The sequence below is a fragment of the Pseudoalteromonas sp. XMcav1-K genome (genome assembly GCF_044005875.1).
In the GTDB taxonomy this organism is placed as follows: domain Bacteria; phylum Pseudomonadota; class Gammaproteobacteria; order Enterobacterales; family Alteromonadaceae; genus Pseudoalteromonas; species Pseudoalteromonas spongiae.
On sequence record NZ_JBIPJE010000041.1, the window covers coordinates 57672 to 173014 of the forward strand.

Here is a 115343-nt window from a genome sequence, read left to right on the forward strand (position 1 = left end):
GATAGTATGGGGCTAGGTTATTCTCCGGCTCCTCAAGCGCCAAAATAGTCAACGAAGGCAAGGGCAAATCTGCACCGAGAAAATCTTCACTCTCTGGTTGGGCTAAGATTTCAATTTCAACATCGAGAGTGGCTGAAGTCATTGCAATGTGAAACAGCGAACTTTGGCCGTCACTTAGTTCATCAATGCTCCGATCTCGCCCACTTTCATCTGGGTGTAGCAGTACCTCTACCTTGCGAACAAATTCTTCAAAGCGCAGGTCGACCGGACGAAACTTAGGTGTGCTATCAGTTCCAGCAGAATGCAGCTCCTGCCAACGCTCAGTGAGCTTTTCGGTAACGGTACTAATCGCATTTTCACCTTCAAAGGATTCATTTAACTCTGTGGCCTTTTGAGTAAAAGATGCTCGAACTTGTTCTGACCAGTTAATAGCCTTCCAAAGTCGGCCTTTCAGAAAGGCTGATACCTGAGAAACTGCACATCGTGTAGCTGGGACGTAAATCAATTGGATTCGAGAACGATCCGCTGGACGCACGTTGCAAAAATCACCCTCTTCAGGCTCACCCCATGTCGTAACCGCGCGAAACTGGCTCGTAATGTAACCATCTATTGAGCCATCATCTTCCCATTCCGCGTCCAAGCGCAAACGGCACTTCAATTTGCCGCCCTCATCTGTAACGCTCATATGGTGAAAGAAGTCTGGTATTACGGAGTGATCTCCGTCTTCATCATTCAGTTCAGGGAAAGCGACAATGGCTTCAAGCGTGAGAGTTCGCTTACTTGGTATTTCTGCTTCCAAAGAGGGAATATGAAAATCCTGACGACGGATCGTCCGCTGCTCGTTGGATATGCCGAACATTCGTTGCAAAGCCTGCATCAAGACCGTTTTCCCAGCACCATTTGCTCCAACCAGGGTGGTTAAATCCGGATCGACAGCTATGCTCTGACCTTCTGGTCCAAAGCTTCTAAAGTTCTGTAGGATTATTCTCTCAATATGCACAGCAGGTTCCCTCTTCTAAATATCCACAAATTTGGATGGAGCTTCTATTGTAAACTTTCAACTGACAAAGCACGGCCATGTTATCGCGGATCGGTTACTGGATCAAAAACGACCACCTTGGGGGGCCGTAATAAGAGTAACGTTGAAGTCGCTTCTAAGTAGTGTTATCAGGTTGGTTATACCCCTGACAGCTGTTTCCAAACTCTACGATAGTCATCTCCAGACATTGAAACACTGACGTCGTATGCCAAGGTGAGAGCAGGTAAAGTCATCACAAAAGCTCTACCTTAATGGCTTTATCGAAAATTGACGGCATCAGCGCTTCTAGCTCAAATGAAGCGGACAGAGGCTGAAAGTAGTTACGCTTCAAGGTCCAAAAATGAATTAGATCGCCTGTCCGTTGTTCTCACAGCTCATAGCTGACTTAAAAAATAAAAAATCCACTTTAATCATATATAAATTGCATTTGGAAATTAGACTTTAAGTTAAACTTAACTATAAGATTCACTTCTTCAACAACTGCACCAGTGGCACTCTCTCACAAAACTGGGTAGCTATAAATGGGTCTTCATCTTGAGGCCCATCAGGTTTAAACGTGGAATATTGTTCCACCTCACAACCCTCAATTTCATTAACACTCATCTCAAATACATTGTCGAGCTCAGGCCGCCAAGCCTTAAATGCAGAACTTAAACATTGCTTGTTGAGGGTTACTGCATCACAGATGAGTGCTTCAGTAAGCGCCGAGTCTAAGAAGTTTTTCAGCTTTCGAAGGCAACCATTTGAAATGGCAAAAAGCGATAATACAATATCCAAATCCTCAAAGCGGGGTTTGTCCGAAAATGGCAATCGATTTGCAAACCCCTTAAGAACACGAATAAATAGTTGAAGCTCTTTTTTCTCTGATATTTTAAAATAAGGAATAAAGCGGCGAATAAAAATACGTGATGACCACTGAGGCTCATCGGCTATTTGATCTATCCAAGGCATACCGACTAATACAATGGAGATCCCCGCTTTTTCATTAATGTATTTAAACTGATTTGCAATGTCTCGGCGCTTTTTACCGAGGTTGTTTTCAACAAGCTCTTGAAACTCATCAATAATAATTAGCTCCGTACCTGAGCGTTTTAGTTGCTCAACTAAACTTTCAGCCAACGCTATCTCATTGCCATGTTTAAGTCGTTTGCTAGATTTAGCACCAAACTGTCCAAGGTCGTGCAGCAACTGCTTTAAGGTGGATTCAATTGATGGGTTACTCGGTATTCGGCTCAGCAGTACGGGGACTTTGCGCCGGCCAGCAGCAAAGTGCGGTGGGTTGTTATCGTAATAATGTTTAATCAATGCAGATTTACCACAGCCAGTATCACCACTTAACATCATGCATGGCTTTTCACCTGCAAGGTCGTGATGCAAACGCAGTTTATCAAAATCTTTTATGATGGTCTTTGGTATAGTGTATTCAATAAACACCGCTTTGAATTTATTGAGTTTTGCCTTTTTAGCCTCGGTCAGCATAACTAAAACGCCTCAAGATCTGAGACAAAATCATCCCAACTATCATCGTCTTGTTTAGGCCTAGTTTCAGCGGGGATTGGTTCAGCTTGCTTTGTTTCAGGCGTTTTAGCAATGGATTTGACTTGTGTATTATCTACGCCCTGCGCCCGAGCAATTGCTTTGGTACCAGTGACTTTGCTTTTTGACCCTACGTTTTTAAGCTGTCGCGCTTCTTCTTTCACTCGCTCATCAATAAATTGTCGCGCCTTGGCAAGCCCCAATAGTTCTACTTTGCCTTGAATGTAGTCCCTGTGAAACTTAAGATGGATTTTATGCCTGATCAGAGACAAGCCAATTGTGTAGCCCTCTGAGTCAATGCTTGGCACTTTTATATAGTGCTCTAACGCATCTAGGTAGACGTACAAATACGACAGATCATCTGGGTTTATTTTAACCTTAACCTTAATACTCTTTTTGGGGCTGTATCGCTTGCGGTATGAAGCTAGTTCGTCACTGTCATAGTTAATATGTAGATTTTTAATACCTCCTTTGCGCAATGTTTTCTCTTTCGCCATGCACATAACAACATCAAGCTTGTCTGTATCTTGTTCCGTTAACTGTGCAGGAGGCAGTGCAGCAAACCCTTTTTTCCAGTCTTCATTGGGGATATATCTAAATCTCGCGTCAGCGGATTGATGATAAACATCTACAATCCATTTATGAAACAACATGGTAAAGGTACCAAAACGCAATATGGCATCTTTTTTCGGGTTATAATCATGCCTCGCGAGCATGTTTGAGAATGTTTTACCGGGAAATGGCGAAAGCATCATTTCATTAATGGTTTTAAAAAATTGCTCAACAAAGGGCTTCAGCCAAGGTTTGCCAACAGGATTATAGCTAATATTTATCCCAACCTCTTCACACGCAAGCTCTAATGACTGACACCAAAATTCGGCACCATTATCAACCACTAAAGTTTCTATCTTCCCACAACACGACCATTCATTTACGACTTCTGGATAGGTACTTTTAAGATAGCTTTTTGGCTTCATCGCATGACTTATCGCTCTGCGCACAGCATCATAACCAGGACTCTGAAAACCAAGGTAGAAGCCAACAACGCAGTGGCTATAAACATCAATGAGCAAGGTTAAGGTTGGTCTTCCTAGCGGCACATCAAGTTCATCGTCCAATAGAATGAGATCCAGTGGTGTATGGTCTATTTCAACACGCTCAAGCACTCTAGTGGGCCTTTTATGGCTCATTACTTTGTTGTATTCAATGTCGGCTAAACGTTTACCATAGCGTTCAAGCATCACCTCATATTGAGGTAGGTTATCAATGCGGTTTTTAAACGCTTTATAGGTAAGTGGTTGTAGTGGTTCACCTAACACTTTTTCATTTTCTAAAACGATTTGGTCACAATAAAAACGGTGTGCTGATGCTACATTCGGGATTTCTTTCGTCAGATAACGTGTGAGGGCAAGCTCAAAGAATTTGTCTGTATCGGTGCGGGCTTGGCGGTTGCCCTTGCGATGATGCTTTGGGATCAAAGCATGAATGTCTTCTTCGGCTTTGATATAGTCCGCGTGCCAACCAGCAACTGTACGCCACTTTGGCTTTTCTTGTCCTGGAAAATCAGGCATTTCAGCCAGTAGTGGTGCTAGGTTTTTCTGCGTCCAACCACCAACTAAACGCTGTTTAAGCCACTTGATATACTTAAGCCGAGCAAGTGTGGCATCTTGCACTTCCTTGGGTAATGACTCTAAATCACGAGGTTGAGGGTTAGGCTCTTCCGGCCTAGCGGTTTCAGCTAACTTTTTCGGTGCTTCTTCAGAGCTAAACTCGTCTTCAAACTCCATCAGCCCAAATCACCGACTCTAAAGTAAGTTCTGTGTTTAAGTCTGAATTAACACTGCCTAATGACAATAAACGATAAACTGAGGCAAGCACCTCACCGATGGAGGCTTTTAGGGTCATCACCAAATCTTGAATAGTGAGTTGTCGCCACTGATTAAGTAACTGAATAATGGAAAGTTGAAGGCCTGTTACAGACTGAAACCCCGAGTAACGATGAAGCAACTTTAAATTGTCTAAAGCTGGATAAACACGAATTTGCTTGTCGGTGACTAATATCAGCTCAATGCCTATTTGCTCTTTAGCAACCAACTGTTTTTGCGCAAAGCGAGCTCTAAACTCAGGGTTCGCGATTTTACTATAAGGTTTAACTTCAATATATTTTTGCGGCTTCTCATGATGATTAATCAAAAAGTCTGGCGTATAACGGCAAATTCTGCCCTCAAACTGATATTCAAACCCTAGTGGTTGTGCTTCAAAGGTTTTTATTTCACGAGAGTATTCAAAGTGAAAGCACGCGTCGAATTCTAAGGATGATTCAACTAAGCAAGTGGCTTTGTTCTTTTGACTTGCAAACTTATAGAGATTTTTGACTCTGGAGTGCTTTAGTTTACGCCTGATCATAACCATCACCAAATATGTGGGACAACTTAAAAATAGGCTATGCAGGGTTATATTTCAATTTTTATGCGGGGTTTTAATACAAATTTGCAGACTTACACTTCAAACAACAGTAAAAGGGAGAAGTTGGGTGGCAATCTTACCAGCCACATCCCGGCACATAAGTCACACGCTGTGGCTGCTCCCTTCCGGGCCTGACCAGATTCACGCGCTATTATTGCGGGAGGACCAATAAGATCACCATAATAACTCAGTTAAACAAAGGGTTTTGCTCAACTGCGCGCAGGGATTATCACTATTTTGCTGATGAAGTTCAAGCAAAACTTTGTGCATGCTAATCAACTGCGCAACAATTAACCTTAAAGCTGTTTTAACAAACGCGATAACTTGGTTTTCACCTGCGCCATATTATCAGGACCTAAACGCAGTAGCTGTTTTTGTGCATCAGATAAGGCTTCATACTCAGGTACCGCATATTTATATGTTACAGACTGACTTGTAAGCGGCGTATCTAGTGGAACAGCTGGAGTATCAAGTAAATGCTGAATCGCCAGTGCAAGGCGCTGTTCAAATTCATAATCCGATAAACCAATCTCATCATAAGCATCTTGGATCAGCGGCTTATACTCATCAATTAATGCGATAATTTGTTTTTCCGAAAGCTTAGTAAACAAGCTGACATACGGATCGTAGCGCTCAAAACTCTCTGGATTTACGGTAATAATGGCACCGTCGTTTACGCTAAACGCTTGTTTTGGCGCAACAAACATTTGGTGCTTTTTAGCAAGCTTACCGTCCGCTAAGTTTTCGATGTAAACCACCGCACGGCGAATTAAATCGTCACTAACAACAAGTTTTAACATGCTCACTGATACAACATCTGCTAGCGACTCTCGTACAACTGAATCGCTATCATCGAGCGAAGGCAACACACGTGTCACTTCTGGCGTTACTGGCTCTTCAACTTCAGGCTCTTTAGTTACAACCACTTGCTCAACAACTGGTTCAATTACAGGATCATTGGTCACAACTTGTGTTTCTTGCTCTGTCTCTACAGGCTCAGTGGGTTGTGGCAATTCAATTACTTGCCGTTCACCCGGCTCTACTGGTTTGTCGCCTTTCATTAATTGCATGGCTGCTACCGCAATCACGATTGCTACCAGAGAGAGTCCGACAATGTAAGGTAATTTATTTTGAGAATTCGTTGTCATATTTTTCACTGTTCAAATATTTATTTTAGATCTAAAGTGCTCTAAATTAACAATAAAGGGAGAATACAAAGTATCTGATGAATAGTAGCGGGAATAGTTCAAAACATAAAACAAAAATTGCATTACTACTTACTGGTGGTGGCGCACGAGCGGCTTATCAAGTAGGCGTTTTAAAAGCGATTGCGAAAAACCTGCCGCGTAATCAAGTAACACCATTTGCCATCATAAATGGTACATCTGCGGGCGCAATTAATGCAACGGCGCTCGGTTGTTACGCTTCGTGCTATCAGCTAGCCGTTAAAAAGTTAGAACATGTGTGGAAAAATTTTCGCACCGAGCAGGTTTATCACACCAACTTTTCATCGGTATTTGGTCATATTTTTATTAATATGTTACGTAGTTTTCAGTCGGATTATGAAAACCACCCACCCGCAAGCTTGCTCAATAACCAACCACTACGAGAATTATTGCGCTCAGTACTCGATTTAAAACGCATCGACAATAATATTCGCAACGACTATTTAGAAGCACTATCGATTACCGCTTCGAGTTATTCGAGCGGTGATTCCGTCGCCTTTTTCCAAGCTAAGCATGCCAACTCTTGGCGCAGAGCTAAACGGCGTGGTGAAAAAACCACAATTAATATTGAACATTTAATGGCATCCAGTGCCATTCCTATGGTTTTCCCGAGCACCAAAATTCGTCAAGGCTACTTTGGCGATGGTTCGGTACACCAACATGCTCCGCTGAGCCCTGCAATTCATTTAGGCGCGGAAAAAGTCTTTGTAATTGGTGTTGAGCAACCTATCGATAATAAATATTTTGGTTTTCAGCCACACTACCCCGGTATTTCAACGATTGCCGGCCATTTGCTCGATACCATTTTCTCCGACACCTTACGTGCAGACATTGAACGGCTAGAACGTATTAACCGAACGTTGTCCCTTATTCCTGCGCGCGATAAACATAAAGAACTTAAGCGCATCGCGCACTTTGTGATAAACCCCTCGCAAAACTTTAATGCCATTGCAACGCAGTACTACGACACTATGCCAGTGTCAATAAAAATGCTACTGCGCAGTATTGGTGTGAAAAAGCATTCAGAATCGTCACTGGTGAGTTATTTACTCTTTGAAAAGGAATACACCCAGCATTTGATTGATATTGGCTACCAAGATGGTTTGGCACAATTAGATGAAATAATGGCGTTTTTAGAGTTCACCAATATGCAGTAAGTTTACTATAAACGGGCTAGCGCCCTTCTAGTATAAAACGCTCAGCACGTTCAACACGGCGCGGTTTGCCGCGCACAATTAAAATATCCTGCGCTTTTAATACAGTATCACTTGGCGGAAAACTTAATTCATTACCATCACGGCGAAGTCCGGTTACATCGACTCGTCGTTTAGTTAAGTTTAAATCACCTAAAGATAATCCTCGTGCATAGGCATCTTCGGTAATCGCGATTGCATGCAAAAATTCAAGATGATCAGATGAATCGGGTGTCAATGGCGTACTATCACCTGGGAAATAACCATGCAGTAAGCCATAGCGATTGCTACGCTCTGCTTGCACACGCCTTAAAATACGACGCATCGGCACCCCGGTTAAAAACAGTACATGTGATACCAACATAAGGCTGGCCTCTAGCTTTTCCGGCACCACTTCTGTAACGCCTTTATCTTTAAGCTCAGATAAATACCTATCATCGCGCATGCGCACTAAAATTTTAACCTTAGGCGCAAGCTGCTTAATACTGTTAATAATTGCAAATGCGCTATCTTTATCGGCGAAGGTTATAATCACTAGGCGGCTTTTTGCAATATTGGCACCTTTTAGCACCTCTTTTTGCTTTGCCTGACCAAAATAGATATTTTCTCCAGCGGCCTGCGCCTCTTTAACGCGCACTGTGTCACTATCTATCGCAACAAACGGAATTGCTTCCGTTTTTAAAAAACGCGCGATAATTTGCCCTACACGACCATATCCGCAAATCACAACATGTTGACTAAACTCGTCGAACTGGGCATCGCTGTTGTCATAACTTTGACTATTTTTTGTCAGCAAATTAGGGGCAACTTTATTGAGAATTTTATACGACAGCAAAGCGCCGTTATCCACCAAATAAGGCGTTATCGCCATGCTTAATACACCAACCGACAACAGCAAGGATGCATTCGCCGAATTTAACAAAGCGTATTTTAATGCGAGTGATATTAAGACAAAGCTAAATTCACCCATTTGGCATAACATAAGTGCACTTGCCAACGCATTTTCATGATTCTCACCCGCCACTTTCGTCACAAAATACGTAATCGCTACTTTCAGTGTCAGCAAGCTAAATAACCCAAGTGCAATCCACTGCAAGTTAGCCACAACAAACGCCATATCAAGCTGCATGCCAATGGTAATAAAGAATAACCCCATTAAAATATCTCTAAATGGGCGGATATCGGCTTCGAGTTGATGCTTATATTCACTTTCACCTAACATCATGCCTGCAAGAAAAGCACCTAGTGCCATTGATAAGCCAAAAGCAGAGGTTATCGCTGCCGCAATAAGTGCAACCAAGATGGTGGTCAACACAAATAACTCATCACTGCGTGTTTGCGCTATTTCACTGAAAATTCTCGGTAGAACCCATTTGCCAACGGCCATCAATAGCGCAATAACCACACCGCCTTTTGCCAACGCCGTTAAAATGGTGGTCCATAACGACTCTGAGCCATTTGCCAAAAGCGGTAGCGCGATTAATAAAGGCACTACCGCGATATCTTGAAATAGCAAAACGCCAATTGCCAGCTGCCCTGGTCTTGAGCGCAATAATGGCGAGCCACTGACTTGTTTAACCACAATAGCAGTTGACGACAAGGCAACTAAACTACCAATGCTAAACGCCGCTATCATTGAAATTCCAAATAACCACAATAGCACCATAACCACTAAGGTAGTTATTACGACTTGCATTACGCCAACGCCAAAAACAATGTGGCGCATAGCCAGTAAACGAGGAATTGAAAACTCTAACCCTAAACTAAACAGCAAAAAAACGATGCCAAGTTCGGCAATAAAGTGCATTTGTTCACTTTGTTCAAGCCACGCAAAGCCGTCTTTACCGGCAAGGATGCCCACCGCTAAATAAGCTAAAATGGGTGGCAGATTAAAGCGTTTAAACAGCCAGATCAGAACCACAGCGGCAATCAATATATAGAAGTAAACACCAAACGTATGCTGCAAACACCACCTCTGCCATCGTAATATGCGTTATGTCGAAAAAATGACGAATTCATTAGAAGCGAGTCTCTCTAATCAATTAAATATAGCAAGTGTCTGTTTTTCTGCCACTTAATAAAAATGGCTTAGATTTTGCTTAAATATCCATGTACTTAATATTTTGCGGTAGTATGAGGGTAGTTAAGTGGAAAACGTACATGTTTTAACGCGTCAAACAGACAGCAACGGCGATTATTTGCCGTATGGCCAGATCTATTCTGAACAGAACGACATAAGCCATACCCATGCGTTAGTAACGCAACTTCAAAAAACACTTGAGCTTACAAAATTATTAAACATCTTTTCGGTTGAAGCGTCACGCGTAGTGCAATTTTCAGGCCTACAATTTCATAGTACCGAAGGGGTAATTGAAATGACTGGCAGTAAAATAGAAGGTGAAAACCACGCCTTTGATCTGATGGCAGATGGCGAACGTCTTGGCCAGCTTATTTACTTTTGCCAAAATCTACCACAATACGCAAAGCAGAAATTAGCAAGATTACATACCGCACTTGTCTACCCTCTGCGCAATGCACTATTGTTTTCACGCGTGAAAAAACTGGCTACCAAAGATGCATTAACCGGGCTAAATAACCGCAGCATGTTTGACGATTGCCTATACCGCAAACTTGAGCGAAGCCGCCGTCATCACCGCAGCTTTGGCTTAATGTTGTTAGATTTAGATAACTTTAAGCAAGTAAACGACCAACATGGGCATCAAGTGGGCGATCAAGTATTGATTGATTTTGCCAATATTCTGACAGACTGCGTAAGAGGCACAGACACCGTATTTAGGTTTGGTGGTGATGAATTTGCCATTTTAATTGATGATGATAACTTTGACGTAAGTCATATCTTAGCTAATCGCATTAAAAAACGCGTGCACAGTCACCAACTACTGAAAACCCATTCTGTAACCACCAGTATTGGTTTTTCATTAAGTAAGGCAAAAGATATTCCTAACAGTATTTTTGAACGTGCCGATAGAGCGCTTTATGCAGCAAAACAAGACGGACGGGATTGTTGCAAAACAAACTAAGGCGTAGCCAGAAAGAAAAAAGGAAGCATTAGCTTCCTTTTTTTAGACGATAACCGGTAAGCAGCGAACACAAACCAACAAAAAAAGCCCCGAGCACATTAGCTATTTCCAAAAAGCTGGTGACTGGTGTCACGATAATACAAATAAGTGGACACATTACCGCTAACAAAAAAAAACTTCCGCCTTTTCCTAACCAATAGCACAGCAGCAATGCAGCAGTAATCGCGCCAAAAATAGCGCCATAGAGCACCACAGTAAGATTAAACGAAAAAATAAGGCTCACCGCTAACACCACTGCAAATACAATTAAGCCGATATAAGCTTGCCCGATAAGTGAAAAACCAACTGCTTGACTAGTTTTCATTTGTTTCCTTTTGTTGCCAACATAGCCCATTTTCGGCGTATGCATGTTTTGATATGCCCAAGCCAATTACTTGAACAAGTTGATTATTATAGTAAATTCCTGCAACCAATGGGCGTTGCCAAGGTGGTATACCAGCCTCTTTCAGCCATGTACTAACCGATTTAGTACAGTTTCGGTGTTGCAAGGTAAACTTTTCAGCGCCAATATCAAAACGCAGATTAACATGTTCATCCATAAATGGCGCGCGTGCACCTTGCGCTCTTTTTTCTACACTAAACTCTTGGCTCTCAATAGTCACTGAGCTTAGCCCAATGTTATCTTGATTTTCAGGCACCGCCTGAGGTAACACGATAAATAAAGCATCTTGGTAGCGCTTAATCGCAAAACCACAACATTCAATACTCACTTGCGCATCTAATTTTGCATTAAATGCTTGCTGGTAAACTTGGTCTAGCACCTTTTGAGATGGCAAAACTAGCTTATTTTGCTGTAGCCAATAACGTATTAAATTATCAATGCGCGCGCGAGAAAAACCAATCACCTCATTGAGCAGAAAACGCTGATGAAAAATACACTTTTTCGCGTCTTCGGCAATGTATTCATCCAGCAATTGTTGTTGCGATTGCAGCAAATTCACTACACGAGCGACGGTATTGCTAAAGCCCTTAAAGCGTTTATTAAGTTCAGGAAGGATTTTATTGCGTAAAAAATTTCGGTCAAAGCGATCGTCGTGATTTGATTCATCATTGATATGCGAAAGTTGCTGAGCCTTTGCATACTCAACAATGTCTTTACGCATAATACCTAATAATGGACGAAATACAGGTAACCCATTTTCAATGTGAGTGCGCTGCTTCATCGCACCTAAACCCAACAGCCCTGCTCCGCGTTTTAAACGAATAAAAAACGTTTCCACTTGGTCGTCAAGGTGCTGTCCAAGTAATAATTCTGAATCGCTATGCAAGTGCGCTTTTAGTGCGTTGTAACGTGCCGTGCGCGCCACCGCCTCTAAGCTTTCACGACTGGCTTTTTTCACGCTTACTCGGTACGCCTTAAACGGGATTTGCCATTTTTGACATAAATCGGCACAAAACGCCTGCCACATATCGGCATTATCACTTAAGCCATGGTTGATATGCACAGCGTCGATTTCAATGTGCGTGAATTCGCGAAAACGCTTCGCTAAATGTAATAATACAACCGAGTCAACACCGCCAGAAAGCGCAACAGTAAAGCGCGTTTTTTCGGTGTTGTTAAGCTCATATTTAAAAGTGGAATAAATATCTTTCATAAACAAAAAAAGCCGCAAAATGCGGCTTTTTCCAAAGTCTTTTAATTAGCAGTAACCAAAAGACATTAAACGCTCGTAGCGCTGCTCTAACATTTCTTCTAATGATAAAGCTTTCAAATCACCTAAGTCACGTTTAATTTGTGCTTTAAGCGATTTCGCCATTGCATCGTAGTTACGGTGCGCACCGCCTAGAGGCTCTTCAACAATCGAGTTGATCAGGTCTAAGCTCTTAACACGATCAGCGCTTACACCCATAGCTTCTGCTGCAAGCGGCGCTTTTTCTGCACTTTTCCAAAGAATTGATGCACACCCTTCCGGTGAAATTACTGAGTATGTGCTGTACTGAAGCATATTAACACGGTCACCCACGCCAATTGCTAATGCACCACCTGAACCACCTTCACCAATTACCGTACAGATCACGGGCACTTTTAGGCCTGCCATCACTTTAAGGTTTTTAGCGATTGCTTCACTTTGACCACGTTCTTCAGCACCAACACCCGGGTATGCTCCTGGTGTGTCGATAAACGTGATGATTGGCATATTAAAACGCTCTGCCATTTCCATTAAACGTAACGCTTTACGGTAGCCTTCTGGTTTTGGCATACCAAAGTTACGCTTAATTTTCTCTGCTGTATCGCGACCTTTTTGTTGACCGATAACCATTACTGGTTCGCCATCTAAACGCGCAACACCGCCTACAATAGCCGGGTCGTTAGCAAATGCGCGGTCGCCTGCTAATTCGTCGAACTCGGTAAAAATACGCTCGATATAGTCTTTGGTATACGGACGTAACGGGTGACGCGCAAGCTGTGAAACCTGCCATGGACCTAGATCAGAGAAAATTTTATTGGTCAGCTCTACGCTCTTATCTTTAAGGCGTGAAACTTCTTCTTCTAGACTCAGATCCAGTTCACCACCGCGACCTACGTTTTTAAGTTCTTCAATTTTTGCTTCCAACTCTGCAATTGGAAGTTCAAAATCAAGATAATTGAGACTCATGCTCTAAACTACCTAATTAAATTCTAGTTCAATATTCTGTGCTACTAAGCGTGAGAGGTTAGCAAGTAACTCGTCACTGGGTGTAACACACCACTGTGTTCCTAATGAAAGCTCAGTTGTTGCATCTGGGCGTTCATATTGAATTCTTATTGGGCAAGTACCAAATTTATACGGGGTGATGGTATGCTCTAATCGAGACAAGAAGTTATCACTCACTTCCTGCATTTTCACCGTCATTTTTATGTTTTTAACCCGCTTTTCACGAACAGATTCAATACTTGCAACTTCGCGAGCGGTCATTGTAATACCACCTGAGAAGTTATCAAAGCTGACCACACCAGATATCACCAAGATATTGTTCATTTGCAGCAGTTCTTGGTAAGTTTCGAACTGTTCAGGAAATAAACGAATATCAATTCGGGCACTTTTATCATCCAGTGTCAGTAGTCCCCAACGCTTTCCTTTTTTATTAATTAAGGTACGCGCATTAATCACTAAACCTGCCGCTGTAGACGTTACATCACGTTCCGTCGGTTGTAAATCGACAAGTCGACCCGACACATAGTTTTTAAGCTCACTACGGTATTGATTAATTGGGTGACCGGTCAAGTAAAGTCCCAGTGTTTCGCGTTCACCTTCCAACCATTCGTTATCGGTAAATTTAGGCGCTTGCACAAATGCTGCGGCAACTTCCTCTGGCTCCGTTGCCAATAAACCAAATAAATCGCTTTGGCCTAGTGCTTCAGCTTTATTGTGTTGATCGGCCGATTTAAGCGCATCAGGTAAGCTGGCAATTAAAATAGAGCGTGCACTTTGTGTTTGCTCTGGACCCAATTTATCCATCGCGCCGGACATAATCAGTTTTTCAATCACACGTTTATTTAAACGCTTAATATCGACGCGCGCACAGAAATCAAATAAATCTTTAAATGGACCGCCCGCTTCTCGCGCTTCTAAAATTGCGTCTACTGGCCCTTCGCCTACACCTTTAATTGCTCCAATACCGTAAACAATTTCGCCTTGATTATTTACCGTAAACTTATATAAACCAGAGTTCACATCAGGCGGTAATAATGTGAGTTTCATATTCTCACATTCATCAACAAGGGTAACAATCTTATCGGTGTTATCCATATCGGCTGACATAACTGCCGCCATAAACTCTGCTGGATAATGGGTTTTCATCCACAGCGTTTGATAAGATACTAGCGCGTATGCTGCCGAGTGCGATTTGTTAAAGCCGTAACCTGCGAATTTTTCTACAAGGTCGAAGATCTTCATCGCAAGTTCGCCGTCTACGCCATTTTGCTTTGCGCCATCCTCAAAGGTTGAACGCTGCTTGGCCATTTCTTCCGGCTTTTTCTTACCCATAGCACGACGCAGTAAGTCAGCGCCACCAAGGCTATACCCTGCTAGTACCTGAGCAATCTGCATTACCTGTTCTTGGTAAAGAATAATGCCATAGGTTGGCTCTAAGATAGGCTGCAAGCTTTCGTGCTGATATTGCGCATCTGGGTAAGATACTTCTTCTCGTCCGTGCTTACGGTCGATAAAGTTATCTACCATGCCCGATTGCAATGGACCTGGACGGAAAAGTGCAACCAGTGCGATCATGTCTTCAAAGCAGTCGGGCTTTAAGCGACGGATAAGGTCTTTCATGCCGCGTGATTCAAGCTGGAATACTGCGGTTGTTTCGGCGCGCAGTAATAATTCAAAACTCGGTGGATCATCAAGCGGAATAGCGGCGATATCGATATGTTCTTTTTGCTCACGCGTTAAGCGCTCATTGGCCATATCGATAGCCCATTGTAAGATGGTTAAGGTGCGTAACCCTAAGAAGTCGAACTTAACAAGACCTGCTGTTTCTACATCGTTTTTATCAAACTGCGTAACCGGGAATTTACCCTCGTCATCACAATAAAGTGCAGCAAAATCAGTAATGGTTGTCGGTGAAATAACAACACCACCGGCGTGTTTACCGGCATTACGTGTACAGCCTTCTAAAATTCGGCACATATCGATAAGTTCTTTTACTTCATCGTCTGTGTCGTAGGCCTCTGGCAAGCGCGGTTCAACGTCAAAGGCTTTTGCCAGTGTCATGCCCGGATCGCCCGGTACTAATTTTGAAATACGGTCAACAAAACCATAAGGGTGACCTAGTACACGGCCTACATCGCGTATTACAGCTTTTGCCGCCATCGTACCAAAAGTAATGATCTGCGATACCGCATCACGGCCATAGAGTTTAGCAACGTGGTCGATTACTTCATCGCGTCGGTCCATACAGAAATCGACGTCGAAATCGGGCATGGATACACGTTCTGGGTTTAAGAAACGCTCGAAAAGTAAGTCAAATTGCAGTGGATCAAGATCGGTGATCTTTAGCGCATAAGCAACTAATGAACCTGCACCTGAACCACGGCCTGGACCCACCGGAATAATGTTATCTTTACTCCACTGGATGAATTCCATTACGATTAAGAAGTAACCAGGGAAACCCATTTGGTTAATTACGTCAAGTTCAATTCTTAAGCGGTCATCATATTCGACGCGTTTGACTTTGCGATCTTCTTCATCGGGGAATAAGAACTGTAAACGTTCTTCCAGACCATCTTCTGATACTTTTACTAAGAAGTCTTCAATCGACAAAGAACCCGTTGGGTAATCTGGTAAGAAGTAAGTGCCAAGTTGAATGGTAACATTACAACGTTTGGCAATTTCTACCGAGTTTTCCAGTGCTTCTGGAATATCCGAGAACAACTCACACATTTGTTCTTCGGTTTTTAAATATTGCTGCTCTGAAAAACGTTTAGGACGGCGTTTATCATCAAGGGTAAAACCATCGTGAATAGCAACACGAATTTCATGGGCTTCAAAGTCTTCTTTATTGAGAAACACGACTTCGTTGGTGGCAACAACCGGCAAACCTGAGTATTGAGCATAAGCCACCGCACTATGCAAATAATCTTCTTCTTGCTCGCGTTCAGTGCGCGTTAGCTCAATATAGTAATGATCTTTAAAGTGTTCTAAATAAAAGTTACCAATGGATTTGGTTAAGTCATTATTGCCTTTTAATAAGGCTTTACCTAAATCACCGTCTTTGGCACCTGAAAGTAAAATAAGGCCTTCTTTATGCTCAATAAGCCACTCTTTATCAACCATAGGTCGTTGCATAAGGTGACCGCGTTGATAGGCTTTGGAAATAAGCAGTGTAAGGTTCTTATAGCCCGCATTATTTTTAGCAAGTACGACCAAACGACAAGGCTCATCGGGAAATTCAGGACTGTGTAACCACAGATCAGCGCCAACAATGGGTTTAATACCAGCACCATGCGCAGCACCGTAAAAGCGCACTAAACCGCACAAGTTCATTTGATCAGTAATGGCAAATGCAGGCATATTCAGCTCTGCAATTTTACCGACGATAGGCTTAGTTTTTGCTAAGCCGTCCACCATTGAATAATCACTGTGAACACGTAAGTGTATAAATTTAGGGTCTTGCATTATCTGCCTAACTTGATTGACCAAGCATTAATTAGCAATTGTTGGTCTGTTCTATTATTGTTTTTACGGGCTTAAAGCTTTGTCTATGATGCGGCGTAACACCGTGAAGTGCAAGTGCTTCTAAATGCGCCTTGGTTGGGTAACCTTTATGGCCGGCAAAGCCATAATTTGGGTACTCAGTATCGAGAGCTTTCATTTCGTTATCACGGGTCACTTTGGCAAGGATTGATGCCGCGCTAATTTCGGCAACTAAGCTATCACCTTTCACAACGGCTTGTGCAGGTACAGTGATATCGGGTAAACGATTGCCATCAATAAAGACAAACTCGGCAGGAATATTAAGCCCTTCCACCGCGCGCTTCATGGCAAGCATGGTAGCATGCAAAATATTAAGCTCGTCAATTTCTGCTACGCTGGCGCGGGCAATATTAAAGCACAGCGCCTTTTCAATAATTTCTTCGTAAAGTGCCAAGCGCTTTTTTTCGGTTAGCTTTTTTGAATCGGCAAGACCCACGATTGGCTTTGATGGATCTAAAATAACCGCAGCCGTGACCACATCGCCCACGAGCGGACCACGCCCTACTTCATCAACACCTGCAATAAGTTGCGTATTTGGACGAATAATCTCAGTCATGTTTGTTCTCTATTACGTTACTTACAGCCAGCGCCGCTTGTTTACTGGCATCGAGCCTTAATGACTTATGCATTTCATAAAACGTTTGTTTTAATGCTGTTTGATCTTCTTCTAGCAATGGTTTTAAAGTTGCTGCCAAGTTTTCAGGGGTTAAATCATTTTGTAATAATTCAGGCACTAGTTGCTTGCCCGCTAATAAATTAGGCAGTGAAAAGTGCTCAATGTTAAATTTAAATAAGCGTGTCACTAAGTGATATGTCAGGGCTTTTAGCTTGTAGCCAACCACCATTGGGCGTTTAAGTAACATGCATTCAAGTGCTGCCGTACCCGAAGCTAAGAGCACCGCATCAGCGGCGGTCATCACTTCACGCGACTTGCCATCAACAAGGGTAAATATATCTACCGCATTGTGCTTGGTTGCGCCAGTTAAAAACTCTTCTTTACGTTTTTCATTAACTAAAGGCACCAGTACTTTCAACTCGGGTATCTCTGCTTTAAGTAATAACACCGCTTGAATATAGGGTTCACTTAATAAAGTAACTTCAGAGCCTCGACTACCTGGCAAAACAGCTAACACTTTATCTGTAGCTGATAAATCAAACAGCGTTCTACTGGCAATTTGTTCATCTTCGAGCGGTAACTCATCCGCCAACGTATGGCCGACAAACGCACATGGAATATTGTGTTTATCGTAAAACGCTTTTTCAAATGGTAATAATGCAAGCACTAAATTAGTGGCTTCTGCCACTTTAAAAACACGTTTTTCACGCCATGCCCATACCGATGGGCTAACATAATGCACGGTTTTAATACCAGCAGCCTTTAACGGCTTTTCAACGCGTAAGTTAAAATCGGGTGCATCAATGCCAATAAAAATATCAGGCGGGTTGTCGATAAAACGCTGTACAATTTGCTTTTTAATGCTGAGTAGACGAAATAACTTAGGCAGGACTTCAAAAACGCCCATTACGGCGAGTTCTTCCATTTGAAAATGGGTTTTAAACCCTTCAGCCAGCATACGCGGACCGCCAATGCCCTCAAATGTGGCATTTGGGTAATGCTGTTTTAGTGCTTTAATTAAACCTGCACCTAAAATATCGCCGGAGTGTTCCCCGGCGATAAGTGCAATTCGAAGTGGCTCATCCGAGATCATTAACGAATTAACCCTCGACTTGAGTTTCTAGCAAAATCAATCATGTTTTGCACTGCTTTGAACTGCTCGGCTTCTTTTTCCATTTCAACAAGTGCCGCATCCAGTTTATTACCTTTACGATATAACTGCTTGTATGCGCGACGTAATGCCATGATTTCGTCTGACTCAAAGCCACGACGTTTTAGACCTTCAGTGTTGATTGCCACAGGACGTGCTGGTGTGCCGATAGTTGTTACAAACGGTGGTACATCTTGGTTAACACCAGAGTACATGCCAATAAACGCATGTGAACCGATATGACAAAACTGATGAATACCTGAGTTGCCCGCCAAAATTACCCAGTCGCCAATATGTACGTGACCAGCCGCACTTGCGTTATTAGCGAAAATACAGTTATTGCCTATCACGCAGTCATGGGCAACGTGTGTATACGCCATAAATAGGTTATTTGAGCCAATCTTGGTGATGCCTTCATCCTGAATGGTACCACGGTGGATTGTGGCACATTCGCGGATCACGTTGTTGTCACCAATAATCAGCTTGGTTGGTTCATCCTTGTACTTTTTGTCTTGGCACGCTTCACCCACTGAAGCGAACTGGAAAATATGATTGCCAGAACCAATTGTTGACGGCCCTTTTATCACTACGTGTGATTCGATGATACAATCATCACCAATCACCACGTCGTTACCGATGTAGCTGTAAGGACCAACTTTTACGTTGTTGCCAAGTTGAGCGCCAGGCTCAATAATTGCAGTAGGATGGATCACTTATTATAACTCTCTTCTTGCACACATTAACTCAGCTGAACACACTACTTTGCCGTCAACTCTCGCTTCACCATAGAACTTCCACATGTTGCGGCGTTCTTTTAAGAATTCAACGTGTAAGTGCATTGTGTCACCTGGTAACACAGGTTGTTTAAAGCGTGCGTTATCAATGGCTGCAAATAAATATAGCTCATTGTCGCCACGGTTTTCAGTTGTTTTAAAACCTAATAGACCTGTTGCTTGTGCTAATGCTTCTAAAATCATTACGCCAGGGAAAATTGGCTGCTCAGGGAAGTGGCCTGTGAAAATTGGCTCATTTGCTGTGACATTTTTAATCGCGTGAAGCGTTTTGCCCGGCTCAAAGTCAACGACCTTATCAACCAATAACATTGGGTAACGATGCGGTAATAGCTTTAGGATTTCTTGAATATCAAAGCTGTTTAGTTGTTCTGCCAAAATGTGTTTCCTTAACCTAACTAATCTCTTCGCGCCCGTATTTATACTGCGCGATAATTTAGTACGTGACGAAGACTACTCGTCACGCTCCGGCAATGATTTTTCCACTGCCTTTAATCGCTTATTAATTGCTGAAAGCTGTCGTAACTGTGCCATATTACGACGCCAGTCTTTATTCTCACTGTGCGGTACACCCGAAGAATAGACACCCGGTTTATCAATGCCACTAATTACCATTGACATACCCGTTAAAACAACACCATCGGCAATTTCAATATGTCCTGCGATACCTGACAAGCCACCAATTTGGCAGTACTTGCCAATGGTTGTACTGCCCGCAATTACCGTACATCCTGCAATCGCGGTACCTTCTTTAACCACGACATTATGCGCGATTTGTACTTGGTTATCGATAATCACGTTGCGCTCGATGATAGTATCATCAATGGCGCCACGGTCGATGGTTGTACTTGCGCCAACTTCAACATTATCGCCAATAACAACAGTACCAAGCTGCGGGATTTTCACCCACTGACCTTTTTCATTGGCGTAGCCAAATCCATCGGCACCGATTACGGTATTAGCATGAACTAAACACGAATTACCAATTTCAACTTGATGATAAATCGTTACATTAGCCCAAATTTTCGTATTGGTCCCTATTTTAGCACCCTTACCAATAAAGCTACCAGCACCAATTGAACTGCCAGCAGCAATTTCAACACCTTCTTCAATCACCACATTGGCACCAACTGATACTGATTGATCAAGCTTTGCCGTTGGGTCAATGATTGCCGAAGGGTGAACATTAGTTGCAGGTTCTGGCGTGGTGTCCATCGCTTGCGCTAACAGCGCGTAGGCTAAGTACGGATTCGCAACAATAATTTTATTACCAGTAAAGTAATCTGCATCTTGCGGTGACAAAATCACCGCACCTGCTTGGGTACTGGCAAGTTTGCTGCGGTACTTTTTGTTAGCGAGAAAACCAATCTCGTTGCCGGTCGCATTTTCTAGGGTTGCTATACGAGAAATGCTGAGCGAGTCGTCACCGACCAGCTCAGCATTTAAAATCTCAGCGATTTGCTGTAATTTCATAAGCTTTATTATTTAGCCTTTGCTACACGCTCTGCTACTTTAGAGGTGATGTTATCCACTGATTTTTCGTTGAAGTAAAGAAGTGAACCTACTGGTTTTACTTCGTCGTACTTACCTGCTTTACCTTCTGCAGCGATAGCATCAAAGATCACAGTCTCTAGCTTTTTAGTTTCCTGTGCTTGACGCATTTGCATTTCTTGCTGAAGTGGCTGACCTTGCTCTTGCAATGCTTTTTGTAGCTCTTGAATTTTCTTTTGGCTTGCTTCTTTTTGCGCTTTGCTCATTGTCGCGTTTTCACGCTGGTATTTTTCAACTTCAAAACGAATATCGCCTTGTAGTTTTTCAAGTGCTTGTCTGCGCTCGCGGAACTCTTCTTCTAGCGTTGCTTTAATCGCAGACGCCTGCGGAGAACCACTAAATACTTGTTGTACATTTACAACAGCAACTTTGTGAGCGAATGAACTTGCAGAAGCACCCATTAGAAAAGTAGCTAACAAAGTCATGGCGGTTGTTTTAATCATTTTATTCACGAATTTATTCCTTTTAGAATGTGTTACTAATGTTGAAGCTGATGCCTTTAGTCTTATCATCATCTTCTTTTTTCAGTGGGTAGGCAAAACTAATTACCATAGGGCCCATAGGCGAAATCCACTGGATAGATAAACCTGCTGACGAACGGAAGCGACTTGGATCTGAATAATCTTCAAGTATCGCTCGCTCATCCGGCGTTAAGTTAGAGTAGCGGTCTACATCGAACTCTGTATCCCAAACATTCGCCGCATCAATAAATAAGCTGGTACGCACCGAACTGCTGTTTTCGTCATCAAGAAACGGCGTAGGTACTATCATTTCAAGTCCAGCCACGGCTTTTACGTTACCACCGATACGACCCGCTGTTCGAATTGTATCAAATTGAGGATCGCTACCAATTGGCCCTTGAGTACCATCAGGGTTTGGTGTGCCCGGTAACCAATTAGGAGATACTACAATCGCTTGTGGCAAGATTGTATTACGCTCAAAGCCACGTAAATCCATTTCAGAAATACGGAAGAATTCCTGTACTGGTAAAATCTGATCGTAACCATTGGTAGTACCGTAACCATTACCGTAACCAAATCCAGCTTTCGCTGAAAATGCCCACTTGTGGTTAGTGCTTAGTGGCCAGTAGAAACGCGAATCATAGTTGATCTTAAAGTAGTTAAGATCTGAATTAGGTGTCGTTGCTTTAAACGTTAAGCTTTGTTTAGAACCTGCCGTTGGGAACATACCGCGGTTAAGCGTTACACGTGACCAACCAGCACTTAATTCAAGCTTTAAGAATTCGAAACCTGCATCCGGGTTTTCTGGATCTAAGAACGTCTCACGCATAATACGTGTTTGTTCATATTCTGAGAGTTCAGATAAGAATTCTTTAGAAACCGTCGCACCAAAGTTAAGTCGGTTGTTGGCGTTTACCGGAATACCGATATTTGAACCAATACCATAACGCTTGCTCTTATAGTTGATCAGGCTGTATTTACTTGCATCAAAGTTTGAGAAGAAAATTGAGTTACCTAAACTAATACCGTCTTTCGTAAAATACGGGTCGGTATGTGACAAGCTTACGTTTTGAGAACCTTTCGCCGTACTTACGTTAAAGGCTACTTGGTCACCCGTACCTAAAAAGTTCGATTCGCTTACACCAATATTAAATTGCAGCTTATTGTATGAACCGTATGCAAGACCTGCGTTAAAGCTACCAGCTGATTGCTCTTTAACGGTAAAATCAACATCTACTTGGTCATCTTTACCCGGTACCGGCGATACATCAAACTCAACGTTTTCCATATACATTAAGCGCTGAACTTGTAATTTAGAGCGCTCAAGCGTGTTATTTGATAGCCACGCACCTTCTAACTGGGTAATTTCACGACGAATTACTTCATCCGACGTAATTTCATTACCACCAATGTTAATACGACGCACATAAATACGCTTACCAGGGTCAACTGATAGCGTTAATTTTACTTCTTTATTTTCTTCGTCAATATCAGGAATGGTACGTACTTCAGCATTGGCATAACCAAAACGTGCAAGGTAGTTTTTGATAAACTCTTCCGATGCAGTAACCACTGAGCCGTTGTATAGTTTGCCCGTTTTAAGTGGAATAACCGCACGAATTAACTCTTCACGGCCGAGCAAGTCACCCATAAAGTCGAATTCTTTAACAGTAAATTGCTCACCTTCGGTAACGTTTACTGTAACGTATACTGATTCTTTATCAGGGCTTACTGACACTTGCGTTGAATCAATATTGAATTTCAAATAACCGCGGTCTAGGTAGTAGCTACGTACTTTCTCTAAGTCACCTTGTACCGTTTGCTTTTGGTATCTGTCATTTGACATAAACATATACCAAGGCAAATCTTGACGCGATTCAGCCAATGCGAGAAGTTCTTCGTCAGAAAATAACTCGTTACCAACGATGTTGATTTGACGAATTGACGCAGCATCGCCTTCTTTGAATTCAAGCTTTAGCTTTACACGGTTACGTGGCAAGCGTGATACTGATACTTCAATAGCCGCGTTGTATTTACCAATACCGTGGAAAAATTCAACAAGACCTTTTTCAAGGCCATCTACAACAACCATATCAAGTGGTTCACCTTTACGGATCCCCTGTTGCTCAAGACTGTCGTTAAGTTGCTCATCTTTAATATCTTTGTTGCCTTCGAACTCGATGATGCTGATAGTTGGTCTTTCGGTTACTTGAAAGATAACCGCATCACCATCACGTACCACCTTGATGTTGTCAAAGTGGCCTGAGCCGTAAAGCGCTTTGATTGTTTTTGAAATTGTGTAACTGTCGAGGTTATCACCAATGTTAATTGGAATATGCGTTAATGCTGCACCTAGTGCAACACGCTGCAATCCTTCAACTCTTAAATCTTCTACAATAAAGGAGTCTTGTTGGCCGAGAGCAGTATAACTCGCTCCCAATAAACTTATTACAGCCAATTGTTTTCTTATAGCCATGTTATTATTTGATTTCCTTTATAACCGCGTAAAATCGTTAAACAGCGCAAGGCAAGTTAACAATATAAGGATTAGCGCACCAATCCTAAAACCTAATTCTTGTGTCTTTTCAGAGACTGGCTTTTTTCGGATAAGTTCAATGATGTAATACATTAAATGACCGCCATCTAAAATTGGTAGCGGCAACAAATTGAAAAAACCAATACTTACACTAACAAATACTAAGAACTCCAATAACGGCATAATACCACTACTGGTGCTGGCTCCAGCGCCAATTGCCACTCCCACTGGACCACTTAGATTCGCAACAGAGACTTGTCCTGTTATCAAATTAACTACTGTTGCAAAACTGACATTGATTAGTTGAATTGTTTTATCAACACCCAAAACAATGGCATCAAATACGCCGTATTGTTGTGTTGAAATCATCCACGATGGCCAATTTTCAACAAAGGGTATCACACCTAAGTAGCCTTGATTAAGCCCTTGCTCACTTTTTTTGCTACCAGGAGTAACCTCAATATTTAGCTTGTCATTACCGCGGCTTATAGTAAGCAATAATGGCGTATTTGGCGAGCGCTGAATTCGCGTGACAAATGCTTGCCACGATGGCATTGCTTCACCATTAACTAAATGAATTTCATCATCTACCTGAAGCCCACCAAATTCAGCTGGGCTGCCTTTTTGCACATGACCAAGGCGCATGGTCTCTGCAGGTCTGAACGGTTTAATACCGATATCAACAATGGGGTTGCCGTCGTCTTTTAACTGCCAATTAGATAAATCGAGATACGTTTGTTGATAGCCTATATTATCGTCTTTAACACTAACGCGTACTTGCTGCTCGCCAATATTTTCCATCAAAACCAATAAGGTTTCACGCCAGCCATATACGTCTTTGTCGTTTATCGCGGTAATCTGTTGTCCTGCTTGCAACCTTGCTTGCTCTGCTAAGCTGCCAGGCACCACCTCGCCAATAACAGGCAGAAGTGAGCGCACACCAACCATAAACATAATGGCAGATACAATAATGGCGAAAATAAAATTCGCCATTGGTCCTGCAGCAACCACCGCAATGCGTTGGTAAACTGATTTGTTATTGAACGCTAAATGACGTTCATCGCTCGCAACCTCTTCAACACGTTCATCGAGCATTTTCACGTAACCACCCAGTGGGATCGCCGCGACAACGTATTCGGTGCCGAGTTTGTCGTGCCATTTAAACAAAGGTTTGCCAAAACCAATTGAAAAACGCAGCACTTTAACACCACAGCGCCTTGCTACCCAAAAGTGACCATATTCATGAACGACAACAATAATGCCAATGACTAATATAAACGACAGTAAGTTCCACAAAAATTCCATTAACAACTCCCTGCAATCATATTCGTTGCATAATGACGCGCTTCGCTATCAAGCTGCAAAATAATATCTAGGTCATTAATTTTTAGCTGTTTATGACTCTTTGCGATTTTATCGAGTACCTGAGCATTGATTTTATAAATGTCTAAAAAGCTGATTTTCTTTGCCAGAAATGCGGCCACAGACACTTCATTCGCAGCATTGATTGTGGTGGTTGCGTACTGCCCTTCTGAACAAGCATCTATTGCAAGCTTTAAATTTGGGTAACGCTCAAAGTCTGGTGCGTTAAAACTAAAATCAAGCATATTAGTGAAATCCAGTGGTTCAACACCCGCCTCAATGCGCTTTGGAAACGCTAAAGCGTGTGCGATTGGCGTACGCATATCAGGATTGCCCATTTGTGCCAATACCGAACCATCGGTGTATTGCACCATTGAGTGGATAATACTTTGTGGATGGATAATTACTTGAATATCACTTGGCTCAGCGTTAAATAGCCACTTTGCTTCAATAAACTCTAAGCCCTTATTCATCATGGTGGCTGAATCAACTGATATTTTCTGACCCATATCCCAATTTGGATGGGCGACAGCTTCATCAACTGAAACATTGGCAAAGGTGCTTAAGTCGCGCGTTCTAAATGGGCCGCCTGAGCCCGTTAACAAAATTTTGCTGACACCATGCTGCTTTAAATTTGCGCTGTAACAATGCTCTTGCACACCTGCTGGCATCGCCTGAAAAATCGCATTGTGTTCACTATCAATCGGCAATAACGTCGCGCCTGATTGCTTCACTGCATCAATAAAAAGCTCGCCTGACATGACAAGTGACTCTTTATTTGCCAGTAACACGCGCTTACCGGCTTTAATCGCTGCAAGTGTTGGCAATAAACCCGCGGCGCCAACAATAGCAGCCATTACCGCATCAACGTTATCGTCACTGGCCACATCAGCTGCCGCTTGTTGGCCACACAGCACCTTGGTTGAAATTCCCAAGCGCGTAATTTCAGCCTCAAGTTGTTTTGCAGCATCAGGGCATTGCATTACAGCGTATTGTGGTAAAAACTGCGTGCATTGCTTTGCCATTAAGCGCCAATTTCGACCAGCGACCAGCGCAAACACCTGATAAGCGTCTACGTTTCTTGCAATGACATCTAAGGTGCTAGTGCCAATCGAACCTGTAGAGCCTAGAACGGTAATACGTTGCATTACGCCACCAAGGTCCACGCATAAAATGCAGCGAAAAGCGGTGCCGCAGCAGTCAAACTATCTATCCGGTCTAAAATACCGCCGTGGCCAGGTAAACATGAGCCGCTGTCTTTCAAACCAACTTCCCGCTTAAACATGCTCTCTAATAAGTCACCTACTGCTGAGAACAAGGCGACAACAGCGGCCATTGCAGCGTAAATAAACCATTTATCGCTTGGTACCTTAGTAAAATAGCAAAATGCTAAAACAAAAATCGCAGAACAAATTAGACCGCCAACTAGCCCCTCGATGGTTTTATTTGGGCTAACTAATGGCATTAATTTATGTTTGCCAAGATTTTTACCTGAGAAGTAAGCACCAATATCAGCACTCCACACAATACCCAGTACAACCATAATCAGAATTGAACCTTGTGTCGCGTTTGTTGCATATTCGCTGCTGCGAAGCACATTAAGCGCTAGCCACATAGGTAACAAGGTGAGTAAACCTGCAATTGCGCGCATCATTAAGCCAGCGTGCCATGCTTTTGCGGTTCTAGGATAAGTCCATACCAGTGCGCAGGCAACAAGCCACCAGGCAACAGCAAGCGTAAATACGTAATTAGCCGAGCCAACAAGTTGGCCATTTTGCCATAAGCTTTCAATCGGCCAGTACATGTTCGCAATAAATAGAATAACTGCCATGCCAGCAACATAGCTGATGCGAGATGCGAATTTTTTAAGCCCCATAAATGCCGACCACTCCCACGCAGAGAGTAATACAATCAATCCGGCAATTAAGCTAAACAATTCAAGTGGTGTAAAAAAAACTAGTGCAAGTGCAGCTGGCGCTAGCACTAAAGAAGTCAGTATGCGTTTTATTAACAAATCAAATTACCCTATAAAAATCACGATTGAGCGAGTAGTTCTTTTATTTGTTCGCCAGTACAACCAAAGCGACGCTCTCGTGAAACATAACACGCAATTGCATCTGCAAATGCCTGTTCATTAAAATCTGGCCAAAGTGTATCAGTAAAATAAAGTTCAGCGTAAGCAGCTTGCCATAATAAAAAGTTGCTTATGCGTAAGTCGCCTCCTGTGCGAATTAACAAATCAAGTGGCGCTTGTTCTTGCATACTAATGTACTGTGACAGTTTAGTTTCATCAATATCATCAGCAGCTATTTCGCCATTCTCAACCTGTTTTGCCAGTTGTTTCGCAGCGTTTGCTATGTCCCATTGTCCGCCATAGTTAGCTGCGATATTAAGTGTTAAGCCGGTGTTATCCATGGTCATTTGCTCTGCTTTTGCTACACTTTTTTGTAGCTTCTCAGAGAAACGACTAATATCACCAATTACTTTCAACTTGACGTTATTTTTATCGAGTTTTTTTACTTCGTTGGTCAACACAAACATGAAAAGCTCCATTAAGGTGCTGACTTCTTGTTCCGGACGTCGCCAGTTTTCACTGCTAAATGCAAAAAGCGTTAATGATTCGATATTTAGTTGGCGACAAAATTTTACCGCATTACGCACCGATTCGACGCCCTTTTTATGACCAAACACACGAGGCTTACCCTTAGCTTGTGCCCAACGCCCATTGCCATCCATAATAATAGCAACATGACGCGGTAAGCTTTGTTGGGTAATAGCATCCTTAGTGATTGTCATTAAGTGTCGTTTCCTAAAGTAAAAAGCGCCGTCTAGTATACCCTAGACAGCGCTTTAAAACTAATAATTTAGTTGTTCAATGATTGAGCGCAAAAGCGTTCAAAAATTGATTTAGATTTCCATTAATTCCGCTTCTTTAGCAGCTAAAATAGCATCCATTTCTTTGATGTATTTATCTGTTAGCTTCTGAACTTCGTCATCACTTTGACGCGCTTCATCTTCTGAAATTTCTTTGTCTTTAAGTAGTGCTTTAACGTCTGAGTTAGCATCACGGCGAATGTTACGAACTGCAACACGACCACCTTCAACTTCACCACGCACGATCTTAATAAGATCTTTACGACGCTCTTCTGTAAGCGGTGGTAATGGTACGCGAATAACTGTACCTGCAGACATAGGGTTTAAACCTAAATCTGACGCCATAATTGCTTTTTCAACTGCTTGCGTAAGTGTTTTGTCAAACACAGTAATCGCAAGTGTACGGTTATCTTCAATTGTTACGTTACCCACTTGGTTAAGTGGTGTATCAGCACCGTAGTAAGATACTTGAATACCGTCTAAAAGGCTTGGATGTGCGCGGCCTGTGCGAATTTTTGATAATTGTGAGCCAAGCGCGTCAACACTTTTTTGCATACGTTCTGCAGCATGCTGTTGGATTTCTTTAATCACGTTAATCTTCCTAACTAATAGCTTATTCTGCTGATTTATGTGTAATCAGCGTACCTTCATCTTCACCAAGGATAACACGTTTTAACGCGCCTGGTTTATTCATGTTAAATACACTGATTGGCATATTGTGGTCACGAGCTAGGGTAAATGCCGCTAGGTCCATCACCTTTAATTCTTTTTCAATTACTTCGTTGTAAGTTAATGTTGGGTAAAGCGTTGCTTCAGGGTTTTTCACCGGATCATCGCTGTATACGCCGTCAACTTTAGTCGCTTTTAAAACGGTATCTGCTTCAATTTCAATACCGCGTAAACACGCAGCAGAGTCGGTAGTGAAGAATGGGTTACCGGTACCCGCAGAGAAAATAACAACACGACCGGTTTTTAGTAAGCTAATTGCTTCAGCCCAGTTATACGCGTCACATACACCGTTAAGTGGAATCGCTGACATTAAACGTGCATTTACATAGGCACGGTGCAGTGCATCACGCATTGCAAGGCCATTCATCACGGTTGCAAGCATGCCCATGTGGTCACCAACAACACGGTTCATACCGTTTTCAGCAAGTGTACCGCCACGTAGGAAGTTACCACCACCGATTACCACACCTACCTCAACGCCTAACTCTACAAGTTCTTTAATTTCTTGTGCCATACGGTCAAGAATTGATGGGTCGATACCAAAGCCTTCTTGGCCCATTAAAGCTTCACCGCTTAATTTAAGTAAAACTCGTCTAAAAACTGGCTTACGATTTGTGTTCATAGTAATCCTGGCTGAAAAAGTTGCAAAAAATAACCGCGCTAATGATAGCGCGGTTATTCTAAATAATTTTATCTCTTAGCGCAAAAGCAAAAGCCATTTTGCTAAGTGAAAAAAGTCGATTACTCGCCTTTAGCTGCTGCGATTTGTGCAGCTACTTCAGCAGCGAAGTCTTCTTCTTTCTTCTCGATACCTTCACCTACTTCTAGGCGAGTGAAACCAGAGATAGTCGCGCCTTTCTCTTTAAGGAATTCGCCAACTGTTTTCTTAGGTTCCATGATAAATGCTTGACCAGTAAGAGAGATCTCACCAGTGAACTTCTTCATACGACCAACAACCATCTTCTCAGCGATTTCTGCTGGCTTACCTTCGTTCATTGCGATTTCAACTTGAACCGCTTTCTCTTTCTCTACAACCTCAGCAGGTACATCTTCTGGGTTAAGGAAATCAGGCTTAGAAGCAGCAACGTGCATAGCAACGTGCTTAAGTGTTTCTTCGTCAGCTTCACCAGTAACAACAACACCGATACGGTCGCCGTGACGGTATGCAGACGCTTTGTCACCATCGATGTACTCAACGCGACGAACGTTGATGTTTTCACCGATTTTAGCAACTAGTGCAACACGTGTTTCTTCGAATTGAGCTTTTAGCGTTTCAATGTCAGTTTTTGATTCAGCAGCAGCGTCAAGAACAGTGTTAGCAAAACCTAAGAAGTTTTCGTCTTTAGCAACGAAGTCAGTTTGACAGTTAACTTCTAGAAGTGCAGTGAAACCAGCACCTTGCTTGATAAGGATTGTACCTTCTGCAGCGATGTTACCCGCTTTTTTAGCAGCTTTAGCAGCACCGCTCTTACGCATGTTCTCGATCGCTAGATCGATGTCACCGTTAGTTTCAGTTAGTGCTTTTTTACAATCCATCATGCCAGCGCCAGTGCGCTCGCGTAATTCTTTAACTAGGGCAGCAGTTACAGCCATTAGTATGTCCTCAAATCCAAAATCTATTTAAAATAAGCGGGAGCAAGCTCCCCCTAATCATCAGAATACCAAGCTTTCTATGATCGTTTCATGAAAGCTTGGTAAGCGCTATTACTCAGCTTCTACGAAGTCGTCTTTTTCAGCTTGAACAGCGATGTTGCTTTCACGGCCTTCAACAGCCACGTCAGCTACAGCGTTAGTGTAAAGCTGGATAGCACGGATAGCATCGTCGTTACCAGGGATGATGAAATCAACACCATCTGGGTTTGAGTTAGTATCAACAACAGATACTACTGGGATGCCTAGGTTGTTTGCTTCTTTAATAGCAATGTGCTCGTGATCAGCGTCGATAACGAAGATAGCGTCTGGAAGACCGCCCATGTTCTTGATACCGCCAAGGCTCTTTTCAAGCTTTTCCATTTCACGAGTAAGCATTAACGCTTCTTTCTTAGTTAATTTTTCGAAAGTACCGTCTTGGCTTTGAGTTTCAAGGTCTTTAAGACGCTTGATTGACTGACGAACTGTTTTCCAGTTAGTTAGCATACCACCTAACCAACGGTGGTTTACGTAGAACTGGTCAGAACGTAGTGCAGCTTCTTTAACTGCTTCGCTTGCAGCGCGCTTAGTACCAACGAAAAGGATTTTACCTTTGTTTGATGCTACGCCTTTAAGGAAAGACATTGCTTCGTTGAATAAAGGTACAGTTTTCTCTAGGTTGATGATATGTACGCGGTTACGTGCACCGAAGATGAACGGCTTCATCTTAGGGTTCCAGTAACGTGCTTGGTGACCGAAGTGTACGCCAGCTTGTAGCATATCGCGCATAGAAACGTTTGCCATTTTAATATTCCTCTGTAATTTTGGGTTAGGCCTCCACATATCCCATAGCACCAACAGTTCGCATTTTGCTCACTGCACCCAAGTGTATGTGCCGATATGTGTGTGTGTTAAAAATTAAAGTTTATGTGTATTCACTACAATCAACTCAAAAATCCCGAGGAAATTTAAATTTTAATTGTAAAAATACGGCGCGCTTTATACCATATTAACAAACAGAACTCAAATTTTATGAGTAATTTTCAGTCAAACAACTTAGCTTAAAAGTGTCGTGTTTGACCATAATTAAAGAATTTTGGAGCCTAAATGAGTGCAGTGATTAAAACCCCAGCTGAAATCGAAAAAATGCGAGTTGCAGGACGCTTAGCAGCTGAAGTGTTAGAAATGATTGAGCCTCACGTTAAGGTTGGCGTGACCACAGAAGAGTTAAATCAGATTTGCCACGATTACATTGTAAACGAGCAAGATGCGATCCCAGCTCCTTTGAATTACCACGGTTTTCCAAAGTCAATTTGTACCTCAGTAAACCACGTAATTTGTCACGGTATTCCAAATGATAAAGCGCTAAAGGATGGCGACATTATCAATATTGATATTACGGTAATTAAAGATGGTTACCACGGTGATACTTCTAAAATGTTTTACGTTGGTCAACCATCAATTCAAGCAAAGCGTTTATGTGAAATTACCCAAAAAAGCTTATACCTCGCTATCGAAATGGTAAAACCAGGTGTTCGCTTAGGTGACATCGGTGCCGCAATTCAAAAATATGCTGAAGGTTTTAATTACTCAATTGTACGTGAATACTGTGGTCATGGTATTGGCGCTGAGTTCCACGAAGAGCCACAAGTAATGCACTACGGCAAACCAGGCACAGGTGAAGTACTGCAAGAAGGCATGTGCTTTACCATTGAACCTATGGTAAACGTTGGTAAACGCCAATGTAAGCTGCTAAAAGATGAGTGGACTGTGGTAACAAAAGACCGTTCACTGTCGGCACAATGGGAACACACGCTCCTTGTAACTAAAAACGGAGTTGAAATTCTTACGCTACGATCAGATGATGAGCTTCCGAGAGTGATCGAACACAGCGAATAAGAAGGCCATCAATGGCAATAACAAAAAAATTTACCCAGTTGCTCGCAAAATGCGAGCAACTTGATGACTACAAACACCTTCTAGAACAGTTCTACCTTTGGCTCGAAGAACAATTTTCACATCAGCCGGTCGAGCGCTTAGTAAAAGCCCGCGCACAGTTAATCGACGCGATTTTAAGCCAACTTTATGATCACTATCAATTACGCGAACACGGCGATTTAATTGCCATTGGCGGTTATGGCCGCGGCGAACTGCACCCTTTTTCAGATATCGATTTTTTATTGCTGGTCAATAAAGAACCCAACAAAGAAACGCAAGAAACTATCGCTCAATTTGTCACTTTTTTATGGGATCTGCGCCTCGATATCGGTCATAGCGTTCGCACTATCAAACAAACCATAGAACAGAAAAAAAGCGATGTTAACTTTGCTACCAGCTTGCTTGAATCTCGCTTGGTGTGTGGTGATCCTGATAATTTTGCTCATTTACAAAAAAAGTTAGTAGAGACGTCAGCGTGGAAATCGGATACCTTTTTTATCGCTAAGCGCGATGAACAGGAAATAAGGCATAAAAAATGTCACGGCACGGCGTATAACCTAGAGCCCAATTTAAAAGAAAACCCAGGCGGATTGCGCGACGTACAAACCATTATTTGGGTCGCAAAAAAGCATTTTCGCTCACAAACGCTCGAAGAACTAGTAGAACACGGTTACTTAACGTTTGAAGAGCATCAAGAACTGCTCGAATGTATTGTAAACCTATGGAATATTCGCTTTGCACTGCACCTGGCGGCTGGGCGCATGGAAAACCGGTTACTCTTTGATCATCAACCGGTAGCAGCTAAACTGCTCGGTTTTGGCGACGATGGGCGTGCAGCCGTTGAACGTATGATGAAGCGTCTATTTCGCATTATGGGGCGTGTGCGTGAACTTAACCAAATGCTGTTATCCTACTTCGAACAAAGCATTTTAACAGGCCATGTAAACTACAAAGTAACCAGTATTAACGCTGACTTTGAACAAATTGGCCATCAAATTCGGGTGAAAGATCCGCAAGTATTTTTTCACCGTGAAAAAATTATTGAGCTGTTTTGGCACATTGCAGATAACCCACAGATTACCCATATTTACCCAAGTACAATTCGTTTACTGCGCCAGGTAAGACGTCGTTTGTTAGGCGACTTACAAGATTATTCGCTGTGTCGCACTATGCTGCTCAAGCTTATTTCACACCCGAATGGTATGGGGCGTGCCTTTACGTTAATGCATAAACACGGCATTTTATCGGCGTATTTACCAAATTGGCGTAATATCGTTGGGCAAATGCAGTTTGACCTATTTCATGCTTATACGGTAGATGAACACACCCATCGTTTGATTCAAAATTTGTATCATTATTTCCAACCAGAGTGCGCCAATACGTTCCCGCTGTGTCGTGAAATAGTGGTGCGCATGGAAAAACCAGAGCTATTGTATTTAGCGGGTATTTTCCACGATATTGCCAAAGGTCGCGGTGGTGACCACTCCGAGCTTGGTGCGGTCGATGCCAGAGAATTTGCCAAATTACACGGCTTAACGACCTTTGAGGGTAAGTTTATTGCGTGGCTTGTGGAAAACCATTTACTTATGTCGGTAACAGCACAGCGCAAAGATATTAACGACCCAGATGTAATTGCTGAATTTGCAGCGCGTGTTAAAAATGAAAAGCAACTCGATTACCTTTATTGCTTAACACTTGCTGATATTCGCGCCACCAACGACAACTTGTGGAATGATTGGAAAAGTACACTGCTGCGCGATCTTTATACCCACACACAACGTGCGCTACGCCGTGGTCTTGAAAACCCAATGGATTTACGTGACCAAATTCGCGATAAAAAAGCACAAGCAAAACAACGCTTACTTAATTTAGGTTTTGCAGAAGGTCAAATTGATGCATTGTGGCTGCGCTTTAAGCCCGATTATTTCACGCGTTTTTCAACGCAAATGATTGCATGGCAATGCGAACATATCTTGGCGTCAAAAGATCCTAGTAAAGGGTTGGTGCTGCTTTCTGGTCAACCTATTAATGGCGGTAGCCAAGTATTTGTTTACTGTCCAGACCAAGCCAATTTAGTTGCGCGTTTGGTAGCGGTGTTGGGCGCTAAAAAAGCCAACATATTACACGCGCAAATAATGAATACTAAAGACGGCTATGCAGTTGATAATTTCGTTATTTTAGAACAAAACGGTGAGCCAGTAACGAGCCAAAGTCGTGCCAGTTCAATCAAAAAGTCAATTCAACAAGTTATTGACGAACCAAATAAGAAAGTTCGAGTCAAAAAGAACCGTAAAAAGCGCTTTAAAGGCTTTAATATTAAGCCCCGAGTTATTGTGTCACCACATGGGCGTAAAGACCGCACTCTTGTAGAAATTCAAGTGGTTGACATTCCAGGCTTATTAACCAAAATAACCGATGTATTTTCAAGTTTAGCGTTACATATACACGCCGCGCGCATTACGACCATAGGCGAACGTGCTGAAGATTTCTTTGTGGTATCTAACGCTGACTATAACGCATTAAATGAACAAGAATGTGGCGATTTAAAAAACCGCCTTCTTGAAAAATTCAATTCCGAAAACGATTAAAGGCACACTATGGAACAATTGAAATTAACCATCGAGCAAGCGTGGGAAAATCGCGATAATATTTCACCAGCATCAGTTTCTGATGAGGTTTTCAACGCTATTAACGAATCCCTCGCTTTGTTAGATTCAGGTAAAGCACGTGTGGCTGAAAAAATCTCAGGTGAATGGGTTGTACACCAATGGCTTAAAAAAGCGGTGTTATTATCATTTAGAATTCGTGACAACGCACCAATGAGCGATGGTGTAAACCAGTTTTACGACAAAGTACCGCTTAAATTCACTGACTACACGCCTGAGCAATTTAAGCAAGAAGGCATGCGCGTAGTACCAAACGCGGTGGCTCGTCAGGGCAGCTTCGTAGGCAAAAATGTAGTGTTAATGCCTTCTTATGTGAACATTGGCGCTTACGTTGATGAAGGCACAATGGTTGATACATGGGCAACCGTAGGTTCATGTGCACAAATCGGTAAAAACGTACACTTATCAGGTGGTGTTGGCATTGGTGGTGTACTAGAGCCACTACAAGCAAACCCAACTATTATTGAAGATAACTGCTTTATTGGCGCTCGTTCTGAAATTGTAGAAGGCGTTGTTGTTGAAGAAGGCGCGGTAATCTCAATGGGCGTATACATTAGCCAAAGCACACGTATTTATGACCGTGAAACAGGCGAAACTCATTATGGCCGCGTACCGGCTGGCGCCGTAGTTGTACCAGGCTCACTGCCATCAAAAGACGGCTCACACAGCCTATACGCAGCAATTATCGTGAAAAAAGTTGACCAGCAAACCCGTGAAAAAGTAGGTATCAATGCCCTACTTCGCTCAGTAAGCGAATAATGCGTTAAACGTATAAACTAAAAACACAAAAAAGAGCGCTAATTAGCGCTCTTTTTTATTGTTTAGAAGTAATTAGTCTTCTAGCAGTGCATCTGTTTTAGCGGCACAAATAAAGTCATTTTTATGCAGACCTTTAATTGAGTGGCTCCACCAAGTCACTGTTACTTTACCCCACTCAGTTAAGATACCAGGGTGGTGACCTTCATCTTCCGCCATTGCACCTAACTTGTTGGTGAATTCCAACGCGAGTTTAAAGTTCTTGAACTTAAATACACGCTCTAATTGCATAATGCCGTCAACCACAATTGGTGTCCAATCAGGAATTTGCTTAACTAATACGGCTAGCTCTTCATCTGAAACTTTTGGTGCGTCAGCACGACACGCTTCACATTTTTGAGCACTTAATTCAGACATAATAAACCCTTTTCTAACTTGCTTTCTTTTGTTTAGGTGGAAATAGTGGCTCGTGGAGCCCTAGCTCTTTTGCTTTTTCTACAAGCGACATAATATCGAGCTGTGAAATATCAAATAAATCTTCAATTGCATTAATGGTGTAATACAAAGGTTGCATAATATCGATACGGTACGGCGTGCGTAACACATCGAGTGGTTCAAGCGGCTTGATTTGTGGCACATCTGAATACACATACTGGGTTTCGCCTGGGCTTGATAAAATACCACCGCCATAAATGCGTAAGCCATCTTTAGTTTGCATCAAGCCAAACTCGACGGTAAACCAATATAAACGCGCTAAATATACGCGGTCTTTTTTCTCAGCAGCTAAGCCAAGTTGACCATATTTGTGTGTAAACTCGGCAAATGCGGGATGCGTTAACATCGCGCAGTGACCAAAAATTTCATGAAAGATATCTGGCTCTTGCAAATAATCAAACTCTTCACGTGAACGAATAAAGGTCGCTACTGGGAATTTTTTATTTGCCAGCAAACGGAAAAACTCGTCAAAATCAATCAATGCAGGTACTGGCGCGCATTCCCAACCGGTCGATTCGCGCAGCACTTTACTCACTTCTTCTAATTGTGGAATACGGTCAAGCGGCAGGTTTAGCTTATCTAAGCCATGCATATACTCATCACACGCCTTGTTTTTTATACATTCTAATTGACGTGCGATCAGTTCTGACCAAATTTGATTTTCTTCATCAGACCAATTGATAAACCCATTATCATCTGGCTGTTTAGAAATATAACTACTACTTTTGCCCATAAATTTCATCTCTTCATCAGCAAGTGACGTACTTGCTTAAGCACAACATTCAAACGCAAAACGGTGACATTACACGCTGAATTCAGATGTTCTAGATGTTATGACAAAGTTACTCAAAAGGTAATGACTGCGGCAGTTTTGGTACTTGCCAAAAAGGCGTAAAATGTAAACTTAAGACTACACACCAGTAAACATTTAAAACCACCACTTTAAATAAAGAGCCTAAAATCAACACAAGTGTAAAAATAAAATTACACCAAATCACTTTCACAAGGAGGCAAATGTTAACAGAAGCCTTTTTTAGCTTTTACTAGTTACTTCGAAACAAAAAAAGAGGCTAAACGCCTCTTCAACTTAGCCAAATAGAGAACATTAAATTTGCGCTAATGCTTGTGCTAAATCCTCAATAATATCGTCAGCTTCTTCAAGGCCAACAGAAATACGCACTAACCCATCTGAGATCCCAGCAGCTAAGCGTTCTTCAGGTGTATAAGGAGAGTGTGTCATCGATGCGGGATGTTGGATCAGCGTTTCAGCATCACCTAAGCTTACTGCTAACGTGCACAATTTAGTTGCGTTAATAAATTGTGCGCCCATTTCAAGTGTGCCTTTTAGCTCAAACGCAATTACACCACCAGCCGCTTTCATTTGCGTGCCAATAAACTTATTACCGGGATGGGATTTTAGGCCAGGGTAATATACTTGTTCGATTTTTTCGTGCTGTGCTAAAAATTCCGCGACTTTTTGCGCGTTGTTACAGTGTCTTTCCATACGAACGCTGAGTGTTTTCATACCGCGAATAATTAACCACGCATCGTGCGGACTAATGGTTGCACCAATATCTTTTAACACAGTGAGCTTAATGGTTTCGATATGCTCTTTACTACCGCACACTAAGCCCGCAACCACATCGCCATGACCATTTAAGTATTTAGTTGCACTGTGCAGCACAATATCGATACCAAAGTGCTTTGGTTTTTGCAGTAACGGCGTCATAAAGGTGTTATCGATTACCGAAATTAAATTATGGCGCTTGGCAAAGTCACCAATAAACGCTAGGTCTATAACCACAAGATTGGGGTTAATTGGCGTTTCAGCGAAGATCATTTTTGTATTCGGTTTAAGTGCATTCTCAACTGCGTTATGGTCTTCCATATCAACAAATGTTACTTCAATACCAAACTTAGGTAACATATGAGAAAACAAAGCAAATGTGCAGCCATACACCGCTTTTGAGGCAATCAAGTGATCACCTTGCGCTAAAAAGCTCAGAACAGATGCTGATACAGCGCCCATGCCTGTAGCCGTGGCAGCGCCATCTTCCATTTCTTCTAATGCCGCGATTTTAAGTTCTAGCTCTCGGGTTGTTGGATTGCCAAGGCGAGAATAAATATAGCCTGCTTCATCGCCCGCAAAACGCGCAGCGCCTTGCGCTGCGTTATCAAAAACAAAGGTAGAAGATTGGTAAATAGGCGTGCTAAGAGGACCATGGGCGTGATCGTGTTGCTTTCCGCCATGGATACATAAACTGTTATCCGAAAGTTGTGATTTCATACTACTTGCTTAAATTGTTGTCATAATTATTAACTACATAATTAATGCACAACTGAAAAAACAACAAGCACGCTAGATTGTTAGACGGCTAAAATTGTATACAAAAGGCTAAAAATGCGTAAAGTTTATTTTCCACTCTGTCCGTTGTCTTTGCTTTTTACACTGTCTATGGCGAGTTTAACGCATGATGTTAACACGTTTTTCTTATTTGGTAAGCCTGGTAGTGGACGACTTAATTCCATTGCTTTGTAACCGATACGTGCCGTAAAGATACTCACACTCACACCTTGCGCGGCGCGTGCAGATAACTTGCCAGCGAGTTCAGCGCTTAATGCGGTTGTAGCAAAATCGCTGATAAGCTCAGCACTGCCTGCAAACAGCATTTGCTTTAATGTCATACGATACAACTTTATGCGACTGACATACCCTAACGGCAAACCATACACTTGGGTAATATCTTCAATCATTTTTGTACTACGCCATAGCACCACTGCCATATCGACTAATGCGATAGGCGATATCGCTACCATCACGCCTGAGGTAGAAGCGTATTTTTTAATAATATTCTGTGCTTTTTCATCCTGCTCGACCAAAACGGTATTGGCATACAGCGACATCACCTCTTGATCTGTGTGATGAGCATCGAGCTTGGAGAGCATCTGCGCTAACTTGTCGTTACTAAGATGACCGTTGATTTTGCTTAGAAATCTTTCCGCTTCGCCAATTTGCACAGATTGCATTAATCTAGCGGCATCATGCTGCTGAATATTTGTATTTTTTAATTTTCGTAATAAACGGAATTCACGAAATGCGACTTTACCAACTAAAGCCAAAGCCGTTGACACCGCCACACCATACACAGCGGCTAAAAACGGTGACGTGCTAATCGCCTCAATAATCGTAAAAATGACTTCAGACAACACTAACGTCACCAGCGATAAAACAAAAATGCGCGCCAGCCAGTTAGGCTTAGTAGGCTTTGTTAACGAATCTAATTCAGTTTCAAGTGGCGTTTCAGCCATTTCTAGTTCGCTGTGTGATTGGGCAACAACTTTACCTTGCTGCAATTGCTCACTTTGCTTTAATAATGAATCCAATTGGCTATCGTTTTGCGGGTCGCATTCTTTGATAACTCGGCCTTGCTGCAACTGACTCATAGCACCTTATCTCCAATTAAATACTCTATTACATGGTCTAACCTGACATGCTCAAGCTGATGCTGCGCGTTTAACATCGGGTAAAAGCTTGGAAAGTTAAAGCCATTTTTTGGCCACTGTTCCGGTGGAAGCAAACGCATTGGTGGTTGCGCTGGCAAATACGTTAGCAACTGCTCACTTTCGATTGATTTGCCATAAATACAATTAAGTATTTCTCCGCTTTCCTTAACTTGTACCTGCTTGGTTGCTTTCACTGAACTCATCGCCATGGTTTCCACCATGACGCCTTGGTAATTCAATTCATTTTGCGCATCAAGCACTAAATTGTTAAGTAATAACGCTAAGTCTTTATGATGCTCAACACTCAAATGGTCAACTTTATTTGCAGCAAACAAAATTTTATCGATCTTGGGTGAAAACAAGCGGCTTAAAAAGTTATTTTTGCCATAGTCAAAATGCTTTAATAGCGACTTAAGGACATCACTTTGCTCTACCAGTGCATCGCGTCCTTTATCTAGCGCACCTAATAAATCAACCAAAATAATTTGCCTGTCAAAGCCGCCAAAAAAATTACTGTAGAAAGTCTTAACAACGTCTTTTTTATATTGCTCATAACGTGTTTTAAGGGTTGCTAAATAACTGTTTTCAGGAGCGCTTAACAGTGTTTGTTCTTCAACTTCAGGGATCGGGAAAAAATGAGTAATTGGTGCGTCTTCCAACTCACCAGGCATAATTAAACGGCCAGGCTGTAACTGCGTTAATTGACACTGATTTTTAAATATCAGTAATAAGTCTCGATATTCATGTGCAAACTGTTTTAGTTGGTCGAAGTCAACTTCTTGGGCCCAATCAAATTGCGATAATTTATTGATAAACGTTTCACTATGAGCTGCTCGCGGCTGCTCTTTAAGCAATGCAAACTGACGGTTATTCCATGCCAAAAACGACTCATCAAGCATAGGTAAATCAAGTAACCATTCGCCAGGATAGTCAAAAATATCGATTGTTAGGGTGCTAACATCGGTTAGATGGGCGCGTAAACCACTATTCGGCTTATATTTAATGTTTAAACGTAAGGTGTTTAATCGGTTGGTTGATGCCGGCCATTTACCCAATTGCAACTGATTTAACGCGTTACCATAGTCAAAGCTAGCAACGCTTAAATCATCTTGGCCTACGAGTTTGCCCGCAATAAAACGCTCTTGCTGTTGTAATGAAAAAAATGGCAACTTGCTTTTGGGTTGCGTTAAATGATGAATAAACGATGTAATAAAAGCGGTTTTACCACTTTTACTCAGTCCTGTTACGGCAAGTTTTACATGTTGGTCTAAACCGCGTTTTACTAGTTTTTGTGCTTTGGCACGCAGTTTTTGTAACTTTTCCGATTGGTTGATAACTTTCTCCTTAACAAACAAAACGGATAAGTTTGCCAATGGTGAAACTTATCCGTTTAGATACGTTGTCTTATCGCTACAGTTTGTTGATTTCACGGCTTACGGTAAACTCCGGTGAAGTAACATACTTTTCCATCGCTTGTAAGCGGCCATCAATGCGATCAAACTGTTCTTTTAAGTCGTGAAGCGCGCGACGCGGTGGTTCACCTGCTTGCCACACTTTCGACTTAACTTCGATCGGTTTTTCAGTATTAACCGTTTCTGTCTTACTTTGATTAGGTAAAGTTTCTGGCTTTACCTCCAAAATAAACCAGCATGCAATATAAGCAACGATAAAGAATGGGCCACCTAGCAAGAGTACTGCTGAAATAAAAATAATTCTTACCAGCCATAGCTCCATATTAAAGTAGTCGCTTAACCCTGCACAAACACCAGCTACTTTGCCACGTTTTGGGTCACGATATAATTCGCCTCTACGTCTACTCATACCTTAGCCCTCCACTCAGGCGCCTCCGCATCTAAAATAGACTCTAGCGTTTTCACGCGGTCGGCCATTTTTTCTGCTTTGTTTGCCAGTTCAATTAGCTGACGATGTTCATGTTCACTTAAACCTTGGCTCACTTGCTTTTTGCTGCGGTAATGTAAAATTAGCCATAATGGTGCAACAAAAATCATAAACAAGATTGTTGGAACTGCTATTGCTTCAAACCCACTCATAGTGCCCTCCTGCTCTCCCAAGCTTTAATTATTACTTATCTTTTTTAGCCATGCTTTTCTTAAGAGCTGCTAGTTCATCATCGATTTTCTCTTCATCTTGAAGACTGGCGATTTCATCAGACAATGTTTTCTTACCCATTTCATACGATTCAATTTGCGACTCAAGGCCATCAATTTTGTTCTCGTAATGTTCAAAACGACTTAGTGCATCTTCCACTTTAGATGAATCAAGCGCTTTCTTAACACCTAAACGCGACTCAGCAGAACGTTGACGAAGAATAATTGCTTTTTGACGTGCTTTTGCATCAGCTAGTTTGTCTTGCAATGCTGCAACTTCTTGCTGCAATTTTTCAATGTGCTCTTCAACTTGCGCAAGCTCATGCGCTACTGCGGTTGCCGCTTCGGTTGATTTTTTCTTTTCAACAAGTGCTGAACGCGCTAGATCTTCGCGCTCTTTGCTTAGTGCTAACTCAGCTTTTGCTTGCCAATCAGCAGCTTCCTGCTCAAGTTTTTCAACACGACGTACTAGTTCTTTCTTTTCGGCAATGGTTTTTGCCGAGGTAGAACGCACTTCTACAAGCGTGTCTTCCATTTCTTGAATAATCAGGCGAACCATTTTTTCTGGATCTTCTGCTTTATCTAACAAAGCATTGATATTTGAATTCACAATATCTGCAAAGCGTGAAAAAATTCCCATAATACTTTCCTCAATTTTAAAATTTATGACTGACCGCTTTTACTGTATCAAGATGCTTGCCAACTTTTAAATAAACCTAAAACACTGATTTTAAAATGAAATATTTTGAAATACAAAATACTTTAAACACATCCGGAATTAAAATACACTAGATGTTAGTAAATTTGACTAAGAGTTAGCAAAAATGAGTCGCACTAATCAACAGGACAATCTTTTAGGTCAGTCTAACAGCTTTTTAGAAGTATTAGAGCATGTATCGCAAGTAGCACAGCTTAATAAGCCCGTACTCATAATTGGCGAGCGCGGAACAGGTAAAGAACTGATTGCTGCACGTTTACATTTCCTCTCAAGCCGTTGGGACCAAAATTATGTAAAACTTAATTGTGCGGCACTAAACGAAAACCTGCTAGAAAGTGAATTATTCGGACATGAGTCGGGCGCATTTACCGGCGCAAGCAAACGCCATGAAGGGCGTTTTGAGCGAGCTGATGGTGGCACACTGTTTTTAGATGAATTAGCTAATACCTCAGGCCTTATTCAAGAAAAACTATTACGTGTCATTGAGTATGGTGAGTTTGAGCGTGTTGGCGGTAAATCCACTGTACGCGTTAATACGCGTTTAGTTTGCGCAACCAATGAGGATTTACCCAGTCTTGCTGAGCAAGGCGAGTTTCGCAGCGACTTACTCGACCGCTTGGCTTTTGATGTGATTACACTGCCGCCTTTAAGAGAGCGTAAAGAAGATATTTTGCTACTAGCTGAAAACTTTGCAATTAATATGGCGCGAGATCTTGAATGGGAGTTATTCAGCGGTTTTACACGAAAAGCACAAGAAACGTTACTTGATTACCACTGGCCAGGCAATATTCGTGAACTTAAAAATGCGGTTGAACGAAGTGTTTATCGCGCCGCCAACCCACATGTACCAGTACATGAAATTATACTCGACCCATTTATTAGCCCATTTAGACCAAAACAAAAAGTTAAAACAAACGACCGTGTCAGCGTCGCTCCAATTGAGCCAACTAATGCTGTTGCGCCACCAGTTGTGGAGGAGCCAGTAACCAGCAAGCCAGAATTTAACTTTCCATGTGACTTAAAAACATTATCAAATCAGTACGAAATTGATTTAATTAATGACGCATTGAAGTATTGCCAATATAATCAAAGAAAAACGGCCGATAGCTTAGGGTTAACCTACCATCAGCTGCGAGGCTACTTAAAAAAATACAATTTATTAGATGCCAATGCGCGAACGTTGTAACACAACAACACAAACGGATAAAAAAAGAAGTAACTTGCCAAAATTACTCGAATTACTTCGTACTAACTGCTCAAAGGTGTCGGCTATTTTCGCATGCACCTTGCTTGCTGCGTGCACCTTTGAAGAGCAAAAGACCATTAATGGCTTAGTGTACTGCTCGGAAGCAAACCCGGTGGCATTTAATCCACAGTTGACCACCACAGGGTCAACCATCGACATTATCTCTCATCAACTCTATAACCGTTTGTTATCAATCGACCCAACCAGTGGTGAATTTATACCAGAATTAGCAACCAGTTGGTCATTGCAAGATGGTGGCAAAAAAGTGGTGTTTAATTTGCGCCAAGATGTGGCGTTTCATCAAACCGATTACTTTACACCAAGCCGCTCACTTAACGCAGACGATGTGGTGTTTACATTTACCCGCTTATTTGATGTTTATAACCCTTACCATTTTGTCGGCGGTGGTAATTATCCGTATTTCCAAAGTATTGGTTTAGATCAGTCTTTTCGCTCAGTGACTAAAACAGGCGAGTACCAAGTTACATTTGAGTTGTTTAGCCCAGATAGCAGCTTTTTATCCAACATGGCCACCGATTTTGCCATTGTGCTATCAAAAGAATATGCCGATATGCTAAGTAAAAATGAGTCTTTGGAAGATATCGACCGCTTACCTATAGGCACAGGCCCTTATAAATATAAACGTTTTAAACGAGATGCTTTTGTGCGCTTTTATCGCAATGAAGATTACTGGAAAAGTGATGTGGCGATTGAGCAATTGGTTTTTGATATTACATCAGACTCCAACACCCGCATCGCTAAGGCACTTACTGGCGAGTGTGATATTGCTGCTCACCCAAGTAGCGCACACATCGAAGTTTTAAATAACCGTGAAGACATTGCCGTTGAAAAGCTGGCAAATTTAAATGTGGGCTATTTAGCCTTTAATACGCAAAAAGCACCATTTGATAAAGTTGAAGTACGCCGCGCAATTTCTCACGCCATCGACAAACAGAAAATACTGCAAGCGGTCTATTTTAATAACGCAGATATGGCACAATCTATTTTGCCGCCAGAATCTTGGGCCTACCAAGCCCAACCAAACTACCCTAGCTATAACTTAGAGCTAGCAAAATCATTACTTGAAACCGCAGGTTATAAAGATGGCTTCACCATGGATCTGTGGGCGATGCCTGTAAGCCGTATTTATAATCCTAACGCCCGAAAAATGGCCGAGCTTATTCAAAGCGAATTAAAGCAAATTGGCATAAAAGTGAATATTATTGAGTACGAGTGGAACACGTTCCTTGAGCGATTAACCCTGCATCAACACGATTCGGTTTTAATTGGCTGGGCAGCTGACTCGCCAGAACCCGATAACTTTTTAAACCCAATTTTAAGCTGTGCATCAGTATTTAGCGGTAAGAACCCTTCTAATTGGTGTAACGCTGAGTTTGATTTACTGCTAACAAAAGCCCACGACACAGAAGATATTGAGGCGAGAAAAGAAATTTACTTTGCTGCGCAACAAATGGTTGCTCAGGAATTACCTTTACTGCCAATTGCCCATGGACTGCGCCTTCAAGCTAAATCAACACACATCACAGGTGTTGAAGTACCGCCATTTGGTGGTATTTCGCTCGCTAATGCGAGGAAAGCACAATGATGTTACGTGACTACCTTGCGAGAAGGCTAACGCTATTCTTCTTTATGCTGCTGTTATTAAGCGCATTTACGTTTTCATTGGCGTATTTGTTTCCAGGTGAAGCGATTTCCAATTTAAGTGGTGTGCAAACACCCACACCAATGGAACGCGATGCGCTGAGCCAAAAATATGCCCTAGATAAAAGTTATATTGCGCAGTATGGCAAGTTTATTTCTAATATTTTTCATGGTGATTGGGGTACGTCTTTTTCATCCGGACAGCCGGTTTTTGAGCATATTAAAGAGCTTTTCCCAGCAACGATAGAGCTTGCATTTTATGCCCTTATTGTGTCGATTATTATTGGTGTTCCGGCGGGAATTTTGTCGGCGGCGTATCACAAACGACTACCCGACTACACGATCAATTCATTTGCACTGATAGGTATTTCGACCCCGATATTCTGGCTGGCGCTTATTTTAATCATGGTGTTTTGCTTACAGCTAGGTTGGCTGCCAATGAGTGGCCGTGTCGGCTTACTGTATGAAATTCCTGATACAACTGGGTTTATTTTGATTGATATTGCTCTTAGCGATATCGATTATAAACAACAGGCATTTATTGATGCATTTAAACACTTAACGCTACCAACTTTAGTGCTCGCAACTTATCCAACCAGCGTACTCACGCGCTTTACCAAAGACTCTACGCTCACTGTATTAGATAAACCGTATATTAAAACTGCACGCGCTAAAGGGTTGACTCGATATGAAATTATCACCCGCCATGCGCTGAAAAATGCCCTACTACCAATTATTAAACAAATTGGTTTGCAGTTTAGTACACTGATTACGCTTGCGATGATCACTGAGGTTATTTTCTCATGGCCAGGCGTTGGGCAATGGCTGATTAATAGTATTTATCAGCGCGATTACCCAGCAATTTCAGGTGGCTTGTTAACCGTATCGTTATTTGTGATTATCGCGAATATTGCGGCAGACATTTTACACAACCTATTAGACCCAGTTTCGAGAAATCAAAGTCATGGCAAAGTTTAAGTTATTTACCGAAGACTCAAACAAGTCGCCATTACGCCATTTGTGGCGTAACTTTAAGTCGAATCACCTTGCATTATTGGGCCTTTGGGTGTTTTTGTTTTTAACGGTACTTGCCATGTTTGCGCCGCTTATTGCACCTTATGGTATCAACGAGCAGCATAATAATTCGCTTATTTTACCGCCATCTTGGGATGATCAAGGTAGCGTAAACTTTTTACTTGGAACCGATGGCCTCGGGCGTGATTTGCTTTCACGCTTAATGAACGGTGCCACTATGACCTTTGGTCTTGCCATCATCACGGCATTATTAACAACTCTTTTTGGTGTCATTTTAGGCATTTTAGCAGCACTTACTAAAGGCTGGCGTTCTTCGGTTTTAAATCACCTACTTGATGTAACGCTGGCGATCCCAAGTTTACTGTTGGCAATTATTATTGTGGCAATTCTTGGTCCTGGCTTAATGAACACAGTGTGGGCAATTATTCTGTCACTGTTACCGCAATACATTCACTCAATCCGAAATATTGTTAGCCAAGAAATAAGCAAAGATTATGTGATAGCTCACCGCCTTGACGGTGCGAGTAAATGGCGTATTTTATTAAAAGGTATTTTGCCTAATATCTACGAGCAAATTGTATTAATTTTTACCATGTCGTTATCGACTGCCATACTGGATATCGCAGCACTTGGCTTTTTGCAATTAGGCGCTCAACCGCCTACTGCTGAATGGGGCGCAATTTTGGCAGAAAACTTAAGTTTAATTTATCTTGCCCCATGGACAGTAGCCCTGCCCGGCTTCTTGCTATTTATTACTATTTTATCTACTAACCTAGTTGGTGATGGTTTGCGCCAAGCACTGCAAAAACGTAAGGCCAGCTAAATGCAATTGCTTGATATTCGTAACTTAACGATAGAGTTAGATACCGGCGAAACGGTGATCCGCGCGGTGGACCGCGTTAGCATTAGCTTAAAAGAAGGTGAAGTGCATGCCCTTGTTGGTGAATCTGGCTCGGGCAAAAGTTTAATCGCCAAAGCATTAATGGGCGTATTAAATGCGCGCTGGCGTATCACAGCCGACCGCATGCATTGGCGTGGCATTGATTTAATGCGACTAAGTGGTGAAAAACGTCGCCAGTTAATCGGCAATGAAATCGCGATGATCTACCAAGAACCTAGTAGTTGCCTTGATCCCACAGCGAAAATCTACGATCAGCTGATTGAAAGTATTCCGCGCGATAAAATTAACGGTCATTTTTTTCAAAAGCGCTTATTGTTAAAAAAACGCGCAAAGGCATTACTACACAAAGTCGGCATTAAAGAGCATGAACACGTATTTGACAGCTATCCCCATGAACTTTCTGAAGGTATTTGTCAAAAAGTGATGATTGCAATGGCAATTGCACGCTCACCAAAATTACTGATTGCCGATGAGCCGACAACAGCGCTTGAGAGCACAACACGTGCACAAATTTTTCGTTTGCTACGCAGTTTAAATCAGCTCAAAAGCATGTCTATTTTGATGATCAGTCACGAATTATCTGAGCTAAGTGATTGGACTCATGGCTTACACGTTTTATATTGTGGGCAAATGGTAGAAGCTGGACGTACTAAAACATTATTTACCAAGCCAAAACACCCTTACACACAAGCGTTACTTAAAAGTTTGCCTGAATATAACCAAAGCTTAGCTCATAAAGCACCGCTGTACGCGCTCAAAGGCACAATCCCGACCTTGCAGCACCTTCCTATAGGTTGCCGACTTGGACCACGCTGTCCGCAAGCTCAGCGAGAATGTGTGGCAACACCTCCGGTGTCAGATAGCCATGGTCACACCTATGCCTGTCACTTTCCGCTTAATCAAGACAAGGAAAAGTGCTAATGGAACCTATTCTTAAGGTACAAGCACTGCACAAACACTTTAATGTGCGCGCAGGGCTTTTTAGAAGTAAGCAGTTTAATGCGGTCTCTGATGTATCGTTTTGCTTAGGCAAAGGTGAAACCCTCGCCATCATTGGTGAAACAGGTTCAGGTAAAAGTACATTAGGCAAAATTTTAGCGGGCGCTGAAACCGCAAGCTCAGGACAAATTCTACTAGATGGCCAAATCATTGAAGATGGCGGAAAACGTGTAGAAAACAGTAAAGATATTCGCCTAATTTTCCAAGATCCCATGAAAAGCTTAAACCCAAGTAATACCATTGGTAGCATCTTGGGCGAAATTTTAGTGCTAAATACCGACTTAGATAAACAGCAGCGCAGAGAACGCATTAACCAAACGCTTTTGAACGTAGGTTTACTTGCCGAACACCGCAATTACTACGCGCATATGTTCTCTGGCGGCCAAATTCAGCGTGTCGCGCTTGCTCGGGCAATTATTCTCGACCCTAAAATCTTAGTGTTAGATGAAGCACTGTCCTCACTCGACCCGTCAGTACGGGCGCAAACGGTAAACCTTTTGTTGCGATTACAACGCGAAACAGGGTTAAGCTATATTCTTATCACTAACCACTTAAGCTTAGTAAAGCATATGAGTGACAGCTTGTTACTGCTTCATAAAGGCAAGGTGGTTGAGTATGGCGAAACACATCAAGTCTTTGCCAAGCCACAAACTAAGTTGGCTGAACGCATGCTCGCTAACTAAGCAACGCTCAAAGTAACTAAAGAAGCATTAATTAAAGACATAAAAAAAGCGCCCTTAGGCGCTTTTTTAATTGCGAAACATTATAAGTTTGGCTCTTGCGTTTCAACTGCTGCTGTTTTCACTTCAGCATCGTCTTTTAACGCTTCGATAAAGCTCTCATAGTGTTTATTCATTTGCTGGCGTGCAATGCCATCACGTAGTTGGTCGTTAATTTCTGCCGCTGGCGCGTCATACACTTTATTTAACACAACTAAGCTAACATCACCGTTACCAAGCGTCACTAACTCAGCACTTTGCGCATCACTTGGTGTTGGCATTTTAAATGCTGCTTGAACTACTTCATACGATGGTGCAAACGACTGGCGCGTTACCGCTTCAGTCGCAACCACTTCAGAATTTGCTTGTGTTGCGATTTCGCTAAGTGCAGTACCTGCTTGTAGGCTTGCGAATAGCTCTTGTGCTTTAGATTTTGCAAGTTCGCTCGCTTTTTGGTTCTCAAGTGTTAGCTGAATACCCGCAGTTACTTCTTCAAGTGGTTTTACCGCTGCCGCTTTATGCTCTTTTGCACGAATAAACACAATGTGTTCATCAGCAATTTCAATCAGCTCAGAGTTAACACCATCTTCTAAAATCTCTACCGAAAATGCTGTATTTAACACATTAGGGTTGTTAAGTGGCGCTGGTGCGTTATTACGAGAGAATAACTCAGTGCTCTTAACTTCAACACCTGCAACTTCTGCTGCATCTGCTAAGCTATCTGCAACTTCAAATGCAAGATCTGCAACACGTGTTTGTACTTCATAAAATTGATTTAAACGTTTATCAAGTTCTAACTGCGCTTTGATATCTGCAGATACTTCAGCAAGTTCTTTTACTTGCTCTGGCTCGTAATCTGTTAGTTTAATGATGTGGTAACCGAATTCTGTTTTTACGATTTCAGAAATATCGCCTACGCTTTCAAGCGCGAACGCTGCTGTTTCAAACTCAGGGTCCATCATATCGCGGTCGATCCAATCAAGATCACCACCTAGCTCTGCACTAACTAAATCATCTGACTTTTCTTCAGCTAGCTTTGCAAAATCAGCACCGTTTTGTAACTCAGCTAAAATTTCTTCCGCTTTTGCTTGAGCAGCTGCATCGTCTTCTAAGTTCTCAACAAGAATATGTGCCACACGACGACGCTCAGGCTCCATGTATAGTGCCTTGTTTTCTTCGTAATTAGCTGCTACTTCAGCGTCTGTTACCGCCTCTTCAAGTGGTAGCTCTGAACCTTTTAACTCAATGTACTCTAATGCCACCATTTCAGGAGCCATAAACTGGTTTTGATTAAGCTGATAGTATTCTTTAATTTCGTCTTCTGAAACCGCTACGTCTGATTTGAAGTTTGCAGCGCTTAACGTCACAGTTTCAATATCACGTAATTGGTTTTGTAGTTTTACCGCGCTCTCAAGCTCATTATCTAACGTGAAGTCAGTTGCAATTAACGCTGTCGCTAATTGGTTTAGCGTCATTTCTTTACGTAAGTAATCACGGAAACCATCTGGCTGATAGTTCATTTGGCGAATTACTTGAAGGTAGCGATCATTATTAAACTGACCAGCAACTTGAAATGCTGGAATATTGCGGATTTCTTTTTTGATTGCTTCGTCGCTTACACGCAGGCCTAGTTCTTGTGCAAGTTGCATTTGTAGTTCTTGTTGTACTAGGCGTTGCATTACGTTTTCACGCATACGTGCAACATATGCAGGGTCTGACGCGATTTGTGAAAAATATTCACCAAATTGCTGCTCTAGACGACTGCGTTCATTCTCGTAAGCACGAGCAAAGCTCATCTGGCTAATTTCCTTGCCATTGACAGTTGCAACAGGCGTTTCCGTAGGTTGACCTAAATAACTACCAATACCGGCAAGAGCAAATGATAAAATCACTAAGGTTAAAATGACTTTTGCCGTAGCACCTTGTGAGCCTTCTCTAATTCTCTCTAGCATTGTTTTTCTCTTTTATTCTGTTTCAGTGTCAATTTCAGACTGAAATTACAGGACGCTATATATGTAAAAAGCGCATCTTAGCAGATGCGCCTTTTTACTTGAAGATTAAAATTGCTGTTTCAAAGGTTATTTTGAAATTGGCAAGTTTAGCCTTCTACAGTCAATTAGTTTACTGCGTCTTTTAGCGCTTTACCCGCTTTAAAAGATGGAATATTTGCAGCAGCAATCTCAATTGATTCACCAGTTTGTGGGTTACGACCTGTACGAGCAGCACGCTCACGTACTGAGAAAGTACCAAAACCTACTAATGCAACAGAATCACCGTCTTTTAGTGCACCTGTTACTGATTCGATAAATGAATCTAACGCACGGCCTGCCGCTGCTTTAGAAATATCTGCATCTGTTGCGATTTGATCAACTAGTTGAGACTTGTTCACTATATCATCCCCTTCCATTGTTATTATTTAATCGTGGTATAAGACCACACAAAGGCTAAGTTAATGCACCAAAATAATGCGTTAAATTAACAATAAAAATTCGCGCTAATCACCGTATTTAAAGGGCTAGCAAAATTACAGTGCCTAAATTAGCACAGACATTTTATTTGAAAAGCCCTTTTCGACGGTTTTTGATGAATTTTTTTAATTTTTTGCCGTTTCGATTGAAAAACTAGCAATTGGCTCGGCTAAAGCGAGTTCAAGTACCTCTTCAATTCGCTTAACAGGGTGGATAGAAAGCCCTTCCATTACGTTTTCTGGGATCTCTTTTAAGTCGCGCTCATTCTCTTTTGGAATAATCACGGTCTTAATGCCACCACGGTGTGCCGCCAACAGCTTTTCTTTTAAGCCGCCAATTGGCAATACTTCACCGCGTAAGGTGATTTCACCTGTCATCGCCACTTCTGAGCGCACTGGATTGCCCGTTAAGCTCGATACAAGTCCTGTCACCATTGCAATACCCGCACTTGGGCCATCTTTTGGTGTCGCACCTTCTGGTACGTGAACGTGAATATCGCGTTTTTCGTAGAAATCTTCATTAATGCGCAGCGCTTCTGCACGGCTACGTACTACTGTCATTGCCGCTTGAATCGACTCTTGCATTACATCGCCAAGTGAACCTGTGTAGTTAAGCTTACCTTTACCCGCCATTGACGCACATTCGATAGTCAGCAAATCACCGCCTACTTCAGTCCACGCGAGACCGGTTACCTGGCCAACTTTATTGCTATCTTCCGCTTTGCCGTAATCATGACGCTTAACGCCGAGATAGTCTTCAAGGTTGTCTTCATTGATTACGACTTGTTTCAGCGACTTATCAAGTAAGATGTTCTTAACTGCCTTACGACACAGCTTTGAAATTTCGCGCTCTAAGCTACGCACACCCGCTTCACGGGTGTAGTAACGAATAATGCCGATAATTGCGCTATCTTCAATTGATATTTCAGACTCTTTTAATCCATTGCGCTTTATTTGCTTTGGAATTAAATGACGAATCGAGATATTCAGCTTTTCATCTTCGGTGTAACCAGAAAGACGAATAACTTCCATACGATCCAGTAGTGGACCTGGAATATTGAAGCTGTTTGACGTTGCCACAAACATAACATCGCTTAAATCGTAGTCAACTTCTAAGTAATGGTCGTTAAAGCTCGTATTTTGTTCAGGATCAAGTACTTCTAATAATGCTGATGACGGATCACCACGCATATCAGATGACATCTTATCAATTTCATCTAATAGGAATAACGGGTTTTTAACGCCTACTTTCGACATATTCTGTACGATTTTACCCGGCATAGAGCCAATATAAGTACGGCGGTGACCGCGAATTTCAGCTTCGTCACGCACGCCACCGAGTGCCATACGCACGTACTTACGGCCTGTTGAGCGAGCAATTGATTGGCCTAGTGACGTTTTACCAACACCAGGAGGACCTACTAGACATAAAATTGGGCCTTTTAGCTTATTGGTGCGGTGTTGAACTGCAAGATACTCAATAATGCGTTCTTTCACTTTATCAAGGCCATAGTGATCGGCATCTAAAATCTCTTCTGCTTTTGCAAGATCTTTTTTCACCTTAGAGCGTTTTTTCCAAGGTACACCGATCATAGTATCGATATAAGTGCGTACCACTGTCGCCTCAGCAGACATTGGTGACATCATCTTCAGCTTATTTAGCTCAGACTTGGTCTTTTCTTCTGCTTCTGCCGGCATTGCCGCTTCTTCAATTTTTTTGGTTAAGCCTTCAAACTCATCAGGTACATCATCCATGTCACCTAATTCTTTTTGAATCGCTTTCATCTGCTCATTGAGGTAATACTCACGCTGGCTTTTTTCCATTTGCTTTTTAACGCGTGAACGAATCTTCTTCTCAACTTGCAATAAGTCAATTTCGCCTTCCATCAACGCCATTAAAAACTCTAAACGCTCTTTTACATCTGCATATTCGAGCGCTTTTTGCTTTTCAGAAACTTTAAGCGGCATATGTGCAGCCATGGTATCAGCTAGGCGCGCTGTTTCTTCAATGCCTTGCACTGAGCTCAATACTTCTGGCGCAATCTTTTTGTTTAGCTTAACGTAGCCTTCAAACTGGCTTACAGCGCTGCGCATAAATACATCTTGCTCAGCTTCTGGGATTTCAGTTGATTCTAAAAACTCAGCTGTCGCAACAAAAAACTCATCAGTGCTTACAAATTCTTTTACTACAGCACGTTGCGTACCTTCAACAAGTACTTTTACTGTACCGTCCGGCAGTTTTAATAACTGTAAAATAGTGGCAACTGTGCCTACTTCATAAATATCTGACGCTTCTGGCTCATCAATATTTGAGTCTTTTTGTGCAACAAGCAACACTTGCTTATCGTTATCCATTGCGGCTTCTAAGCATTTTATTGACTTTTCACGGCCAACAAAGAGCGGAATAACCATGTGTGGATACACAACTACATCGCGTAGTGCGAGAACTGGAATTTCAATCGTATCGGTACGTTCAAGGGTCATACTTGTTCCTTGCGTAAAACTGGTAACTTTAGCTTTTTTAAACTGTATTCAGTTTAGTCAGCAAATTATAAATTTTTAGATTATTTGTGAATATGGGGATAGTTAATCAAGAGATCAATGCTTTTATAAAAAAAGGAGCCATTTGGCCCCTTTTTCGTTCAATAATCAAACAACTATTCTGATACTGCTTTATCAGGCGTTGCATTCTCGTAAATCAGAATCGGGTCTGACTCACCTTTGATTACTGTTTCATCGATTACGACTTTTGATACTTCATCCATTGATGGTAACTCGTACATAGTATCAAGCAGCACACCTTCAACAATTGAACGTAGTCCCCGTGCACCTGTTTTGCGCTCCATTGCTTTATGCGCAATCGCTTTAAGTGCGTCTTCGCGGAATTCTAGCTCAACGTTTTCCATTTCAAACAATGAACCATATTGCTTGGTTAATGCGTTTTTCGGCTCACTTAAGATTTGCACAAGTGCAGCCTCGTCAAGCTCGCCTAGTGTTGCAACAACAGGCAGACGACCAATAAACTCAGGAATAAGACCATATTTAACCAAGTCTTCTGGTTCAACGTCTTGGAACGCTTCCGTAAGTGAACGTTTTGAGTCGCTTGATTTTACATCGACACCAAAGCCAATACCGGTATTTTTGCTACCACGCGCTTCAATCACTTTATCTAGGCCTGCAAATGCGCCACCACAGATAAATAAGATTTTAGAAGTGTCTACTTGTAGAAACTCTTGCTGTGGATGCTTACGGCCACCTTGTGGTGGAACTGACGCAACCGTACCTTCAATTAGCTTAAGTAATGCTTGCTGCACACCTTCACCCGATACATCACGGGTAATCGATGGGTTGTCTGCTTTACGTGAAATTTTGTCAATTTCATCAATATAAACAATACCACGCTGCGCTTTTTCAACATCGTAATCGCATTTCTGTAGCAGCTTTTGAATGATGTTTTCAACATCTTCACCCACGTAACCTGCTTCAGTTAACGTAGTTGCATCTGCCATCGTAAATGGTACATCAAGTAGCTTAGCCATGGTTTCAGCAAGCAATGTTTTACCACTACCTGTTGGACCGATAAGCAAAATATTACTTTTACCTAGCTCTACAGGGTTTTTGCCAGTTAAATGACGTAAACGTTTGTAGTGATTGTATACTGCAACCGAAAGTACTTTCTTCGCATGCTCTTGACCAATTACATAGTCATCTAAGTTACTGCGAATTTCTTTTGGTGTTGGTAAGCGATCTTGGCTAGCTTGTGCTGGCGCAATATCTTTTATTTCTTCACGAATAATGTCATTACACAGTTCAACACACTCATCACAGATATACACTGATGGTCCTGCGATAAGTTTACGAACTTCGTGCTGGCTTTTACCACAAAATGAGCAGTAGAGTAATTTTCCGCTCTTATCGCCGTCACTCCGATTTTCAGACATTAAGCTACCTCTTAATATTCTTCCCGACCTTTTTATTTTACCTAAATAAAAGGCGTTTGTTTACAACGAGCTTCTTTACCATTATGGCAAAGGTTTATTAGCAACGCTAAATTAATCTCGCTGTGAAAGTATGCCGTCAACTAAGCCGTAGTCAACTGCTTGCTGAGCACTCATAAAGTTGTCACGATCTGTATCGTTCGATACAACTTCTAACGGCTGTCCAGTGTGCTCGGCCATTAATCTATTTAGTTTATCTTTGATTGATAAAATTTCTTTAGCATGAATTTCAAAATCAGATGCCTGACCTTGGAAGCCACCCAGTGGTTGGTGAATCATCACACGAGAATTTGGTAAACAGAAACGTTTGCCTTTAGTACCACCAGATAACAAAAATGCGCCCATGCTTGCCGCTTGACCAATACATACCGTACTGATATTTGGCTTGATAAACTTCATGGTGTCGTAAATTGCCATACCCGCAGTAACCGAGCCACCTGGCGAGTTAATATAAATAAAAATGTCTTTTTCAGGGTTTTCTGATTCTAAAAACAATAATTGAGCCACAATTAAGTTAGCCATATTGTCTTCAACTTGACCTGTTAGAAAGATAACACGTTCTTTTAATAATCGCGAATAGATGTCGTATGAGCGCTCACCTTTAGCAGTTTGCTCAACTACCATAGGCACTAATGCATTTAAAGGATCGACTGGGTTATTTAACATTATTAATACTTTCCTTTTGTGCTAACAAAGTCCAAACGTAATTTTGTTAACATATGACGCTGAAACTATGCGGAATTAACATTCCAACTGATTATCAGATTACCGGCAATAAAAATGGCCCGGTACAAACTGCAAATTTTGCAGAGATACACGAGCCATTTAATCGTTAGCTAACGTTTAAGTCAATGACTTATTGCGCAGCTTGTGGATTCATGATGTCGTCAAAGCCTTTTGCTACTTCTGAAACAGTTGCTTTTGCAAGTACTGAATCAATTGCAGCTTCTTCAAGCGCTACATTACGCATCTGTTGCATAAGTTGCTCGTTTGACTTGTAGTACTCAACAACTTCAGTCGGATCTTCGTATGCTGAAGCCATAGTAGCGATTAGCTCTTCAACTTTAGCGTCGTCTGCTTTGATCTCGTTTGACTTGATTACTTCACCTAAAAGTAGGCCAGTCTTTACGCGAGTCGCTGCTTGCTCTTGGAATAGCTCAGCTGGAAGCTCAGGCATGTTTTTAGCGTCGCCGCCAAAACGTTGTGCCGCTTGCTGACGAAGTACGTCGATTTCTTGACCGATAAGTGCTTTAGGCGCTTCGATTTCGTTAGTTTCAAGAAGACCTTTGATTACCTGATCTTTAACCTGTGCTTTAACAGCTTGGTCAAGTTCACGGCTCATGTTTTTCTTCACTTCTTCTTTAAGTGCGTCTAAACCGCCTTCTGCAACACCGAATGTTACTGCGAATTCATCTGTAAGTTCAGGAAGCTCTTGAACTTCAACTTTGTTTACAGTGATAGTGAACTGAGCAGGCTTACCTTTAAGGTTTTCTGCGTGATATTCTTCAGGGAAAGTTACGTCAACAACAACTTCTTCGCCCGCTTTCTTACCAACGATGCCGTCTTCGAAACCTGGGATCATACGACCTTGACCAAGTTCTAGTGGGAAGTTTTCAGCTTTACCGCCTTCAAACTCTTCACCGTCGATAGTGCCTACGAAATCGATTGTTACACGGCTTTCTGCTGCAGCTGCTTCTTCAGTTTCAACCCAAGTAGCGTGCTGCTTGCGAAGTGTTACAAGCATGTTTTCAAGATCTGCGTCAGTTACTTCTGCAACTGGCTTCTCTACTGAGATTTTTTCTAAATCTTTGATTTCAACTTCTGGGTAAACTTCAAAAGTTGCAGAGAATTCTAGGTCTTTACCAGCTTCAAGCGTTTTTGGCTCGAATGAAGGCGCGCCAGCTGGGTTTAGTTTCTCAGCGATTACCGCATCAATGTACTGACGTTGCATAAGATCACCAGCAACTTCTTGACGTACTGCTGCACCGTAACGCTTATTGATGATAGACACAGGAACCTTGCCTGGACGGAAACCATCGATACGCTGTGTTTTTGAAAGTTGTTGTAAGCGTTTTTTAACTTCTGTATCAATGTTCTCAGCTGGAACAGTGATTGTAATGCGGCGCTCTAGGCCTTGAGTAGTCTCAACAGAAACTTGCATGTTTTACCTCAATCTTTTAAATATGGCGTTTTTACGCCTTCCTTTACCCAGTGACATGTGCAAAAAAGAGTGTGTATCGCTTTATTGCTCACTGTGGAATAACCCTAATACCAATCTGATAATCAAACCGTCAAATTTGCTTATCAGATTGGTATGAAGCGTTTCAAGTTAAACTTTAGACGCGGCATTATAACGCAATAATTGAGATAGTCGAGCATACTAGTGAAATTAATGAAAATGGATAAAAACACGGATAATTTCGATGAATTTTGAAGCAAAATGAAAGATTTTTTAGGGAGATAAAGTGGTCGGCGTTGCAGGATTTGAACCTGCGACCCCTTGGACCCAAACCAAGTGCGCTACCAAGCTGCGCTAAACGCCGACTATAAGATGTGTGTACTGTAAAATGGTCGGCGTTGCAGGATTTGAACCTGCGACCCCTTGGACCCAAACCAAGTGCGCTACCAAGCTGCGCTAAACGCCGAAACAGTACTAAAGTAAGATGGGGCGACTGACGAGACTTGAACTCGCGACAACCGGAATCACAATCCAGGGCTCTACCAACTGAGCTACAGCCGCCACTACTTTATGCAGTGCGTTGTTTACTTTTATAAAATGGCGCACCCGGAAGGATTCGAACCTTCGACCGACGGCTTAGAAGGCCGTTGCTCTATCCGGCTGAGCTACGGGCGCATTTCGAACCACACCTTACGTGCAGAAACCCTTTATAAAAAAGTGGTCGGCGTTGCAGGATTTGAACCTGCGACCCCTTGGACCCAAACCAAGTGCGCTACCAAGCTGCGCTAAACGCCGACTGTTTTGAACATTCATGTGAGTGCTCGTAAACAACGGGGTGCATAATAGTGATTTGACCTTGCCCCGTCAAACCTTTTTTTTGAAAAAACTGTTCAACTGGTTAAATTTAACCCTAAGTGTTCACATTTTGTTAAAAGTATGACTTTAACGCATAAAAGATAATCAAACATATCGGACATTTGTCCGCTAACACCTGTTGGCTATTGTTTAAATTCATGAGAAAATGCGCCCCACTCCACACTTTAGTATCTTATATGTAGGTTTTTTAATGTCAGCAAACATCATTGACGGCAAAGCAATTGCAAAACAAGTTAGAACATCTGTTGCAGAACGTGTAGCAGAACGTAAAGCACAAGGACTACGCGCCCCCGGCCTAGCGGTTGTGTTAGTAGGTCAAGATCCTGCTAGTCAAGTTTATGTTGGCTCAAAACGTAAAGCATGTGAAGAAGTGGGTTTTGTGTCTAAGTCGTTCGATTTACCTGGTGATGCAACACAACAGCAACTACTCGATTTAGTAGAACAGCTAAACAATGATTCAGAAGTTGACGGTATCTTAGTACAGCTACCGTTACCTGAAGGTTTAGATGCAGAGCAAATCTTAGAAAGAATTACACCACATAAAGATGTTGATGGCTTCCACCCTTATAACGTAGGTCGATTAGCACAGCGTATGCCTGCACTTCGTCCGTGTACACCTAAAGGTATTATCACATTGCTTGATTCAACTGGTGTTAAATACAAAGGTATGGACGCAGTGGTTGTTGGTGCATCTAATATTGTAGGTCGCCCAATGGCGTTAGAACTGTTACTTGCTGGTTGTACAACAACGGTTTGTCATAAGTTTACTAAAAACCTTGAAGAGCACGTTCGCCGTGCTGACTTAGTTGTTGTGGCTGTAGGTAAAGCTGAATTTATTCCTGGTGAGTGGATTAAAAAAGGTGCCATCGTTATTGATGTAGGTATTAACCGTTTAGAGTCAGGTCAACTAGTGGGTGATGTGGCATATGATGTTGCAGCTGAAAACGCGAGCTTTATTACCCCTGTACCAGGTGGTGTTGGCCCAATGACAGTGGCGAGCTTAATTGCTAACACGCTTGAAGCATGTGAGACATATCACAGCTAGAGTTTAGAGTTCTAATCCCAATAAAAAAGGTTGCCGTAGCAACCTTTTTTATTGTTCAAACTTATAAAGTTAAGCTTTACGCCACGTTGTTTTGCCTGCACTATCCTCTAGCACAACACCCATAGCGGTTAGCTTATCGCGCGCTTCATCTGCTAGTGCCCAGTTTTTGTCAGCACGTGCTTGATTACGCTGTAAAATCAGCGCTTCAATTTCTGCTACTTCATCATCGGCTTGTTCACCTTGCAAAAAGCTTTCAGGATCTTGCTGTGCGATGCCTAAAATTTCACCGAGTGCTTTAAGAATAAATGCAAGTTGACCCGCTTGGTTCGCATCTTCATCTTTTAAACGGTTAATTTCTTTTGCCAGTTCAAAAATAACAGGCAATGCTTCAGGCGTATTGAAATCATCATTCATCGCAGTGTTGAAGCGTGCCACATAGTCATTTTCAAGTGATGTTTCGACCACTTCAACACCACGAAGTGCAGTATAGATACGCTCCATTGCTGCACGCGCTTGTTCTAAATTCTCGGTTGAGTAATTTAGCTGGCTACGATAATGACCGTTAATTAAGAAAAAGCGTACCGATTCACGATCATACTCTTTCAATACATCACGCAAAGTAAAGAAGTTGCCTAACGACTTAGACATTTTTTCTTTATTTACTTGTACCATGCCAGTGTGGATCCACGTATTCACATACTTTTCACCGGTAGCGCAGCATGACTGGGCAATTTCATTCTCATGGTGAGGGAATTGTAAATCTGACCCACCACCGTGAATATCAAAATGCGCGCCTAAATGCTTGTTGCTCATTGCTGAACACTCAATATGCCAACCTGGGCGGCCTTCACCCCACGGACTTGACCATGATGGTTCGTCTACTTTGGCTTTTTTCCAAAGAACAAAATCAAGTGGATCGTCTTTGCCTTCAGCAACGTCTACGCGCGCGCCTGCTTGCAACATATCTAAATCTTGTTGCGACAGTGAACCGTACTGCTCAAAGGTTGATACATCGAAAAGCACATCACCGTTGCTTGCTACATAGGCATGCTTTTTTTCAATCAAACGTTCAATCATCTCAATGATTTCATCCATATGACCGGTTACTGTTGGCTCGATATCAGCTGGCAACATATTCAGCGCATCAAAATCTTCGTGCATCGCTTTGGTCATACGTACGGTTAGCGCATCAATTGCTTCGCCATTTTCGTTTGCACGTTTAATAATTTTATCATCAACGTCTGTGATATTACGTACATAAGTAACATCAAAGCCACTGTGGCGAAGAAAACGATTCATCACATCAAACGACACATAGGTGCGTGCATGACCAACGTGACAGTAATCATAAATGGTGATACCACACACATACATGCCTACTTTGCCAGCTACAAGTGGTTTAAAGGCTTCTTTTTGTCGTGTAAGTGTGTTGTAAATCTGCAACATTTATAATTTCCTCTATGTTTGCGCATACTAAAGCGGCATTTTAACATGGTTGTGGTTAACGGATAAATCTTTCTTTGTTCTATTACCAGATATTTTATAAAATAGCCTGACACTTATTAAAAACTAACAGTTGGAATAAACATGGTTACTATTAAAACCAATTTTGGCGACATAAAAATCGCTTTAAATGCAGAAAAAGCACCGAAAACAGTAGAAAACTTTATTAACTACGTAAAATCGGGTTTTTACGACGGTACTATCTTCCACCGTGTTATTGACGGCTTTATGGTTCAAGGTGGTGGTTTCACTGCTGATATGGAACAAAAAGACGTTCAAGCACCAATTGAAAACGAAGCAAATAACGGCCTAGAAAATAAAGTAGGTACGATTGCAATGGCGCGTACGCCAGATCCACACTCAGCAACAGCACAGTTTTTCATTAATGTGAACAACAATGACTTCTTAAACTTCACTAGCGAAACATCGCAAGGTTGGGGTTACTGTGTATTTGGCGAGATTGTTGAAGGCATGGACATCGTAGAGAAAATCAAAGCAGTACCAACAGGTAGCTATGGTTTCCACCAAGACGTTCCACTTGATTCAGTTGTGATTGAAAGCGCAACTATCGACGCTTAATAAGCATATTTGCCTCGGGTAACTGGGGCAAATTCTTATCTATTATGAATAAAACCTACTTTATTGCAGATCTGCACTTAAGCGACGACACCTCCTTGATCAATCAAGGCTTTTTTAACTTTATAGATAATTTAAAGCAGAACGCAAAATCAGTAGATGCCCTGTATATTTTGGGTGACTTTTTTGAAGCCTGGATTGGCGATGACAATCATACAGCACTCAATCAAAAAGTTGCCAATGAATTAAACGAGTTGAGTCAGGCAGGGGTAAAACTCTATTTTACCCATGGTAATCGCGACTTTTTAATTAAAAAGCGCTACGCCAAAGCCTGCAATATGACGCTCCTGCCAGAGCAAACAATCATTAATTTATACGGCACGCCAACGCTAGTTTGTCATGGCGATGAGCTCTGCACCGACGATATCGAATACCAAAAATTCCGTAAAAAGAGTCGCTCTTGGTGGTGGCAAACATTAATGCTTAACTTACCACTCAGTTTTCGCCAAAAAAAAGCGGCTAAGATTCGTGCTCACAGCAATCAATCAAAAAAAATGAAGTCACAGGCCATTATGGATGTTAACGAGCAAGCTGTGAGTGACACCTTTACTAAATTTAACGTCAGCCAGATGATCCACGGCCACACTCACCGCCCTAATGTGCATAAGTATGATAATAATAAAACGCGCTATGTACTTGGCGATTGGTATACTGATTTATGGTATATCGAGGCATCACAACAAGGCATTAAACTGATTAGTGAGCCTTTATAAAATGTAACACAATCAAAAAGAGCGCTAACTGCGCTCTTTTGGTTTTCCACTGTGAAATTTAAAATCATCATCCGGTGATGAAATAAGCTCGGCTTCTATTTCACCGAAAAACTTTACGCGATCGGAAATATCTTCTCCGGCAACTTGCTCTGCAAGGGCCAGATAATCTTCATAATGACGCGCTTCTGAGCGAAGCAAGGAAATATAAAATTTACACAGCTCCTCATCTAGGTGTGGGGCTAGTTTTGCAAAACGCTCACAGGAACGGGCTTCTATATAAGCGCCACATATTAGCTTATCGACTAATATTGCAGGCTCGTGGGTACGCACATGGGTCATCATGCCTTTAGCGTAACGGCTTGCCGTAATATTTTCATAATCAATACCACGAGCAACCATGATCTCTAATACTTGGTAAAAATGATGAAGCTCTTCTTTAATTAGCAATACCATTTTATCAATTAAGTCTTGGCCAAAATTAGAGTCACTCTTTGGCACAATTTCTTTACTTAATTTGTAATGTTCAGCCAAGGATTCAAGCGAACCTTCTTTTTTATAGACAAACTTCTCATAAGGCTGAAACCATTCAAGTAAGGCTTCGCCACTTTTTTTGTCTGCGGCATATTTACGAATTAACCACATAGCCGTTTGCCCAGCTTTTAATTCACAAATTAAATGATCGAGTAATAAAACAGGTAAGTTTTCTGCTTTTTTGGCTTCAGTGATCCATTCATCGGGAGTTTCACACTGTAAAAACTGATAAATGGGCGCTAATAGTTCCTGATATTTCGCTAGACTCATATCTATGTTAGACAAAAATGAATAATAATTAATTTTATCATAACAACTTAAACTAAGTCTTGATTCTTCTTGCACCGCCTTTGCTTAGATTGATCTTTATCAGATTTCAAAAGCAACCCTAAATTATATTTCTTGACATTTTATTAACAATAACCAATAAGTAGTAGTGAGCTTGTTTAAAAAAACAACAAACGCTAAGTGATGAATTTGAAGTCAAAAACCACATTAGCCAATCCGTTTAGGGTAATACAAGGAACACAATATGATATTAAATCATCTTTGGGGCTTATATGCTCACCCAAAAGAAGAATGGCAAACAATTGATGCTCGCCACGAAAGCTTTGGGTACAGCATGTCACATATTTTACTGATTGCTTTAGTACCAAGCATTATGGGGTATTTTTCATCGGTTTACTTAGGCTGGAGTGTTGGCGTAGGCGACCGGATTTTTTTAACTGAATCAAGCGCAATGCTACTTGCGATATCAATGTACTTCGCCCTCATTGCTGGCGTATTTACACTCGCCTACCTAGCACATTGGATGGCAATTACGTTTGGTGCAGAGCCAAGTTATACGCAAACACTTGAACTTGCCGCTTACACTTCAACACCTATTTTTATGTCGGCACTAGCGGCGGTATATCCAGAGCTTTGGTTTATCGTGATTGTGGGTTGTGGCGCAGTCGCTTACTCAGTGTACTTACTGTATACCGGTGTACCTATTCTAATGCACATACCTGAAGAGCGAGGCTTTATTTACGCGAGTTCAGTCGTGACCTGCGGTTTAGTGTTACTGGTGATAATTCTTGCGGCAACCGCAATTATGTGGACATCGGGTTTTGGTCCTATGTTTACATCAGGCTAAAATCGATTAATTCCTATTTCCAGCAAACTATATAGTTAATAAAAACAAAAAGGAGCTTTAAGCTCCTTTTTTATCGATTAACTTCTTAGAGATTATTCACTCGCATCTTGGTTATGAAGCTCTAAACCCGATGACATCGCTGATTCGCGACCAGATTTAGCCGCATCATTACGCAGTGCATCGATACGATTTAAGTAAGCTTGGTCGATATCACCTGTAACATAGTTACCATCGAACACAGATGTTTCGAAGTTGCTGATTTCAGGGTTTTCTTTGCTTACTGCACTAATAAGATCAGGCAGCGATTGATAAATTAGGCCATCAGCACCAATACTTGCATTGATATCTTCAACTTCGCGGCCATGTGCAATCAGCTCTTGCGCTGATGGCATATCAACACCATATACGTTCGGGAAACGAATTTCCGGTGCTGCTGATGCAAAATAAACATTCTTAGCACCTGCTTCGCGCGCCATTTCAACAATCTGTGCCGATGTTGTACCACGTACAATTGAGTCATCTACAAGTAATACGTTTTTGCCTTTAAACTCTTGTGCGATGGCATTTAGCTTACGGCGAACCGATTTTTTACGTAGTTCTTGACCTGGCATAATGAAAGTACGGCCAATGTAACGGTTTTTAACGAAGCCCTGACGATAAGGAAGGTCAAGTACGTTTGCCATTTCTAGCGCGATATCACACGAAGTTTCAGGAATTGGAATAACAACATCAATTTCTTTGTCAGCCCATTCGCGTTTAACTTTTTCACCCAGTTTAGTACCCATGTTTACACGTGCAGCGTAAACCGAGATTTTATCGATTGTCGAGTCTGGACGTGCAAAGTATACAAATTCGAAAATACATGGGCTGTATGCTGCATTTTGTGCACAATGTTGTGAATGTAGTTGACCGTCTTTTGATACAAAAATGGCTTCGCCTGGCGCAACATCACGAATAAATTCAAAACCACACGCATCAAGTGCAACACTTTCTGATGCAAACATGTACTCAACACCTTGCTCAGTTTCGCGTTTACCAAATACCAGTGGGCGAATACCGTTAGCATCACGAAATGCAATCATGCCGTGGCCGATAATCATCGCAATTGACGCGTAACCACCAACAACTTTGCTATTTACCGTTGTTACCGCAGTGAATACGTCTTCAGGCGATAGCTCAAGTTTATTCGGTTTGGCAAGTTCATGGGCTAAGATATTCAGTAATACTTCTGAATCTGATGTGGTGTTAACGTGGCGCTTTGCTGTTTTAAATAAATCTTCTTTCAACGCTTCTGCATTGGTTAAGTTGCCATTGTGCGCAAGCGCAATACCAAATGGCGAGTTTACATAAAACGGTTGTGCTTCAGCTGAGCTTGAAGAACCAGCCGTTGGGTAACGAACATGACCAATACCCATATCGCCTTGTAAACGCTTCATATGGCGTGTGTGAAATACATCTTTCACTAGGCCATTGTCTTTACGTAAGCTAAAGGTGTTATTGTCAATGGTAATAATACCCGCCGCATCCTGACCACGGTGCTGTAAAACGGTTAAACCGTCATAAAGAGTTTGATTTACCGGGGTAGTTCCGACGATACCAACGATACCACACATGAGAAAAATCCTCGCCTGATAAGGGGTTATTGAGTTAAGAAGCTTGAATTATCTTCGAGGTATTCAAAAAACCATTCGATAATAAAGCTAAACTCTGGAATTAAACTTGAACTACTCCACCAGTCTTTACTTGGGGCACTGGTGAAAGCATCGAGAAAAAATAATAGTGCACTAATTATGAGCACGCCACGCAATGCGCCAAACACTAAACCAATAATTCGGTCTGTACCTGATAAACCTGTGCGCTGAACGAGTTCTCCAAGTACATAATTCACTAAACTGCCAACAATCAAGGTAGAGAAAAACAAGATTGCGATTGCAGCGCCATTACGTACTAGGGGTTCGGAGATAGTGTCAGCAAGGAAGACGGCGAGATGTTCATAAAACATGCTTGAGATAAAAAAGGCAGCGATCCAAACAGCAAGCGACATTGCTTCTTTAACAAAGCCGCGCATCAAACTTACTAAGGATGAAAGTCCGATGATACCCAAAATGGTGTAATCTACCCAGATCATATTAACCTGCCCTTTTATGTTTCGCGCGCATTTTATATAAGCTTACGCCTAATTGCCAGCTCAATTTGTGATTTCAAATTGTGTCACTCGGCCATTCAGCTTGGTTAATTTTTTCAATTGGGGTAATTGTGATTCTAATTTTTGCTTATCTAACTCAGGCCCTACAAACACTTTTGTTAGTGTGCCTGATGGGGTTTTAATCGGTTTTGTAAACGCGGTAAAGCCCGCACCTTTAAGCTTCGCAAGTAACGATTCAACGTTCGCTTTATGAGAAAAACTACCTAATTGAATCACCCAAGCGAAATCCTCAAGATTGCTTTTTTCAGGTCGTTTAACCGCAACTTTCGGTTCAACTTTAGTATCGTTCACCGTTGGTGTTTCACCTAAATCAACCGTTGCGACTTTCTTTTCTTCCGTAAACTCGGCTTCATTTTGCGCTTTTTCAACTAAATCACTATTGAATGGCGAATTTTCGCCTTCATCGATTGCGGCTTCTTCAATCACGGGCGTACTTGGCAATGACTCACGTGCAAGCACTTGATCGGGTTCTGGATCTAAATCGATAGCTCTAAACTCTGGGCGTTCAGGTATATCTTTAAACGTTTCGCGTTTTTGTACTTTTTCGCCATCTAATATATTAGGAATAAATACAATCGCCGCTGTTACAACAATAACCGTACCCACTAAGCGATTGATAAATTGACTATTCACCTTTACTCCTTATTTTGCCAAAACGCGATTGCATCAGCCACAGTGTAGAATGAGCCAAATACAATTAGCAACTGATCTTCAGTCATATTTGCTAAAACCGTTTGCAAGCCGCTTGCGACACTGTCATGAATTGTTGCGTTTGGCGTGTCCACTTCACTGTGTAATTGCAGTAATAAATTATCGGCTTTATCGCCTCTAAAGCACGTTAGATTGGCTAAATGCCATTGATCAATATTTGACTTAACCGCATTAAACACCGCTTTTTGGTCTTTGTCTTGCAGCATTCCGGTAAGTGCAATAATCGTTTTGCCTTGTGCTTGAAATGTCGCCAATTTCGATGCTAAGTATCGTGCCGATTCAGGATTGTGTGCAACATCCGCATACACCAGCGGCTGTTCGCTCAAGCATTGAAAACGTCCTTCAACCGTAAGGTTAGCCAATACATCACAAATGGTGTCTTCATTTGGCAGCAAACCTAGTGTGTAAAGCGTTGTAATCGCCGTTGCCACATTTTGCGCTGGAATATTCGGTACCGGTAAAGACAAGGTTAAATCGCCATTTTGGTACGTTAGCAAATCAGTTGTCAGTGCAAACGAATAGTTTTGCTGTGCCGCAGTTACCTCTGTGCCCAGCTCTTCTGCATATTGCCAAATAGAGCTTGGGATAGCCAAATCACCAACAATCGCAGGGGCATTAGCTCTGAAAATACCTGCTTTTTCGCGACCAACCAACTCTCGAGTATCACCTAAGTATTCTTTGTGGTCTAAATCGATAGTTGTAATAACAGAAGCGATGGGCTCAACAATGTTAGTGGCATCCAATCGACCACCTAAACCTACCTCTAATAAGATGTAGTCAGGCTTTTTCTGTTTAAATACTTCAAGTGCCGCCAGTGTGCCAAATTCAAAATAAGTCAGACTAATTTCACCACGCCCCTGCTCTAGCGCATGAAACGCTGCAACATGATCTTGGTCTGGTAATTCCGACCCATTAATACGTACACGTTCGTTATAACGAATTAAATGGGGTGACGCATAAGTGCCAACTGAATAACCTTGAGATAGTAATAAGGCTTCTAAACAACGTGCGGTTGTGCCTTTACCATTGGTACCTGCGATTAAAATAACATTAGGAAGTGCGGTATAACCGAGCTTTTCACCGACCTGGCGAACGCGCGTTAAACCCATATCAATGTTTGAAGGATGAATACTTTCTAAATAACAAAGCCAATCATCTAGACTCGATGATTGGCTTGGTACAACATGTATCATAGTGCAATAAGTTGCTAAATCAGTTTAGATTATGCAATTCTATGCTCTTGTTCAGTTGACGGCAAGTGCATATATTTCGCAACTAGGCGTGCAATGGTGTCACGCATTTCACGACGGTCAACAATCATATCAATTGCGCCGTGCTCTAAAAGGAATTCAGAGCGCTGAAAACCTTCTGGTAACGTTTCACGTACTGTTTGCTCAATTACACGCGGACCAGCAAAACCAATTAGTGCTTTCGGCTCAGCAATATTAATATCACCTAACATTGCTAATGATGCAGAAACACCACCCATAGTTGGGTCAGTAAGTACTGAAATAAACGGCAAGCCTTGCTCACTCATTTTATCCAGTGCAGCGCTGGTTTTTGCCATTTGCATTAGTGACATAAGGGCTTCTTGCATACGTGCACCACCTGATGCAGAGAAACAAATTAGAGGCATTTTATGCTCTAAGCATTTGTTAACTGCTTCAACAAAGCGCGCACCAACAACCGATGCCATTGAACCACCCATAAATGAGAATTCAAATGCCACAGCTGCAACAGGTACACCTTTTAAGCGGCCAGTCATCGCAACAAGTGCGTCTTTTTCGCCACTTACTTTTTGTGCGCTTGAAATACGGTCTGAGTATTTCTTTGAGTCTTTAAATTTTAAAACATCTTTTGGCTCAAACTCTTGGCCAAGCTCTAAACGCTCACCGTCATCTAAAAACTGCTCAAGACGTTTACGTGCGCCAATACGCATATGATGATCACATTTAGGGCAAACATGTTGTTGTTTTTCTAGTTCTGCCTTGTAAACGATCGTGTCACAATCACCACATTTAGCCCAAACACCTTCAGGAATTTCTTTACGACCCGTAGACTTGGTTGTTTTTGGTAAGATTTTTTCTAACCAGCTCATTTAAATCTCTCTCACTGCTATATCTGCTTTGAACTACACAGAAAATTTTTGCAATTAAAACACTAATCGTGCGACTAAGGTATAAAAAACTGGTCTAATATGTCGCTAAATTGTGTTAATTAATCGGTTTTTTATAAGCTATTTGGTAAAAATAGCGGCCCTGGATTCGATTTAGGTATTTCAAAATGTTCAGGATAATCCACTTCCACTAGATATAACCCACCAGGCTTTGCCGTTGCTGATGCCTGGGTGCGATCTTTAAGAGCTAATACTTGTTGCATCCACTCTGGTGGATACTTGCCTTGGCCAATATCAATTAAGCATCCGGCAATATTTCGTACCATGTGGTGAACGAACGCATTGGCTTTAATATCAATTACAATAAAGTCGTTATAACGTTCAACATTTAAATGCATAATGTTTCGAAACGGCGTTTTTGATTGACAATGCACAGCGCGCACCGATGTAAAGTCTTGCTCGCCCAACAAATAAGGCGCAGCTAACTGCATTTGTTTTACATCGAGTGGGTGGTGATAATGACTAAGACCCGAACGTAAAATGCCTGGTCGATAAGTACTGTTATATATAATGTAGCGATAGCGTCTTGCTGTTGCGCTATAACGCGCATGAAAGTCTTCACTTACTTGTTTTGCCCAGCGAATTGCAATGGCATCCGGTAAGTTGGCATTCACACCGAGCGTAAACGCCACCATGGCTCTATCAGCTGTGGTGTCAAAATGCACTACCTGCCCTGTTCCATGTACACCAGCATCGGTTCTACCCGCACAAGTCACTTCTATTTTTTCGTTACAGATCTTTGAAAGCGCGTTTTCGAGCTCTTCTTGTACACTGTTTACGTGTTGCTGGCGCTGCCAACCACTGTACTGAGAACCATCATATTCTACGCCTAGAGCGACTCGCATGAACACTATTCCATGAATTTGAAAAACCCTAATTATACCGAGAGCTTGTCTTGATACCAAGTATAAAAAAGCCCGCTATGCGGGCTTTTTCAAATTAAACTTAAGACAGTTGCTGTTTTAATGCAAGCGCTTCGTCTTGTACTTCAGGCGGGCCGTCTTTGATCACTTCGTCAATAACTTTCAGCGCACTTTCTGAATCGTTAATTTCAAGGTATGCGCGAGCAAGGTCTAGTTTTGCAGAAAAACCTTGGTTCTCGGTATCTACATCTAGTGAGTCTTCCCCTGCCAGTAAATCCTCAAAATCACCTAAACCAACGTCCATATCTACATTTTGATAAGGCTCATTATCGGCGTCTAAATCATCACTTTCGTCAAGCAGATCATCAATATCTAAATAATCTGATTCGGTAGTATCAATCTCTTCTACTTCAAACGGTTCCGCTTCTGACTTTTCATCAAGTAAAGAATCAAAATCTAATTCAAAATCTTTCTGAGATTCACTAGAAATAGGCTCAGGCTCTGCTAATTCATTCAACAAGCTGTCAAAATCAGTACTCTCTAACTCATCGATTAGCATATCATTGCTATTGTCTAGGTCGCTACCTAACAAATCATCATCAAGTAAGTCGTCATTTTCTGATTCTGTCGCTGATAAATCTTCTGTTGTAATAACTTCATCATTAATTGCTTGCGCTTGTTCTATTTCTGGTAACGGTTGCTCGTTATCAAATACTGGCGCATCAAGCTCTTCAAGCGCTTCATCCAGTTCAAGCTCTGGGTATTCATCAAGCGTTTGACTTGGTGTATCAGCGCGTAATTGCTCGTCACTCTCAAATTGCTCAGACAGACGCTCATCTTCAGCGCCAAGATCGACATCAATTGCTAATGGATCATCACCAAAATCAACATTTTCTTCAGATAAAATGCTGTCGTCGATGCCAATATCAAGCGTGTCATTAAGATCATTCTCTAATTCATCGTCATTTAACGATTCACCATCAGGAAAAGCCATATCTTCAAGCAATTGCTCTGGCTCAAGCGTATCCGTTGCCTCATCACTTTCTACTGATTCATTCTGCTCAGCTATTTCAAGTGGCTCATCAAGCGCATCTAATAATGCATCGTCACCATCAAGTGCATCGAGTAACGCTTCATCTGCTGTTTGCACGTCAGATGCAGATTCATCAAGCATCGATAAATCATGCTCGACCGTTTGCTCAGTTAAATTATCGAAGTTGTTAGCATCAATATCTGTTAAATCAGACTCAAGTGCCTCAATATCTTCTGAGGCTGTTATTTGTGGCTCAATTGCATCAAGCTCATCGAACTCGTCTAGCGCCTCTTCATTAGATACAGGTAAATCATCTAACGACTCTTCTACTGGCTCGTCTAATTCTTCAGAGATGATTTCGTCTTCAAGGGCGGCTGCTTCACCGTTTACATCATCAACATCAATTTCAGCGATATCTGCATCATTAGACGCTTCATCAGATTCAAGCGCTTCTGGCTCAATCACATCAAGTTCATCTAATTCATCTAGCGCACCTTCACTTGATGCAAGTGTGTCATCCAACGAGTCTTCGAGGGAGTTATCTAACGACTCTTCGAGTGAATCATATAGTGATTCTTCTAGTGACTCGTCTAACTCTTCAGAGATTATTTCGTCTTCAAGAGCAACTGCTTCATCGTTGACTTCATCAACATCAATTTCAGCGATATCAGCTTCACTAGACGCTTCATCAGATTCAAGCGCTTCTGGCTCAATCGCATCAAGTTCATCTAATTGCTCTAGCGTCTCTTCATTTGATGCAAATGAATCATCTAGTGACTCTTCGACTGACTCATCTAATTCTTCAGAGATTATTTCGTCTTCAAGGGCGACAGCTTCATCGTTTACATCATCAACATCAATTTCAGCGATATCAGCTTCACTAGACGCTTCATCAGATTCAAGCGCTTCTGGCGCAATTGCATCAAGCTCATCTAGCGCCTCTTCATTAGATACAGGTGAATCATCTAACGACTCTTCTACTGACTCATCTAATTCTTCAGAGGTTATTTCGTCTTCAAGGGCAGCTTCAACATTAATGTCGTCAACATCAATTTCATCGATATCGGCATTACTAGACGCTTCATCAAGTTCAAACGCTTCTAATTCTTCCGCTTCTGACGCAATCGTATCAAGTTCATCTAATTCATCTAGCGCATCTTCACTTGATGCAAGTGTGTCATCCAACGAGTCTTCGAGTGAATCATCTAGTGATTCTTCTACTGGCTCGTCTAACGCTTCAGAGCTGATTTCATCTTCAAGGGAAGCTGCTTCAACGTTTACATCATCAACATCAATTTCAGTATCATTTGACTCTGTCGCATCTAATTCAGACTCTGATTCTACACTTTGTTCAATTAGCTCATCGATGTCATCAAGTGCCGATCCGTTATCACTTTCAGCTGTCTGCTCTAATAAGGCATCAATATCATCATCTGACTCAGTAGCTTCTGTCGACTGCGCAGCTTCATCTAACAATGCGTCAATATCATCAACATCGCTTGTCTCAACTTCAGCTGCTTGTTCCTCTAATGTGTCAACAGAAATATCATCTGAATCGAGCGAATCTTCAAGTTCATTTTCTGATGTGTCTGTATTTGCAATAGCTTCTGCAGCGGCTTGTTGCGCAGCTAGACGTTCTGCGTCTGAGTTAGCCTCTTCGATTAATGCATCAAGATTGGTTAGGTCAGTATCATCAGCCTCAACCTCATTGATCATCGCATCAATATCATCCATATCTAATTGGATTTCAGGTTCTTTCTCTTCTTCGCTTTCAGTTACTTCAGACTCTAGTTCATCATTACTTAGCTCATCCATAATAGCATCGACATCAGCTACATCAGGCTCTTCCTGACTGAGCGGCTCTTGCTCTTCTGGAATATCTAGTTCAATTTCACTATCGCTTTCTGCTATTTCGTCAATCGCCACATCATCGCTATCAGCGCCTGTGTCAAAATCTTGCGCTAGAATCGCATCAATATCGTCAGCATCTGCTAATTCGTCGTCTGCGCTATCATTATTTAAATCTGGCACGAGGTCATCTGAATCACTTTCATCTAGCAAATCATCATCAAGTGCATCACCTAGTAGACCGTCAAGCTCATCTTGATCTAGCAGCGAGTTAGTTTCTTCGAGCGCAGGCTCTTCATCTTCGTAGAGCAAGTCTTCAGGTTCGCCCAATGTATCGTCTAGATCATCATCAAGTGCAACAACATCATCGTCTAGTGCATCGTCAAAGCTTTGATCAAGCACATCATCAAATGGGTCGTCTAATCCTTGGTCTAAACCTGAACTTAAATCATCGTCTACTGTGTTATCTGCCAGAACGTCATCTAACCCATCGCTTAAATCATCATCTAACGTATCGTTTACGATAGGGTCTGGTACCTTTGACATTGGTGTATCAAAAATAGGTTCTTCAGGTTCAACTTTATTTGCACGCGATTTAAACCAATAAATTGCGCCGCCAACAATTAAAAACCCAGGAATAAGTGCAAGCACGACTAACAGCAGTGGGTTATTTGTCAAATTTTGTAAACTAAATGATTCTGCCTCAGCCTTGGCCTTGGCTTCTTGTTCTGCAAGAATGCGATGCTGGTCAGCAAGTAGCGCTTTTAATTCGTCTAGTGTTTGTCTATCGCTGTCTAATTGACCGCGAATATGCTCAAGTTCAGTTGATAAGCTGGTAACTTGCTTTTTCAGGTTTTCATTTTCGTTAAGAATTGCCTCAACGTTATCAACCGATGATTTAAATTCGTCTTTAAGCTGCTCTAACTTCTCATTTTGTGCTTCTTTTGCCTGCTTAATTTCGTCACTTAGTTCTTTTTTAGCAACGATTACATCTTCTTTTTTCGCCTGCTCTGCTTGCTTTGCAACAACGTCGATTTCGGTTTGAGTAAGTTCGCCTTTAACCTTTTTATCCCAAAGTTTGTCATCTAGCTCTGAACGCTCTTGGGCAAAGCCTGCATTAATGCTTCGGATCTCGCGCATTGATGGCATTGCTAAATAAGCGCCAGGGCGCAAGTGATTAATATTATTATCGAGGAAAGAATTGGGGTTTTTCTGATAAATCGCTTGCATTACCTGATAAATCGTAACCGAGTTATCAGGTCTTAATTTAGTTGCGATACGCCATAGCGTGTCTGAATCGCGAATTGGTCCATAACGTTTCCCCTGTTCACCGATATCTACGTTTTTCGGTCCGCGGATGCGAGTGCTGTCGGCAAAAAGGTCGAATGATAGGGTCGATGCACCTAGCAACACTGCCGAAAATAAAATTATCGCTTTTGAAGAAAAGAAGCTGCGCATGGGTTTCCTTTAATATTAACTCTGAGAAGTTTATATGTTCTTGAACACGGTGCTCGAACATCAAACTTATGCAAAGTTTGCACCATTTTTATAGTTTCCTAGCTGTAACATCTTAAAATAGTGCGACTCTTTTTATAATTTTCAGCGTAAAACTATAAACCAGAAAACACTGAATATCCATTAATTAGCATTAGTAAAGTAACTGGCGGGATTACATTATCTCAGTATTTGAACATGCCGCTTTAAACTGAAACTCAATAAGTTACGAATAATGCCAAACAATTACGGTGGTATAATTGTTTGGCATCAAAGAAATGACAATTATAGGTATTGTTCGATTAACAACTCTGCGATTTGTACACTATTTGTTGCCGCACCTTTACGTGTGTTATCAGATACAACCCACAAATTTAATCCATGTGGATGGCTAATATCTTGACGTACACGGCCAACATATACCGCGTCATTGCCGCTCGCATCTGTCACCGGTGTTGGGTAGTCTTGCTCGTCTTCGATATATTCTACGCCTGGCGCATCGTTTAACAACTGCTTCACATGTTCAACATCTACCGGCATACGCGTTTCTAAGTGAATCGCTTCTGCATGACCATAAAATACAGGTACGCGCACAGCCGTTGGGTTAACCATTACACTGCTATCGCCGAATATTTTCTGCGTTTCCCACACCATTTTCATCTCTTCACGGGTGTAGCCATTATCTTCAAACGAATCAATTTGTGGGATCACATTAAACGCGATTTGCTTAGGAAATACGTCGTTTTCAAGTGGACGCGCATTCATTAGGTTTGCTGTTTGTTTTGCTAACTCATCAACCGCTTTTTTACCACCACCTGAAACAGACTGATAAGTAGTTACGTTAATACGATCAATACCATAGGCATCATAAATCGGCTTTAGTGCCACCATCATTTGAATAGTTGAACAGTTCGGGTTAGCAATAATATTGCGATTTCTAAAGTCACTCAGTGCTTCAGGGTTAACCTCAGGCACAACTAACGGCACATCGTAGTCGTAACGAAAATGTGAGGTATTGTCGATAACCACACACCCTGCTTCTGCTGCAATTGGCGCATATTTTTCCGAAACGCTGCTACCCGCTGAGAACAGGGCAATATGGGCATTAGCAAAATCGAAGGTCTCAACATCAATCACTTCAATGTCTTCGCCTGCAAACTTAATATCTTCGCCTGCACTGCGCTCTGATGCCAATAAATACAGCGTATCAATTGGAAACTTACGCTCTTCTAGTGTTTCGATAATTTGACGGCCTACTAGGCCCGTTGCACCTAAAACGGCAACATTGAATTTTTGTGACATGTTATTCCTCAATCACGTTAAAGCCCAGTTGGCTTAAACGTTTTGCATTTGCAGTTGAACTGCATTTTACCGTTAAAGTGCTAAATTCGCGACGTCCCGGATAGTTTTTTCTTAAACTATCGAATCCTTCACTATTTAAGCCGTTTTTTAATAAGCCATAATCGCGGCGCGCATCATACACGCTATGCACTAACTGACAAATATTTGCATCGCTAAACGTTGTGCCTAAATGTACCGCCATAAACTCAGGTTGAGGGAGAAAATCTGCCATTTTGTGCGTTGTTGGTTTACCGAGTTGCTGACAAACTGCTTGATACAACATATCCGTTCCACCAGCTTTACCCTCAAGGCTGTGACCGGCAATATGCACTGAGCCAATACGTGTGTATGGCAGTAAGGCTTGTTCAATATTCGGCTCATTCTCCCAGACATCCAACACTAACGATAATCCACCGCCCGCTTGCATAAAGTTGAGCAATGCGGAGTTATCAATGACATCACCGCGACATGAGTTCACCACAATCGCATTTGATTTTAACTTGGCTAAATTGCCTTGGTTAAGTAAATGTTTTGTTTTATGAATGCCTTCTTTTACTAATGGCACATGAAAGCTCAAGATATCAGCTTTCTCAATCACTGTATCAAGTGACACACCTTCGCTTAGCTCGCCGGCAGCTTGCTTTGGCGGATCGCACAAAAGTAACTTACAGCCCAAAGCTTCAAGTTTAACCGCAAGGCGGCTACCAATATTGCCTACCCCAATAATACCGACCGTTTTATCACGTAAGCTAAAATCATCTTCTTGCGCAAGCGCGAGTAGGCTTGATATGACATACTCGGCCACAGCCGTTGCATTGCAACCCGGTGCGCTGGAAAACGCGATACCTTTTTGCTGTAACAGCGTTTGATCAACGTGATCAGTGCCTATAGTTGCAGTGCCAACAAATTTCAGTTTGTTTGCATGCGCTAATAAATTGGCATCAACTTTGGTAATTGAACGTACCAATAGAATATCAGTATCAATAAGTTGTTGGGGATCTAGCTCACGACCGGCAAATCGAGTGATTTCACCGAATTCTGAAAAAAACTCTTCGACCAAAGGCATATTTTGGTCTGCAAGAATGCGCATACTTGTCCTATTAAGGCAAACGGGTGATACGCTATTTTAACGGGAATAAAAAAGCCACTCAATCACTTAAGTGGCTTTTCTTAGATTCATTTAGCGATAACTAAAACGTTCGCTAATTAACCCTTGTATTTTTGCATTACAAGCGTTGCGTTTGTGCCGCCAAAACCGAAGCTGTTTGACATCACAGTGTTAAGCTCGGTTTCACGCGCTTCTTTTACGATATCTAAACCTTCAGCTTGCTCATCTAATTCATCGATGTTGATAGATGGTGCAACAAAGTTATTTTGTAGCATTAGAATTGAGTAAATCGCTTCGTGTACACCAGCGGCGCCCAGAGCGTGACCTGTCATTGCTTTTGTCGCACTGATTGCAGGTGATTTACCACCAAACACTTCTTGAATTGCGCCAAGCTCTTTTACATCACCTACCGGTGTTGATGTACCGTGCGTGTTTAGGTAATCCACTTCACCTTCAACCGTTGCAAGCGCCTGTTGCATACAACGAACTGCTCCTTCACCTGATGGTGCAACCATGTCGTAACCGTCTGACGTTGCGCCGTAACCTACTATTTCACCGTAGATTTTCGCACCACGCGCAAGCGCGTGCTCTAATTCTTCAACAACAACGATACCGCCACCACCAGAAATAACAAAACCATCACGATTTGCGTCATAAGTACGTGAAGCAAGCTCTGGTGTTTCATTATACTTCGTTGATAATGCACCCATCGCGTCAAATTCCATTGCTAATGTCCAGTGAAGTTCTTCACCGCCACCAGCAAAAATAACATCTTGTTTGCCTAACTGGATTTGCTCAACCGCGTTACCAATACAGTGTGCTGACGTTGCACATGCTGAACTGATTGAGTAGTTAACACCTTTAATTTTAAACGGTGTTGCTAAACATGCTGACGTAGTTGATGCCATAGTACGCGGTACCATGTATGGACCTACGCGCTTAACACCTTTTTCACGAAGAATATCAGCAGCTTCAACTTGATACTTAGATGAACCACCACCTGAACCTACAATAATGCCCGTACGCGGGTTAGAAACTTGCTCTTCATTTAGGCCAGCATCTTCAATTGCTTGTTGCATTGAGATATATGAATACGCTGCTGCGTCACCCATAAAACGGAATGCTTTACGATCAACATGCTCTTTCGGGTCAAGATCAATGCTACCGCTCACATTTGAACGTAATTTTAAATCTGCAAACTCTTGATTGAATGTGATGCCTGAACGGCCTGCTTTTAATGATTCAAGTACTTCTTCTTGATTATTACCGATACTTGAAACAATACCGATACCCGTAATTACGGCTCTTTTCATGGATAAACCTTTTCTACAAAGATAATTGTGCTCTATTCTACGTGTTATTTACAAAAAACTGGTCTAATCTCAGCGTACACGTGTTTCGAATTTACAGTATTTTAACTTTAACTGCTAAATAAATAAGACTTAATTGTTCTAAATCAAGTTTAACCGCCCCCCTATATCTCGTACAATAGCGCTACGTTAAGTTTGTTTTAAATAATTATGATCCGCCACGCAAAAATTGAGTTTAATGAATCAGGCACACCGGTCGCACAAGACTTCGATGATGTGTATTTTTCGAACGATAACGGCTTGTTAGAGTCAGATTATGTGTTTTTTCAACAAAACAATATTGCTTCGCGTTGGCAACATCATCCTAGAAGGCACTTTGTTATTGCTGAAACGGGGTTTGGTACAGGGCTAAATTTTTTAAACACCTGGCAGCGGTTTAACCAAGATAGCGACAAATCAGTTGAACAACTGCATTTTATTAGCTTTGAAAAATTCCCGCTTGAACAATCAGCGCTGCAACAAGCGCTTGCTGCTTGGCCAGAGTTAACAAGCTTAAGTGAGCAACTTGTCGCAAGTTATCCAACTGCCATTGCAGGCTGTCATCGTTTAGAGTTTGATCAAGGTCGCGTTATATTGGATTTGTGGTTTGGCGATATTCAAGACACCCTGCCACAGCTTTGTTACGGTGAAAACGGCATTGTCGATGCCTGGTACCTTGATGGTTTTGCCCCCAGTAAAAACCCTGATATGTGGCAACAGTCGTTATTTGATGGCATGGCCAACCTGGGGCGTAGCGACTGTACCTTTGCCACTTTTACCGCCGCCGGCTTTGTACGCCGAGGCCTTGCCGATGCGGGCTTTAGCGTAAAAAAAGTAAAAGGTTACGGCCGTAAACGTGAAATGGTGGTTGGCACATTAGAAAAAGCAAATCAAAGCAGTACACAACCAGCCTATTTTGAGCGTAGCACGCAATCACTTGAAAAAGTTGCGATTATTGGCGGCGGCATTGCCACTGCAACCTTAGCTTACAGCTTTGCAAAACGGGGCATAGCTTGCGATATTTTTTGTAAAGATGATGCACTCGCAAAAGGTGCGTCGCATAATCACCAAGGCGCTGTTTACCCAAATCTACAAGCTGATTTTAATGCCATAAGCGAGTTTTTTGCTCATAGCTTTTATTATGCTAAACGTGTTTATCAGCAAATACATGATGATGGCTATCACTATCCACACGATTGGTGCGGTGTACTATTACATGGCATCAGCGACAGTAAAGTAGAGATTCAACAACGTCTTATAGAAAAAAGCGCGTGGCCAAGTTCTTTAATTCGCGGTGTATCAGCACAACAAGCAAACGATATTGCCGGTTTTGAGGCTAACTTTTCTGGCTTATTTATTAGTGAAGCTGGCTGGGTAAAACCACCGGCATTAGTAAACGCTATTTTCGCTGCGAGTAATAGTTATACATCACATAATATCGTTTTTAACACCGAAATTAGCGATATTGTAAAAACACAAAATGGCTATCAACTTATTGATTCAAACAATCAAAGTGTTGGAGAGTTTAGCCAAGTGTTCATCACCTGCGGTGAGTTAACTACCCGTTTTTCACAAACCCAAGTACTGCCATTTAGCCCTGTACGTGGTCAAGTTACCCGCGTTATGGCAAACGGCTTATCGCAAAAACTAAAAACCGTGCTGTGTCATAAAGGGTATTTCACTCCCCAGTTAGATAACACTCACTGTATGGGCGCAACGTTCGAAAAACATAGTATGAGTCGAGAGATTAGTAGTAGCGACAACTTAATTAATTTAAATCAATTGCGCTCGTTTTATCCCGAGCAGTTGGGGATCACCGAAGAATCAATACTCGATGCTAAAGCCGCTATTCGCTGCACAACTCCAGATCATCAACCAATCGTTGGTGAAGTTCCCGATGAAGACACATTGTTAAACAACTTTGCGCCACTGAGAAACGGCAAACATTACGACTTTGCAACTAATGCTAACCCAAATAACGGTTTATTTGTGTTTTCCGGCTTAGGTGCGCGCGGGCTATGTACAGCGCCACTCGCTGCGGAGATGTTAGTAGCGGCACTTTGTGACGAACCATTGCCTGTGCCAACCCATATCAGTGAAATGCTACATCCTAATCGCTTTATTGTGCGCGATTTAAAACGCAACAAGCGATAAAAAAACGATAAAAAAAGCCGCATAGTTTGCACTATGCGGCTTTTTTGAGAGTTAATTTCGGGAAATTAACGACAACCAGGCGTATTAAAGTCGACAACAATCGACGCACCACTTGCAGTACCTGAGACTTTTACATAACCCCAATACTCGCTTTGGTTGGTGATGTAAATACACTCACCATTACCCACATTTTGTGATGATGCATCTACACTACCAGCACTTGGCCAACCGCCATTACGATATTCTAGATTAATGTCACCAGAACCATTTGACGTAGTAATAGCTACACTTGTTGCACCACTTACATCCGCAATGCTTAACCAAATTGGTTCTTGTTCCGCAAGACACATTACATCGCCATCGTATAAACGACCGCCACCACTTGGGCCCTCTGTTGCACATGCATTTGGTACATTAAAACCACCGCCACTTTGTACTGTGTAGTTAGCTTTTAGTTGTGTATCAAAATTAGCATAGCCGTAAACCATTACGTGATAAGTGCCTGCTTGTGGCTGTGCGATAGTACAACGCTCACTATTACCGCCAACATATGGACGACAGTCATAGCTTTCCATTGTTGGTGCATCACCAAACTTCACATATAAGTCACCATCACCCGAACCACCATTTAAAGTAATTTCTAAATCACTGGCGTTTGCAGGTACGTTTACAACAAAGCGTTTCTCATCGCCGGTGTTACCCGTTACCTGCTGCGCTACGCCGTTTTGTAGCTCATTACCAACTGGTGGCTGTGTACCTGTCACTGTTGCTGTAGTTGACACGCTAGCACTTGCACCTTCTGAATCAGTCACAGTAAGTGTTACTGCATAGTCTGCCGCGGTTGCGTAACTGTGGCTTGGGTTAGCTTCTGAACTTGTTGTGCCATCGCCAAAGTCCCAGCTGTATGACGCGATACTTGATTCTTCATCATAAGAGCCATTGCTCGTAAACGAAATTAACTCGCCCACTTCGCCACTGTATGGACCATTAATTACCGCCACAGGTGCTTTATTTTGTGGTGGGTTTGTATCACCGTTAGCAAGTGCTTGTGTCCACTGCGTAAACTCAGCATCATAGTTTGTTGCCCAAGTATTGATACGTGATTTATACCCTGCCCAATCACCTGAACGTGTTGACGCTAACATTTGGTTTAGTTCATCGCGATGATTTTCGAACATAAAGCGAACTGCCAAGTAACCCCAACGGTAAATACGATCTTGGTCAAAACCATCGTATGTTGTTTCAAATACCGTACCTAAGCTGTAAGTCGAACCATCTTTAATGGTATCAATTGCCGCAGGGTTATCGTTTTCGTTTGCAATGTACTCTGCAACACCTTCGCTCCACCACACAATTGCTTCTGTTGGTGCGTTAAAGCCGCCGTACAAATCAAAACGACCATCAAGATAATGTACATACTCGTGCTCTAAGTTCCATACAAAGTGGTCGGCATTCGCATAGCTTGCTTCATACGCAACAAAGTTTGGAATGTTACCCGGTGTTGATGGGTTACCTTCTAAGTACATACCACCGTTATTAGTGTTAATACCAAAAATAACACCCGCATATTTACCGTAGTCGTCACTTGAGTCAAAAATATTCACTTGTAGCTGGCTATTCACGTCGTCAGCAACCGGTGTATTATTGGTTTGCAATTGACCATGGAAGTACGTTTCTTCATAACCCATTTTGCTACACGCTGCTTGATGCTGCGCACTCGTCATATTTTGTGAACGAATTTTAATGGTGCTGCTACAGGTGTACGTTTGTGATAACACTTGTGATTCAAGTTGCTCTTCAAATCCACAAATATTATAAGTATCACAGCTGCCGTGGTAACCCGCTGTATCTGCCGCACCTAACCATACCGAATCGCCATACCCATACATTTGATAATCAGAGAAAATGCGATTTAACGCTGCATCAACAGCTGTTTGAATAGTACCTGGGTATTGTTTTAATCGACCTAATTCACGTGCTGCATTTGCAATCATAAATTCAGCATCAGAGTCGATCATATACGTGCTTGTTGTAAACTTCGCAAGTGCACTTACCAAATCATTCGCTGAACCCACTTTATTTTTAAATTCAGTATTCCATTGCCCACGGAATAAAATTGTAAATACGCCGTTTACCGCACTACGCATATTCCACTTGCCTGCGTAACTTGCATTCCAACGGTTTAGCCATTCAACAACCACTGGTAAATACACATCTTGCTGCTCAGAGCTATCCATTGTGATAAGTACTTCTGAAAGTGTCTTACCGTGCGCATCATTGTCATCGTAAAAATGGCTATTGTTCACGAATGCGTCAATGGCATTCTTAACAGCTGGTTTCACCCAAGACGCAAACGTTACTTGGTCGTTATAAAACTCCACATAATAACCGGCACGCAGATACAAAAATAATGCCTCGATATCGTTATCACCACCGCCTTGATAGCTATCGGCAAGGTTTTTAACGTGATTCGCTACTGCGTACATATTATTTGAATCGTACGCCGCAACTTGAATGTTACTCGCTGCACCAAATAGTTCATTAACGCAAGTTGTACCCTGCGATTTAATTTCGCTAATTAGCTGGGTTGAGTTACTAGTTGCTAGGGCATTCACATCACACGTTGCCGCAGCGGCTTGCTGCATACTTTGTGATTTAAGCGTATGAATACGTTTGTGCGCGTGTTCGAAAGTGTGCGTTGATTGTTGAGTGGTTACCGCAGTAGGCGCGTTGTCCATGCGCTTAGACTCAACACCATGATGGTGAACCTTAGGTTGATTTTGCGAAATAGGCGCGCTGGCTGCAAACGCACTTTGACCATAACTTAATGTGGCAAGCACTAACGCCAATTTTGTAAGTTTCATTGTTTATTTCCAATTGTTGTTGTCATAATTTTTCGATAAAACCAGTATCGAGTTTCGTTGCTGAACGACATATTGAATCGATAAAACATGGATTCAATATACTGTATACAATATATTAACTTTTGTTCTAAATATAGGGGCAAACTAACAGTTTTTTTGATAATGTATATTTTTCAATTGGTTATATTGTAAAAATGCGAAAATTGTATTAGAAAATCACGCTATATTTGCAATAGTTACTTTGAGATGTCGTGCTGGCAGGTTTAATTGCGCTAGAAACAACAGTTATTCGGGCTTACATTGCCCTAGCGCAAAGCGACAAAACAAATAAACGCTAAACTAAATATTAAGTTCACTAATAAGTTAATGGTTATGACAAAAACAATTGCAGAGTTAATGACGTGTGACGTGCTATCAATTGAACTAGACAATACGATGGCTGATGTTCACCAAATGATGAAAGATCATAATATTCGCCATATTCCTGTTTTAGAAAATGGCCTTTTTTACGGTATGGTGACACAAAAAAGTGTGCTTGCTAAAACCATGTATTTGCTAGACAAATACGGCGTAAATGCGTTAAATAGAAGGGAAAAGCAAGTACCTGTTTCAGAGCTAGTGGATAAAGACGTGGTTTTCGCCAACGCGACAATGCCATTGACCGAAGCGGCACGCTTTTTCTTAAATAATCGGCACGGATGTTTGCCTGTCGTAGACGACAACAACCAGTTGCAAGGAATAGTTACCTCATCCGATTTCGTTAGACTATCCTTAACACTATTAGAAAGTTAACCCACAAATGGGTGATCAGGAGTGATAAAATGAAGAAGTTATGTTGCAGTATCGCACTGGGCGTTTTAATGAGCTTTAGCTTTGCGGCGCAAGCAAATATTGATGACGTACCCCTTCCGAACGATTTTCAAGTACGTATGGCACTTGAAGACGATTACCCTATGATCATCTCCGGTTTTGTAAAACAAGACTTAGATTCAGTAATGGCGTTTTATCGCAACACCTTAGGTGAGCCAGAAACTATCACAGAGGATATTGGCCGCTACACTTATTTTTATACGCTATCGGGTAAACGCGTTAAGATTGGTTTTTACCAGCAAGAAAGTTGGTGTGAAGTAAGTATTATGATGACGAAATAACTTCGTCATCATAATTTAGAAACCGTTTTAACAGACTTATCTGCTAAAGACCGCTATACCTTTTCTATTTGAATAACTACCCGACGGTTTTTGCCACGGCCAATAATGGTGTTATTGGTTGCAACATGGCGTTTTTCGCCAAACCCTTGCGTAACAATTTTCTCTGCTGCTATGCCCTTTTCAGTCATGTAGCTTTTAATTGCATCGGCACGCTTTTCAGAAAGTTGTTGGTTAATATAGCGACCACCGTATGAATCGGTATAGGCATTAATTACCACCGAATCAATATTAGGATCGTTCTCCAAATATAACCCTATTTTCTCTAAACGCTTTTTCGAATCGCGCGTTAACTCGCTGCTATTCGACTCATATCGCATCACTGTATACGCAATATCATCAAAGCTAAATGGCAATAGCGCATCGCGACACTCTAAAAAGCTTAAGTAATTACGACGAAAATTAACCGACGACAATTCAACTTTGATCTTGTCTTGGCTGTTATGCCAATCCTGATAATAAAACGTAGGGACATTACCTTTTTCAAGTTCGGTTAGCAGTAACCAAGATGCTTTTGAATCTAGCTCTGTGTCAAACTGCTTCAACAAATTAGCATCAAATAAGCTACGCGCAGGATTACCCGCTTTCCAAATAGGTGGCACTGACAGCACATCAGCAACATCGTACCCTTCTGGCTTAATAAGCATATCTAAGGTGAAATGCAGCGGTTTATCTTTACTCGCAGTCGCTAAAAACCGCGCCTTACCAAAGCGCGGAATATTATGTTCTAACTGACAACTTAAACGTGATGCTTCAGGGGTATTCCAAATTGCATTGCTTTCAGCTGCGCCGTAACTACGTAGCGCCGCATTGGCAGAAAACACAGCACCCATCGACAGACCAACGAACAAACACTGTACTTGCTTTTTTACTCGCACTGAGGTCTCCTAAATCTGATAAACGCTTGGTTAAATTAAAACACCGCTGCAACAAGCAACACCCTATTAAAATTTAAGCAATAAATATACCTAAATCAAACGTCCTTGCGTAATATTTTACTGGTCAGCAACAACCTAATTTTGACATAATACGCGGCCTTAATAAGCACTGAAAGTAAGTATATGTCTCAAGCTGAAGCACCAACAACTTTATTTGCCAAGCGTTTTCGCGGTTTCTTTCCTGTAGTTATCGACGTCGAGACCGCAGGCTTTAATAATAAAACCGATGCATTGTTAGAAATTGCTGTCAGCCTACTAAAAATGGACGATTCAGGCGAACTAAGTATCGACAAAACAGTGCATTTTCACGTAGAACCGTTTGAGGGTGCCAATATTGAGCAATCAGCTATCGAATTTAATGGCATTGACCCATTTTCGCCCTTGCGTGGCGCGGTAAAAGAAGACGAAGCAATAAAAGAAATCTGTAAAGCTGTGCGCAAAGCACAAAAAGCAGCAGGTTGTCAGCGCAGTGTTGTAGTAGCGCATAATGCGGCCTTTGATCACGGCTTCTTAAATGCCGCAATTGAGCGCAATAATATTAAGCGCACACCGTTTCACCCATTTGTGAGTTTTGATACAACCACCCTGGCTGGCTTAGCAGTTGGTCAAACAGTGCTTGCAAAAGCATGTCGCGCCGCAGGCATTGAATTCGATAACAGCCAAGCCCACAGTGCTCTGTACGACACCGAGCGCACCGCCGAGCTTTATTGTTACATCGTAAATAAATGGCAAGCCTTAGGAGGCTGGCCAATGCCAAACGATTCTGAGCAATTAGGTGAGTAACGGCGGGGTTTATTACCACCGTTACTTTTAATACATGGGTTTATGCACTAAGCAGCTTTTGGCTGCGCGTGCTAAGTGACACGTTTAGTTCTTCGATTGCGCTGAAATAATGCTTTTCAGCGTGTCATGTGCTTTTTCATTGTTAAATAAGATGTCTTGTAACGCGTGTTTTAGCGAGTCAGATAATTCGGCTCTTTCAATAAACTCATACACATCTTCTACCGAATAACTTTGCCCTTCGCTTACGTTCATAATTTCAAGCCAAAGCTCAAAAGCATTTTTATTCAACGCGTTAGCTAACACTTCAAAAAATACCCGACCACAAGGATAACTTGCACCAATTGATGGCGTTGACTCCAGATGTGAAAGCGCATTTTGTTTAACCCCTTCTAAACACTCTTTTTGTTGCAGCTGTAAAAAGTACTCGAAATGCGATTGTGGCATTAAACCTGAATATACCATTGCGCGATAGGCAAAAAAGTCAGCAGAGCCTTCGTACAGCCAAATCGGTGTACCATCTGATGGTTGCCAAAAATGCGCATTCCAAAGGTGTAACGCTTCATGTGCTAGGGTTAAATAAATTGTTCGTTGGTATTTACTCGGGTGCAGCACTGCATCTTGCCCTGATATCTCAAACATAATTTGATTTGATAGTGCGCTACCCAAAAAACCAATGTATGGCGCATTGCTATTAGCGTTAATCAAAAATGTAACGTCGCGGTTTAAAGGGGAATTAAACTGTTGGCTAAAATAACCCATAAATTTAGCGCTATTTTGCTCAAGCTGCACTTTAAACTCATTTGGCAAATTTGGCTCAATAACGAAAGAAACACCATGATTAGAGGCATTTGACGGTGAAGTTAGACTAACAAACTGCGCTAAATTCAACGACGATATGTTATTAATGGTGAGCGTTCGCTGATTTTGCTCATTTTTCATATTTGCTGTTATATTAAATGTCACGCTTAGCGCATCGCGTGTTATTAATTCGTCCGCTACTTTCAATGAATGCGGCACGAAATAGTCAGCATAAAACGCGCCGTTGTTAGAAAAGTTAATAAACGGCGCATTAAATCTAAGTTCACTCACATCAAAACCATCGGATACTTCAAGCATTAATATGTCATTAAGATTCGTTAGCTGAATTGTACTGTCATCTTTAACCACCGCTTTGCCTTTAAGCGCAAAATGGTTAGTCAGAAAATGAGGTGGTAAGTGAGAAAAATCTAACGTTTGAGTAAATTTAGGCAATTGATAACTTACTTGCCACACGTTGCTGCCAATCTGTTTTTCAACATTAATCGACAGCGCTACTTTACTCTGTGCAACTGCGTTCATCGCGATACACATCAAACATATTATTATTGTTTTACTGGCACTCATTGAAAACCTCCATTATTTCAATCAGCTGCATTGTATAGCGCTAGGCAATATTAACAAGTAAGCAATCCCTGCCAACTCACTTTCAAATCAATATTCGTTTAAATTTAAAGCGATTAAACCATTAAAATACGGTTAATTGTGCTTTGCCCTTGTTTAACATAAAAACTAAGCGTTATAATCGTGCCAACTGAGTATGATTCAGATGAAACAAATTCAGGGGCTGATTAGGATTCGACGGGATTCATGAAGCCTAAGGTGCATGTCGAGGTGCGGCTGGCCTCGTAAAAAAGCCGTATTTAAAGTAATCGCAAACGACGATTCTTACGCTCTAGCGGCTTAATTCCCGCTAGCACTTCACTCAAGTATGCTTGTGGACTGAGATTCGAAGTGTCACCCTACACAAGATCGCTACGGAAACCCTGGCCGGGGTTGAAGGGCTAAATTGAAGCGGCCTCGCCTTTACTTATCGTGTTCGTCCGAGATTTAAAGGTTAACCAAAAGACGATACTAAACATGTAGGACCGAAGGTCGACGCTTTTCGGACGGGGGTTCAAATCCCCCCAGCTCCACCAATAGCACAGACAAAGCCGCTTTTTAGCGGCTTTTCTTTATCTGAAATTAATTATAAATCAATAGATTAAACACGGAATGTTATGGTTACTAACAAACTTCTTGCTGTTGAGAGTATTAGGGGCATTGCCTGCCTAATTGTTGTATTTTCGCACCTTTCTTTGACATTTTTTCCAATATTACACTCCGGAAATACTGACTTTAAGTTATACCCCATTCAAAGCTATTTATACGATTTACCATTTGGATTTTTATATTCTGGGTTATCCGCTGTTTTTGTATTTTTCGTGCTCAGTGGTTTCATTCTTACAAAAGTATTAACTGATAACTATTCAGATACAAGATTAAAAAAAGCATGCTTAAAAAGGTATCCAAGGCTTATGTTGCCTGCTTTGCTATCATGCGTGTTGGCATACTTGGTAATTTCTTCATTTGAAATGAATCATCCAAGTTTAACTGATTGGATTAATAATTTCGGTAACTTTGACGGTTCACTATTAGGTGCTTTTTATAATGGTGCTATAGATGTGTTTTTTTTATCAGGTAAAAGCCTATACAACCCTGTTTTATGGACTATGAAAATTGAATTAATCGGTTCTTTCCTAGTGTTTCTGCTTATATACCTGTTCAACAAATTCAATAAGTCATATTTCTCAATTTTACTATTATTTGTTATCTTAATTTTGACAGTCACTAAGATGCTCAACCCATTATTAGGGCTAGGGCTGGCAGGGTTTATAATTGGCTTTATCTTCTGTATCCACGGCAGTATTATCAATTTCAAATATTCAATACTGCTTCTAATCACAGGCTTATATCTTGCGGGAGCTCATAACGATAGTTCTTCCTATTTTATATTCACACAAATTATTGGCGGAAAAACTTATAACCTATGTAACTTTATTTCAGGTATTTTAATCGTTTACGCTATTTTATTTAATAATGAGCTAAATAATTTCTTTTCTGGCAAAGTTGGCGTTTTTCTTGGAAAAATTTCGTTTTCTATATACCTAATTCATTTACCTATTTTGTATGTTCTTGGCGTATATTTTTTCTCATACATTTACGCTGTATCAGAAAACTATACCCTAGCATCAATTTTAGCTTCAATTGTAACAATTACAGTTTCAATTATATTGGCCATCCCATTTCATAAATTTGTTGATAAAAAAGCTATGTCGTTTAGTAATTGGGTTGCCAATAGAAACAGTAATTTAAATAAAGATTCATTTAAAGCTAGCAAAGAATCTATGTAACACTAACAAAATAAAACGAAGAAAGAGTCATTTAATAATAAAAACTTAAGGGGTTAGTTTAGATGACCCCAACATATAAAAAGCCTGTGCATTGCACAGGCTTTTTTGTTTTTTATGGCTTTTTAAACACAAGTCTGATTTCCGTAATATATTGGCAATATCATTTGGCTTTAGCGATGCTAAGTAAATGTTATTACGCCCATACACAAACTAGCACTATATAAAGTTTGATTATTATTTATTTTGTATAACAAACACTTTTGCTGTTTTATATGTCTGTGGTAGCATTTCTGTTCCTATAATAAAAACTAAATTATTTGCTGTTCAAAGCAATAAAAAGGATGTTTATATGCCGATAGATACGGAAGCGGCACCACTTGCCGGCCACCCTTTAATAGGAATTGAAGTTGAAGGTGTTGGCACTATTTCTTCTCAATGGAATAACGAAGACATTATTCAAGCAGCTAATTTTCACGATGTATTTAAACGTACCCCCTTGGTACGTTCGCGAAGTTATGCAAATTTTAGAGGTGTTTATATAACACCTGAAGACTCGGATAATTTTGGTAAATCAAGTCCTGCAGAGCTGGTTTCTAAACCCCATAGAATTAATGATCTTAATTTACTGCGATTACGCAACTCAGTGTGGAAAGCATTGGGTCCTCGCGGAGTCAGAACAGGCCAAAATACCTTTAATTATGGCGGCACACGCACTACAGATAACCGCTGGGGTAAATTTCGCCCCAGCAGTATTGGTGGTAGCCTACAAACCACTGTGGGTGTTGGGGTACATCGTTTGCTAAGCAACAATGCTAATCGCCGAGAAAACTGTATAAAAATGCTCGTAGGAGATAGAAGAAAGCAGCGAATAGTCATCGCGATTGCAGAAGCCGCAGTTACCGCTCAACAGGAATTATTTGCAGCAGGTGCAGCACTTTGGCACCACCGCAATATACCTCAAATTCAGGTTGAGGGATTGCGTTTATCGCTATTTTTAGCCTTTATCAATGTAGTACTGACCCACTCAAACCGGTTAGGTGGCGGCGGTAGTGGCTGGGCAAAAGATGCTTTAGGCGCAAACTTTAAAGGCTACTCTTCTTTTATCGGCACAGGCACCAATAACAGCGATGGTATTTTAAAGTTAGGTGCTCGCGCCATGACTTATAACGACTCTGATTTGGTCGGCAGAATCAGAACAGTGCGAGGTAACGGCACAATCACACAAGCAATTAACGATCATGTAAATAACACAAATAACCAATTGTTATCGTTAATCGGTCAAAGAGGTTTGTCTATTCAAACAGCAGTAGAACAATGGAATGCCATTCCTAATATTACTCACAATGGGCATCTTTATACTGTGGTTGAATGTCGTGAAAAAACTTCAAAGGTAAATATAAATATGTGCACTTTCCTTAACGCTGAAAAGAAGGACGTTCTGGAAACGAGTCGCTCTGGATTAAGCCACGCAAGAACATTCAGAACGTCTATTCGTAACCACTTAGGTCACCCTTAAATACTAAGTTGTGGTTTATCCGATAATTGCAATAGATAAACCACTTCTCCTTCTTTCAATACCACTTAGTTAACACGTTAGCGCGTTTAGTCTCAACTAATCAGATTCGGGTTTTTCTTTTTTTCATCCGCTAATCTCGGCTTAAAACTCCCACCGCAATTCGGGCATACGTTTAAAAGTACCTTTTCAACACATGTTTTACAAAACGTGCATTCATAACTGCATATCATTGCATCGGTTGATGTTGGCAAAAGAGCTTTGTTACAGCACTCGCAGTTTGGTTTAAGTTTTAACATTATTGCCCCTTATGTTGATTAATTAACTTAAGCACACCGAACAACACGGTATCTTTGCCGTTTTGATAGTCTTGCCAAGTTGGTGTTATTTGAATATCAGGATAGATGGCATCTGTTGGCTCTTTTGCAAAGGCGTAATAGCGCTTTGATAAACTCAGCTTTCGTTTTGAGTTAGGTAAAGTAAAACGATAACTTTCTGCATAATGATTTGGGTCGCCCCCAGTTGGCGTACCAACAATTTTTGCATTTAAAATCTGCTGATATTGCACCGTATTACTCATGGCCGCTGAAAATGTTTGGCTATCGGTTAGTACATAAACTCCGTGTTGCCAATCAAATTGGTCAAGGGGTAATAAGCAAGATGAAAATGCAAGACCAGTATAAAAATTACCTCCACCGTTTCCTCTAAAGTCAATCACTAAATACCGCGATTGCGCACTTTTGAGCTCTGTTTGTAACGCCGTACAACTATCAACAACCTGTTCAAATTTGGGGTATGATTTAAACGCAAAATAAGCGATGTTCTTTTTGTTAAAATAACTTAATCTAATGCCCGGCATCGCAATATCTGTATTTTGCAACTTCGGCGTTGTTATCGAAAAAGCTGAACTTAATTGGCCAAACTCCCCCATTGAAACAGGCAGTATCTCTTTTTCAATCGCTTGGCCATCGTGCCAAAACTCAAACTTTGTAGGCTGTCCCTCTTTTACAATATTTAATCCCAGTAACAACTTATGCAACGTTAGGTAATATTCAAAACTCACTTTTGCACTAAATTGGTTATCCACACCGGGTAATAGCGGCGAAACAATGTTAAATAGTTCGCTCACGCTTTTATCATTTATGGTTTTTAACTCTGTGCCTCGTAGCGATCGATAAGCGTTTGTTGTATCAACTACGCGCAATGTGCCTTCAAAAAATTTATAGCGAAACGGAAAATGCTGATGTGGTCCAGACATCATAAAGTAGTTACTATGGCCATCACCTAAAGCACCGGTTATTGCCATAAGGCGTGCTTCTAGCTCTACTTCACTGAGGTTCGCTAAATCATTTTTTAAGTCTCTAAGTCGCTTATTAAATTCAGTTTCTGACAAGGTATGGAAAGGGTTGATATGCTTTGTTTTAACTTCATTTTGATAAAAGTCGATATCTTCTAACCACAGTTTTTGCTGCTTTGTTGTTAAATTGGCTGCGTTTAAATTAAACGATGCAACAACCAGCATCGCTAAAATCAATCGTGCTCTCATTTCCCTTCTCCTAGCAGCACTGTGTTTTGAGTAAAGGTGTTATTGGTAATTGATGAAAAATGACGTGTGCCATTTAAATAATGGGAAGGCGACACACCAAACTGTTTGGTAAAGGCGCGGCGAAAACTATCGTAGTTATTAAAACCCAGCTTGCTTGAGATTAGTTGTAAATTGCTGTTTTCTTGAGATAACAAATCCCGTGCATGGTTGAGTTTTAGAGTACGAAAGTAGTGGCTCGGCGTGCAGTTAAGGTGCAACTTAAACAACCGCGTAAGCTGTCTTTCACTTAAACTGCAATACTCTGCCATGCGCGAAACCGAAATTGCATTATTAAGCTGTGTTGCTAGCCAGTCGATAAGTGGCGAAAGTTTTAAACTGTCACCCGATTGCAGCGCAAGCACATCGGAATATTGCTGCTGTGATCCTGCACGCTGTAAATATACCACCAAATCTTTCGCAACTTTTGCCGCCATACTGTTGCCGTAATCTTCACGAATAATCGCAAGGGCAAGATCCACACCCGATAACACGCCAGCTGATGACCAAATACTGTGGTCACGAATAAAGAGTGGCTCTGGTGTAACAATTTTATTGGGATGTTGCTTGGCTAAACTAGCTGCATGACGCCAATGGGTTGTCAGCGTTAACGCTTTATCTTGAAAGAGTTGGGCCAAAATAAAAGCGCCTGTGCAAATACTAAATACGCGCTTCGCTCTTAACGCTATTTTTTTGAGCGCTGCAAGTTCATTGTAACTAAGCGCAAGTGTACGCATGCCTGTGCCACCACAAATAATCAAATCATCCAGTTCAAAGTCATCTTCTAGCGTAAAGTCAACGCTCACTTTTTGATGATATGCCGTTTGTACGTCCTCACCATTTATGCCCAATAACTTACAATCGTAAGCACCGCGTTTAAAACTATTGGTTTCCATAAACGCTTCAAGCGGGCCAAATAAGTCGAGCGCCTGAAATCCATTTGCAATAAAGTAAACTTGTTTAATCGTCATGTGTGTACCTCCACGCGCTCATCATACCTCGCTTAAAATGTCATTTAATACATTAAAGCGACACAATCAGACATTTGAGTATTTAATTTAGAGGCTAAAACATGTAAAAAAAAGCCTGTGCGATACACAGGCTTTTTGTTGCTTTTAAAATTTAAGCACAGGCTTAAAAGAAATAAATCGCGATATCTACAGCAATTAAAATAATAATCACCCACTCTAAAAACGCAGAATGCTTGTGGTTTTGCTCGGTACTTAGCATGTCGACCAAGTTGTGAATGGTGTCGAGCTTCTTTTGCAAAATATGTATACGTGGCAATAAGTCTAAATATTTGCTTAGCTGCTGATAAACCCCTTCTAAATTTGGGTTATCCCAAAAGAACTCGGGGGTATCGAGCAAGTTAAAGTGCAAATTAATATCGGTGCTGGTTTTAAACAAGGTACCACGTAACTTTGCTAATTCTTTTCGGGTTAAAGGCACCTTGCCAGTTTGCGCAAGCTGCTGAGATAAATATGCATTTTCGCTAATTACCGCTTGAGCTTGCTCTTCAAAAAACTCAAGCTTCGCCGACTGCGCTAGCGCATGACTAAGCGCCAACTTAGTCATATCATCTGAGTTTTCTAAAAATAGGCAGTCATTTTTAATATAAAACTCACTGCATTCGCCTTCACAGTATATGTAATGATCAATACTTGGGCGTTTTAGCGGTGCAATAATTACATCATCTAACTGTTGTATTAACTGCTCAAGCTCGAAAGGTGTAAAATCCCAACACACCAAAACCGCATAATCAAATAACCAAGCTTGTTTTGTTTCAAGCCTAATACCATAGACATCGCGAATTTTGATTACATTTGACTGTGCTAAAAAATTTTCATCCACTTTTAGTGTATCAAGCGAATGTCCTAAAAAGCTTATCGTTAGCCGATGTTCGTTGTGCGCTAGTTCACGCATGTAGTCGCTCCGAGTAAAACCAGTTAACCGCAATTCTGGGTCACCAATTTGCTTTTGGTTTATAGCCTGTAACTCGTTAAAAATAAATTATTTTAATGCGCTTTTTCACAACATAATAATTGTCGATACGACAAAAATTTTGTGTTGGACTTCACCCCCCTATTCCATTTAAATGCGCGCACTTTTTGGTCTTATGACCGATTTATTTTTTAAGGGTAGAAATGAAAGAAACCACTGCAATTGAACATGTTCGTGCAAGCTACAATGTACCTCATTGGAGCCAAGGTTATTATGGCATTAATGATCAAGGCGAAATTACTGTGTCACCAAATATGGCGAAGCCAATGCATGCAGTAAGTTTGTCTAAAATTGCCGAACAAATTCAACAGCAAGGGTTATCGTTACCAGCACTTGTGCGATTTCCGCAGATTTTACACCACCGTGTACATAGCTTATGTAATGCGTTTAACGCAGCTATTGAAAGCTATGATTACAGCAACAACTACTTGCTGGTTTATCCAATTAAAGTAAACCAACAACGCGAAGTGGTGGAAGAAATTTTAGCAAGCCAAGCTAGCCAATCGGTAAAGCAATTAGGTTTAGAAGCTGGCAGTAAAGCTGAGCTACTCGCAGTACTTGCGATGGCACAAAAAGTCAGCTCTGTGATTGTGTGTAACGGTTATAAAGACCGTGAATACATTCGCTTAGCACTTATCGGCGAAAAGCTTGGTCACAAAGTTAATATTGTGCTTGAGAAACGTTCTGAACTTGAAATGGTGCTTGAAGAAGCACACAAACTTGGCGTAAGCCCACGCTTAGGTGTGCGCGTACGTCTAGCATCGCAAGGTAAAGGCAAGTGGCAAGCAAGCGGTGGTGAAAAATCAAAGTTTGGTTTATCTGCATCACAAGTATTAAGCGTATTAGCTGAACTTAAATCGCACAAAATGGAAAGCGCACTACAACTTGTTCACTTTCACTTAGGTTCACAAATGGCGAACATTCGCGATGTGCGCACAGGTGTCAGTGAAGCAGCACGTTTTTACTGTGAATTGCGCCGTTTAGGTGCAAATTTAGTCTGTATGGATGTAGGTGGTGGTTTAGCCATTGATTACGACGGCACGCGCAGCCAATCGAGCAATTCTATGAATTACTCACTTGCTGAATATGCAAATAACATTGTCTACACCATTGGCGACATGTGTAAACAGTATGAGCAACCAATGCCGATGATTATTTCAGAGTCAGGCCGCGCGTTAACAGCGCATCACGCGGTACTTATTACCAATGTGATTGGCACTGAATCGTATCAGGTTGAAGAATTGCCAGCGCTTGAAAGCGATGCACCACTACTTTTACAAAACATGTGGCGTTCGTGGTTACAACTTAATAACCGTGTTGATGACCGAGCACTGATTGAGATTTATCACGATTGCATAAGTGATTTAGCGGAAGTACATAGTCAGTTTGCAATGGGGCTTTTAAGCCTTGAGCAACGCGCATGGGCAGAACAAATGACACTGCGCATTAACTACGAGCTACAGCAGTTGATGGATGGAAAAAACCGTTTTCATCGGCCAATTATGGACGAGTTAAACGAGCGATTAGCAGATAAATTCTTTGTTAATTTTTCGCTATTTCAATCGCTGCCAGATGCATGGGGTATTGATCAAGTGTTTCCAGTGTTACCGCTTTCTGGCTTACAAACTATGCCAGATCGCCGTGCAGTGCTACTTGATATTACCTGTGACTCAGATGGCACAATCGACCAGTACGTAGATGGCCAAGGTATTGAAACCACCTTGCCAGTGCCAAATTGGCAAGCCGATTCACCTTACTTGTTAGGCTTTTTCTTAGTGGGCGCTTATCAAGAAATCTTAGGTGATATGCACAACCTATTTGGTGACACTCACAGTGTGGTAGTCAATGTAAATGAAGATGGCAACAGCGAAATTGTTGAAATTAACGAAGGCGACAGCGTAGAAGATATGCTGCGTTATGTGCACTTAGATGCAGAAGAATTCAGACTCGCATTTGCTCAATTAGCGAATAGTAAATTACCTGAGCACGAGCGCAGCGAAGTACTTGCTGAGCTAGATGCAGGTTTAAAAGGCTACACCTACTTGGAAGATATTTAACCTATGGTTAAAGTTTTTGAAAAACACAACGGCATGCTTTTTGGCAACGGCGCAACTTTTATGCGCCAGCCATTAGTTAACGACCCAACATCAAGTGATGCTGATGTGGTTGTACTTGGCTTGCCATTTGATATGGCAACTTCTGGTCGCTCTGGTGCCCGCATGGGCCCAGATGCGATGCGCCACGCATCTGTTAATCTTGCATGGGAAGAAACCCGTTACCCTTGGCCATTTACACTAAACGACCACTGTACTGTAATTGATGCAGGCGACTTGGTGTTTGCACCGGGCGATAGCGAAGGCTTTACACAACAAGTAGAAGATGCAGCAATACAACTTTTAGAGCAAGGTAAAAGCCTTTTAAGTTTTGGTGGCGATCACTTTGTTACTTTGCCGCTGTTGCGCGCCCATGCAAAACGTTTTGGCAAAATGGCGTTAGTTCACTTTGATGCGCACACCGATACCTATGCTAATGGCAGTCAGTATGATCATGGCACTATGTTTTACCATGCGCCAAACGAGGGACTCATCGACAAAAACAGTTCGGTGCAAGTGGGTATTCGCACTAATTACACCCAAGCTGAGCATGGCTTTAAAGTGATTGATGGCGCTGAAAGTAATGCACTATCGGCACACACGATTGCCGAGATGATTAAACACTCAGTGGGTGAACTACCTGTCTATCTAACATTTGATATTGACGCGCTTGACCCTGCGTTTGCACCAGGTACGGGCACACCAGTATGTGGTGGCTTAACCACCGACAAAGCGCTCAATATTCTTCGCGAATTAAAAGGGCTGAATATTGTAGGAATGGATGTGGTAGAAGTTGCTCCCGCTTACGATAACAGCGAAATCACCGCACTTGCAGGCGCCACCATTGCGCTCGAAATGCTGCATCTGTGGACATATAAACATAAGCTTGGCAATTAACCTCGTTTATATTTTGGCACCCAACAAAAAGCCTGTGTTTTCACAGGCTTTTTTTAGGGGGCGCGTTTATTTTTTACAGGGGTTTCAAGCCCTATTAATCAATCATAGATACCTGACATGCATAGGTATTATCACCTACAGAGAAACTGCCTGTACCGCTCCAGTTATTATCAACAGAGAGCGATGCGGTAAAATTAGTTTGATAACTGCCAATCGCAGGTGGTGGGAATGATACAACAGCGTTACCGGTTAATGCCGCCACTTTTGTACTTGTGCCTAAGCCTGTTGCATGCAAATGCCCTGAACCACTTCCTGTAAAGCTTGGCGAATGCTGCGTGCCTTCTAAAATATGTCCTTCTGCTGCACCGTTAATTGTACCTGTGCTTGGATTAACGGCTAGCTGTAACACCATAGATCCAGCACCTAGTGCTTCGGGTTTAAATTGCAGTTTTACCAAATATAAACTTGAATCAGCCATGTTAAGTTCCTCTTTAATGAATTGGCTAAGCAACCTGAATTCAGGTTAAGCAATGTTTGATTGAACAGTTATCAACCATCAAAAAGGCTAGTTTACGTAGCTATATTTGGTTATCACATCTTATAACATGCCAAAAAGAAAGGATTTGAAAAAAAAATAACCCAACTAAGTCAAACACTTAGTTAGGTAAAGATTAATTCAAGATTGTCAAAAGGTAGTATAACTGTATTTAGTGTTCTCCATCACCGTTAAAATTCTGCGAGGATGATTTTGGCGCTTTATTTTTTTGTGCTCGTAGCAGTGTATTATCGCTTACCAGTGCATCGATTTTTACTTGATATTGTTTGTTAATTGCGGCCATTTCTTGTGCCAGCGATTGCTGCAGTTTGGCGCCAGCTATATTGCTTTTGGCTTGCCCAGATTGATTTTTTAACGCTGCTAATTCGTCATTCATTTCACGCTGTAAACGCTTTATTTGCGCATTATTATTCGCTATTTTTCGCTCTACCGCGCGCTGTTCAACATAACTGCCAATGCGATTTAATTCTTGCTCGTGTGAGTTACCGCTAAAACCGCTACTTTGACTACTGTTATTAAGCTTATTTAGTTCTTTTTGCAAACGTTCCAAATTACCTTGCTCTAACTCAATAGACGATTTGTAACGTTCTGTAATGGCATTCATTTCAAGTGCTAACGCTTCTGAACGAGTGGCACCATAAAGGTTATTTGCAGTACGCACTGTCATGTTTTTAACCTCGTTTATCTCGGCATCCATGTCTTTTTGTAGCTTTTTAATACGCGCTTTCACTTTATCTATCTCGCGCTTTAACTGACGAGATTTAACATAGTTATCGGTCGAATCGGTATTTTGCTTCACTCCCGACTGCGGGCGCTTTTTGATTACTTGTGGACTGACTTCGATTTTCTCGTATTTATCACTGCATGGGGTATCGCTAAACGTTAGTACACCATCAATTTCGCACTTATAAATTGCACTATAAGACGCAAAACTACTCAATAAACAAATAGATAAAAGGGGAAATTTAAGATTAAACATAACAGTCCTTATTTAACGTAGCCTGTCTAGATTACACCAATCTAGACAGGTTTTGGACTGTTTATTTTGCGCGGTATTATTTTAGTGCGTTGGTTAAATGTAATGCGTGTTGTTGCAGTTCATGCCCTAACTCGGTTAGATAGCCACCATCTACTTGATCAATAATGCCACGATCAAATAAACGTTTTGCCGAGGCCTGCATACTTTCTGGCGCATCATGATGAATTTTAAGACCTTGCATCGCACTCGCTGTAGGAAATTTTAAAAGTAATTCTAAATCGGTGATTTGTTCTGTCGCTAGGCTCATTGTGTTTCCTTTTTTATTATTGGTTCCGTTACACAGTATAGATAAGCTTTTTAAAATTGCTTGATCTTGCTCATGTAAAACACTGAATTTTCAATAATACTTTGTTTCCACAGTATTTTGTTTAGGGTTTGTACTGAAAACGCGCAAGCTGCATTTCATTCAAACGACTTAGTGTACGCCTAAATGAAAACGCCAAAATGCCTTGCGTATATAGTTCATCTAAAGGCACATCGGCATTAATGTAAAGTGGAATTGAACGGTCATAGCACTCATCAACTAAGCCGATAAAGCGGCGCACGCCATCGTCTTTTCGCGACAGCATTGGCAATTCACGATCGCCAGCAGCAACGCGCACCGCACCATCTTCAGTGCCCCGCGCTATTTGCTTTGTAACCGACTGACATGAAAGTTGCGGTACCTTGTCTAAAAATATGGCCTTAAACGAATCACACAAAACAATAAAATCGACCGCAGCTAATGGTTGCTCGCATAACGCACTGTAATCACACAAAAGCAATTGCTCGCAGCGCTTATGTATTGGAATTTGTAGATGACCTAACTCAAACGGTGTGGTTATCATTTGCTGCTGGTCCAGTGCTAAAAACGTATTGGTAAAACTCGTTTCTAATGCGCTTGCTTGATTGACCCAATAGCGACAAAATTGTTCACCTGGGTGTAAGCGATGATCTTGCCCACCATCAACACTTAACACCTGCATATGTTGTTTTAACGCATTAATGGCAGGAAGCAGCCTTTCACGATTAAAACCATTTTCGTAAAGCGCATTAGGGTGCTGATTAGAGGTGGCCACCAGCACTAAACCTTGGTCAAAAAACGCCTGTACCAAACCACTTAATAAAATTGCATCGCCAATATCGCTAACGAAAAACTCATCAAAACACAGTACATCAACTTCACTTGCCAGTTCGCTTGCAAGCAAATTAAGCGGGTTTTCACGACCTGTTAATTGAAATAAGCGTTGATGTACCCAGCGCATAAAGTGATGAAAATGTTGACGCTTTGCAGGCACAGTTAATGCGTTGAAAAAGCTGTCCATCAACCAGGTTTTACCACGGCCTACAGGGCCGTATAAATAAACGCCTGTTACGGCTTTTCGCTTATTTTCCAAAGCTAAATAACAATCTTGCAGCGCAGCGACAGCAACCGCTTGCGCCGCATCATGTTTAAAACCATTAGCTAACGCGTTATTGTATGTATCGAGAGGTCCGATGGCTGTTTGAGAGATAGACATAAGTGCAAAGATTTGGCGCATTATGCGCCAAACTAGGAGACGTTATTGCAGTGCTTTTTCAGCAAACAAGTGCTTTATTGGTTTAGCGGCATCAACCACATTTAAACCAATGCCACGGATCAGCTTTTTAACTGGGTTGCTGCCTTCAAACAGCTCTTTTAAACCTTGCATCATTGCAATATGCGTTTGTGCATCGGCTTTTCGTGCCATTTCGTATTGACGCAATAGTTTGCCACTGGCAAATACACTACTTTGTTCATCTGCAACTAACTGTAGTAATTTTGCTACATCTTTTAAGCCCAAATTCATGCCAAGGCCAGCTAGCGGGTGAATGGTATGCGCCGCATCCCCCATTAAAATCACGCGATTTTCGACCCACTTTCTTGCATAGCGCATTTTAAGTGGGAAACTCAGTCGTTGGCTATTTACACGACATAAACCTAGTTCACTATCAAATGCAGCAGTAAGTGCTTTATTAAATTCGCCCTCTTCCATTGCCAATAGTTGTTTGGCATGTTCCGGCGAAGTAGACCACACAATTGAGTGGGTATTTTGCTCAGGTAATGGCAAGAATGCGAGCGGGCCTGTAGGTAAAAACACTTGGCGCGCTGTATTTACGTGTGGAACTTGGCTTTTAACGGTTGCCACTATTGCGTGATGGTCATAATCCCAAAACGTAATTGGCATTTTAAATTGGCTGCGAATTGCTGAATTTGCGCCATCGCACGCAATTAATAGCTCTGCCATAACCGGCTCACCAGAAGCAAGGGTAACCAATACTTGTTCATCGGTTTGATGAATGCTGCTATACGGTGTTTCGAACAAAATTTCTAAATTGTCGTTTTTTTCACATTGAGCAATCAGCGCCTGACGGATCACTTCGTTTTCGACAATATGACCAAGCTCAGATAAATCGAGTTCGTTACTGGCAAAGTGAATGCGACCAATTGAATCTTTATCACGTACATCCATATTGGTGTAAGCAGCTAAGCGCTGGGCTTGAATGCCCTGCCAGATCCCTAGTTTTTCAAAAAGTGCTTGGCTTGCTTTACTAATCGCGCTGACTCGTAAAGCAAACTCCTCGCTATCTACCTGAGCTGGCTTGCCTGCATCAATCAATAACACCTTTTTACCAAGATTAGCTAAGCCTAGCGCTACGCTTAACCCAATGCAGCCACCACCAACAACAATTGCTTGAACCTGTTTCACTAACCTACATTCCCCATCAGTTGTTTTGCTAGTGGCGCTTTTACACGTTTACACTTGGCCATAGCGGTTAAAACAAGACTGCGCGTTAATGCAAACGCACGGTTATCATTAGAAAATCCTCTAACGAGAGCATCAGTTAACCACAACACAGTGTCAACATCTTGATTTCGCTCAACTTGGTATCGATTAAGCAAACTTACATCGCCAATATCTTGTTTTGCTGCAAGTGCGTCAGTCACGAGCTTTTCAAGTAATATCACATCGCGCAAACCAAGGTTAAAGCCTTGACCGGCAATAGGGTGAACAAGATGAGCAGCATTGCCTAAAATCGCAACACGATGATGCATTAAACGCTCCGGCTTACCCACTTTAAGAGGATACGCTGCACGCATACCCACTTTGGTGAAAAGTCCCGCTCGATAGCCAAATGATGTCTGTAATTGTGCTATAAATTCGTCGTCTGGCAGTGCTAATAAAGTCTCTTGCTGTTCAGGTTTAACACACCACACCAATGAAAAACGATTTTTCGTCATTGGTAATAGTGCCATTGGGCCTGTTTCTGTAAAACGTTCAAATGCTTTATTGTGGTGACCGTCTGCCACCTCAATATTGGCGATCAGTGCCACTTGATCATAATCAAGGGTTTCGGTTTGAATGTGCAATGGCGCCAATGTTTTAGAATGCGCGCCATCTGCCACCAGCATCAATTTGGCGGTAATCTCAGCGCCTGATTCAAGCGTGAGGTCAACTCTGCTCACGTGCTGTTGGTAAGTACTCACCTTATCTGGGCAGTACAATTCTATACCTTGTGATGCCATCTTTTTATGTAATTGTTGGCCCCATGGTCTTACCTCAACCACATAACCAAGCGCTGGTACTTGATATTCTGCGCTCGATATTTGGGTTTTACCAAAATGGCCGCGATCAGATACTAATACATCGTTTATTGCCGCAGTAAAGTCATTATTGGCATCTAACAAATTAAGTGCCGATAAATATTTAAATGACTCACTTGCCAATGCAATACTGCGGTCGTCAAAGCTTGGTTGACTTTCATCAGTTGCAACAAACGCTTCTATCACGGCGATAGTTAACTTTGGGTTGCGCAACTTTAAGCTAAGGGCTGCGCACGCACCAGTTAAACCACCGCCTACAATTACAATATCGAACATAGCTTTATACCTGAGATTACTGAGCCATTATTGCTTCAATTTCGTCAATTTCTTTTGGCACACTTGCAGTAAGATTTTGATGACCTTGTTCTGTAACGACCACATCATCTTCAATGCGAATACCAATACCGCGGTACTTCTCTGGTGCGTCGCTATCGTTAGCAATATATAACCCCGGTTCAATCGTCAGTACCATGCCTGGCGCAAATGGACGGTCTTGATCGTCTAATTTATATTCACCAACATCGTGTACATCTAACCCTAACCAATGGCCTAAGCCATGCATGTAGTAATCTTTGTATTTTTCGTTTGCAATCAGGCTGTCGATATCGCCGTTTAAAATACCTAAATCAACTAATCCTTGCGTTAAAATACGCACCACAACATCAGCAGTTTGTTTTAGGGTATTGCCTGGTTTTACCATTTCAAGTGCCGCTAGCTGCGCTTTTAAGACTAAGTCATATACTTCACGCTGCGCGTCACTATACTTGCCATTTACTGGGAAGGTACGGGTAATATCTGCTGCATAGCCATTTAGCTCACAACCAGAATCAATCAGCACTAAATCGCCATCATTGAGTACATCGCTGTTTTCGGTGTAGTGTAAAATATTAGCGTTATCGCCGCCGCCAACAATAGTGCCATACGCTGGGTGGCGCGCACCATTCATTGCATAATGGTGATGAAGTTCAGCTTCTAATTGATATTCGGTCGCTCCGGCTTTAGCAAATTGCATTGCACGAATATGGCCTTGTGCACTGATTTCCCCTGCTTTAGCCATAATTGCAAGCTCAGCATCTGATTTAAACAGACGCATTTCATGCAAAGTGCTGCGAATATCACTAATCACCGTTGGTGCTTTCCAGCCACGCTTTGGCGCACCGCGTAATGTGCTTAACAGCGACCATACTTTGTCATCGAATTCTTTGTAAGTGCCTTGTGCGTAATAAAGTGTTTGTTTACCAGACACTAAATCAATCAAGCTGTCGTCAAGTTCTGCTAATGTGAATGCATTATCAAAACCGTAGTCTTGTTTTGCTTTTTCAGCACCGATACGACGGCCACACCAAATCTCTGCTAATTTATCTTTCTCGCGACAAAATAAGTGCGACTCTGCCGTTTCGCCTTTTACCAGTACGAGCACTGCGTCAGGCTCTGGAAATTGCGTTAAATAGAAAAAATCACTGTCTTGGCGAAACGCAAATTCAGTATCACGACTACGGGTTATTTCAACAGCGGCAGGAATAATCGCAACTGAGTTATCTGCCATTGCATCAAGTAATTTACTGCGACGCGCATTTACTTCTTCAACTGAAATTGAAAGTGGGTGTGTCATATTACTTCCTACGGCTTAGTGAATGGTGGTGTTAACCGCGGCGTTTTGCTGTTCAATTTTACCGAGTTCAGCAAAACATAAATGTACCGAAATACGCACATATTCAACTACTTCGTGAAACGCTTGTTTATCTTCTTCGCTTTCATCAAAGGTTGTATCCATTTGGTTAATCTCGGTAAAGTCGTGAATAACTTCTTTTACCTCTGCGGATAACTTGCCGTAGTCTTTTTGTTTTAAGCCAAAACCCAGTAGAAAACCTGACACCCATGATACTAAAGCGTTTGCTCTGTCATGTAGCGATTCATCTTCGTCTGGCAGGTACAACTCAAATTGCAGTTCTCGATTGTCTAGCGTGCTGCGAATTTGGCTATAAAAGCCCACTAATAACTTTTTCAGATCGCCAGAAAATGCAATGCCGTCATTAAACACATCGCTTAAAATTGTTAGGTATTCTTTATCTTCAATATCAATGCCGCAAGCAAGTAAGCCGGTAATAACGCCGTGTACTTCGCTTGGCATAATAAACAGTTCATTTTGTTCGAGAGTAACTTGAGTTGCTTGATAATCTTGTGACATAACGCGCTATTTGAGTTGCTGTAGTTCAATGATAATGCTAACACTGACGCCCTATTCACGCCATTGTTTTAGACAACAGTGTTGAAAACACACACAATTTGAATACTTTTGCTGCACTTGATCAAACAATCTTAGATTAGCACTAGTTATCTCGGCAATATTTCTTATAATAAAGGTGTTCCCTCGAGTGTTGGAGAAAGGTTACGTCCCTGAGCCGATAAACTTTTCTTAGGAACCCAGTTCAGATTGCTATTGCGCAAGCTCGGCATGTACCGAGAAGCCTACGGTAACTAACTGCGCTCCGCCTTGAGCCTTAGGGTTCAAGGGCTGACACCTGATACCGCACTTTTGGGAACACCTTCCTTGCTTTATGATTTCCCTTTCTACCTTAAGCTAACTTTTTGATTCATAGCTTAAAAAACCAACTTTTTGGTTATACCTCTGTTATTGCACAAATGTTAGAGTTAAAACTCAACTTAAATGCAAAATTAACAACAATAACAATGAAAAACATCAGTGCAATCTTTCTTGCTGTTGCATCTCTTACATTATCGGGCTGTGGTGGTGGCGATAGCAGCGAAGAGAATACGCAAATAGTACTCAACACTCCTCCTACATTAACTGGCGAGCCAGACAATGCCTTTGTTGGCAAAATGTTCGAGTTTAAACCAACTGTTACAGATAAAGACAACGACCTTGTTTCAATAAGTGCGAACAATTTGCCCAGTTGGTTGACGCTTTCTAATAACATACTCACAGGCACACCAACCGTGACGGATTTAGGAAGTACTACATTCGAATTGATTGCATCGGATGGCAAAGGCTCATCAACTTATACATACAGCCTTCAAGTCATTGACTCGCAAGAAACCAATACAGCGCCTGTTGTGTCAGGTCAGATCCCAAGTGCTTATGCTGGTAAAGCATTTAGTTTTACTCCTACCATTTACGATAAAGAAAACGACGTTCTTACCTTTACAATTGAAAATGCACCAACTTGGGCTGAGTTTGACCTGCAAACAGCTAGGTTAAGCGGCACGCCTAATTTGCAGGATGTTGGCACTCATCGAAATGTAGTACTCAATGTGCATGATGGTGTTAACCAAGTCGCTTTTAGTTTTGATATTAAAGTACAAAGCAACACAGGCTTGAATACGCCACCAAGTATCAAAGTCAGTGACCAAACAGCCATTGTTGATAGCGCGTTTTCTTATACGCCTATTATCAGCGATGCGCAAAATGATACGCTCGCTATGGCAATCAACAATGCACCGAGTTGGCTCAGCTTTGACAATGTTACCGGCGAAATAACAGGTACACCCGAAATAAGTGACTTAGGTGTCTATAAAGATATAAAAATCACAATTTCTGACGGTGAATACAGCGTGAGTGGTATGTTTGATATCACAGTATCAGATAATAGCGAGCCTAATACAGCGCCTGAAATTTCAGGCACGCCGCCAAACGCATATGAAAACAAAGCATATACATTTGTACTTTCTGTTACCGATAAAGAAAATGATACACTCTCATTTAAGGTTAATAACCTTCCAACATGGCTTTCGTTTGATGAGTCAAACACCACTTTTAGTGGCACCCCATCAGGCGACAATGTTGGACAACACAATAACATCAACCTAACTGTAAGTGACGGCAAGCTACAAAGCAAACTAACCTTTTCGATTACTGTATTAGCAACCGAACCTACTAATACTGCACCGGTGATTTCGGGCACACCGACTACTGCACAAGCTAATTATCCTTACTCGTTTATTCCAACCGCAAGTGATGCTGATGGTGACACTTTACGCTTTAGTGTAAGTAATCTACCAAGTTGGGCTGCGTTTAATACTATAACAGGTGAAATCTACGGAACGCCGCATGAACAAAGCGTTGGTACCTATAACGATATTGCAATTACCGTTAATGACGGCAAAGATACTGCAAGTTTGACGGTGAGCATTACCGTGGATGCTGCACCAATTACCAATAACCCACCTGAAATTTCAGGTACACCTACGAATGCACAAGCTAACTCTGCTTACTCGTTTATTCCAACCGCAAGTGATGCTGATGGTGACACTTTACGCTTTAGTGTAAGTAATCTGCCAAGTTGGGCTGCGTTTAATACTATTACGGGTGAAATTTACGGAACGCCGCATGAACAAAACGTTGGTACCTATAACAATATTGTAATTACCGTTAATGACGGCAAAGACACTGCGAGTATGACCGTGAGCATTACCGTTGATGCTGCGCCAATTACCAATAACCCACCTGAAATTTCAGGCTCGCCTTCGAATGCGGTAGTAAACACGGCTTACGAATTTATTCCAACCACGAAAGATAGCGATGGGGATAGTCTTAACTTTAGCGTGAAAAACTTACCAAATTGGCTAAGTTTTGATAATAAAACGGGTCGCCTATTTGGTACGCCAACTAAAGATAACGTGGCAACGTATTCTAATATTGCAATTAGCGTTTCTGACGGTAAGTCCGAAGCAACACTCACTATTGAGATAACCGTTGAAGCAATTAACAATCTGCCTGTACTGCTCACAACAACAGCTAAAACACGAGCGGATGAACCATTTAGCCAAGCGCTAAATGTTAAAGACGATGATAACGATACAATCACTATTACCCCAGTTAATTTGCCAACATGGCTTTCGTTTAATCAAAATACTAAGACGCTTACGGGCAGTGCGAGTGATGACAATGTTGGCTCACAGCAATTAACGTTTAGCTTATCTGACGGTAAAGAAAGTAATACTCAATCACTCAATTTAGAAGTTGAAAAGAGCTGGCTGACAATTGCCATTGAAACCGGTAATGCCTTAGTTGTTAAGGAAAGTGAAACCATCTTAAATGCTGCTATTAACGAGTTATCGTCACATCAGGCGCGTTTTAACACGATTAAATCACAATTGTTTAAACAAAATGAACAAGGTAGCGTGCTAACCGCGATTGATTGGGACCCAACGCATGACGCAGCCATTTTACAAGGCCAATACCCGTTTAACGATACTGTGCTTTACACCACCAACTCAAATCAATCTGGCGGGCCAGATAGAATATTACCTATCGCAATTGCCGGCAGTAAAACTGAAAACACAGGCAGATACCTCGCATATGGTGGCAACCCATTTAGAAACACGGTAAACGACCAAATGCTAACCTTTATGACCAATGCATTTGATTGGCTTACACAAACATCCACAGCCACTAAAAACCAATTTAATGTGGTGCTAACTCAGCTTGACGAAAGCTACTGGTTTAGAGACCGCAGTTTAACGCGCGCGTGGCTTGATAATAACTACAGTAATGTGTCTTACAACCAAGAAGGTGATTGCGATGGCACTAAACTAGCTCAGTGTATTGCTGCTAAGCCCGATGTAATTATTATTTCTCGTATGGTGCGTGATGGTGATGACAAACAAGCCGTTTTAGATGCGGTTAGCTCGGCACTTGAACAAGATATCCCTGTAATATACATCCAGTATGATGGTGGTATTGGCGATCATGGCCGTAAGTTATTACAACTGCTAAATATTAGCCATCAAAATGATAATTATTGGTGGAAGCTTTACTTGGATGACTTTAATTCAGGTACAGTATTTAATACCTTGCCAAGCGATATGGTGGCAATAAATACCCTGCTAAATAATTTTAAAGCGGGTAATTTTAATGTCGATTTATCAAATTGTGAAACGCGCAGCTGCCCTGCAGAATCAAATACTCAGAGCGAATTTTTTGCCGGTGCCGATGCCGTCAAAGCAATGTTTAACAGGTTTGATAGTGAAAAACGTAATATTTTTACAAGTGCTGACTATCGTTTAAATAAACTGCTGATTTTACTGGCTGATCATTATCGTCAAACGGTTAGTTTCCCGATGGATAAAACCGCGACGGACACTACCTCATTTTTTAAATCTTTGTATGCCGATTACGCGGTTTACAATGTACGAGATATCAACCCTATTCAGCCAGATATGGGTAACTTTAGTCGCTCTGATTTCAGTCACATTACCCCAGAGCATGCTTCAGTTACGCTAACGGCAAAACCATACTTTCGTTCTGCTGGGGTGTACGCTATTCCTGGGCAAAGCTTTACCGTGACACGCACCGACACCCAAGATGTTTCAACCCATGTATTTATTAATACGCTGCGTACCGGCGCAACGCATATATTTAATGAAAATAAATACAACCGACCTTATCTACTGCAAACGCAAAAAATTGAAGTAAAACCCAACGAATCAATTACCCTTACTTCAAGTTATGGTGGGCCAATTCAAATCGCATTTAATAAAAAAGATGTGGATGTGAGCTTTAGCTTTACCCACATTGGTCGTCACCCGCACTGGCGCAATAAAGCTGACGACGCCATTTTTGCAGAGCGTATGGCAAGCGGCGATTATGACTGGGCAGAAATTGCAACCCCCGGCTTTGAAGTGCATTCGAAACTGACTAAATTAGAAGCATCGCTAGCTGGTAGCATTTGGCCTGTGGCATCTGACTTTGCCAATGCAACATCACGCTATACTCATAACTTAGTGCATGTGCTTGCAGGTTTTAAAGGACCTGGCATTGATGTTGAACCAGAAATACACGACTTTGTAACCGCTCGTGGTTTGGACGTTGATACCATTGATATTGTTAAGCATATGAATGCCGACCAACCCACTTGTGGCTGGGGCTGTAGTGGTAACCCATATGATGCAGGCTGGAACTTTAGCCCAACGGGTCATGGTGACTTACACGAACTTGGCCATGGCATAGAACGTGGTAGCATGCGCTTTGAAGGCTATGGCGGTCACTCCAATACAAACTTTTATTCGTACTTTAGTAAATCAGTTTACGAAGATGAAACAGGTGAGTCTGCAAGCTGCCAAAGCCTACCGTTTAAAGAGCTATTTAATACGCTGCAGCAAAGTAAACTTGATGCCGACCCTGTCGCTTATATGCAAGCTAACTTAACGAAAAGCTGGTCTGAACATCATGCTATTTACATGCAGCTTATGATGGCCGCACAAGCACAAAACACGCTAAATAACGGCTGGTTTGTTTACCCACGTCTGCATATTTGGGAACGAGAATTTTATCGAGCTGATGATTCAGATAGCGCGTGGGAAAGTAAAAAAGTAGGCTTGGGCTTTGCCAATTACACCCGAGCGGAAGTTGCCAGTATTGCGCGCAACGATTGGCTGTATATTTCATTGAGCCACATTACGCAGTTTGATTTAACCAAGTGGTTTACCATGTACGGATTCACCGTATCAGATAAAGCGCAAACACAGGTAAAATCGAACGGTTTTAACGAACTAGCTGAAGTATTTTACACAAGTGACGGCACAGGTTATTGCTCGAATTTAAATCAACCTGAATTACCGGTTGATGGCACACAAACATGGCCTCATAACTAACCACTCCACCCTTTTACAGCAGCAACAACAAAAAAAGCCCAGTTATTAAACTGGGCTTTCGCTAACTAACTCCAGGGAAATTAAGAGAGTTAATAATTAGGTTGATGTTAGAAACGCTGTGTGTAGTTCAACGTAAATACACGACCACGCACATCATAAAGCGATAACACAGGTTCACGCGGTGAACTGGTTTCGCGTGGCGTATCTTCATCAAGTACATTTAACGCAGCAATTGACACAGTTGCATCCCACGGCGCGTTGTAGGTATACGTTAAGTTGTGACCAGTAAACGAATCCAGCTCATTGGTAACTTGCTTTTCACCGTTATCATCAACATACGCATTTTCTTGTGCAGAAATGTAGTATGAGTATAGGTTTACAGCGTGATCGCCAAGTGACCAAGTGATGTTAGCGTTGATTCGATCTTGTGGACGGTAAACATCACCAAGTTCGTCTTCACCAAGCTCTACACCACCTTCTTCATTAATAAAGCTGGTTTTATACGCCACCATGTGCGACCAATTTAGGTCAAAATCAAGTTCACCTGCAGCTTCAAAGTCAAACTTACCTGTCAGTGTCATATCAAGGCCAGCACTTTCGCGTAAACCAGCGTTTGCTAATGGGCTGATAATTTCAGAAACATTGTCACCACGGTAAAGAATATCAACACCCGGTAAACGCGCTGAAATTGGTACGTTTTGACCTTCAGTTTCCCAAATTTGAATTTGCATAATTTGCAGTAATTCGTGGTCAATCGTATCTACACGGCCTTCTACATCAAGCGTCCAGTAATCGGCTGAAAGTGACCAACCGTCTGAGAACTGCCAAACTACACCCAAGTTAGTGTTATCTGATTCTTCTGGCTCTAAGTCTGGGTTACCACCTGAACTTGCCCAGTAAGATGTACGATATTCACAATCGCCAATACTAATGCCATCTTGATAACAGCCAATAAAATCTACTTCGTTTTCAGCATAACCGCGCACTACATCGCTGTATAAATCGGTTAATAATGGTGCTTGGAAACCACTACCTATTGAAGCGCGAAGTAATAGACTATCGATTGGACGGTAACTAATATTTGCTTGAGGGTTAAATGTGCCACCAAAGTCGCTGTAATCATCATAACGAGCTGCTAGTTTCACTTCCATGCCTTCAATAACAGGAATAGCAACCTCAGTAAATGCTGCTGAAACAGTACGTGAACCAACACCACCGCTACCGCCGTTACCGCCACTTACGTTACCCGCTTCAGCCTGACCATCGATTTTGCTGTAGTAAGTTTCACGGGTATGTGATGCACCAACATAAGTTGACAGTGCACCTGCCGGTAATTCTACGATATCAAATTGTAAACCACCGCGAACGGCTGTTTGTGTTGCACGGCGGAACTTATCAAAGTTTGCTGATACTGATGCTGGTGGACGAGATTCAGGGTCACGCGGATCCCAACCTTGCCATACACCGTCGTCATCAAAACCACCTACTGAACCTGAAAGCTGTGGCGTACTTGTGTAATTTGTGCCCCAAGTAAATGCATCGTAACGTGCATAGTTCGCACTTAGGTCCCAGTAAACATCACCAAAGTTACCGTCAAAACCAACTGCTAAATCAAGCGAGTTGTCATTGTGATCTGCAGTACGGTCGCCCGCTGAATTCATACGGTAGCCGAACCAACCGCCCGCTTCCACCGGCGTTAAGTTAAGTGTTGTACCATCTGATGTGGTAATTGTGCGTGCTGGCAATGCGTCATCTACTGGGAACCATGCAGGGTCGCCGGCCGAAACATCGACTGTATTTTGGTTCATCCACATACCGCGAACAAACATGCTTGTATCTTCAGTTAATGAATAAGTGAAGTTAGCCATTACAGAGTCACGACGCGTTTCTGGTAAAACTTGTGCCGCTTGCGTCCAGTCGTAACCACAAATTGAGTAGCTTTCATCAGATAAACGCGTTAATGGACCGATAAATGTGCCAGAGCCTTGGCCGTTATATACATCACAGTTATTTTCTTGGTTCAGTGATTGTGTTACCCAACCGTTGCTCCATTGCTCTAATGCGCGACCTGTTGGACTAATACCATGCCAGTTATCAAGATAACGTGGATCTAACCCTTCTTCTTTAAGTTGCGCTTTCGCATAAGGTAAGTCAGCGTATAGAACTTGCTCTTCTTTATAGTGCTCCCAAGCAAATACAAACGATGTTTTATCTGACGAACCACCAGCTGTAAACGTATAACGCTGCGAATCGCCACTATCAATTGTATCTGGCGTTTCAAGTTTTGCTGAAAACTCAGCACCCTCATAATCGCGTTTTAAAATTACGTTGATTACACCCGCTACGGCATCTGAACCGTACACCGCCGACGCACCATCAGTTAGAATATCAATGCGCTGAATTGCCGCAGTTGGGATCATATTTAAGTTTGCAGAGCCGCCCGTAACTGGTGATTTAGTCAGTCTAACGCCATCGATTAAAACCAAAGTTTGACGAGGATCGGCACCACGCAGTGCAACTTGCGCTTGCGAGCTCCACCCATTGTTTGATGCGCCACCAAATGAGCCAAAACTGTTTAGTGTTGAGTTACGTAAAACATCACTTACTGTTGAAAAGCCCGATAATTCCATATCGGCCGCAGTAATTGAAATAACCGGTGACGCCCCTTCCATATCAACGCGTTTAATACGCGAACCAGTAATTGCAATACGTTCTACTTGTTCTGCTGCTGCATCTTCTTCGGCAGCCATAAGTGCTGGTGCACCAAGAAGAAGTGAAGAAATCGTGAAAGGTAGTAATGCCTTTTTAAAGCCCGTTTGAGAACCCCATTTATTTGTTTTCATTATTTTACTCGCCATTTATAAAAATAATTTACGTACGTGTTACTGATGTGAGAGTTCGTAACACGCGTTAATTTATATAAAATATATTGTATACTTTCTACATAAATTAATACTTTTTTACACTTTTGTATACAAAATATTAATAAGAGGTTTATTGATTTGACTGCAATAGTATTTTTAATACTTATTTATCAGTAAGATAGAAAAAGGCATGTGACTAAATGTAATCACGAAAAAGTTTTGATAAAAAGAATAAAAAAGGAGCCGAAGCTCCTTTTTATAAATGACGTTTTTGATTAGCGAACCTATTGCCTTAGGAACATCAACAGATTTAGTGCCAACCAAATATGCGCAAAGTTCTCAAATATAGCCATTCGAATGCGATAAATTTAAGTACACTCAGTACGCTATATTTAGGGCACTAGAGTAACTCGCGACTTAAGCTGTTTGCTGATTTGTCTCGGTTAGTTTTGCATATCCCGACTTTAACTTCTCAACAATTAAGTAATTTACTGGCACCAGAATTAGCGTAATTAACGTGGCAAAAATTATACCGAAGCCAAGTGATACGGCCATTGGAATTAAAAACTGCGCTTGAGTTTGCTGTTCAAACAATAACGGCATTAAGCCACAGAACGTGGTAATACTTGTAAGCATTACTGGTCTAAAGCGGGATACTCCTGCAGTTAACACGGCTTCCATAAGATCATGGCCATCATTTCGTCGTTTATTAATATAATCAACCAATACCAAGGAGTCGTTAACCACTACGCCAATTAACGCAAGCATACCGAGTAAACTCATAATGGTTAGTTCCATTGCCATTATCCAATGACCTAGCACCGCGCCAATCATGCCAAAAGGAATTACACTCATAACAATAAGCGGTTGAATATACGATTTAAAAGGTATCGCTAACAGCGCGTAAATGACAAAAAATACGAAAATCAGCGCCCATCCGAGGGAGCTAAACGACTCGCGCTGCTCTTTTGCTTCACCTTCCAGTGAATGACGCACACCAGGATACTTTGCAACTAAGCCATCTAAAAAGTCTTTTAGCTCTGCCTGCAACACGGTCATATTCGTATTGGCTTTTTCAATATCCGCGGTGATATTTACCGTACGGAAACGGTCAATACGATAAATACTCGATGGGCTTTTACCCGGAGTTAATGTTGCCACATGATTTAACGGTACTTGACCACCACTTGGCGTATCAATCAGCAATGCATTTAATGTAGTAAGTGAACTGCGCTCACTCAGTGGTAAACGCACCATGACGCGCACATCGTCTCTACCACGTTGAATACGCTGCACCTGAACACCGAAAAATGCATTTCGTACATGACGTGTTAGATCCGTACGGGTTAAACCCAGCGCCTTACCCTGTGCAGTAAGCTCCAATTGTAACTCTTGCTTACCATCACTTAAGCTATCTGCGATGTCAAAAACGGTAGGGTACGTTGCCAAATGCTTTTTAACTTGGTCGGCCACTTCCTGCAAAGTAGTCAGAGACATGCCCGTTAGTTGCACATCAATTGGATCGCTTGAACGACCAATTTCAGCTCTAAATGTTAGCGTTTCAGCACCTGGAATTTGCCCTATTAAACCGCGCCACTCGGATACCAATTCGCGCGAGCCAATATCAAGGGCGCGAGATTCTGGTGGCGTTATTTCAAAACGCACGCCACCGGTGTTTGTTGCACCACCACGCCCGCCCGTGGTAGCTAGTACATTTATAATAACACTCTCTCCGGTATCGGGATCGCGATACTTTTCTCGCAATACCTCTGCTTTATCAGCCATTAAGTCAATGTATTTTGCCGTCACGTTAAAAGGCGTACCTGTTGGTAAAGTGAGGTTTGCACGTACGGTTTCACTCGGAATTCGTGGAAAGAAAATAAACTTAGTCCAGCCGCTCATAATCAATGACAAGATAATAAAAAATATCGCCACAAATAAAGATAATGTGATGCCTTTATTACTCACTGCTTTATTTAGAAGAGGACGGTAGTATTTGAAAATTTTGCGTTCAAAGCCATCAGCA

At 41.7% G+C, this 115343-nt stretch carries 92 protein-coding genes, 5 tRNA genes, 3 other RNA genes and 1 pseudogene (2 of these 101 cut by a window edge); 26 read left to right on the forward strand and 75 right to left on the reverse strand.

What is annotated here, in order from left to right:
- From ACHSBP_RS09680 to ACHSBP_RS09705, 6 genes are all read right to left on the reverse strand, one after another.
- Positions 1 to 1000: the 5' portion of an ATP-dependent nuclease gene (locus tag ACHSBP_RS09680; protein WP_395388730.1), read on the reverse strand. The gene continues 953 nt to the left of window position 1, outside the view; 1000 of the gene's 1953 nt are visible here — the first part of the coding sequence; the start codon lies at positions 998 to 1000; the stop codon falls past the left edge of the window.
- Between the two features lie 504 nt (positions 1001 to 1504).
- Positions 1505 to 2518: a TniB family NTP-binding protein gene (locus ACHSBP_RS09685; RefSeq protein WP_395388731.1), complete on the reverse strand. Its 1014-nt coding sequence runs from the start codon at positions 2516 to 2518 to the stop codon at positions 1505 to 1507.
- 2 nt (positions 2519 to 2520) lie between these two features.
- Positions 2521 to 4362, reverse strand: coding sequence for a Mu transposase C-terminal domain-containing protein (locus ACHSBP_RS09690; RefSeq protein WP_395388732.1), 1842 nt, complete (start codon positions 4360 to 4362; stop codon positions 2521 to 2523).
- The gene (locus tag ACHSBP_RS09695) at positions 4352 to 4981 is read right to left on the reverse strand and encodes a Tn7 transposase TnsA N-terminal domain-containing protein (RefSeq protein ID WP_395388733.1); all 630 of its coding nucleotides are present in this window, start codon (positions 4979 to 4981) and stop codon (positions 4352 to 4354) included. The genes ACHSBP_RS09690 and ACHSBP_RS09695 overlap by 11 nt, the downstream gene beginning before the upstream one ends.
- A gap of 134 nt (positions 4982 to 5115) precedes the next feature.
- Positions 5116 to 5212: signal recognition particle sRNA small type (ffs, locus tag ACHSBP_RS09700), an RNA gene on the reverse strand.
- A gap of 125 nt (positions 5213 to 5337) precedes the next feature.
- Positions 5338 to 6189 carry a DUF3014 domain-containing protein gene (locus tag ACHSBP_RS09705; protein WP_040641923.1) on the reverse strand — a complete coding sequence of 284 codons (852 nt, stop codon included), beginning with the start codon at positions 6187 to 6189 and terminating at the stop codon, positions 5338 to 5340.
- A gap of 77 nt (positions 6190 to 6266) precedes the next feature.
- Here ACHSBP_RS09705 and ACHSBP_RS09710 point away from each other — a divergent pair, with 77 nt between their 5' ends.
- Entirely contained in the window at positions 6267 to 7424 is a 1158-nt protein-coding gene (locus tag ACHSBP_RS09710) for a patatin-like phospholipase family protein (protein ID WP_010559713.1), read from the forward strand.
- A 16-nt stretch (positions 7425 to 7440) separates the two neighbouring features.
- Here ACHSBP_RS09710 and ACHSBP_RS09715 read toward each other — a convergent pair whose 3' ends face one another.
- Positions 7441 to 9426, reverse strand: coding sequence for a cation:proton antiporter (locus ACHSBP_RS09715; protein ID WP_010559712.1), 1986 nt, complete (start codon positions 9424 to 9426; stop codon positions 7441 to 7443).
- 181 nt (positions 9427 to 9607) lie between these two features.
- Here ACHSBP_RS09715 and ACHSBP_RS09720 point away from each other — a divergent pair, with 181 nt between their 5' ends.
- The gene (locus tag ACHSBP_RS09720; RefSeq protein WP_010559711.1) at positions 9608 to 10501 is read left to right on the forward strand and encodes a GGDEF domain-containing protein; all 894 of its coding nucleotides are present in this window, start codon (positions 9608 to 9610) and stop codon (positions 10499 to 10501) included.
- Positions 10502 to 10529: 28 nt separating this feature from the next.
- Here ACHSBP_RS09720 and ACHSBP_RS09725 read toward each other — a convergent pair whose 3' ends face one another.
- The 19 genes from ACHSBP_RS09725 to rpsB all read right to left on the reverse strand — a co-directional run bounded on the left by ACHSBP_RS09725 (position 10530) and on the right by rpsB (position 31243).
- The gene (locus ACHSBP_RS09725; RefSeq protein ID WP_010559710.1) at positions 10530 to 10865 is read right to left on the reverse strand and encodes a hypothetical protein; all 336 of its coding nucleotides are present in this window, start codon (positions 10863 to 10865) and stop codon (positions 10530 to 10532) included.
- Positions 10855 to 12156, reverse strand: a complete 1302-nt coding sequence (gene tilS / locus ACHSBP_RS09730) for a tRNA lysidine(34) synthetase TilS (protein ID WP_010559709.1) — start codon at positions 12154 to 12156, stop codon at positions 10855 to 10857. The genes ACHSBP_RS09725 and tilS overlap by 11 nt, the downstream gene beginning before the upstream one ends.
- Positions 12157 to 12201: 45 nt before the next feature.
- Positions 12202 to 13158: an acetyl-CoA carboxylase carboxyl transferase subunit alpha gene (accA, locus tag ACHSBP_RS09735; RefSeq protein ID WP_010559708.1), complete on the reverse strand. Its 957-nt coding sequence runs from the start codon at positions 13156 to 13158 to the stop codon at positions 12202 to 12204.
- Between the two features lie 12 nt (positions 13159 to 13170).
- Entirely contained in the window at positions 13171 to 16662 is a 3492-nt protein-coding gene (dnaE, locus tag ACHSBP_RS09740; RefSeq protein WP_010559707.1) for a DNA polymerase III subunit alpha, read from the reverse strand.
- 31 nt (positions 16663 to 16693) lie between these two features.
- The gene (gene rnhB / locus ACHSBP_RS09745; RefSeq protein ID WP_010559706.1) at positions 16694 to 17296 is read right to left on the reverse strand and encodes a ribonuclease HII; all 603 of its coding nucleotides are present in this window, start codon (positions 17294 to 17296) and stop codon (positions 16694 to 16696) included.
- Positions 17289 to 18449 carry a lipid-A-disaccharide synthase gene (lpxB, locus tag ACHSBP_RS09750; RefSeq protein ID WP_010559705.1) on the reverse strand — a complete coding sequence of 387 codons (1161 nt, stop codon included), beginning with the start codon at positions 18447 to 18449 and terminating at the stop codon, positions 17289 to 17291. Before lpxB ends, rnhB begins: the two co-directional genes overlap by 8 nt.
- Positions 18449 to 19219, reverse strand: coding sequence for an acyl-ACP--UDP-N-acetylglucosamine O-acyltransferase (gene lpxA, locus ACHSBP_RS09755; protein WP_010559704.1), 771 nt, complete (start codon positions 19217 to 19219; stop codon positions 18449 to 18451). Before lpxA ends, lpxB begins: the two co-directional genes overlap by 1 nt.
- 3 nt (positions 19220 to 19222) lie before the next feature.
- Positions 19223 to 19675, reverse strand: a complete 453-nt coding sequence (gene fabZ, locus ACHSBP_RS09760; RefSeq protein WP_010559703.1) for a 3-hydroxyacyl-ACP dehydratase FabZ — start codon at positions 19673 to 19675, stop codon at positions 19223 to 19225.
- A gap of 75 nt (positions 19676 to 19750) precedes the next feature.
- Entirely contained in the window at positions 19751 to 20770 is a 1020-nt protein-coding gene (gene lpxD, locus ACHSBP_RS09765) for a UDP-3-O-(3-hydroxymyristoyl)glucosamine N-acyltransferase (protein ID WP_395388735.1), read from the reverse strand.
- Positions 20771 to 20778: 8 nt separating this feature from the next.
- The gene (locus tag ACHSBP_RS09770) at positions 20779 to 21300 is read right to left on the reverse strand and encodes an OmpH family outer membrane protein (protein ID WP_395388736.1); all 522 of its coding nucleotides are present in this window, start codon (positions 21298 to 21300) and stop codon (positions 20779 to 20781) included.
- 13 nt (positions 21301 to 21313) lie between these two features.
- Positions 21314 to 23785, reverse strand: coding sequence for an outer membrane protein assembly factor BamA (gene bamA / locus ACHSBP_RS09775; protein ID WP_395388737.1), 2472 nt, complete (start codon positions 23783 to 23785; stop codon positions 21314 to 21316).
- Between the two features lie 18 nt (positions 23786 to 23803).
- Positions 23804 to 25150, reverse strand: coding sequence for a sigma E protease regulator RseP (gene rseP, locus ACHSBP_RS09780; RefSeq protein WP_010559699.1), 1347 nt, complete (start codon positions 25148 to 25150; stop codon positions 23804 to 23806).
- Entirely contained in the window at positions 25150 to 26355 is a 1206-nt protein-coding gene (gene ispC / locus ACHSBP_RS09785) for a 1-deoxy-D-xylulose-5-phosphate reductoisomerase (protein ID WP_395388738.1), read from the reverse strand. Before ispC ends, rseP begins: the two co-directional genes overlap by 1 nt.
- The gene (locus tag ACHSBP_RS09790) at positions 26355 to 27221 is read right to left on the reverse strand and encodes a phosphatidate cytidylyltransferase (RefSeq protein ID WP_010559697.1); all 867 of its coding nucleotides are present in this window, start codon (positions 27219 to 27221) and stop codon (positions 26355 to 26357) included. Before ACHSBP_RS09790 ends, ispC begins: the two co-directional genes overlap by 1 nt.
- 20 nt (positions 27222 to 27241) lie before the next feature.
- Positions 27242 to 28003, reverse strand: a complete 762-nt coding sequence (gene uppS, locus ACHSBP_RS09795; RefSeq protein WP_010559696.1) for a polyprenyl diphosphate synthase — start codon at positions 28001 to 28003, stop codon at positions 27242 to 27244.
- Positions 28004 to 28114: 111 nt separating this feature from the next.
- Positions 28115 to 28672, reverse strand: a complete 558-nt coding sequence (gene frr, locus ACHSBP_RS09800) for a ribosome recycling factor (protein WP_010559695.1) — start codon at positions 28670 to 28672, stop codon at positions 28115 to 28117.
- Positions 28673 to 28694: 22 nt separating this feature from the next.
- Positions 28695 to 29432, reverse strand: a complete 738-nt coding sequence (pyrH, locus tag ACHSBP_RS09805) for a UMP kinase (RefSeq protein WP_010559694.1) — start codon at positions 29430 to 29432, stop codon at positions 28695 to 28697.
- Between the two features lie 119 nt (positions 29433 to 29551).
- Complete coding sequence (gene tsf, locus ACHSBP_RS09810) at positions 29552 to 30403, reverse strand: translation elongation factor Ts (protein ID WP_010559693.1); 852 nt, start codon at positions 30401 to 30403, stop codon at positions 29552 to 29554.
- A gap of 111 nt (positions 30404 to 30514) precedes the next feature.
- Positions 30515 to 31243 (reverse strand): 30S ribosomal protein S2, encoded by a 729-nt coding sequence (rpsB, locus tag ACHSBP_RS09815; protein ID WP_010559692.1) that lies wholly within the window; start codon positions 31241 to 31243, stop codon positions 30515 to 30517.
- A gap of 303 nt (positions 31244 to 31546) precedes the next feature.
- On the opposite strand from rpsB, the gene map reads away from it, so the two are divergent.
- Genes map through dapD form a run of 3 tightly spaced genes read left to right on the forward strand, consistent with a single transcriptional unit; the run spans position 31547 to position 35802 of the window.
- Positions 31547 to 32338: a type I methionyl aminopeptidase gene (gene map, locus ACHSBP_RS09820; RefSeq protein WP_100913748.1), complete on the forward strand. Its 792-nt coding sequence runs from the start codon at positions 31547 to 31549 to the stop codon at positions 32336 to 32338.
- Between the two features lie 11 nt (positions 32339 to 32349).
- Entirely contained in the window at positions 32350 to 34965 is a 2616-nt protein-coding gene (gene glnD / locus ACHSBP_RS09825) for a [protein-PII] uridylyltransferase (protein WP_395388739.1), read from the forward strand.
- Between the two features lie 9 nt (positions 34966 to 34974).
- Positions 34975 to 35802, forward strand: a complete 828-nt coding sequence (gene dapD / locus ACHSBP_RS09830) for a 2,3,4,5-tetrahydropyridine-2,6-dicarboxylate N-succinyltransferase (RefSeq protein WP_010559689.1) — start codon at positions 34975 to 34977, stop codon at positions 35800 to 35802.
- Between the two features lie 72 nt (positions 35803 to 35874).
- On the opposite strand, the gene ACHSBP_RS09835 is transcribed toward dapD, so the two are convergent.
- From ACHSBP_RS09835 to pspA, 8 genes are all read right to left on the reverse strand, one after another.
- Entirely contained in the window at positions 35875 to 36216 is a 342-nt protein-coding gene (locus ACHSBP_RS09835) for a 4a-hydroxytetrahydrobiopterin dehydratase (protein WP_010559688.1), read from the reverse strand.
- A 13-nt stretch (positions 36217 to 36229) separates the two neighbouring features.
- Positions 36230 to 37027, reverse strand: a complete 798-nt coding sequence (gene phhA / locus ACHSBP_RS09840) for a phenylalanine 4-monooxygenase (protein ID WP_010559687.1) — start codon at positions 37025 to 37027, stop codon at positions 36230 to 36232.
- Between the two features lie 372 nt (positions 37028 to 37399).
- Positions 37400 to 38581 carry a trans-sulfuration enzyme family protein gene (locus ACHSBP_RS09845; protein WP_395388740.1) on the reverse strand — a complete coding sequence of 394 codons (1182 nt, stop codon included), beginning with the start codon at positions 38579 to 38581 and terminating at the stop codon, positions 37400 to 37402.
- Between the two features lie 125 nt (positions 38582 to 38706).
- Positions 38707 to 39738: a TIGR01620 family protein gene (locus ACHSBP_RS09850; RefSeq protein WP_395388742.1), complete on the reverse strand. Its 1032-nt coding sequence runs from the start codon at positions 39736 to 39738 to the stop codon at positions 38707 to 38709.
- A complete protein-coding gene (locus tag ACHSBP_RS09855; RefSeq protein ID WP_395388743.1) occupies positions 39735 to 41171 on the reverse strand; it encodes a YcjX family protein in 1437 nt (478 codons plus the stop codon). Before ACHSBP_RS09855 ends, ACHSBP_RS09850 begins: the two co-directional genes overlap by 4 nt.
- A 37-nt stretch (positions 41172 to 41208) precedes the next feature.
- The gene (pspC, locus tag ACHSBP_RS09860; RefSeq protein WP_010559683.1) at positions 41209 to 41619 is read right to left on the reverse strand and encodes an envelope stress response membrane protein PspC; all 411 of its coding nucleotides are present in this window, start codon (positions 41617 to 41619) and stop codon (positions 41209 to 41211) included.
- Positions 41616 to 41849, reverse strand: a complete 234-nt coding sequence (pspB, locus tag ACHSBP_RS09865) for an envelope stress response membrane protein PspB (RefSeq protein ID WP_010559682.1) — start codon at positions 41847 to 41849, stop codon at positions 41616 to 41618. Before pspB ends, pspC begins: the two co-directional genes overlap by 4 nt.
- A gap of 31 nt (positions 41850 to 41880) precedes the next feature.
- Positions 41881 to 42546, reverse strand: coding sequence for a phage shock protein PspA (gene pspA / locus ACHSBP_RS09870; RefSeq protein WP_010559681.1), 666 nt, complete (start codon positions 42544 to 42546; stop codon positions 41881 to 41883).
- Between the two features lie 184 nt (positions 42547 to 42730).
- Between pspA and pspF the strand changes: the two genes are divergently transcribed.
- Genes pspF through ACHSBP_RS09900 form a run of 6 tightly spaced genes read left to right on the forward strand, consistent with a single transcriptional unit; the run spans position 42731 to position 49150 of the window.
- Complete coding sequence (gene pspF, locus ACHSBP_RS09875) at positions 42731 to 43810, forward strand: phage shock protein operon transcriptional activator (RefSeq protein WP_010559680.1); 1080 nt, start codon at positions 42731 to 42733, stop codon at positions 43808 to 43810.
- Positions 43794 to 45476 (forward strand): ABC transporter substrate-binding protein, encoded by a 1683-nt coding sequence (locus ACHSBP_RS09880; protein WP_010559679.1) that lies wholly within the window; start codon positions 43794 to 43796, stop codon positions 45474 to 45476. The genes pspF and ACHSBP_RS09880 overlap by 17 nt, the downstream gene beginning before the upstream one ends.
- Positions 45476 to 46510 (forward strand): ABC transporter permease subunit, encoded by a 1035-nt coding sequence (locus tag ACHSBP_RS09885; protein ID WP_040641959.1) that lies wholly within the window; start codon positions 45476 to 45478, stop codon positions 46508 to 46510. Before ACHSBP_RS09880 ends, ACHSBP_RS09885 begins: the two co-directional genes overlap by 1 nt.
- Positions 46497 to 47390, forward strand: a complete 894-nt coding sequence (locus ACHSBP_RS09890; RefSeq protein ID WP_010559677.1) for an ABC transporter permease subunit — start codon at positions 46497 to 46499, stop codon at positions 47388 to 47390. Before ACHSBP_RS09885 ends, ACHSBP_RS09890 begins: the two co-directional genes overlap by 14 nt.
- Positions 47391 to 48389: an oligopeptide/dipeptide ABC transporter ATP-binding protein gene (locus ACHSBP_RS09895; RefSeq protein ID WP_010559676.1), complete on the forward strand. Its 999-nt coding sequence runs from the start codon at positions 47391 to 47393 to the stop codon at positions 48387 to 48389.
- Positions 48389 to 49150, forward strand: coding sequence for an ATP-binding cassette domain-containing protein (locus tag ACHSBP_RS09900; protein ID WP_010559675.1), 762 nt, complete (start codon positions 48389 to 48391; stop codon positions 49148 to 49150). The genes ACHSBP_RS09895 and ACHSBP_RS09900 overlap by 1 nt, the downstream gene beginning before the upstream one ends.
- An 80-nt stretch (positions 49151 to 49230) precedes the next feature.
- Here the strand turns inward: ACHSBP_RS09900 and ACHSBP_RS09905 are convergent, their stop codons facing one another.
- The 11 genes from ACHSBP_RS09905 to ACHSBP_RS09955 form a co-directional block, all read right to left on the reverse strand.
- The gene (locus ACHSBP_RS09905; RefSeq protein WP_010559674.1) at positions 49231 to 51138 is read right to left on the reverse strand and encodes a SurA N-terminal domain-containing protein; all 1908 of its coding nucleotides are present in this window, start codon (positions 51136 to 51138) and stop codon (positions 49231 to 49233) included.
- Positions 51139 to 51302: 164 nt separating this feature from the next.
- Complete coding sequence (gene hupB, locus ACHSBP_RS09910) at positions 51303 to 51575, reverse strand: nucleoid-associated protein HU-beta (protein WP_010559673.1); 273 nt, start codon at positions 51573 to 51575, stop codon at positions 51303 to 51305.
- A 204-nt stretch (positions 51576 to 51779) separates the two neighbouring features.
- Positions 51780 to 54137, reverse strand: coding sequence for an endopeptidase La (gene lon, locus ACHSBP_RS09915; protein ID WP_395388744.1), 2358 nt, complete (start codon positions 54135 to 54137; stop codon positions 51780 to 51782).
- Between the two features lie 173 nt (positions 54138 to 54310).
- Positions 54311 to 55594, reverse strand: a complete 1284-nt coding sequence (clpX, locus tag ACHSBP_RS09920) for an ATP-dependent protease ATP-binding subunit ClpX (protein WP_010559671.1) — start codon at positions 55592 to 55594, stop codon at positions 54311 to 54313.
- Positions 55595 to 55705: 111 nt separating this feature from the next.
- Positions 55706 to 56317: an ATP-dependent Clp endopeptidase proteolytic subunit ClpP gene (gene clpP, locus ACHSBP_RS09925; RefSeq protein ID WP_010559670.1), complete on the reverse strand. Its 612-nt coding sequence runs from the start codon at positions 56315 to 56317 to the stop codon at positions 55706 to 55708.
- Between the two features lie 190 nt (positions 56318 to 56507).
- Positions 56508 to 57812: a trigger factor gene (tig, locus tag ACHSBP_RS09930; protein ID WP_010559669.1), complete on the reverse strand. Its 1305-nt coding sequence runs from the start codon at positions 57810 to 57812 to the stop codon at positions 56508 to 56510.
- Between the two features lie 305 nt (positions 57813 to 58117).
- Positions 58118 to 58194: transfer RNA gene (locus ACHSBP_RS09935), tRNA-Pro, on the reverse strand.
- A 25-nt stretch (positions 58195 to 58219) separates the two neighbouring features.
- Positions 58220 to 58296: transfer RNA gene (locus ACHSBP_RS09940), tRNA-Pro, on the reverse strand.
- A gap of 19 nt (positions 58297 to 58315) precedes the next feature.
- Positions 58316 to 58391: transfer RNA gene (locus ACHSBP_RS09945), tRNA-His, on the reverse strand.
- Between the two features lie 37 nt (positions 58392 to 58428).
- Positions 58429 to 58505, reverse strand: a tRNA-Arg gene (locus ACHSBP_RS09950).
- Between the two features lie 43 nt (positions 58506 to 58548).
- A tRNA-Pro gene (locus ACHSBP_RS09955) sits at positions 58549 to 58625 on the reverse strand.
- A 271-nt stretch (positions 58626 to 58896) separates the two neighbouring features.
- Between ACHSBP_RS09955 and folD the strand changes: the two genes are divergently transcribed.
- Positions 58897 to 59751, forward strand: coding sequence for a bifunctional methylenetetrahydrofolate dehydrogenase/methenyltetrahydrofolate cyclohydrolase FolD (gene folD, locus ACHSBP_RS09960; RefSeq protein WP_010559668.1), 855 nt, complete (start codon positions 58897 to 58899; stop codon positions 59749 to 59751).
- Positions 59752 to 59820: 69 nt separating this feature from the next.
- Here folD and cysS read toward each other — a convergent pair whose 3' ends face one another.
- Positions 59821 to 61197 (reverse strand): cysteine--tRNA ligase, encoded by a 1377-nt coding sequence (cysS, locus tag ACHSBP_RS09965; protein WP_395388746.1) that lies wholly within the window; start codon positions 61195 to 61197, stop codon positions 59821 to 59823.
- A gap of 141 nt (positions 61198 to 61338) precedes the next feature.
- Between cysS and ACHSBP_RS09970 the strand changes: the two genes are divergently transcribed.
- Complete coding sequence (locus ACHSBP_RS09970) at positions 61339 to 61833, forward strand: peptidylprolyl isomerase (protein ID WP_010559666.1); 495 nt, start codon at positions 61339 to 61341, stop codon at positions 61831 to 61833.
- Positions 61834 to 61877: 44 nt separating this feature from the next.
- On the forward strand, positions 61878 to 62603 hold the full coding sequence (locus ACHSBP_RS09975) for a UDP-2,3-diacylglucosamine diphosphatase (protein ID WP_395388747.1): 726 nt from the start codon (positions 61878 to 61880) through the stop codon (positions 62601 to 62603).
- 24 nt (positions 62604 to 62627) lie between these two features.
- Here the strand turns inward: ACHSBP_RS09975 and ACHSBP_RS09980 are convergent, their stop codons facing one another.
- Positions 62628 to 63404, reverse strand: a complete 777-nt coding sequence (locus tag ACHSBP_RS09980; protein ID WP_395388748.1) for a tRNA isopentenyl-2-thiomethyl-A-37 hydroxylase MiaE — start codon at positions 63402 to 63404, stop codon at positions 62628 to 62630.
- Positions 63405 to 63666: 262 nt separating this feature from the next.
- On the opposite strand from ACHSBP_RS09980, the gene ACHSBP_RS09985 reads away from it, so the two are divergent.
- Complete coding sequence (locus ACHSBP_RS09985; RefSeq protein ID WP_010559663.1) at positions 63667 to 64269, forward strand: Yip1 family protein; 603 nt, start codon at positions 63667 to 63669, stop codon at positions 64267 to 64269.
- A gap of 92 nt (positions 64270 to 64361) precedes the next feature.
- Here ACHSBP_RS09985 and purF read toward each other — a convergent pair whose 3' ends face one another.
- The 11 genes and pseudogenes from purF to fabB all read right to left on the reverse strand — a co-directional run bounded on the left by purF (position 64362) and on the right by fabB (position 78362).
- Positions 64362 to 65882, reverse strand: a complete 1521-nt coding sequence (gene purF / locus ACHSBP_RS09990; RefSeq protein WP_010559662.1) for an amidophosphoribosyltransferase — start codon at positions 65880 to 65882, stop codon at positions 64362 to 64364.
- 26 nt (positions 65883 to 65908) lie between these two features.
- The gene (locus tag ACHSBP_RS09995) at positions 65909 to 66397 is read right to left on the reverse strand and encodes a CvpA family protein (RefSeq protein WP_010559661.1); all 489 of its coding nucleotides are present in this window, start codon (positions 66395 to 66397) and stop codon (positions 65909 to 65911) included.
- Between the two features lie 60 nt (positions 66398 to 66457).
- Complete coding sequence (locus ACHSBP_RS10000; protein WP_010559660.1) at positions 66458 to 67108, reverse strand: SPOR domain-containing protein; 651 nt, start codon at positions 67106 to 67108, stop codon at positions 66458 to 66460.
- 2 nt (positions 67109 to 67110) lie between these two features.
- Positions 67111 to 68379 carry a bifunctional tetrahydrofolate synthase/dihydrofolate synthase gene (gene folC / locus ACHSBP_RS10005; protein WP_010559659.1) on the reverse strand — a complete coding sequence of 423 codons (1269 nt, stop codon included), beginning with the start codon at positions 68377 to 68379 and terminating at the stop codon, positions 67111 to 67113.
- Positions 68380 to 68408: 29 nt separating this feature from the next.
- Positions 68409 to 69284, reverse strand: coding sequence for an acetyl-CoA carboxylase, carboxyltransferase subunit beta (gene accD / locus ACHSBP_RS10010; protein WP_010559658.1), 876 nt, complete (start codon positions 69282 to 69284; stop codon positions 68409 to 68411).
- A 131-nt stretch (positions 69285 to 69415) separates the two neighbouring features.
- A complete protein-coding gene (gene truA / locus ACHSBP_RS10015) occupies positions 69416 to 70207 on the reverse strand; it encodes a tRNA pseudouridine(38-40) synthase TruA (protein WP_100913774.1) in 792 nt (263 codons plus the stop codon).
- Between the two features lie 100 nt (positions 70208 to 70307).
- On the reverse strand, positions 70308 to 70784 hold the full coding sequence (locus ACHSBP_RS10020; protein WP_395388779.1) for a FimV/HubP family polar landmark protein: 477 nt from the start codon (positions 70782 to 70784) through the stop codon (positions 70308 to 70310).
- Positions 70785 to 74189: 3405 nt separating this feature from the next.
- Positions 74190 to 74564 (reverse strand): annotated as a pseudogene (locus ACHSBP_RS10025) (FimV/HubP family polar landmark protein); the annotation flags it as partial.
- Positions 74565 to 74885: 321 nt separating this feature from the next.
- Positions 74886 to 75902: an aspartate-semialdehyde dehydrogenase gene (locus tag ACHSBP_RS10030; RefSeq protein WP_395388750.1), complete on the reverse strand. Its 1017-nt coding sequence runs from the start codon at positions 75900 to 75902 to the stop codon at positions 74886 to 74888.
- 1 nt (position 75903) lies between these two features.
- On the reverse strand, positions 75904 to 77031 hold the full coding sequence (locus ACHSBP_RS10035) for a 4-phosphoerythronate dehydrogenase (RefSeq protein ID WP_010559654.1): 1128 nt from the start codon (positions 77029 to 77031) through the stop codon (positions 75904 to 75906).
- 116 nt (positions 77032 to 77147) lie between these two features.
- Positions 77148 to 78362, reverse strand: coding sequence for a beta-ketoacyl-ACP synthase I (gene fabB / locus ACHSBP_RS10040; RefSeq protein ID WP_010559653.1), 1215 nt, complete (start codon positions 78360 to 78362; stop codon positions 77148 to 77150).
- 207 nt (positions 78363 to 78569) lie between these two features.
- Here fabB and mnmC point away from each other — a divergent pair, with 207 nt between their 5' ends.
- The gene (gene mnmC, locus ACHSBP_RS10045) at positions 78570 to 80552 is read left to right on the forward strand and encodes a bifunctional tRNA (5-methylaminomethyl-2-thiouridine)(34)-methyltransferase MnmD/FAD-dependent 5-carboxymethylaminomethyl-2-thiouridine(34) oxidoreductase MnmC (RefSeq protein ID WP_010559652.1); all 1983 of its coding nucleotides are present in this window, start codon (positions 78570 to 78572) and stop codon (positions 80550 to 80552) included.
- Between the two features lie 65 nt (positions 80553 to 80617).
- On the opposite strand, the gene ACHSBP_RS10050 is transcribed toward mnmC, so the two are convergent.
- A complete protein-coding gene (locus ACHSBP_RS10050) occupies positions 80618 to 83416 on the reverse strand; it encodes a collagenase (RefSeq protein ID WP_395388752.1) in 2799 nt (932 codons plus the stop codon).
- 372 nt (positions 83417 to 83788) lie between these two features.
- Between ACHSBP_RS10050 and ACHSBP_RS10055 the strand changes: the two genes are divergently transcribed.
- Positions 83789 to 84208: a CBS domain-containing protein gene (locus tag ACHSBP_RS10055; RefSeq protein WP_105171747.1), complete on the forward strand. Its 420-nt coding sequence runs from the start codon at positions 83789 to 83791 to the stop codon at positions 84206 to 84208.
- A gap of 29 nt (positions 84209 to 84237) precedes the next feature.
- Positions 84238 to 84567 carry a hypothetical protein gene (locus ACHSBP_RS10060; RefSeq protein WP_395388754.1) on the forward strand — a complete coding sequence of 110 codons (330 nt, stop codon included), beginning with the start codon at positions 84238 to 84240 and terminating at the stop codon, positions 84565 to 84567.
- Positions 84568 to 84620: 53 nt separating this feature from the next.
- On the opposite strand, the gene ACHSBP_RS10065 is transcribed toward ACHSBP_RS10060, so the two are convergent.
- Complete coding sequence (locus ACHSBP_RS10065; protein WP_084616552.1) at positions 84621 to 85457, reverse strand: OmpA family protein; 837 nt, start codon at positions 85455 to 85457, stop codon at positions 84621 to 84623.
- 228 nt (positions 85458 to 85685) lie between these two features.
- On the opposite strand from ACHSBP_RS10065, the gene rnt reads away from it, so the two are divergent.
- A complete protein-coding gene (gene rnt, locus ACHSBP_RS10070; RefSeq protein ID WP_010559647.1) occupies positions 85686 to 86345 on the forward strand; it encodes a ribonuclease T in 660 nt (219 codons plus the stop codon).
- Positions 86346 to 86429: 84 nt separating this feature from the next.
- Here rnt and ACHSBP_RS10075 read toward each other — a convergent pair whose 3' ends face one another.
- Positions 86430 to 87728 carry a hypothetical protein gene (locus tag ACHSBP_RS10075; RefSeq protein ID WP_395388756.1) on the reverse strand — a complete coding sequence of 433 codons (1299 nt, stop codon included), beginning with the start codon at positions 87726 to 87728 and terminating at the stop codon, positions 86430 to 86432.
- A gap of 216 nt (positions 87729 to 87944) precedes the next feature.
- Here ACHSBP_RS10075 and ssrA point away from each other — a divergent pair.
- From ssrA to ACHSBP_RS10090, 3 genes are all read left to right on the forward strand, one after another.
- Positions 87945 to 88300, forward strand: a transfer-messenger RNA (tmRNA) gene (gene ssrA / locus ACHSBP_RS10080).
- Between the two features lie 81 nt (positions 88301 to 88381).
- Entirely contained in the window at positions 88382 to 89554 is a 1173-nt protein-coding gene (locus ACHSBP_RS10085; protein WP_395388758.1) for an acyltransferase family protein, read from the forward strand.
- Positions 89555 to 89903: 349 nt separating this feature from the next.
- Positions 89904 to 91070, forward strand: coding sequence for a hypothetical protein (locus tag ACHSBP_RS10090; RefSeq protein ID WP_395388760.1), 1167 nt, complete (start codon positions 89904 to 89906; stop codon positions 91068 to 91070).
- A 92-nt stretch (positions 91071 to 91162) separates the two neighbouring features.
- Here the strand turns inward: ACHSBP_RS10090 and ACHSBP_RS10095 are convergent, their stop codons facing one another.
- The 4 genes from ACHSBP_RS10095 to ACHSBP_RS10110 all read right to left on the reverse strand — a co-directional run bounded on the left by ACHSBP_RS10095 (position 91163) and on the right by ACHSBP_RS10110 (position 94572).
- The gene (locus ACHSBP_RS10095) at positions 91163 to 91366 is read right to left on the reverse strand and encodes a DUF1272 domain-containing protein (RefSeq protein WP_395388763.1); all 204 of its coding nucleotides are present in this window, start codon (positions 91364 to 91366) and stop codon (positions 91163 to 91165) included.
- Entirely contained in the window at positions 91366 to 92613 is a 1248-nt protein-coding gene (locus ACHSBP_RS10100) for a peptidase S41 (protein ID WP_395388764.1), read from the reverse strand. The genes ACHSBP_RS10095 and ACHSBP_RS10100 overlap by 1 nt, the downstream gene beginning before the upstream one ends.
- Positions 92610 to 93620 carry a GlxA family transcriptional regulator gene (locus ACHSBP_RS10105; RefSeq protein WP_395388765.1) on the reverse strand — a complete coding sequence of 337 codons (1011 nt, stop codon included), beginning with the start codon at positions 93618 to 93620 and terminating at the stop codon, positions 92610 to 92612. The genes ACHSBP_RS10100 and ACHSBP_RS10105 overlap by 4 nt, the downstream gene beginning before the upstream one ends.
- Positions 93621 to 93783: 163 nt before the next feature.
- The gene (locus ACHSBP_RS10110; protein ID WP_395388767.1) at positions 93784 to 94572 is read right to left on the reverse strand and encodes an RMD1 family protein; all 789 of its coding nucleotides are present in this window, start codon (positions 94570 to 94572) and stop codon (positions 93784 to 93786) included.
- A 221-nt stretch (positions 94573 to 94793) separates the two neighbouring features.
- On the opposite strand from ACHSBP_RS10110, the gene speA reads away from it, so the two are divergent.
- Both speA and speB read left to right on the forward strand, forming a co-directional pair.
- Entirely contained in the window at positions 94794 to 96707 is a 1914-nt protein-coding gene (speA, locus tag ACHSBP_RS10115) for a biosynthetic arginine decarboxylase (RefSeq protein WP_395388768.1), read from the forward strand.
- 3 nt (positions 96708 to 96710) lie between these two features.
- Entirely contained in the window at positions 96711 to 97640 is a 930-nt protein-coding gene (gene speB / locus ACHSBP_RS10120) for an agmatinase (protein ID WP_395388769.1), read from the forward strand.
- A gap of 94 nt (positions 97641 to 97734) precedes the next feature.
- On the opposite strand, the gene ACHSBP_RS10125 is transcribed toward speB, so the two are convergent.
- From ACHSBP_RS10125 to ACHSBP_RS10160, 8 genes are all read right to left on the reverse strand, one after another.
- Positions 97735 to 98118, reverse strand: coding sequence for a DUF1842 domain-containing protein (locus ACHSBP_RS10125; RefSeq protein WP_100913786.1), 384 nt, complete (start codon positions 98116 to 98118; stop codon positions 97735 to 97737).
- A gap of 229 nt (positions 98119 to 98347) precedes the next feature.
- Positions 98348 to 99175 carry a hypothetical protein gene (locus tag ACHSBP_RS10130; RefSeq protein WP_395388770.1) on the reverse strand — a complete coding sequence of 276 codons (828 nt, stop codon included), beginning with the start codon at positions 99173 to 99175 and terminating at the stop codon, positions 98348 to 98350.
- Between the two features lie 76 nt (positions 99176 to 99251).
- Positions 99252 to 99482, reverse strand: a complete 231-nt coding sequence (locus ACHSBP_RS10135; RefSeq protein WP_054980885.1) for a TIGR02647 family protein — start codon at positions 99480 to 99482, stop codon at positions 99252 to 99254.
- A gap of 121 nt (positions 99483 to 99603) precedes the next feature.
- The gene (zapE, locus tag ACHSBP_RS10140; protein ID WP_395388771.1) at positions 99604 to 100755 is read right to left on the reverse strand and encodes a cell division protein ZapE; all 1152 of its coding nucleotides are present in this window, start codon (positions 100753 to 100755) and stop codon (positions 99604 to 99606) included.
- 21 nt (positions 100756 to 100776) lie between these two features.
- Positions 100777 to 101943, reverse strand: a complete 1167-nt coding sequence (locus ACHSBP_RS10145) for an FAD-dependent monooxygenase (protein ID WP_010559633.1) — start codon at positions 101941 to 101943, stop codon at positions 100777 to 100779.
- Complete coding sequence (ubiH, locus tag ACHSBP_RS10150; RefSeq protein WP_010559632.1) at positions 101943 to 103115, reverse strand: 2-octaprenyl-6-methoxyphenyl hydroxylase; 1173 nt, start codon at positions 103113 to 103115, stop codon at positions 101943 to 101945. Before ubiH ends, ACHSBP_RS10145 begins: the two co-directional genes overlap by 1 nt.
- A 16-nt stretch (positions 103116 to 103131) precedes the next feature.
- Positions 103132 to 104451 carry a Xaa-Pro aminopeptidase gene (gene pepP / locus ACHSBP_RS10155; protein ID WP_010559631.1) on the reverse strand — a complete coding sequence of 440 codons (1320 nt, stop codon included), beginning with the start codon at positions 104449 to 104451 and terminating at the stop codon, positions 103132 to 103134.
- A 15-nt stretch (positions 104452 to 104466) separates the two neighbouring features.
- Entirely contained in the window at positions 104467 to 105027 is a 561-nt protein-coding gene (locus ACHSBP_RS10160; RefSeq protein WP_010559630.1) for a UPF0149 family protein, read from the reverse strand.
- 176 nt (positions 105028 to 105203) lie between these two features.
- Between ACHSBP_RS10160 and ssrS the strand changes: the two genes are divergently transcribed.
- Positions 105204 to 105386, forward strand: a non-coding RNA gene (gene ssrS / locus ACHSBP_RS10165) — 6S RNA.
- A 144-nt stretch (positions 105387 to 105530) separates the two neighbouring features.
- Positions 105531 to 110453 carry an ImpA family metalloprotease gene (locus tag ACHSBP_RS10170; protein WP_395388772.1) on the forward strand — a complete coding sequence of 1641 codons (4923 nt, stop codon included), beginning with the start codon at positions 105531 to 105533 and terminating at the stop codon, positions 110451 to 110453.
- A 107-nt stretch (positions 110454 to 110560) separates the two neighbouring features.
- Here ACHSBP_RS10170 and ACHSBP_RS10175 read toward each other — a convergent pair whose 3' ends face one another.
- A complete protein-coding gene (locus ACHSBP_RS10175) occupies positions 110561 to 113296 on the reverse strand; it encodes a TonB-dependent siderophore receptor (protein ID WP_010559628.1) in 2736 nt (911 codons plus the stop codon).
- 438 nt (positions 113297 to 113734) lie between these two features.
- On the reverse strand, positions 113735 to 115343 hold the 3' portion of the coding sequence (locus ACHSBP_RS10180; protein WP_395388773.1) for an efflux RND transporter permease subunit. 1505 nt of this gene lie beyond the right edge of the window; 1609 of the gene's 3114 nt are visible here — the last part of the coding sequence; its start codon lies beyond the right edge, outside the window — the gene reads right to left on this strand; it ends in the stop codon at positions 113735 to 113737.

Excerpts from the sequence above, each read along its gene's own strand:
- ACHSBP_RS10020 (WP_395388779.1), bottom strand. The coding sequence starts at position 70,784 with ATGCTAATCGATGAGTTAGAGAGTACTGATTTTGACAGCTTGTTGAAT.
- ACHSBP_RS10160 (WP_010559630.1), bottom strand. The coding sequence starts at position 105,027 with ATGTCACAAGATTATCAAGCAACTCAAGTTACTCTCGAACAAAATGAA.
- ACHSBP_RS10170 (WP_395388772.1), top strand. The coding sequence starts at position 105,531 with ATGAAAAACATCAGTGCAATCTTTCTTGCTGTTGCATCTCTTACATTA.
- tig (WP_010559669.1), bottom strand. The coding sequence starts at position 57,812 with ATGCAAGTTTCTGTTGAGACTACTCAAGGCCTAGAGCGCCGCATTACA.
- ACHSBP_RS09845 (WP_395388740.1), bottom strand. The coding sequence starts at position 38,581 with ATGAAATCACAACTTTCGGATAACAGTTTATGTATCCATGGCGGAAAG.
- ACHSBP_RS10075 (WP_395388756.1), bottom strand. The coding sequence starts at position 87,728 with ATGAGTGCCAGTAAAACAATAATAATATGTTTGATGTGTATCGCGATG.
- ubiH (WP_010559632.1), bottom strand. The coding sequence starts at position 103,115 with ATGTTCGATATTGTAATTGTAGGCGGTGGTTTAACTGGTGCGTGCGCA.
- pspA (WP_010559681.1), bottom strand. The coding sequence starts at position 42,546 with ATGGGAATTTTTTCACGCTTTGCAGATATTGTGAATTCAAATATCAAT.
- rnhB (WP_010559706.1), bottom strand. The coding sequence starts at position 17,296 with ATGACTGAGATTATTCGTCCAAATACGCAACTTATTGCAGGTGTTGAT.
- ACHSBP_RS10105 (WP_395388765.1), bottom strand. The coding sequence starts at position 93,620 with ATGACGATTAAACAAGTTTACTTTATTGCAAATGGATTTCAGGCGCTC.
- ACHSBP_RS09725 (WP_010559710.1), bottom strand. The coding sequence starts at position 10,865 with ATGAAAACTAGTCAAGCAGTTGGTTTTTCACTTATCGGGCAAGCTTAT.
- cysS (WP_395388746.1), bottom strand. The coding sequence starts at position 61,197 with ATGTTGCAGATTTACAACACACTTACACGACAAAAAGAAGCCTTTAAA.
- tsf (WP_010559693.1), bottom strand. The coding sequence starts at position 30,403 with ATGGCTGTAACTGCTGCCCTAGTTAAAGAATTACGCGAGCGCACTGGC.
- dnaE (WP_010559707.1), bottom strand. The coding sequence starts at position 16,662 with ATGCAAGACCCTAAATTTATACACTTACGTGTTCACAGTGATTATTCA.
- pspB (WP_010559682.1), bottom strand. The coding sequence starts at position 41,849 with ATGAGTGGGTTTGAAGCAATAGCAGTTCCAACAATCTTGTTTATGATT.
- ACHSBP_RS10130 (WP_395388770.1), bottom strand. The coding sequence starts at position 99,175 with ATGTTTAATCTTAAATTTCCCCTTTTATCTATTTGTTTATTGAGTAGT.
- ACHSBP_RS09975 (WP_395388747.1), top strand. The coding sequence starts at position 61,878 with ATGAATAAAACCTACTTTATTGCAGATCTGCACTTAAGCGACGACACC.
- ACHSBP_RS09985 (WP_010559663.1), top strand. The coding sequence starts at position 63,667 with ATGATATTAAATCATCTTTGGGGCTTATATGCTCACCCAAAAGAAGAA.
- purF (WP_010559662.1), bottom strand. The coding sequence starts at position 65,882 with ATGTGTGGTATCGTTGGTATCGTCGGAACTACCCCGGTAAATCAAACT.
- ACHSBP_RS10095 (WP_395388763.1), bottom strand. The coding sequence starts at position 91,366 with ATGTTAAAACTTAAACCAAACTGCGAGTGCTGTAACAAAGCTCTTTTG.
- clpP (WP_010559670.1), bottom strand. The coding sequence starts at position 56,317 with ATGTTAAATAACCCAGTCGATCCTTTAAATGCATTAGTGCCTATGGTA.
- accA (WP_010559708.1), bottom strand. The coding sequence starts at position 13,158 with ATGAGTCTCAATTATCTTGATTTTGAACTTCCAATTGCAGAGTTGGAA.
- pepP (WP_010559631.1), bottom strand. The coding sequence starts at position 104,451 with ATGACACACCCACTTTCAATTTCAGTTGAAGAAGTAAATGCGCGTCGC.
- ACHSBP_RS09900 (WP_010559675.1), top strand. The coding sequence starts at position 48,389 with ATGGAACCTATTCTTAAGGTACAAGCACTGCACAAACACTTTAATGTG.
- zapE (WP_395388771.1), bottom strand. The coding sequence starts at position 100,755 with ATGCGCCAAATCTTTGCACTTATGTCTATCTCTCAAACAGCCATCGGA.
- ACHSBP_RS09980 (WP_395388748.1), bottom strand. The coding sequence starts at position 63,404 with ATGAGTCTAGCGAAATATCAGGAACTATTAGCGCCCATTTATCAGTTT.
- speA (WP_395388768.1), top strand. The coding sequence starts at position 94,794 with ATGAAAGAAACCACTGCAATTGAACATGTTCGTGCAAGCTACAATGTA.
- ACHSBP_RS09710 (WP_010559713.1), top strand. The coding sequence starts at position 6,267 with ATGAATAGTAGCGGGAATAGTTCAAAACATAAAACAAAAATTGCATTA.
- ACHSBP_RS09995 (WP_010559661.1), bottom strand. The coding sequence starts at position 66,397 with ATGATCTGGGTAGATTACACCATTTTGGGTATCATCGGACTTTCATCC.
- lpxD (WP_395388735.1), bottom strand. The coding sequence starts at position 20,770 with ATGAAATTACAGCAAATCGCTGAGATTTTAAATGCTGAGCTGGTCGGT.
- ACHSBP_RS09695 (WP_395388733.1), bottom strand. The coding sequence starts at position 4,981 with ATGATCAGGCGTAAACTAAAGCACTCCAGAGTCAAAAATCTCTATAAG.
- fabB (WP_010559653.1), bottom strand. The coding sequence starts at position 78,362 with ATGAAAAGAGCCGTAATTACGGGTATCGGTATTGTTTCAAGTATCGGT.
- ACHSBP_RS10125 (WP_100913786.1), bottom strand. The coding sequence starts at position 98,118 with ATGGCTGATTCAAGTTTATATTTGGTAAAACTGCAATTTAAACCCGAA.
- ACHSBP_RS09895 (WP_010559676.1), top strand. The coding sequence starts at position 47,391 with ATGCAATTGCTTGATATTCGTAACTTAACGATAGAGTTAGATACCGGC.
- dapD (WP_010559689.1), top strand. The coding sequence starts at position 34,975 with ATGGAACAATTGAAATTAACCATCGAGCAAGCGTGGGAAAATCGCGAT.
- pspC (WP_010559683.1), bottom strand. The coding sequence starts at position 41,619 with ATGAGTAGACGTAGAGGCGAATTATATCGTGACCCAAAACGTGGCAAA.
- ACHSBP_RS10085 (WP_395388758.1), top strand. The coding sequence starts at position 88,382 with ATGGTTACTAACAAACTTCTTGCTGTTGAGAGTATTAGGGGCATTGCC.
- pyrH (WP_010559694.1), bottom strand. The coding sequence starts at position 29,432 with ATGAACACAAATCGTAAGCCAGTTTTTAGACGAGTTTTACTTAAATTA.
- ACHSBP_RS09835 (WP_010559688.1), bottom strand. The coding sequence starts at position 36,216 with ATGTCTGAATTAAGTGCTCAAAAATGTGAAGCGTGTCGTGCTGACGCA.
- ACHSBP_RS10035 (WP_010559654.1), bottom strand. The coding sequence starts at position 77,031 with ATGCGCATTCTTGCAGACCAAAATATGCCTTTGGTCGAAGAGTTTTTT.
- ACHSBP_RS09705 (WP_040641923.1), bottom strand. The coding sequence starts at position 6,189 with ATGACAACGAATTCTCAAAATAAATTACCTTACATTGTCGGACTCTCT.
- folD (WP_010559668.1), top strand. The coding sequence starts at position 58,897 with ATGTCAGCAAACATCATTGACGGCAAAGCAATTGCAAAACAAGTTAGA.
- glnD (WP_395388739.1), top strand. The coding sequence starts at position 32,350 with ATGGCAATAACAAAAAAATTTACCCAGTTGCTCGCAAAATGCGAGCAA.
- rpsB (WP_010559692.1), bottom strand. The coding sequence starts at position 31,243 with ATGGCAAACGTTTCTATGCGCGATATGCTACAAGCTGGCGTACACTTC.
- ACHSBP_RS10055 (WP_105171747.1), top strand. The coding sequence starts at position 83,789 with ATGACAAAAACAATTGCAGAGTTAATGACGTGTGACGTGCTATCAATT.
- ACHSBP_RS10135 (WP_054980885.1), bottom strand. The coding sequence starts at position 99,482 with ATGAGCCTAGCGACAGAACAAATCACCGATTTAGAATTACTTTTAAAA.
- truA (WP_100913774.1), bottom strand. The coding sequence starts at position 70,207 with ATGCGAGTCGCTCTAGGCGTAGAATATGATGGTTCTCAGTACAGTGGT.
- pspF (WP_010559680.1), top strand. The coding sequence starts at position 42,731 with ATGAGTCGCACTAATCAACAGGACAATCTTTTAGGTCAGTCTAACAGC.
- speB (WP_395388769.1), top strand. The coding sequence starts at position 96,711 with ATGGTTAAAGTTTTTGAAAAACACAACGGCATGCTTTTTGGCAACGGC.
- ACHSBP_RS10110 (WP_395388767.1), bottom strand. The coding sequence starts at position 94,572 with ATGCGTGAACTAGCGCACAACGAACATCGGCTAACGATAAGCTTTTTA.
- ACHSBP_RS10050 (WP_395388752.1), bottom strand. The coding sequence starts at position 83,416 with ATGAAACTTACAAAATTGGCGTTAGTGCTTGCCACATTAAGTTATGGT.
- ACHSBP_RS09890 (WP_010559677.1), top strand. The coding sequence starts at position 46,497 with ATGGCAAAGTTTAAGTTATTTACCGAAGACTCAAACAAGTCGCCATTA.
- lpxB (WP_010559705.1), bottom strand. The coding sequence starts at position 18,449 with ATGATCTCGGATGAGCCACTTCGAATTGCACTTATCGCCGGGGAACAC.
- ACHSBP_RS09850 (WP_395388742.1), bottom strand. The coding sequence starts at position 39,738 with ATGAGTCAGTTGCAGCAAGGCCGAGTTATCAAAGAATGCGACCCGCAA.
- ACHSBP_RS09970 (WP_010559666.1), top strand. The coding sequence starts at position 61,339 with ATGGTTACTATTAAAACCAATTTTGGCGACATAAAAATCGCTTTAAAT.
- clpX (WP_010559671.1), bottom strand. The coding sequence starts at position 55,594 with ATGTCTGAAAATCGGAGTGACGGCGATAAGAGCGGAAAATTACTCTAC.
- ACHSBP_RS09690 (WP_395388732.1), bottom strand. The coding sequence starts at position 4,362 with ATGGAGTTTGAAGACGAGTTTAGCTCTGAAGAAGCACCGAAAAAGTTA.
- bamA (WP_395388737.1), bottom strand. The coding sequence starts at position 23,785 with ATGGCTATAAGAAAACAATTGGCTGTAATAAGTTTATTGGGAGCGAGT.
- ACHSBP_RS09905 (WP_010559674.1), bottom strand. The coding sequence starts at position 51,138 with ATGCTAGAGAGAATTAGAGAAGGCTCACAAGGTGCTACGGCAAAAGTC.
- map (WP_100913748.1), top strand. The coding sequence starts at position 31,547 with ATGAGTGCAGTGATTAAAACCCCAGCTGAAATCGAAAAAATGCGAGTT.
- ACHSBP_RS09880 (WP_010559679.1), top strand. The coding sequence starts at position 43,794 with ATGCGCGAACGTTGTAACACAACAACACAAACGGATAAAAAAAGAAGT.
- rnt (WP_010559647.1), top strand. The coding sequence starts at position 85,686 with ATGTCTCAAGCTGAAGCACCAACAACTTTATTTGCCAAGCGTTTTCGC.
- tilS (WP_010559709.1), bottom strand. The coding sequence starts at position 12,156 with ATGAAAGATATTTATTCCACTTTTAAATATGAGCTTAACAACACCGAA.
- ispC (WP_395388738.1), bottom strand. The coding sequence starts at position 26,355 with ATGCAACGTATTACCGTTCTAGGCTCTACAGGTTCGATTGGCACTAGC.
- ACHSBP_RS10175 (WP_010559628.1), bottom strand. The coding sequence starts at position 113,296 with ATGAAAACAAATAAATGGGGTTCTCAAACGGGCTTTAAAAAGGCATTA.
- lon (WP_395388744.1), bottom strand. The coding sequence starts at position 54,137 with ATGACCCTTGAACGTACCGATACGATTGAAATTCCAGTTCTCGCACTA.
- uppS (WP_010559696.1), bottom strand. The coding sequence starts at position 28,003 with ATGACAATCACTAAGGATGCTATTACCCAACAAAGCTTACCGCGTCAT.
- ACHSBP_RS10090 (WP_395388760.1), top strand. The coding sequence starts at position 89,904 with ATGCCGATAGATACGGAAGCGGCACCACTTGCCGGCCACCCTTTAATA.
- ACHSBP_RS10100 (WP_395388764.1), bottom strand. The coding sequence starts at position 92,613 with ATGAGAGCACGATTGATTTTAGCGATGCTGGTTGTTGCATCGTTTAAT.
- phhA (WP_010559687.1), bottom strand. The coding sequence starts at position 37,027 with ATGGGCAAAAGTAGTAGTTATATTTCTAAACAGCCAGATGATAATGGG.
- folC (WP_010559659.1), bottom strand. The coding sequence starts at position 68,379 with ATGATACATGTTGTACCAAGCCAATCATCGAGTCTAGATGATTGGCTT.
- ACHSBP_RS10065 (WP_084616552.1), bottom strand. The coding sequence starts at position 85,457 with ATGGGTGCTGTGTTTTCTGCCAATGCGGCGCTACGTAGTTACGGCGCA.
- ACHSBP_RS09685 (WP_395388731.1), bottom strand. The coding sequence starts at position 2,518 with ATGCTGACCGAGGCTAAAAAGGCAAAACTCAATAAATTCAAAGCGGTG.
- mnmC (WP_010559652.1), top strand. The coding sequence starts at position 78,570 with ATGATCCGCCACGCAAAAATTGAGTTTAATGAATCAGGCACACCGGTC.
- accD (WP_010559658.1), bottom strand. The coding sequence starts at position 69,284 with ATGAGCTGGTTAGAAAAAATCTTACCAAAAACAACCAAGTCTACGGGT.
- rseP (WP_010559699.1), bottom strand. The coding sequence starts at position 25,150 with ATGGAATTTTTGTGGAACTTACTGTCGTTTATATTAGTCATTGGCATT.
- ACHSBP_RS09885 (WP_040641959.1), top strand. The coding sequence starts at position 45,476 with ATGTTACGTGACTACCTTGCGAGAAGGCTAACGCTATTCTTCTTTATG.
- ACHSBP_RS10060 (WP_395388754.1), top strand. The coding sequence starts at position 84,238 with ATGAAGAAGTTATGTTGCAGTATCGCACTGGGCGTTTTAATGAGCTTT.
- ACHSBP_RS10030 (WP_395388750.1), bottom strand. The coding sequence starts at position 75,902 with ATGTCACAAAAATTCAATGTTGCCGTTTTAGGTGCAACGGGCCTAGTA.